114 protein-coding genes and 1 tRNA gene (2 of these 115 only partly in view) are annotated in these 115343 nt (G+C 53.6%); 95 read left to right on the top strand and 20 right to left on the bottom strand.

Features of this window, described 5'->3' with window-relative positions:
• Together purH and purD are read left to right on the top strand one after the other, a co-directional pair.
• Positions 1 to 982, top strand: partial view of a bifunctional phosphoribosylaminoimidazolecarboxamide formyltransferase/IMP cyclohydrolase gene (gene purH, locus FD19_RS03225; RefSeq protein ID WP_054751008.1) — the 3' portion only. Its footprint begins 548 nt before the window's first position; 982 of the gene's 1530 nt are visible here — the last part of the coding sequence; the start codon falls outside the window, past its left edge; its stop codon occupies positions 980 to 982.
• 17 nt (positions 983 to 999) lie between these two features.
• A complete protein-coding gene (purD, locus tag FD19_RS03220; protein ID WP_054751009.1) occupies positions 1000 to 2238 on the top strand; it encodes a phosphoribosylamine--glycine ligase in 1239 nt (412 codons plus the stop codon).
• Positions 2239 to 2647: 409 nt separating this feature from the next.
• On the opposite strand, the gene FD19_RS03215 is transcribed toward purD, so the two are convergent.
• The 7 genes from FD19_RS03215 to nrdF all read right to left on the bottom strand — a co-directional run bounded on the left by FD19_RS03215 (position 2648) and on the right by nrdF (position 10366).
• Complete coding sequence (locus FD19_RS03215) at positions 2648 to 3598, bottom strand: lactate/malate family dehydrogenase (protein WP_056969103.1); 951 nt, start codon at positions 3596 to 3598, stop codon at positions 2648 to 2650.
• A 189-nt stretch (positions 3599 to 3787) separates the two neighbouring features.
• Entirely contained in the window at positions 3788 to 4720 is a 933-nt protein-coding gene (locus FD19_RS03210; RefSeq protein ID WP_054749642.1) for an L-lactate dehydrogenase, read from the bottom strand.
• Between the two features lie 243 nt (positions 4721 to 4963).
• On the bottom strand, positions 4964 to 6019 hold the full coding sequence (locus FD19_RS03205) for a PTS sugar transporter subunit IIC (RefSeq protein ID WP_056969102.1): 1056 nt from the start codon (positions 6017 to 6019) through the stop codon (positions 4964 to 4966).
• A gap of 68 nt (positions 6020 to 6087) precedes the next feature.
• Positions 6088 to 7080 carry a D-2-hydroxyacid dehydrogenase gene (locus FD19_RS03200; protein WP_054749640.1) on the bottom strand — a complete coding sequence of 331 codons (993 nt, stop codon included), beginning with the start codon at positions 7078 to 7080 and terminating at the stop codon, positions 6088 to 6090.
• A 12-nt stretch (positions 7081 to 7092) separates the two neighbouring features.
• Positions 7093 to 8295, bottom strand: a complete 1203-nt coding sequence (locus tag FD19_RS03195; protein ID WP_056969101.1) for an aminotransferase class I/II-fold pyridoxal phosphate-dependent enzyme — start codon at positions 8293 to 8295, stop codon at positions 7093 to 7095.
• Positions 8296 to 8837: 542 nt separating this feature from the next.
• Positions 8838 to 9338: a class Ib ribonucleoside-diphosphate reductase assembly flavoprotein NrdI gene (locus FD19_RS03190; protein ID WP_054749637.1), complete on the bottom strand. Its 501-nt coding sequence runs from the start codon at positions 9336 to 9338 to the stop codon at positions 8838 to 8840.
• Positions 9338 to 10366: a class 1b ribonucleoside-diphosphate reductase subunit beta gene (gene nrdF / locus FD19_RS03185; RefSeq protein WP_056969100.1), complete on the bottom strand. Its 1029-nt coding sequence runs from the start codon at positions 10364 to 10366 to the stop codon at positions 9338 to 9340. The genes FD19_RS03190 and nrdF overlap by 1 nt, the downstream gene beginning before the upstream one ends.
• A gap of 311 nt (positions 10367 to 10677) precedes the next feature.
• On the opposite strand from nrdF, the gene nrdH reads away from it, so the two are divergent.
• The 19 genes from nrdH to FD19_RS03090 all read left to right on the top strand — a co-directional run bounded on the left by nrdH (position 10678) and on the right by FD19_RS03090 (position 28489).
• Complete coding sequence (nrdH, locus tag FD19_RS03180; RefSeq protein ID WP_054749633.1) at positions 10678 to 10908, top strand: glutaredoxin-like protein NrdH; 231 nt, start codon at positions 10678 to 10680, stop codon at positions 10906 to 10908.
• Between the two features lie 53 nt (positions 10909 to 10961).
• Complete coding sequence (gene nrdE, locus FD19_RS03175; protein WP_056969099.1) at positions 10962 to 13133, top strand: class 1b ribonucleoside-diphosphate reductase subunit alpha; 2172 nt, start codon at positions 10962 to 10964, stop codon at positions 13131 to 13133.
• Positions 13134 to 13310: 177 nt separating this feature from the next.
• Entirely contained in the window at positions 13311 to 14156 is an 846-nt protein-coding gene (gene cdaA / locus FD19_RS03170) for a diadenylate cyclase CdaA (RefSeq protein WP_056969098.1), read from the top strand.
• Positions 14153 to 15280, top strand: coding sequence for a CdaR family protein (locus tag FD19_RS03165; RefSeq protein ID WP_054749631.1), 1128 nt, complete (start codon positions 14153 to 14155; stop codon positions 15278 to 15280). The genes cdaA and FD19_RS03165 overlap by 4 nt, the downstream gene beginning before the upstream one ends.
• A 61-nt stretch (positions 15281 to 15341) precedes the next feature.
• Positions 15342 to 16694: a phosphoglucosamine mutase gene (gene glmM / locus FD19_RS03160; protein WP_054749629.1), complete on the top strand. Its 1353-nt coding sequence runs from the start codon at positions 15342 to 15344 to the stop codon at positions 16692 to 16694.
• Positions 16695 to 16950: 256 nt separating this feature from the next.
• On the top strand, positions 16951 to 18762 hold the full coding sequence (gene glmS, locus FD19_RS03155; RefSeq protein WP_054749627.1) for a glutamine--fructose-6-phosphate transaminase (isomerizing): 1812 nt from the start codon (positions 16951 to 16953) through the stop codon (positions 18760 to 18762).
• Between the two features lie 189 nt (positions 18763 to 18951).
• Positions 18952 to 19467, top strand: coding sequence for a VanZ family protein (locus FD19_RS03150; protein WP_054749625.1), 516 nt, complete (start codon positions 18952 to 18954; stop codon positions 19465 to 19467).
• A gap of 67 nt (positions 19468 to 19534) precedes the next feature.
• Positions 19535 to 20278, top strand: a complete 744-nt coding sequence (locus tag FD19_RS03145) for a YebC/PmpR family DNA-binding transcriptional regulator (RefSeq protein ID WP_056969097.1) — start codon at positions 19535 to 19537, stop codon at positions 20276 to 20278.
• 211 nt (positions 20279 to 20489) lie between these two features.
• Complete coding sequence (locus FD19_RS03140) at positions 20490 to 21380, top strand: ATPase, T2SS/T4P/T4SS family (RefSeq protein ID WP_082383782.1); 891 nt, start codon at positions 20490 to 20492, stop codon at positions 21378 to 21380.
• Positions 21370 to 22344 carry a type II secretion system F family protein gene (locus FD19_RS03135; RefSeq protein WP_056969096.1) on the top strand — a complete coding sequence of 325 codons (975 nt, stop codon included), beginning with the start codon at positions 21370 to 21372 and terminating at the stop codon, positions 22342 to 22344. Before FD19_RS03140 ends, FD19_RS03135 begins: the two co-directional genes overlap by 11 nt.
• Complete coding sequence (locus FD19_RS03130; protein ID WP_054749618.1) at positions 22341 to 22682, top strand: prepilin-type N-terminal cleavage/methylation domain-containing protein; 342 nt, start codon at positions 22341 to 22343, stop codon at positions 22680 to 22682. The genes FD19_RS03135 and FD19_RS03130 overlap by 4 nt, the downstream gene beginning before the upstream one ends.
• Before the next feature lie 2 nt (positions 22683 to 22684).
• A complete protein-coding gene (locus FD19_RS03125) occupies positions 22685 to 23137 on the top strand; it encodes a pilus assembly FimT family protein (RefSeq protein ID WP_054749616.1) in 453 nt (150 codons plus the stop codon).
• 11 nt (positions 23138 to 23148) lie between these two features.
• A complete protein-coding gene (locus tag FD19_RS09675; RefSeq protein WP_156321838.1) occupies positions 23149 to 23439 on the top strand; it encodes a hypothetical protein in 291 nt (96 codons plus the stop codon).
• 55 nt (positions 23440 to 23494) lie between these two features.
• The gene (locus FD19_RS03115; RefSeq protein ID WP_056969095.1) at positions 23495 to 23839 is read left to right on the top strand and encodes a hypothetical protein; all 345 of its coding nucleotides are present in this window, start codon (positions 23495 to 23497) and stop codon (positions 23837 to 23839) included.
• The gene (locus tag FD19_RS03110; RefSeq protein WP_056969094.1) at positions 23832 to 24056 is read left to right on the top strand and encodes a hypothetical protein; all 225 of its coding nucleotides are present in this window, start codon (positions 23832 to 23834) and stop codon (positions 24054 to 24056) included. Before FD19_RS03115 ends, FD19_RS03110 begins: the two co-directional genes overlap by 8 nt.
• Positions 24057 to 24189: 133 nt before the next feature.
• The gene (locus FD19_RS03105; protein ID WP_056969093.1) at positions 24190 to 25209 is read left to right on the top strand and encodes a class I SAM-dependent methyltransferase; all 1020 of its coding nucleotides are present in this window, start codon (positions 24190 to 24192) and stop codon (positions 25207 to 25209) included.
• Positions 25210 to 25214: 5 nt separating this feature from the next.
• Positions 25215 to 26408, top strand: a complete 1194-nt coding sequence (locus tag FD19_RS03100; protein WP_056969092.1) for an acetate/propionate family kinase — start codon at positions 25215 to 25217, stop codon at positions 26406 to 26408.
• Complete coding sequence (locus tag FD19_RS03095) at positions 26405 to 26869, top strand: hypothetical protein (protein ID WP_054749608.1); 465 nt, start codon at positions 26405 to 26407, stop codon at positions 26867 to 26869. Before FD19_RS03100 ends, FD19_RS03095 begins: the two co-directional genes overlap by 4 nt.
• 237 nt (positions 26870 to 27106) lie before the next feature.
• A complete protein-coding gene (locus FD19_RS03090; protein WP_054749606.1) occupies positions 27107 to 28489 on the top strand; it encodes an amino acid permease in 1383 nt (460 codons plus the stop codon).
• Positions 28490 to 28618: 129 nt separating this feature from the next.
• Here FD19_RS03090 and FD19_RS03085 read toward each other — a convergent pair whose 3' ends face one another.
• The 3 genes from FD19_RS03085 to FD19_RS03075 all read right to left on the bottom strand — a co-directional run bounded on the left by FD19_RS03085 (position 28619) and on the right by FD19_RS03075 (position 32440).
• Positions 28619 to 29176, bottom strand: coding sequence for a hypothetical protein (locus FD19_RS03085; RefSeq protein WP_054749604.1), 558 nt, complete (start codon positions 29174 to 29176; stop codon positions 28619 to 28621).
• An 18-nt stretch (positions 29177 to 29194) separates the two neighbouring features.
• A complete protein-coding gene (locus FD19_RS03080; RefSeq protein WP_054749602.1) occupies positions 29195 to 29941 on the bottom strand; it encodes a hypothetical protein in 747 nt (248 codons plus the stop codon).
• A gap of 252 nt (positions 29942 to 30193) precedes the next feature.
• Positions 30194 to 32440 (bottom strand): LTA synthase family protein, encoded by a 2247-nt coding sequence (locus FD19_RS03075; protein WP_054749600.1) that lies wholly within the window; start codon positions 32438 to 32440, stop codon positions 30194 to 30196.
• Positions 32441 to 32596: 156 nt separating this feature from the next.
• Between FD19_RS03075 and FD19_RS03070 the strand changes: the two genes are divergently transcribed.
• On the top strand, positions 32597 to 33217 hold the full coding sequence (locus FD19_RS03070; RefSeq protein WP_056969090.1) for a VanZ family protein: 621 nt from the start codon (positions 32597 to 32599) through the stop codon (positions 33215 to 33217).
• A gap of 67 nt (positions 33218 to 33284) precedes the next feature.
• Here FD19_RS03070 and FD19_RS03065 read toward each other — a convergent pair whose 3' ends face one another.
• Positions 33285 to 34328, bottom strand: coding sequence for a tagatose 1,6-diphosphate aldolase (locus FD19_RS03065; protein WP_054749598.1), 1044 nt, complete (start codon positions 34326 to 34328; stop codon positions 33285 to 33287).
• A 382-nt stretch (positions 34329 to 34710) separates the two neighbouring features.
• On the opposite strand from FD19_RS03065, the gene FD19_RS03055 reads away from it, so the two are divergent.
• The 17 genes from FD19_RS03055 (at position 34711) to FD19_RS02975 (ending at position 54292) form a co-directional block, all read left to right on the top strand.
• The gene (locus FD19_RS03055; RefSeq protein WP_054749594.1) at positions 34711 to 35562 is read left to right on the top strand and encodes a GRP family sugar transporter; all 852 of its coding nucleotides are present in this window, start codon (positions 34711 to 34713) and stop codon (positions 35560 to 35562) included.
• Between the two features lie 163 nt (positions 35563 to 35725).
• On the top strand, positions 35726 to 37066 hold the full coding sequence (locus FD19_RS03050) for a glucose-6-phosphate isomerase (protein WP_054749592.1): 1341 nt from the start codon (positions 35726 to 35728) through the stop codon (positions 37064 to 37066).
• A 410-nt stretch (positions 37067 to 37476) separates the two neighbouring features.
• Positions 37477 to 38790 carry a UDP-N-acetylmuramate--L-alanine ligase gene (murC, locus tag FD19_RS03045; protein ID WP_056969089.1) on the top strand — a complete coding sequence of 438 codons (1314 nt, stop codon included), beginning with the start codon at positions 37477 to 37479 and terminating at the stop codon, positions 38788 to 38790.
• A gap of 91 nt (positions 38791 to 38881) precedes the next feature.
• A complete protein-coding gene (locus tag FD19_RS03040) occupies positions 38882 to 39586 on the top strand; it encodes a Bax inhibitor-1/YccA family protein (RefSeq protein WP_056969088.1) in 705 nt (234 codons plus the stop codon).
• A 344-nt stretch (positions 39587 to 39930) separates the two neighbouring features.
• Positions 39931 to 42567, top strand: coding sequence for a DNA polymerase I (gene polA / locus FD19_RS03035; protein WP_054749590.1), 2637 nt, complete (start codon positions 39931 to 39933; stop codon positions 42565 to 42567).
• A gap of 32 nt (positions 42568 to 42599) precedes the next feature.
• Positions 42600 to 43445: a DNA-formamidopyrimidine glycosylase gene (mutM, locus tag FD19_RS03030; protein WP_054749588.1), complete on the top strand. Its 846-nt coding sequence runs from the start codon at positions 42600 to 42602 to the stop codon at positions 43443 to 43445.
• Between the two features lie 17 nt (positions 43446 to 43462).
• Positions 43463 to 44071: a dephospho-CoA kinase gene (coaE, locus tag FD19_RS03025; protein WP_054749587.1), complete on the top strand. Its 609-nt coding sequence runs from the start codon at positions 43463 to 43465 to the stop codon at positions 44069 to 44071.
• A gap of 83 nt (positions 44072 to 44154) precedes the next feature.
• Positions 44155 to 44631: a transcriptional regulator NrdR gene (gene nrdR, locus FD19_RS03020; protein ID WP_054749686.1), complete on the top strand. Its 477-nt coding sequence runs from the start codon at positions 44155 to 44157 to the stop codon at positions 44629 to 44631.
• Positions 44632 to 44726: 95 nt separating this feature from the next.
• Positions 44727 to 46127, top strand: a complete 1401-nt coding sequence (locus FD19_RS03015; RefSeq protein ID WP_056969087.1) for a replication initiation and membrane attachment family protein — start codon at positions 44727 to 44729, stop codon at positions 46125 to 46127.
• 3 nt (positions 46128 to 46130) lie between these two features.
• Entirely contained in the window at positions 46131 to 47060 is a 930-nt protein-coding gene (gene dnaI / locus FD19_RS03010; protein ID WP_056969086.1) for a primosomal protein DnaI, read from the top strand.
• Between the two features lie 448 nt (positions 47061 to 47508).
• Positions 47509 to 49458 (top strand): threonine--tRNA ligase, encoded by a 1950-nt coding sequence (gene thrS / locus FD19_RS03005; RefSeq protein WP_056969085.1) that lies wholly within the window; start codon positions 47509 to 47511, stop codon positions 49456 to 49458.
• 276 nt (positions 49459 to 49734) lie between these two features.
• Positions 49735 to 50598, top strand: a complete 864-nt coding sequence (locus FD19_RS03000; RefSeq protein WP_054749581.1) for a sortase domain-containing protein — start codon at positions 49735 to 49737, stop codon at positions 50596 to 50598.
• A 414-nt stretch (positions 50599 to 51012) separates the two neighbouring features.
• The gene (locus FD19_RS02995; protein WP_054749580.1) at positions 51013 to 51843 is read left to right on the top strand and encodes a YitT family protein; all 831 of its coding nucleotides are present in this window, start codon (positions 51013 to 51015) and stop codon (positions 51841 to 51843) included.
• Positions 51844 to 52056: 213 nt separating this feature from the next.
• Positions 52057 to 52587, top strand: a complete 531-nt coding sequence (gene infC / locus FD19_RS02990; RefSeq protein ID WP_156321835.1) for a translation initiation factor IF-3 — start codon at positions 52057 to 52059, stop codon at positions 52585 to 52587.
• 27 nt (positions 52588 to 52614) lie between these two features.
• Positions 52615 to 52815 carry a 50S ribosomal protein L35 gene (gene rpmI / locus FD19_RS02985; RefSeq protein WP_054749578.1) on the top strand — a complete coding sequence of 67 codons (201 nt, stop codon included), beginning with the start codon at positions 52615 to 52617 and terminating at the stop codon, positions 52813 to 52815.
• A 52-nt stretch (positions 52816 to 52867) separates the two neighbouring features.
• Positions 52868 to 53224: a 50S ribosomal protein L20 gene (gene rplT, locus FD19_RS02980; RefSeq protein WP_054749576.1), complete on the top strand. Its 357-nt coding sequence runs from the start codon at positions 52868 to 52870 to the stop codon at positions 53222 to 53224.
• Between the two features lie 237 nt (positions 53225 to 53461).
• Positions 53462 to 54292 carry a DNA/RNA non-specific endonuclease gene (locus FD19_RS02975; protein WP_054749573.1) on the top strand — a complete coding sequence of 277 codons (831 nt, stop codon included), beginning with the start codon at positions 53462 to 53464 and terminating at the stop codon, positions 54290 to 54292.
• A gap of 193 nt (positions 54293 to 54485) precedes the next feature.
• On the opposite strand, the gene trpX is transcribed toward FD19_RS02975, so the two are convergent.
• The 3 genes from trpX to FD19_RS02960 form a co-directional block, all read right to left on the bottom strand.
• On the bottom strand, positions 54486 to 55478 hold the full coding sequence (gene trpX / locus FD19_RS02970) for a tryptophan ABC transporter substrate-binding protein (RefSeq protein WP_054749571.1): 993 nt from the start codon (positions 55476 to 55478) through the stop codon (positions 54486 to 54488).
• A 422-nt stretch (positions 55479 to 55900) separates the two neighbouring features.
• A complete protein-coding gene (locus tag FD19_RS02965; protein ID WP_056969084.1) occupies positions 55901 to 56860 on the bottom strand; it encodes an NADP-dependent oxidoreductase in 960 nt (319 codons plus the stop codon).
• 17 nt (positions 56861 to 56877) lie between these two features.
• On the bottom strand, positions 56878 to 57522 hold the full coding sequence (locus FD19_RS02960) for an HAD family hydrolase (protein WP_054749567.1): 645 nt from the start codon (positions 57520 to 57522) through the stop codon (positions 56878 to 56880).
• A gap of 236 nt (positions 57523 to 57758) precedes the next feature.
• Here FD19_RS02960 and FD19_RS02955 point away from each other — a divergent pair, with 236 nt between their 5' ends.
• From FD19_RS02955 to FD19_RS02875, 16 genes are all read left to right on the top strand, one after another.
• Positions 57759 to 58289 carry a YqeG family HAD IIIA-type phosphatase gene (locus tag FD19_RS02955; RefSeq protein WP_056969083.1) on the top strand — a complete coding sequence of 177 codons (531 nt, stop codon included), beginning with the start codon at positions 57759 to 57761 and terminating at the stop codon, positions 58287 to 58289.
• Positions 58276 to 59400, top strand: coding sequence for a ribosome biogenesis GTPase YqeH (gene yqeH / locus FD19_RS02950; protein ID WP_056969082.1), 1125 nt, complete (start codon positions 58276 to 58278; stop codon positions 59398 to 59400). The genes FD19_RS02955 and yqeH overlap by 14 nt, the downstream gene beginning before the upstream one ends.
• 38 nt (positions 59401 to 59438) lie before the next feature.
• The gene (locus FD19_RS02945) at positions 59439 to 59756 is read left to right on the top strand and encodes a YhbY family RNA-binding protein (protein WP_056969081.1); all 318 of its coding nucleotides are present in this window, start codon (positions 59439 to 59441) and stop codon (positions 59754 to 59756) included.
• 14 nt (positions 59757 to 59770) lie between these two features.
• Entirely contained in the window at positions 59771 to 60436 is a 666-nt protein-coding gene (locus tag FD19_RS02940) for a nicotinate-nucleotide adenylyltransferase (protein ID WP_054749683.1), read from the top strand.
• Positions 60423 to 61028 (top strand): bis(5'-nucleosyl)-tetraphosphatase (symmetrical) YqeK, encoded by a 606-nt coding sequence (gene yqeK / locus FD19_RS02935; RefSeq protein ID WP_056969080.1) that lies wholly within the window; start codon positions 60423 to 60425, stop codon positions 61026 to 61028. Before FD19_RS02940 ends, yqeK begins: the two co-directional genes overlap by 14 nt.
• The gene (gene rsfS, locus FD19_RS02930) at positions 61025 to 61387 is read left to right on the top strand and encodes a ribosome silencing factor (RefSeq protein WP_056969079.1); all 363 of its coding nucleotides are present in this window, start codon (positions 61025 to 61027) and stop codon (positions 61385 to 61387) included. The genes yqeK and rsfS overlap by 4 nt, the downstream gene beginning before the upstream one ends.
• Positions 61384 to 62121 (top strand): class I SAM-dependent DNA methyltransferase, encoded by a 738-nt coding sequence (locus FD19_RS02925; protein WP_054749565.1) that lies wholly within the window; start codon positions 61384 to 61386, stop codon positions 62119 to 62121. Before rsfS ends, FD19_RS02925 begins: the two co-directional genes overlap by 4 nt.
• A gap of 47 nt (positions 62122 to 62168) precedes the next feature.
• The gene (locus tag FD19_RS02920) at positions 62169 to 63338 is read left to right on the top strand and encodes a nucleotidyltransferase (protein WP_056969078.1); all 1170 of its coding nucleotides are present in this window, start codon (positions 62169 to 62171) and stop codon (positions 63336 to 63338) included.
• On the top strand, positions 63331 to 63891 hold the full coding sequence (locus FD19_RS02915) for a DUF177 domain-containing protein (protein ID WP_054749563.1): 561 nt from the start codon (positions 63331 to 63333) through the stop codon (positions 63889 to 63891). Before FD19_RS02920 ends, FD19_RS02915 begins: the two co-directional genes overlap by 8 nt.
• A gap of 96 nt (positions 63892 to 63987) precedes the next feature.
• Entirely contained in the window at positions 63988 to 65406 is a 1419-nt protein-coding gene (gndA, locus tag FD19_RS02910; protein ID WP_054749561.1) for an NADP-dependent phosphogluconate dehydrogenase, read from the top strand.
• A 354-nt stretch (positions 65407 to 65760) separates the two neighbouring features.
• The gene (locus FD19_RS02905) at positions 65761 to 66051 is read left to right on the top strand and encodes a hypothetical protein (RefSeq protein ID WP_054749559.1); all 291 of its coding nucleotides are present in this window, start codon (positions 65761 to 65763) and stop codon (positions 66049 to 66051) included.
• 29 nt (positions 66052 to 66080) lie between these two features.
• Positions 66081 to 66317, top strand: a complete 237-nt coding sequence (locus FD19_RS02900; RefSeq protein ID WP_054749557.1) for a YggT family protein — start codon at positions 66081 to 66083, stop codon at positions 66315 to 66317.
• A 768-nt stretch (positions 66318 to 67085) separates the two neighbouring features.
• Complete coding sequence (locus FD19_RS02890) at positions 67086 to 67634, top strand: hypothetical protein (protein ID WP_056969076.1); 549 nt, start codon at positions 67086 to 67088, stop codon at positions 67632 to 67634.
• 59 nt (positions 67635 to 67693) lie between these two features.
• Entirely contained in the window at positions 67694 to 68671 is a 978-nt protein-coding gene (locus FD19_RS02885) for a hypothetical protein (RefSeq protein WP_056969075.1), read from the top strand.
• A 1429-nt stretch (positions 68672 to 70100) separates the two neighbouring features.
• On the top strand, positions 70101 to 70787 hold the full coding sequence (locus FD19_RS02880; RefSeq protein ID WP_054749550.1) for a response regulator transcription factor: 687 nt from the start codon (positions 70101 to 70103) through the stop codon (positions 70785 to 70787).
• Positions 70787 to 72376 carry a HAMP domain-containing sensor histidine kinase gene (locus FD19_RS02875; RefSeq protein ID WP_054749549.1) on the top strand — a complete coding sequence of 530 codons (1590 nt, stop codon included), beginning with the start codon at positions 70787 to 70789 and terminating at the stop codon, positions 72374 to 72376. The genes FD19_RS02880 and FD19_RS02875 overlap by 1 nt, the downstream gene beginning before the upstream one ends.
• 62 nt (positions 72377 to 72438) lie before the next feature.
• Here the strand turns inward: FD19_RS02875 and FD19_RS02870 are convergent, their stop codons facing one another.
• Positions 72439 to 72927 (bottom strand): HD domain-containing protein, encoded by a 489-nt coding sequence (locus FD19_RS02870; protein WP_054749547.1) that lies wholly within the window; start codon positions 72925 to 72927, stop codon positions 72439 to 72441.
• A gap of 101 nt (positions 72928 to 73028) precedes the next feature.
• Positions 73029 to 73787, bottom strand: a complete 759-nt coding sequence (locus FD19_RS02865) for a TrmH family RNA methyltransferase (RefSeq protein WP_054749545.1) — start codon at positions 73785 to 73787, stop codon at positions 73029 to 73031.
• A gap of 209 nt (positions 73788 to 73996) precedes the next feature.
• On the opposite strand from FD19_RS02865, the gene FD19_RS02860 reads away from it, so the two are divergent.
• The 12 genes from FD19_RS02860 to FD19_RS02805 all read left to right on the top strand — a co-directional run bounded on the left by FD19_RS02860 (position 73997) and on the right by FD19_RS02805 (position 85847).
• Positions 73997 to 74278, top strand: coding sequence for an acylphosphatase (locus tag FD19_RS02860; protein WP_056969074.1), 282 nt, complete (start codon positions 73997 to 73999; stop codon positions 74276 to 74278).
• A gap of 60 nt (positions 74279 to 74338) precedes the next feature.
• Positions 74339 to 75382, top strand: coding sequence for a membrane protein insertase YidC (yidC, locus tag FD19_RS02855; protein WP_056969073.1), 1044 nt, complete (start codon positions 74339 to 74341; stop codon positions 75380 to 75382).
• A gap of 199 nt (positions 75383 to 75581) precedes the next feature.
• Positions 75582 to 76499 carry a hypothetical protein gene (locus FD19_RS02850; RefSeq protein ID WP_056969072.1) on the top strand — a complete coding sequence of 306 codons (918 nt, stop codon included), beginning with the start codon at positions 75582 to 75584 and terminating at the stop codon, positions 76497 to 76499.
• 94 nt (positions 76500 to 76593) lie between these two features.
• Positions 76594 to 76968, top strand: a complete 375-nt coding sequence (locus FD19_RS02845) for a winged helix-turn-helix transcriptional regulator (protein ID WP_420836027.1) — start codon at positions 76594 to 76596, stop codon at positions 76966 to 76968.
• Positions 76969 to 77402: 434 nt separating this feature from the next.
• Positions 77403 to 78449, top strand: coding sequence for a phenylalanine--tRNA ligase subunit alpha (gene pheS / locus FD19_RS02840; RefSeq protein WP_056969071.1), 1047 nt, complete (start codon positions 77403 to 77405; stop codon positions 78447 to 78449).
• Between the two features lie 3 nt (positions 78450 to 78452).
• Complete coding sequence (gene pheT / locus FD19_RS02835; protein ID WP_056969070.1) at positions 78453 to 80864, top strand: phenylalanine--tRNA ligase subunit beta; 2412 nt, start codon at positions 78453 to 78455, stop codon at positions 80862 to 80864.
• 149 nt (positions 80865 to 81013) lie between these two features.
• Positions 81014 to 82087, top strand: a complete 1074-nt coding sequence (gene mltG, locus FD19_RS02830) for an endolytic transglycosylase MltG (RefSeq protein ID WP_082383794.1) — start codon at positions 81014 to 81016, stop codon at positions 82085 to 82087.
• 29 nt (positions 82088 to 82116) lie between these two features.
• Positions 82117 to 82755, top strand: a complete 639-nt coding sequence (gene udk / locus FD19_RS02825; RefSeq protein ID WP_056969068.1) for a uridine kinase — start codon at positions 82117 to 82119, stop codon at positions 82753 to 82755.
• Between the two features lie 25 nt (positions 82756 to 82780).
• Positions 82781 to 83254 carry a transcription elongation factor GreA gene (gene greA / locus FD19_RS02820; protein ID WP_054749540.1) on the top strand — a complete coding sequence of 158 codons (474 nt, stop codon included), beginning with the start codon at positions 82781 to 82783 and terminating at the stop codon, positions 83252 to 83254.
• Positions 83255 to 83408: 154 nt separating this feature from the next.
• Complete coding sequence (gene liaF / locus FD19_RS02815) at positions 83409 to 84125, top strand: cell wall-active antibiotics response protein LiaF (protein WP_054749539.1); 717 nt, start codon at positions 83409 to 83411, stop codon at positions 84123 to 84125.
• Entirely contained in the window at positions 84122 to 85198 is a 1077-nt protein-coding gene (locus FD19_RS02810; protein ID WP_054749538.1) for a sensor histidine kinase, read from the top strand. Before liaF ends, FD19_RS02810 begins: the two co-directional genes overlap by 4 nt.
• Positions 85191 to 85847 (top strand): response regulator transcription factor, encoded by a 657-nt coding sequence (locus tag FD19_RS02805; RefSeq protein ID WP_054749537.1) that lies wholly within the window; start codon positions 85191 to 85193, stop codon positions 85845 to 85847. The genes FD19_RS02810 and FD19_RS02805 overlap by 8 nt, the downstream gene beginning before the upstream one ends.
• Before the next feature lie 64 nt (positions 85848 to 85911).
• Here the strand turns inward: FD19_RS02805 and FD19_RS02800 are convergent, their stop codons facing one another.
• A complete protein-coding gene (locus tag FD19_RS02800; protein ID WP_056969067.1) occupies positions 85912 to 88560 on the bottom strand; it encodes a YfhO family protein in 2649 nt (882 codons plus the stop codon).
• Positions 88561 to 88730: 170 nt separating this feature from the next.
• On the opposite strand from FD19_RS02800, the gene FD19_RS02795 reads away from it, so the two are divergent.
• The 5 genes from FD19_RS02795 (at position 88731) to FD19_RS02775 (ending at position 93406) form a co-directional block, all read left to right on the top strand.
• Positions 88731 to 90854, top strand: coding sequence for a peptidoglycan D,D-transpeptidase FtsI family protein (locus FD19_RS02795; protein ID WP_056969066.1), 2124 nt, complete (start codon positions 88731 to 88733; stop codon positions 90852 to 90854).
• 208 nt (positions 90855 to 91062) lie between these two features.
• Positions 91063 to 91755, top strand: coding sequence for a rhomboid family intramembrane serine protease (locus FD19_RS02790; RefSeq protein WP_054749533.1), 693 nt, complete (start codon positions 91063 to 91065; stop codon positions 91753 to 91755).
• Entirely contained in the window at positions 91755 to 92000 is a 246-nt protein-coding gene (locus FD19_RS02785; protein ID WP_056969065.1) for a YqgQ family protein, read from the top strand. Before FD19_RS02790 ends, FD19_RS02785 begins: the two co-directional genes overlap by 1 nt.
• Positions 91993 to 92952: an ROK family glucokinase gene (locus FD19_RS02780; protein WP_054749679.1), complete on the top strand. Its 960-nt coding sequence runs from the start codon at positions 91993 to 91995 to the stop codon at positions 92950 to 92952. The genes FD19_RS02785 and FD19_RS02780 overlap by 8 nt, the downstream gene beginning before the upstream one ends.
• Before the next feature lie 52 nt (positions 92953 to 93004).
• Positions 93005 to 93406 carry a rhodanese-like domain-containing protein gene (locus tag FD19_RS02775; protein WP_056969151.1) on the top strand — a complete coding sequence of 134 codons (402 nt, stop codon included), beginning with the start codon at positions 93005 to 93007 and terminating at the stop codon, positions 93404 to 93406.
• Between the two features lie 227 nt (positions 93407 to 93633).
• Here the strand turns inward: FD19_RS02775 and FD19_RS02770 are convergent, their stop codons facing one another.
• Positions 93634 to 93813 carry a DUF3042 family protein gene (locus tag FD19_RS02770; protein WP_056969064.1) on the bottom strand — a complete coding sequence of 60 codons (180 nt, stop codon included), beginning with the start codon at positions 93811 to 93813 and terminating at the stop codon, positions 93634 to 93636.
• A 66-nt stretch (positions 93814 to 93879) separates the two neighbouring features.
• On the opposite strand from FD19_RS02770, the gene miaA reads away from it, so the two are divergent.
• From miaA to glnA, 3 genes are all read left to right on the top strand, one after another.
• The gene (gene miaA / locus FD19_RS02765) at positions 93880 to 94821 is read left to right on the top strand and encodes a tRNA (adenosine(37)-N6)-dimethylallyltransferase MiaA (protein WP_056969063.1); all 942 of its coding nucleotides are present in this window, start codon (positions 93880 to 93882) and stop codon (positions 94819 to 94821) included.
• A gap of 96 nt (positions 94822 to 94917) precedes the next feature.
• Positions 94918 to 95271: a MerR family transcriptional regulator gene (locus tag FD19_RS02760; RefSeq protein WP_054749531.1), complete on the top strand. Its 354-nt coding sequence runs from the start codon at positions 94918 to 94920 to the stop codon at positions 95269 to 95271.
• An 18-nt stretch (positions 95272 to 95289) separates the two neighbouring features.
• Positions 95290 to 96630, top strand: a complete 1341-nt coding sequence (gene glnA, locus FD19_RS02755; protein ID WP_054749530.1) for a type I glutamate--ammonia ligase — start codon at positions 95290 to 95292, stop codon at positions 96628 to 96630.
• 78 nt (positions 96631 to 96708) lie between these two features.
• Here glnA and FD19_RS02750 read toward each other — a convergent pair whose 3' ends face one another.
• Positions 96709 to 99105: a Xaa-Pro dipeptidyl-peptidase gene (locus FD19_RS02750; protein WP_054749529.1), complete on the bottom strand. Its 2397-nt coding sequence runs from the start codon at positions 99103 to 99105 to the stop codon at positions 96709 to 96711.
• A gap of 244 nt (positions 99106 to 99349) precedes the next feature.
• Between FD19_RS02750 and FD19_RS02745 the strand changes: the two genes are divergently transcribed.
• The 16 genes from FD19_RS02745 to recN all read left to right on the top strand — a co-directional run bounded on the left by FD19_RS02745 (position 99350) and on the right by recN (position 110771).
• Positions 99350 to 99601 (top strand): hypothetical protein, encoded by a 252-nt coding sequence (locus FD19_RS02745; protein WP_054749528.1) that lies wholly within the window; start codon positions 99350 to 99352, stop codon positions 99599 to 99601.
• A 94-nt stretch (positions 99602 to 99695) separates the two neighbouring features.
• Positions 99696 to 99769 (top strand) — tRNA-Arg (locus FD19_RS02740).
• 73 nt (positions 99770 to 99842) lie between these two features.
• Complete coding sequence (locus FD19_RS02735; protein WP_082619481.1) at positions 99843 to 100403, top strand: phage scaffolding protein; 561 nt, start codon at positions 99843 to 99845, stop codon at positions 100401 to 100403.
• A 516-nt stretch (positions 100404 to 100919) separates the two neighbouring features.
• A complete protein-coding gene (locus FD19_RS02730; protein ID WP_054749526.1) occupies positions 100920 to 101135 on the top strand; it encodes a helix-turn-helix domain-containing protein in 216 nt (71 codons plus the stop codon).
• A 450-nt stretch (positions 101136 to 101585) separates the two neighbouring features.
• On the top strand, positions 101586 to 101897 hold the full coding sequence (gene rplU / locus FD19_RS02725) for a 50S ribosomal protein L21 (protein WP_054749525.1): 312 nt from the start codon (positions 101586 to 101588) through the stop codon (positions 101895 to 101897).
• A 33-nt stretch (positions 101898 to 101930) separates the two neighbouring features.
• On the top strand, positions 101931 to 102224 hold the full coding sequence (rpmA, locus tag FD19_RS02720; RefSeq protein ID WP_054749524.1) for a 50S ribosomal protein L27: 294 nt from the start codon (positions 101931 to 101933) through the stop codon (positions 102222 to 102224).
• Positions 102225 to 102499: 275 nt separating this feature from the next.
• Positions 102500 to 103573: a M24 family metallopeptidase gene (locus FD19_RS02715; protein ID WP_056969061.1), complete on the top strand. Its 1074-nt coding sequence runs from the start codon at positions 102500 to 102502 to the stop codon at positions 103571 to 103573.
• Between the two features lie 148 nt (positions 103574 to 103721).
• Positions 103722 to 104279 (top strand): elongation factor P, encoded by a 558-nt coding sequence (efp, locus tag FD19_RS02710; RefSeq protein WP_054749523.1) that lies wholly within the window; start codon positions 103722 to 103724, stop codon positions 104277 to 104279.
• Positions 104280 to 104304: 25 nt separating this feature from the next.
• On the top strand, positions 104305 to 104748 hold the full coding sequence (locus FD19_RS02705; protein ID WP_054749522.1) for an Asp23/Gls24 family envelope stress response protein: 444 nt from the start codon (positions 104305 to 104307) through the stop codon (positions 104746 to 104748).
• Complete coding sequence (nusB, locus tag FD19_RS02700; RefSeq protein WP_054749521.1) at positions 104748 to 105146, top strand: transcription antitermination factor NusB; 399 nt, start codon at positions 104748 to 104750, stop codon at positions 105144 to 105146. Before FD19_RS02705 ends, nusB begins: the two co-directional genes overlap by 1 nt.
• A gap of 111 nt (positions 105147 to 105257) precedes the next feature.
• Positions 105258 to 106628 carry an exodeoxyribonuclease VII large subunit gene (gene xseA, locus FD19_RS02695; RefSeq protein WP_056969060.1) on the top strand — a complete coding sequence of 457 codons (1371 nt, stop codon included), beginning with the start codon at positions 105258 to 105260 and terminating at the stop codon, positions 106626 to 106628.
• Positions 106621 to 106854: an exodeoxyribonuclease VII small subunit gene (locus tag FD19_RS02690; RefSeq protein ID WP_054749520.1), complete on the top strand. Its 234-nt coding sequence runs from the start codon at positions 106621 to 106623 to the stop codon at positions 106852 to 106854. Before xseA ends, FD19_RS02690 begins: the two co-directional genes overlap by 8 nt.
• Positions 106832 to 107710 (top strand): polyprenyl synthetase family protein, encoded by an 879-nt coding sequence (locus FD19_RS02685; RefSeq protein ID WP_054749519.1) that lies wholly within the window; start codon positions 106832 to 106834, stop codon positions 107708 to 107710. The genes FD19_RS02690 and FD19_RS02685 overlap by 23 nt, the downstream gene beginning before the upstream one ends.
• 9 nt (positions 107711 to 107719) lie before the next feature.
• Positions 107720 to 108538, top strand: a complete 819-nt coding sequence (locus tag FD19_RS02680; RefSeq protein ID WP_056969059.1) for a TlyA family RNA methyltransferase — start codon at positions 107720 to 107722, stop codon at positions 108536 to 108538.
• Positions 108539 to 108613: 75 nt separating this feature from the next.
• Positions 108614 to 109066, top strand: a complete 453-nt coding sequence (locus FD19_RS02675) for an arginine repressor (RefSeq protein ID WP_054749518.1) — start codon at positions 108614 to 108616, stop codon at positions 109064 to 109066.
• 4 nt (positions 109067 to 109070) lie between these two features.
• Positions 109071 to 110771 carry a DNA repair protein RecN gene (recN, locus tag FD19_RS02670; RefSeq protein WP_054749517.1) on the top strand — a complete coding sequence of 567 codons (1701 nt, stop codon included), beginning with the start codon at positions 109071 to 109073 and terminating at the stop codon, positions 110769 to 110771.
• A gap of 108 nt (positions 110772 to 110879) precedes the next feature.
• On the opposite strand, the gene FD19_RS02665 is transcribed toward recN, so the two are convergent.
• Positions 110880 to 111194, bottom strand: a complete 315-nt coding sequence (locus tag FD19_RS02665) for a hypothetical protein (RefSeq protein WP_054749516.1) — start codon at positions 111192 to 111194, stop codon at positions 110880 to 110882.
• 207 nt (positions 111195 to 111401) lie between these two features.
• On the opposite strand from FD19_RS02665, the gene gmk reads away from it, so the two are divergent.
• The 4 genes in view from gmk to fmt are tightly spaced (at most 36 nt apart) and all read left to right on the top strand, a layout consistent with a single transcriptional unit that may run on beyond the window.
• Positions 111402 to 112028, top strand: a complete 627-nt coding sequence (gene gmk, locus FD19_RS02660; protein WP_054749515.1) for a guanylate kinase — start codon at positions 111402 to 111404, stop codon at positions 112026 to 112028.
• Positions 112029 to 112042: 14 nt separating this feature from the next.
• Positions 112043 to 112330 (top strand): DNA-directed RNA polymerase subunit omega, encoded by a 288-nt coding sequence (rpoZ, locus tag FD19_RS02655; protein ID WP_054749514.1) that lies wholly within the window; start codon positions 112043 to 112045, stop codon positions 112328 to 112330.
• 11 nt (positions 112331 to 112341) lie between these two features.
• Complete coding sequence (gene priA / locus FD19_RS02650) at positions 112342 to 114795, top strand: primosomal protein N' (RefSeq protein ID WP_420836017.1); 2454 nt, start codon at positions 112342 to 112344, stop codon at positions 114793 to 114795.
• 36 nt (positions 114796 to 114831) lie between these two features.
• A protein-coding gene (gene fmt / locus FD19_RS02645; protein ID WP_054749513.1) for a methionyl-tRNA formyltransferase crosses the window boundary here: on the top strand, positions 114832 to 115343 show its 5' portion. Its footprint extends 445 nt past the window's final position; the window shows 512 of its 957 coding nt (coding positions 1-512); its start codon is at positions 114832 to 114834; its stop codon lies beyond the right edge, outside the window.

The raw sequence follows: 115343 nt of genomic DNA, 5'->3' as shown, positions 1-115343 counted from the left end.
CGCCTACCTGACAACCGCTGAGTTCCCGGACACCTATACGCCGACGTACGTGAAGCGTCAAACGATGCGCTACGGAGAAAACAGTCACCAAGCGGCGGCATTCTATGCCGAACCGTATCCTGATCCCCACAGTATTGCGGCGGCGCACCAGCTACACGGAAAGGAATTATCGTTTAACAACCTCAAAGACGCGGATGCGGCACTGCAAACGATCAACGAATTCAGCCAACCAACCGTGGTCGCAATGAAGCACATGAATCCGTGTGGGATTGGCCAGGGTGCAACCATCGAAGCGGCGTGGGATAAAGCCTTTGCGGCTGACAGTACCTCCATCTTTGGCGGTATTATTGCACTCAACCGCAACGTAGATTTGGCCACCGCCACCAAAATGCACGCGTTATTCCTCGAAATTGTCATGGCACCAAGTTATGATGATGACGCCCTCGCCATTCTGGCCCAAAAGAAGAACCTCCGCATTCTCACCATCCAGCTAGCGGACCACGCACAACCAGCACCACGGATGATGGAAACCGTCTCGGTGAGTGGTGGTGTGCTGGTGCAGGAGGCCGACCACCGGGTGGAGACGGCGGCCGACCTGACCGTGGTGACCGATTTGGCGCCGACTCCCGCGCAGGTACAGGCCCTGCTGTTCGCGCAAATTGTCGTCAAACACGTTAAGAGCAATGCCATCGTGGTGGCCAAAGACGGCCAAACCCTCGGTATCGGCGCCGGGCAAATGAATCGTATCGGGTCGGCTGAAATTGCCTTGACCGCCGCGCAAACGCACAGCAACTTTGCCGGCGCGGTGCTAGCTAGCGACGCCTTCTTCCCGATGGGTGACACGGTGGAATACGCCGCACAACACGGCATTCGGGCAATCATCCAACCTGGTGGTAGTATTCGCGACCAGGAGTCGATCGACAAGGCCAACGAGTACGGCATCGCAATGGTCACGACTGGCGTGCGGCACTTCCGGCACTAATAGGGGAGGCAAAGATGGTGCAAAACGTATTGGTCATTGGTAGTGGTGCGCGGGAAAGCGCATTAGGGGTGGCGTTCAAGCGCTCACCGCGAGTCGAGCACGTCTACGTGGCCCCTGGTAATGAGGGCATGCAGTTGCGCGGATTGGAACCAGTTGCGCTTGACGTGCTTGATTTTGCGGGCCTGGTAGCTTTTGCCCGGAAACATGTGGACCTGACGTTCGTAGGACCCGAGGTACCCTTAGTCGCAGGCATCGTGGATTACTTTACCGCCGCACACCTGCGTATCTTTGGTCCCCACCAAGCGTTGGCCCAACTCGAGGGTAGCAAGGCCTTTGCTAAGGACTTTATGGCCCGGCATGGGATCCCGACGGCACGGGCTGTGCTGGTGCATGACGCGGATGCTGCGCGAGCCCAGGTACGGACGATGGGGGTGCCCGTGGTGCTCAAGGCGGACGGGTTGGCAGCCGGTAAGGGCGTGCAGATTGTCACCACCACGGCGGCCGCCGACCAAGCGATTGCGCTGGTCTACCAGCAGCAGGTGGATGCGCCCCTACTGGTGGAGGAATACCTCCGCGGTGAGGAAGCCTCCGTCATGACCCTCTTTGCCGGCCAGCACTGGGTGATGTTGCCGTTGTCGCAGGACCATAAGCGGCGGTTTAACGGTGATACGGGTCCCAACACTGGTGGCATGGGCGCCATTAGTCCGGCACCCCAATTCGATGCTACCGCGGTGCAGCAAGCGCAGAACATCGTGACACGCACCATTAACGGTATTCACGCTGAGGGGCTCGATGGCTGTGGGGTGCTGTATACCGGGTTGATGTTTACCGCGGCGGGACCGCGGGTGCTAGAATACAATATGCGGTTGGGGGACCCCGAAACGCAGGTGTTGTTGCCGCAGTTGACCGACGACTTTTTCAGCGTGATTATGCAGTTGTTGGACGGGCAACAACCACGGCTGCACCTCGATGGTCGGACCTATTGCGGGGTGGTGCTCGTGCACCCGGGATACCCGGCAACCAGTCAGCCACCCGTAGCCGTAATGACGCCACTGGTCGCCTCTTTGAATCACTGGTTGCCCGCGGCGGTGCGTCAGGTTAATGGACAGTGGCAAAGTAGTGGCGGTCGGGTCGTCACCGTGGTGGGTAGTGGTGCTGATGCCCGTGCCGCGGTGCGGGCGACCTATCAGCTCGTGGCGCCGTGGGCGGACGCACTAGCGTACCGCGAGGATATTGGTGTTCACGCGCTGCAATGAGGGCTAGTGCGATAACAAGGCCATCAAGGGCAATGGTGTGATTAAACGCAAACGGGACGCGGAATTTAATTTCCGCGTCCCGTTTACTATTGTGTTCACTTTAAGCCTAATCGACATCGAAGAAACGAATGAACCAACGCCACCACGTCTGGTGCCTGTGGTCGTAGCGCTGGACCCGACTAGCCGCAAACTTGTCCGTATCATCCATGTGTTAATGGTTCCCCCAAAACGCTGGCTAATGTCCCAGCGGTATTTATTCACAACTACTATTGTAACCCGTTCATGGGGTGTCCGACCAGTCGGCGGACGGATGAATTAGCGGCCAGACCGGGTGCACGTCCCGTCAATGCTAATCTATCAAGTATGGTTACGTAATCGTTAAATTTTTTGGGGCCATTGCGGACAGATTTTATGCCCGGCTGGCCACTTCATCCTTGGCCGGATCCACTTCGGCGTAGTGGTCGTGGATGAAGCGGGCGGAACGAGCGAGTTTTTCTTGTTCCAATTCGGTGAGGTGGAAATCGGCTCGCGCCAGGATACCGTCACGCCCAATGATCACCGGCGTGGATAGGTAGCAACCGAAGTCTTCATGCCAGTTAGAGACGGCCAGTTCGGTGTGTGCGTCTTCCAGAATGGTGCGGGCCAGTCGGGTCGCGGCGGCGGCAATAGCGTAGTTGGTGTACCGCTTGCCCTTGAAGACCGTGAAACCACCAATGCGGGAATCCTGGTCGATGGCATCCAGGTCGAGGTGCTTACTGTCCACCAGTTCCGTGATGGGGTGGCCCAGTACGCGGACTGTGGACCAAGCGGTGAATTGGGAGTTGCCGTGTTCCCCCAGGTTATAACCAGTCACGGAACGGGGATCAAGGTCCAAAGCGTGACCAACGGCCCGGCGCATCCGCGCGGAATCCAGCATGGTCCCCGTACCCATAACGTGGTTGTGCGGCAGACCCGTAATTTGTTGATAAATAGTGGTCATAATGTCACACGGGTTAGAAATACAAATGATCTTGCCGTAGAAGCCCACCCGCTTAAGGTTGTGGGCTACCGCTTTTACCTGGGTGGACGTGTAGTTTAGTTCCGCAAAACGGTCGGGGTTGGTGGCCGACTGCAGGTCAATCTTCCCCACCGCGGAGATGACGATTTCGGCATCCGCAACTGCGTCGTAATCATTCGCAACCACGTTGGTGTGGTGGGTCAAGTTAGCCATCGCATCGGCAAAGTCGAGCGCATCCGCATTGGACTTGGCGGTCCGCTCGTCGATGATGACCAGGTCGTCGGCCAGACCAGTGGCCACGATCTGGTGGGCGACAGCGCCACCAACATTACCCATACCAATTATTGCAATCTTTCTCGTCATAATATGTATCCACCTTCGTCGTTGAATTGATTAACGATTAAAATAATGGCATTAAAATGTGAAAAAATCAAGAAAATAGCAATAATTAACTAAAAATAATTGTCTTCGGCGGTGTTAACAAAAAAAGAGGCCATGACCAATAGTGTGGTCACAGCCTCCTGCGCGTTACGTAACGTTGTTTGTGGTGGTTTATGCTTTGACGGGCATTACCTGTTCAAAGTGTTCCTTAATGCAGTCAGCCGAGTGCTCCAGCTTGGCCTGCTCGTCAGGCGTGAGTTGCCACTGGGTTTGTTGCTCCACCCCGTCGGCACCCACGATGACCGGGAAGGATAGGTAGCACCGCAAATCTTCACGCCAGTTGGAGACGGGTAGCATCGTCCGGGCGCCGCGTAGAATCGTGTCCGCAAGACGGTTAGCTGCCGCCGCGATGCCGAAGCTCGTGTAACCTTTTCCGGCAAAGACGTCAAAGGCGTCCATGCTGGAATGATGTTCGACCGAATCGAGGTCCAACGCAACCTCGTCCTTAATGGCGGTGATTGGACGCCCCAGCACGCTCACGGTGGACCAGGCGGTAAACTGGGAGTTGCCGTGCTCGCCGAGGTTGTAGCCACTGACGGAACGGGGGTCAACGCGGAAAGCTTGCCCAACCGCGCGGCGCATGCGCGCAGAATCGAGCATCGTCCCCGTACCCATGACGTGGTTAGCCGGTAAGCCGGTTACTTCCTGGTAGATCATGGTCATGACGTCACACGGGTTGGAGATGCAAATAATTTGACCGTGAAAACCCACGGCACGCAGGTGTTCGGCCACGACTTTGACCTGGGTGGACGTGTAGTTTAGTTCAGCAAAGCGATCCGGGTGGTCGAGGGTAATTAGGTTGATTTTGCCGACGGCCGAAATAACGATGTCAGCGTCAGCCACGGCGTCCCAGTCGTTCATCACGATGTCCGTGTGGCGGGTCAGGTTAGCGGCCGCGTCGAGAAAGTCGTGGTAGTCAGCCGTCAGTTTCTTGACGTCTTTGTCAATGAGTACCAACTGGTCGGTCAAACCTTCGGTGACGATTTGGTGGGCGACGGCTTCACCAACGTGACCCACACCAATAACTGCTATTTTACGAGGCACAATATTACTCCCTTACATGATGTATTTAGGTCGCTGATGTTGCTGCGACGCTAGTGGAACGTGTTTCCACCATCCAGTGTAGTGTAGGCACGTTGTCGTGCCAAATTATTATGACGCCGCGATTAAATCATGGGGAAGGGGAAGTAACAAAGACCTCATTTTTGGTGTGAGTCGGGGAATGCTGGCAAAAAAGACCGCTATCCAGTCTGGACAGCGGTCTAGTTGCGTCTGAGTTGGTGAACATCAATCGTTGGGTAGCCGCACGTCATCAGTCGCAATGAGGTGCCACCCGTCGATAAAGCCCCATTTTAACACTACGGACACGATGACTGGGATGATGACGAATGCCAGCAACACGCGTAGTCCCACAAGCTGGCCATGTGATTGTTGCAGAGCAGTCAGGGGTCCAATCAGACCCGAGAAGCCGAAGCCGGCGGAGAACGGCGTCCCGCTCATCCCCAACCAGCTGGCCGCACCACCACACAGGCCCGACCCCATAATCACCGGAATGAACAACCGGGGACGCCGGAGCATGTTGGCCATCTGAATTTTGGGTGAGCCGAGAAAGTGCGCCAGTGTGCCCCCAAGTGGGTTCACGGTGGCACCGAACCAAGCTAAGACAAAGCTGGTGACCACGATACCGGCGTTGGCAGCCCCAGAACCGGTCCCCGTGAGGCTGATCGCGGTGGCAATACCCACCGAGGACAACGGGCTGACGATCAAGATACCGAAGATGATGCCGAGAACTATCCCCATCAGAATTGGGGTGAGGTGAGTGGCGTTAGCGACGAGTTGACCCACGAATGTTTGGACCGCCGTCATGGCGGGGAGTGTCATGAGGCCGATGCCACCGCCGACAATCAAAATGAGGGTCGGTTCCACCACCATTTTGAGCTGGCCTAGGTGCTGGTGAATCAGGACTACTACGCCCGCACTAATGAAGGTCGTCAGCATAATGTTGAGGATGGAACCAGTACCGTTAAGGGCAAAGCCGGTCTTGGTCGTCGTCAGGGCCCCAGAAGCAACGAACGTGGCTAAAGCAATACAAGCCGCATCCAGGGTACCGAGGCGTAACATGTGGCCGACCGCCATGGCCGCGAATACGCCGAGTAGTGACTGCACGACGGTCACCATCATGGTGATAGCACTGGCAATGTGGTTACCAGGAAAGAGTCCCAGTATTTGGCTAGTCAAAGCCGCAGGGATAAGTGCGAGAACGACGCCCAGGCTGCTGCCGTTGAGTACGTCGAGGGTAAATGCCTTGATGCCGGGACGGGATGGTGCGGTGCGTGTATTCATAAAGATTCTCCTTGTTCAGCGTGGTGGAAGTACAGTGTAGTGGCACGCTTATGCGCGTCGCCACAGGATTAGATAGCGTTTTTGGGGGTATCGCCGCGCAAAATTGCCAGGACGTCATCGAGTGCGATATCGACCATGTTTTGAACCGCAATGTTGGTGTAAAAACCGATGTGGGGGGTCAAAATGACGTTGTCCATAGCGTTAAGCGCCTTGATCTGGGGACTTGCGTCCAGACCGACCTTGCTTAAATCACGGGTGAAGACCGCCGCTTCGCCCTCAACGGTGTCGAGGGCGGCCATGGCGATTTCGTGGTGCTGTAGCGCGTCAATCAGGGCCTGCGTGTCCACGACGGGGCCGCGGCTGGCGTTGACTAGTCCGGCGGTGGGCTGCATGATTTTGAAGTCCTCAGCGCCGATGAGTTTGGTCGAAGTGGGGTTCAGGTCAACGTGGAGTGAGACCACATCGGCGCGAGCCAACAGGTCGGCCTTCGTGGTGTACGTCACCACGTCGCGCAACTCATCACGTTCCTGGACGTCGTAGGCCAGGACGGTGGCGCCCAGCGCGTGTAGGAGGCGTGCCAGGGTGCCACCAATACGCCCCGCACCGATGATACCGATGGTGGTGGAGTGGATTTCTTTAGCCTGCAGACCGTTAAAGTCAAAGTTGTTGTGGCGCACGCGGGCGTCAATCAAGGGACTTTGCCGTAGAATTCGGAAAATGGACATCAAGGCGTGCTCAGCCACGCTGCGTGGCGAGTATGCCGGCACGTTGGTGACCGTTAAGCCCGCAGCTTTGGCCGCGTCGAGGTTAATGGTGTCCACGCCGGCCGTCCGGGTGGTCAGTTGGTGGATGCCATAGCTAGCCAGTTGGGCATACACGGCATCATCACCAATGGGCCCCCGTTGCTGGATCACGATGCCGTCGTAGCCCTGGGCTAACTGGACGGTATCGGCGTGTAGGACCACGTTGTTCGTATCAATGGTGACGTTGTGCGCGGCGGCGTACGCCTTGATGGCTGGTTGCTCGTCGTCACGGACGCTATACATTAAAATTTTAGTCATCAGTGGGCCTCCTTAGGCGTGGTGTGCCGCCCGGTACTGGTCAACGTAAGTTTGTAACCGGCGCATGGCCTCGGTGAGGTTGGCCATTGAAGCAGCGTAACTGAGCCGGATGTGACCCTCACCGCCGGGACCGAAGCCGCCCCCGGGGATGACGGCCACGGCGCTGGTGCGAACTAAATCGTAACAGAACTTGGTGTCGTCTTGAATCAGGTCATCAGGAATCTTGGCAAAGACGTAGAACGCCCCGTTGGGATTAGGAATGCCGAAGCCCATCGCCTGCATTTTTTTGACGACAAAATCGCGCCGTTTGAGGTACTCAGCCTTCATGGCCAAAGTGTCTTGCCGTCCGGCTTCCGTGCTGAGGGCTTCGTAAGCCCCAGCCATGGCGGGATTGGATGCTGACGTCACGTTGAAGGCGTGGGCGAGGCTGACACGGCGCATGAGTTCCGCGGGGCCGGCGATGAAGCCGATCCGCCAGCCAGTCATGGCGTGAGACTTGGACACCCCGTTGATGAGCAACGTCTGTTCGGGTAGGGCCTTGGCAAAACTGTAGTGGGTCCCCTCATAGGTCAGTTCAGAGTAAATTTCATCCGAGATGACGGCGATGTCGGTATCGCGCAGGACGTCTGCCAGGGCTGTGACTTGGGCCTCGTTGTAGGTGACGCCGGTGGGATTAGACGGGAAGTTCAGCAGGACGACTTTGAGGTGATCACACTTGGCGATGCCTGCTCGGAGCTGCTCAGGGGTAAAAACAAAGCCGGTGCTGCTAGTATCTACGTACACGGGTTCGGCACCATTAATACGCACCAGTTGGTCGTACAGGGAGAAGGTTGGACTCGGCATCAACACCTGGTCACCCGGGTTGAGCAGGGTGTCCAACGCGGCGTGGAGACCCTCAGTGGCGCCGACGGTAATGGCCACTTCGGTGTTCGGATCGTAGGTCAAGTCGTAGCGGTCCTGGAGAAAGTCGGCCGCCGCCTGGCGTAGCTTGGGCCAACCGTTGGAGGGTCCATAGTGCGATTCGTCGTTGTTGATGGAGGCGATGGCGGCCTGCTTGACGTGTTCGGGCACGTTAAAGTCGGGTTCCCCGAGTGATAGTTTGATCACGTGCAGGATTTTGCTGGCTTCGGCGTCGAAAACCCGGATGGGGTTGGCCCCAAGGCCGTCGTAGGTGTGGTCAAGGTTCTGAAGCAAACTTGGTTTAGTTGTGGGCATGATATAACTTCCTTTCTGAATGCCTATGTAGTGGCAGATGAGGACGAGTTTTGGGGAAACAAACGGGGTTGTGGGCGGCTGCAGGGCTAGGGAGTGGCTGCTGAGCACGGGTACGGTGCGGCGATACGGCGGTGTGGGTGGTTGGTTACCTGTCCCGGCCTAACTGCCGAGTGGAAGCGGACTACCGTCTCTCGGGTTAGCTAACGTGAGCCCTCCGAGTGGAGAGGGGTAGTTACTCGGCGCAAAAAAAGAACCACCCAGCACTTCGCTCGACGCGAAACATCTGGTGTGGTTCTGTAGTTGACCTAATAAAACTGGCTGACCACCGGCACACGCAGATGCTTTATTCCATCCGCGTGCCACGCTCAATAGCCCTTGGCCCCCGGATGATTACCCGAAACGCCAAAAGGCAAAACTGCGTGTAACTGTGGTCAATGTTTGTTTCATTGGGAAAACTCCTCTCGTCTTCTATGGCAATGATGTTATAGCAATGTGAGAAACGTGTCAATAGCATTTGACGACAATGTTAAAACAAATTGAGCTTAAGCGCGCGTCAACGCCTTTTTCACACCCGTCCGTTCGTAATCCGTCAGGGTCGTAGCCATCGCGTTGTAGATGCGTTCTGCTTCTTCCTTGTTGCCACGCAGTTCGAACAGACCGATCAGGGGGCTGTTGTACCGGTTAGCGTAGTGCTTAGCCGTCAAGCCAAACTGGGCGTTAAAGTTACGGTTACCACTGCCAACGATGCCAATAAGGTTGTCGGTGTTTCCGTCATCCAACTCGTCGCGCAGGTCAACCGTTAGCGTTTCCTCATACCCCGTGTGCATACCGTCACCACCGTCGAGGTAGGTTGGGACCATCACAAAGTAAGGACCCGCGTCCAATACCCGCTCGTCGAATTGTTCCGTATATTCGTAGAAGTTGATGGCGCGTGCATCCGGATCGGCTGCTTGGGCCTGGGCTGCGTACTGCGTCAACAGCTTGGTGAATGCGCGCGTGTTGCCGCTAATGCTGATAAATACTACGTTGATTGGCGCTGCCATTAACGATCACCTTTTTTCTCATTTTTCTGTGCGTCTGCGTCCAAACCGATGAGGTAGTCATCGTCGTTCATGGCTTCGACTTGGCCCAACAGGTAGCCGTTACCAACCTGGGAGAAGAAGTCGTGATTAGAGGTTGTGGTGTTGATCCCGTTCATAATGACGGGGTTAACGTCACTGGCCGTGGTGTCAAAGATGGGCTCCTTACCGAGGTTCATCAAGGCTTTGTTCGCGTTGTACTGCACGAACGTCATGACTTCGTCCGTCCAGCCAACCTGGTCGTAAACGAGCTTGGCGTAGTTCGTCTCATTTTCAAAGAGGCTGTACAACAAGTCGTAAGCCCAGTCATCCTGGGCCTGCTTTTCGGCGTCGGTCAACTGGTCGTAAGTTACCTGGTACTTGTAACCAATGTAAGTGCCATGTACGGATTCGTCACGCAAAATCAGCTTGATGATTTCGGCCACGTTGTTCAACTTATTGTTGCCTAAGTAGTACAATGGTGTGTAGAAACCACTATAGAAGAGGCAGGTTTCCAGGAAGACGTTGGCGACCTTTTTGTGCAGGTGATCCGGATCGTTACGGTAAATATCCACGATGGTCTTAGCCTTAGCCTGGAGGAAGTCCTCAGTGTCGGACCACTGGAAAATCTCGTCAATTTCGTCAGGCGTGTTCAACGTCGAGAAAATGGTGGAGTAACTCTTAGCGTGCACTGACTCCATGAACTGGATGTTGTTCAAAACGGCGGTTTCGTGTGGGGTCACGACATTCTGGCGCAACGCCTGCATGCCGTCTTGTGATTGCACCGTGTCCAACAGGGTCAGGCCGCCGAAGACGTGGCCCACGACCCACTGGTGGTCGGTATCCAACTCGCGCCAGTCGTCCATGTCGTTAGATACGGGGATGCGGGTGTCCAACCAGAACTGTTCGGTCAGTTTTTCCCACGTCGCCTTGTCAATGGCGTCGTTGACCCGGTCCCAATTCACCGCCTTGTAATCATCAACACCCGCGAACTTCTTTACTAAATCAGTCAAATGAAGAACCTCCTTGCGGTTTTACCGCTAAATTACGGTGGCACGGCGATTGTATGTACGGATACTAGTACCACCGGTGGTATGCCTTAGATTAGCACACAATATATGGTGTGTAAACGCGCTTTTTTGGGGGTAATATATGCTATATATGGTGCAAGTGAAATGCCGCCAAAAAAGTTTTGGACGTATTAATGCGATGATACGGGCACTTTCACGAAATTACACAACACAAGATGTGGTGTTGTGGTTGACCAAGCACACTATATTGGGTATCATAATGGCATACTTACGAAATCAAAGGACTGATGGATATGCGCAACGTTACTTTATTTACCAAAAATGGTTGCCCACGGTGCCGCATGACGAAGCGGTTTCTGGACGAGCACAACATTAATTATACCGAACACAACATCAACGAGGAACCTGAATACGTGAACTACCTTAAGAATCAGGGCTTCAAGATGACGCCGGTACTCGAAGCGGACGGAATGGAAGCCATCACCGGTTTCCGTCCGGATGTGTTGAAGCAGTTGGCTGTCTAAAGGCGGCCAGCTGTTTTTTATTTCCCGTCACACGGTACGAAAGTAGGTACAATATGTCACTTAAATCAATTTCACCTGAGCAGGTTTCATATTACAAACTAAATAACGAAATTAACATTCCCGTTAACGGGCAGATCCCGCTTAACAAGGATAAGGAAGCACTGGTAGCTTTTTTGGCCGAGAACGTGGAGCCCAACACTAAGCGCTTTGGTTCACTGGCTGAGCGGTTGGACTACCTCGTGGATCACGATTATTACGAGGCGGCGTTTCTCGACAAGTATAGTGCGGGATTTAAAGAAAACTTGTACCAATACTTAAAGGATCAACACTTTCAGTTTAAGTCCTTCATGGCCGCTTACAAGTACTACGCCCAGTACGCGCTCAAGACCAACGATGGTGAGTACTACCTGGAGGACTTCAAGGACCGGGTGTTTGCCAACGCGCTGTACTTTGCGGACGGTAACGAGGCCTTAGCCCACGACCTCGCGGAGGAAATGATTCACCAGCGGTACCAGCCGGCGACCCCATCCTTCTTAAACGCGGGGCGTGCTCGCCGTGGTGAGCTGGTCTCCTGTTTCTTATTGCAGGTGACTGACGATATGAATTCCATCGGTCGTGCCATTAACTCCGCTTTGGAGCTGTCCCGCATCGGTGGTGGCGTGGGTCTGACGCTCTCCAACCTGCGTGAAGCCGGGGCACCCATCAAGGGCATTGAGGGTGCTGCTAGTGGGGTCTTGCCCGTCATGAAGCTGCTGGAAGATTCCTTCTCGTATTCCAACCAGTTGGGTCAACGTCAGGGTGCCGGTGTGGTTTACCTTAACGTGTTCCATCCCGACATCATCAACTTTTTAGGGGCCAAGAAGGAAAATGCCGACGAAAAGTACCGCGTGAAGACCCTGAGCTTAGGTGTGATCGTGCCAGACAAGTTCTATGAACTGGTGCGTGACAACGCGGACATGTACCTGTTCTCGCCATACTCGGTGGAACGCGAGTACGGCAAGCCGTTTTCTTACGTGGATATTACCAAGGAATACGACGCGTTGGTTGCTAATCCGAAAATCAAGAAGTACAAGATCAAGGCGCGGAACCTGGAAAACGAAATTTCGCGGTTGCAACAAGAATCCGGTTACCCGTACATTATGAACGTGGATACCGCCAACAAGGCTAACCCAATTGACGGCAAGATCATCATGAGTAATCTGTGCTCGGAAATCATGCAGGTCCAGGAACCCTCCAAGATCAACAACCAGCAAGGTTACGATGTGTTGGGTACGGACGTCTCCTGCAACCTGGGTTCCACAAACATTCCCAACCTGATGAAGACCAAGCACTTTGGCCGGGCGGTCGAGGCCATGGTACGCGCATTGACCTTTGTGTCTGATGAAAGCAACATTGACGTGGTGCCGTCCGTACAGCACGGCAATCACCGCGCACACTCGATTGGACTCGGCGCGATGGGGTTGCACACGTTCTTTGCCCTCAACCACATGGAATATGGTTCGCCTGAGTCCATTGAGTTTACTAGTGTCTACTTCCTGTGCTTGAACTACTACACGTTGGTAGCGTCCAATAAAATTGCTCGGGAACGTGGCGAATCGTTCTACCACTTTGATCGGAGCAAGTACGCCGATGGTTCTTACTTTGACCGCTACATCAACGATGATTGGCAACCGCACAACCCGCAGGTACAGGCGCTCTTCAAGGATATCCACATTCCGACGGTGGCTGATTGGCGGCAGTTGCGTGCCGACGTCATGCGGTACGGTTTGTACAACCAGAACCGGATGGCAGTAGCACCCAACGGTTCAATTAGTTACATCAACGACACCAGTTCATCATTGCACCCGATCATTAACCGGATCGAGGACCGCCAGGAAAAGACGATTGGGAAAATCTTCTATCCGGCTGCCGGTTTGTCCAACGACACGTTGCCGTACTACAAGAGTGCATACGACACCGATATGCGTAAGGTGATCGACGTGTACGCGGCGGCACAGCAACACGTGGATCAGTCGTTGTCGTTAACGTTGTTCATGCGGAGCACGATTCCGGAAGGGCTGTATCCGTGGAAGAAGGGGCGGACCAACAAGATGACCACGCGGGATCTCAACATTCTGCGGAACTACGCCCACTATAAGGGGATCAAGTCGATCTACTACATCCGGACATTTACGGATGATGAACAGGAAGTCGGTAGTAATGATTGTGAAAGTTGTGTGATTTAACGTCCGTTAAGCACCCGTCACTCAGTGGCGGGTGCTTTTGTGTTGCGCACCCGGACTCATTATTGCCGGCTGAGCACGGGGAGCCCCCATCAATGGTCACACGGGCAATTCACGCCCAATCGTGTCCTGGTCCATGCTATAATGTCCACAGTTACGCATTGTATGGAGGCATTGAGGATGAAGGAATTATTCACCCAGTTTTTCACCTGGTCAACGCTAGCGAACATCGTTGACATATTGGTGGTCTGGTATTTCTTGTACCGTTTGATAATGTTGTTGCGCGGTACTAAAGCCGTCCAGCTGTTCCGCGGGATTTTGGTTATCGTGGTGATTCGCCTCATTGCCTGGGGCGCACAACTACGGGCCGTATCCTTTATTTTGGACCAAATTATCAGTTGGTCGGTGGTGGCCATCGTCATTATTTTCCAACCAGAAATTCGGCGTGGACTGGAACATCTGGGTCGCGGCGGTTTGTTTAGTTACGGTGCGGAAAGCCAGCACGATACCGGCAAGCGGTTAGTGGAGCAACTCGATCAGGCAATTCAGTACATGAGTAAACGACGCATTGGGGCGCTGATTACCATTCAGATGAATACCGGACTAGAAGAATACATAGAGACCGGGATCCCCATTGACGCGGAAGTCAGTGGGGCGTTGCTCATCAACACCTTTATTCCCAACACCCCATTACACGACGGAGCGGTTATTATTCGGGATAACCGTATCGCCGTGGCTGCGGCCTACTTGCCGTTGTCGGAAAGTAACGCGATTCCTAAGAGTTTAGGCACCCGGCACCGTGCGGCGGTCGGAATCAGTGAAGTGACGGACGCGGTGACGGTCGTGGTTTCCGAAGAAACTGGTGGGGTGACCATCACTAACAATTCCCACCTAATGATTGACCTGTCGCGCGAGGATTACCTGGCCTTTTTGACGGCACAATTGGTCCCGGCTGAGGACGAGGAGAAGCACAACCCAATTCGTGATTTCATTTTGGGTGTTAACCGGAAGGGGGCGCGCAAATGAATAAGTTTTGGGAAAGCAAGTGGGTTTACCGTCTCCTGTCGTTGGTGCTGGCGCTGGGCATCTTTTTCTACGTGAACACCAAGCAGGTCAACAACACACGACAAAGTGGTACGGCCAACAGTTCGCTCTTGGCGACCCGGTCGGCGACGGTTAAGGTCCCGCTACAGTTAAACGCGGATACGACGAAGTACTTTATTACTGGGTACCCGCAAAACGTCAAGGTGCGTGTGTCGGGCAGCTCTGCGCTGGTGACCGCGGTGAAGAACACGCAGAATTTTCGAGTCGTGGCTAATTTGAGCCAGTTAGGTGTGGGCAAGCACCGCGTCAAGCTGACGGAGGAGGGCCTGAATCGGACTTTGAACTACAAAATTTCACCGGCGACCATCACCGTGAATATTCAAAAGCGGGTCAACCGGACCATGCCAATTGAGGTCAAGTACAACGTGGATGCACTCGCCGATGGTTACGAGGTGGGCACGCCAAAATTATCGACAAACTCCGTCCGGGTCTCCGGCTCGCGAGAAGAGATCAAGCGAATCAATAAGGTCGTGGCGACGGTGGCGCTGAGCCACAATACGCGTAAGGACGTGACCCAAACCGTTTCGGTGCAGGCGGTTGACAGTAATGGTGATACTTTGAACGTCATTGTGTTACCAGAAACCGTGAAGGTCATGTTGCCAGTCAGCTTGCCAAGCAAAAAGGTGGGCGTCGAGTTTAAGCAAACCGGGTCGGTCGCTAAAAACCGCGCCGTCACGCTCAAGAGCAGTACGGATAGTGTCCGCATTTATGGTAGTCGGTCCGTGCTGGCCAAACTGGACACGTTAACGTTACCGGTGGAGGTCAGCAACGTGACGAGTAGCACGACCAAAACGGTGCGCGTGACGAATATTTACCCTAACCTGGTGAACGCGGACCCCAATGATATTAAGGTGAACCTGAAAGTGACAACCGAAAATAGTAGCGAAGCGGGTGAAGTTAGTGCGGCGTCAAGCGCTGCAAGCAGTGATTCTGCGAGTAGTGCATCAGTAAGTTCGAGTTCGTCGAGCAGCAGTAGCGCGGCAAGTAGCAGTACTTCCAGCAGCGTGAATAGTTCATCAAGTAGCGGCAGTAGTAGCACAAAGTAGTCTAAAAGTAATAAAATGGTAAACGTAGTTACGCGGTAAAACGCAGAAACGAGGAGAAATAATGACTAAGTATTTTGGTACTGACGGTGTACGTGGTGTGGCAAATGAGACGTTGACGCCCGAGCTAGCTTTCAAGCTAGGACGCGCTGGTGGGTATGTGCTCACGAAGCACCAGGAGAACGGTGAGACGCCGTTGGTATTGGTCGCACGGGATACCCGAATTTCGGGTCAGATGTTGGCGGATGCCCTCATTGCGGGACTGCTGTCCGTTGGTATTGAGGTATTGTCGTTGGGAGTGATCACGACCCCCGCAGTGGCTTACCTCATTAAGGTGCAGGGCGCTGCGGCGGGGATTCAGATTTCTGCTTCTCACAATCCCGCACAGGACAACGGGATCAAGTTCTTCGGTCCTGACGGCTACAAACTGTCGGACGATACTGAAGACGAAATTGAGGCTTACCTTGACGCAAAGGTGGATACGTTGCCGCGTCCAAGCGCAAAGGGGCTGGGCACTGTGGCTGCTTATCCTGAAGGCATCCAGAAGTACACGCAGTTCCTAGAGCAGACGGTCAACGAGGACCTTTCTGGCATCAAGGTGGTGCTCGATGGGGCTAATGGGGCCACGAGTGGTATTGTGAGTCGCCTCTTTGGTGACCTAGACGTTGATTTTGAGACCATGGCCACGGCCCCTAACGGCATCAACATTAACGATGGTGTGGGCTCCACCCATCCTGAGGCCCTAGCTAAGGCCGTGGTGGACAAGGGTGCCCAGATTGGGTTGGCTTTTGATGGTGATGGCGATCGGTGCATTGCTGTGGATGAACACGGGAACATTGTCGATGGTGACAAGATCATGTTTGTTCTGGGCACGTACATGAAGAGCCAGGGCCAGTTGAAGAAGGACACCATCGTGACGACCGTTATGAGTAACCTGGGCTTGTACAAGGCCATTGAAGCCAACGGGATGCACTCCGTCCAGACTGCGGTGGGTGACCGCCACGTCGTTGAAGAGATGCGTGCCCACGGTTACAACATCGGTGGTGAACAAAGCGGTCACGTTATCCTCTTTGACTACCACAACACCGGTGACGGGATGCTGACCGGGATTCAGTTGTTGTCCGTGATGGCAGCAACGGGCAAGACGCTGTCCGAATTGGCGGCGCCGGTGCACACTTATCCACAGAAGCTGGTGAACGTGCCGGTCAAGGATAAGAACTCCTGGAAGAACTACCCGGCCATCACTGATGCCATTAAGGACGTTGAGGACCGTATGGCTGGTGACGGGCGTGTGTTAGTGCGTCCTAGTGGTACAGAAAGCCTCTTGCGAGTTATGGCTGAAGCCAAGACGCCGGAACTGGTTAGCGCCTACGTGGATGACATCGCGCGTGTGGTCCGGACCGAAATGGGCGCCTAAACATCAATGCCAAAATTTTTTTATTAATACAAGTGGTCTACCTCTGGTGGGCCACTTTTTTGTTGGGTGCCCGTAATTACGGGCCTTAGTGGGGAAACTTTTTAACTCAAGGTAGACCAATTTGCAAATTAGCTTGGTATACCAATATTTAATGTGTTGACGTAAATTGCCGGTACTGCTATCATTCTACCTATCGACCAATTATGTGAAAATTTCACATAAGGTCTATACCAATTAAAGAATGGGAGTTAGCAAAATGTGTGGAATCATTGGTGTGGTTGGCAATGTTAATGCAACGCAAGTGTTGCTGAAGGGGCTAGAGCGGCTGGAGTACCGTGGTTACGATTCGGCCGGTATTTTTGTGCATGATCGGCACAGTGGTGGACAATTGATCAAAGAGGTTGGTCGCATCAAGCGTCTAGAAGCGAAGGTGCCAGCGACCCTAACGGGCACGTTGGGTATCGGACACACGCGTTGGGCTACTAATGGTAAGCCCACGATTGCTAACGCGCACCCGCACGTTTCCGCTGACGGCCGTTTCTACTTAGTACATAACGGTGTCCTGCAGAACGTGGCCGCTTTGCGTGACCAGTATCTGGCTGACGTGACGATGGCCAGCGATACTGATACTGAAGTTGCCGTGCAGCTACTAGCCCGGTTCGTTCAGGAGGGGGCGACGGTGACCGACGCTTTGCGGCACGTGATGCAGCTGGTGGATGGCTCGTACGCCTTTGCCCTGGCAGACCGTGATGATGGGGACACGTTGTACGTGGCTAAGAACAAGTCCCCACTCCTCATTGGGGTTGGTGATGGCTTCAACGCCGTGGGTAGTGACGCGTTGGCCCTGTTGGACCGGACGCATGAATTTATGGAAATTCACGACCAGGAACTGGGCGTACTGCGGGCTGGTAGCGTTCAACTCATGGATATCAATGGCCAGCCGGTTAGCCGTGACACGTTCATCGTTGATGTGAGTGAGGGTGACGGTGACCTCGGAACGTACCCATTCCACATGCTCAAGGAAATTGATGAGCAGCCCGTCGTCATGCGGCGCCTGTTAGCTGCTTACACTGATGAGAACGGCACGGTGAACTTGTCCGCCGAACTGACCCAGGCGTTGGCGGCCGCGGACCGGTTGTACTTTGTGGCTGCCGGGACCAGCTACCACGCTAGTCTAGTTGGGGCAGCGTTGATGGAGGAATACGCCCACATGCCCGCCAGTGCCTACTTGGCCTCCGAATTTGGTTACCACCAACCGCTGTTAGCGGGCAAGCCGATGTTTGTCTTTCTGACCCAAAGTGGGGAAACGGCTGACATTCGCCAGGTGCTGGTCAAAGTTAAGGCGCAAGGATTCCCAACTTTGACCATCACCAACGTACCGACCTCCACGTTGGCGCGTGAAGCTGATTACGCGTTGAACCTGCACGCGGGTCCAGAAATTGCGGTGGCTTCCACCAAAGCGTACACGGCCCAGGTGGCCACTACGGCGCTGGTTGCGAAGGCGTTGGGTGTGGCTAAGCACGTACAGGCGGCCGCAGATTGGAACCTTGCCCACGAGCTGGGCTTGATTGCGGCTACACAACAGACGCTTGTCGACGCCAAGGACACGGTGCACGAATTGGCTAAGAGTGCTTTGGCTACCACCCGCAATGCTTTTTACATTGGACGCGGGTTGGACTATTACGTCGCCCTCGAGGCCGCGCTAAAGCTCAAGGAAATTTCTTACGTACAGGCGGAAGGCTTTGCTGCTGGTGAATTGAAGCACGGGACCATCGCCTTGATCGAAAACGGGACTCCAGTGATCGCCTTGATCAGTGATCCGGTCACTGCTGCGCACACACGGGCAAATGCCACGGAGGCAGCAGCGCGTGGTGCACACGTGCTACGAATTGCTACCCGGTCGCTGGCCGAACCTGGGGATGACCTGGTGATTGATGACCTCAACCCGTCCCTGGCACCGCTAGCGTTGATCGTTCCGTGCCAGTTGCTTGCTTACTACGCCAGTCTGGATCGTGGGTACGACGTTGACCGTCCCCGGAACCTGGCGAAGTCAGTGACGGTGGAGTAGTCAGCTAGTGGTGACGGCCTGGTATAGGTACTACCCACCGAGTGCCCATATTGCAAAGAAGCTACCCGCTGTGGGTGGCTTTTTTCTTTGCCGTAATTAAAAATGGCCCCATCCTGTCTGGTGGACTTGGTTTGGCCCGACAATTTAGCTACACTAGGGCGTAGGCAAATTGTTTTTGGGGGTAAATCGATGCGGACATTTTGGGGCGGCGTACGGCGCAACGGCTGGTTGGTGCTGGCGTTATTCGTACTGTTAATGCTATTTATCAGTAGCTCAATGACCTTTCACCAGCAAAATGCGGCCCCACTATTAGCACGGTTATTGCCGAGTAAGCCTGGTTACCACCTGGTGGCGGCCATCCATTGGCACTATGCGGGCAGTGTGGTGAGTGTGGCTAGTGAGGGCTACTTTGGGGTCTTACAGTTCATTATGCGCAAGTGTGCCCACTTTGGTTCGTACTTTATCCTGGGCCTGTCGCTGTACATGGGAACCCGCCGCCACATCCCCGCTTGGTGGTTACGCGTGGTCATGGTGCCGCTAACCTGCGCGGGCTGTGCAGCGTTGGATGAGTTCCACCAAATGTTGACCGGTGACCGGTCGCCTTTGTTTCAAGACGTGATTCTAGATACCACCGGGGCCGTTTGCGGCATGTTGCTGGTCATCGTGCTATTACTTGCATGCCGGCGTCGGCGGGCATTGAACTAAGGCGGGGTATTTGCTATACTATTAACGATTTTGCGTTTCACACATACCGTAGAAAGAGGGTTTATTCATGTCAGGACATTCCAAGTGGCATAACATCCAAGGGCGCAAGAGCGCTCAGGATGCTAAGCGCGGCAAAATTTTCCAAAAAATCTCCCGTGAGTTATTCATGGCTGCAAAGCAAGGTGGTTCGGACCCTGACGGCAATCCCCAACTGCGGTTGATGATGGACAAAGCCAAGGCCGCGAACATGCCGAAAGACAACATTAAGCGAGCGCTGGACAAAGCTGAAGGCGGAGACGACACAAGTTACGATGAAGTAACCTATGAAGGTTACGGGCCAAACGGTATTGGTATTTTCGTTGAGGCCATGACTGATAACAAGAACCGGACCAGTTCAGACGTGCGGGTAGCGATTACCCGTCACGGTGGCACGATGGCTGGCGCTGGTGCCGTTGCGTACATGTTCGACCGTATGGGACAGATTGTTATTAGTCGTGAGGACCTGGATAAGTCTGAAGACGACATGCTCGAAGACGTCTTGGAGGCTGGTGGGGATGACCTGCAGTCAACTGACGACGAGTTTACCGTTTTGACTGATCCAAAGGAATTCACGACGGTGCGCGATGAGCTAGCGGCGAAGGGGTACAAGTTTGAATCCGCCGATTTGGCCATGATTCCGCAAAACAAGGTTGAGGTTCCGGCTGACAAAGCGGAAACTTTCCAAGGCATGCTGGATGCACTGGACGAACTGGATGACGTGACCGACGTGTACACTAACGCCGAGTGGCCAGAAGACGAAACTGCTGAATAAAAAGGGCAGTGAGTAAGGCCGCTACACTTACGTGATTGCTTTGTTAATTTAATGATGATTGGGTCCCGGATGGGCAGCCACTTGGCTGCGTGTCCGGGACCTTTTTTGCGTGGTTAAAGCAGATGCGTGCAAGCGCGCAGGGTTGGACAAAAAATTTTGGCTGCGGTAGTCAACACTGCCATTTTGCGAAATTACTCTGCGTGAGGAGGTGATGTATGTGAACGAAATTTTGTCGGTGCTGTTTGACGCGCACGTTGAAGCCGCTAGCGATGTGTACTTACTGCCCGCTAGTGATCATTACCGGGTGGTGGTGCGCTATCCGGGGGTGCTCGCTGACGTACAAAAAGTGCCGTTGAGCGTGGGGAAACGGTGGATCAATTATCTAAAGTACCATGCGGGGATGAACGTCTCGGAGCACCGGCGGGTTCAGCAGGGCGCTTGGCTGTGTCCCGAAGTGGGGTGTTACTTACGGTTAAGTGCCACTGGGGACTTTCAAAACGCTGAATCGCTAGTGGTACGGCTGATTGCCCCAGTACCGGCGCTGAATGCGGTGACCCAACCCGTGGTAGCGGTATTGGTGGAAATTTTGCGTCAGCGAGGGCTAATGGTGATGACCGGGCCGACGGGTTCAGGGAAGACCACGTTGATGTACCAGGTGGCCAAGGTGTTGGCTGACTGCCGGATGGTGATGACCATCGAGGACCCGGTAGAGATCCACGAACCGGAGTTTCTGCAATTACAGGTGAACGCGGCAGCGGGCATGACGTATGCCGCGTTACTCAAAGCGGCATTGCGCCACCGACCGGACGTGGTGGTCATCGGGGAATTACGGGATGAGGAAACAGCCTTGGCAGCGTGTGAGGCGGCGTTGGCGGGGCACATTGTGCTAGCAACTTTGCATACGCGGGGGCCGTTGGATGTACCGCTGCGCATGCGCAGTTTGGGTGTCCCGGCCAACCTGATCGATGGGGCGTTACGTGCGTCGGCTCAGGTAAGCTTGGAGCCCGGGCCACCCGTCCAGCCACGGGTATCGTTATGGCGGTGGTATGACGGGCAGGAAACAGCGGTTCAGGTAGAGCGGGAGGATGGTCATGGGGATTAAACGGTTGCCCGTTAGTATCCAAGCAGAGGTGTGCGAACACATGGGGACGTTGATGACCTCAGGGTTTACCGTGGGTGACGCCCTGACGTTTTTAACGGTCCGGTGGCCACGCCGCGCGCCGACCTTTACGGCCCTTACTGATGCTGTCAGTAGTGGCACGGAGTTAGCACAGGCCATGCAGGCGGTGGGATTTGCGCCCGTGGTTGCAACCCAGGTAGCCTTGGCGGGGGCGCATGGTGATTTAGCGGGCACGTTAATGACCACTGCCCAATATTTACAGTTACTGCAAAGGACGCGGGGCCGCCTGTGGCAACTGCTAATTTACCCGCTGGTGCTATTGGCGGTTTTGGGTTGTCTGGAGGTAGGTATTGTGTACTGGGTGCTGCCCCAGCTGACCGAACAACAACCGGCAGTGCCCTGGCCACAGATTCTGACGGCCGTCGTAATCATACTGCTGGTGGTAGGAGTAGTTTGGTTTATTCGGGTCCTAGACCGGAACGGTCGGTACCATATGCTGCGCCATTGCCCCGTAGTTGGTGGAATGATGACGCGGTACTACCAGTACGAATTTACGGTCGGTGCCGGGACGTTCCTGCGGGGCGGGCAGGACCTGGCCGGATATTGTCGTTACCTCGCGCAGTTAGATGCGGGGCCACTAACGTCGTTTGGGCAGCGCGTGGTGGCCGGTTTGGCCGATGGTGACGGGTTAAGTATCGTGTTGCGGGATCCGTTGGTACCGAAGGGAATCGTGCGGTTGTTGGCCTTGGGGCAAAGTGAGGGCGAATTTACCCACGCCGTCGAAACGTACGCTAAGGGCCTCTTTATGGATCTCCAGGCCCGGATGAACAAAATGCTAGCGTTGATTCAACCACTTTTATTCGTAGTAATCGGGGCGCAGATCGTGGTGATGTACACCAACTTGCTGTTGCCCCTGTATTCAAATCTTGGGGGGAATTTTAAATGATGGTAAACGGTAAACGTCAACGGCGGGGGTTTACGTTGATCGAGGTGCTGGCGGCTTTGGCGGTAATCGTCATCTTGACGATTACGTTGATCGTGACGGTAAAGGGGCAAATGCAGCACGCGGAAGCAAAGAACGTGGCCACAATTGTGCGCAGTGTGAACGCACAGCTAGAGGTGCAAACGCCCGACATGGATGATGCGGGTACGCCACAATCGTTGGGGGAGATGCGGGACAAAGGGTTTATTAGTGGTGCGCAGTACAGTCAGTTGGTGGATGCAGGGGTCAAAGTAAGCACGGCAGGTAGCGGGGTGACGCTCAAGGCCCCTACCGGTAAGTAAGCATGCGTACGCGGTCGGGTTTTACCATGATTGAAGTAATCATGGCGTTAACGATCGTCGCCCTGATGGCAGTGTTCACGGTGTCCGTGGGCCGACGTTGGCAACAGCGGCGTTTAGAAGCCAATTTCTTTGAGCGGGTGCGCACCGAGTGGCAGTATGACCTCACGGCTGCTGAAGCAAATAACAGTCCAGTGCGCGTATCTTGGCAGCAATCTGATCACATGGTCACCTTTCGGGGCGGTGCGTGGGGTGGTAATGAGAGTACGCCGGTCGTTGCCATTCCCATCCCGCGGACGCTGTTCTTTGGTGGAGGGACGATGGAATGGAAAATTACCAACAAGGGCATGGTGACTGCACCACACAGGGCCATGTTTCAGTCGACCGCGGGTTCGAACTGGCAGGTTGCCATAGAAATTGAGTGGGGACAATTAGAAGTTCATACCGACGACAATTAGGTGGCTCGCTGTTGATGGAACACGTCGCGGCCATTATGGTGATTGCGGTGTGTGCATTAATGTTGGCGGTGGTTGCCCAAACCCACAGAGAGTTTGTACTACAACCTCGGGACAATGCTATGGCCAGTCGTGCTGCCATCAACTGTGTGCGCGCGCATGCCGCTAGTGGCAAGAGTGAAGAATCAAGTCAGCTGGGAGTGGCCCACTACACCGCGACCATCCTGAATGATCACCAAGTGAGGGTACAGAAGAATGGAACAGCAACAACGTGGACGTATACGTACGGGCTTCACCATGGTTGAATGTTTGGCAGCGCTAGCCGTACTGGCTGCCACTGTGTGTCTGTGGCCACCAATAATGCATTTAGCAAGTAACATGGCTACTAAGGATGAGGAAATGGTAGAGCTACAGGCCATGCAGCGGCGGTTGGAATCGTATTGCGCTGGTGGTAGCGTAACGACCACGGATACTGGCACCATGGTGTTTGTTGACCATCAACAGGTGCAGCATAAGGTGTACCAATATCACTCACAGGCGAACGGCAATATTTTGCGCGATGAGGGTATTGGTGGTGGGTACGTGCCCATCCTGATGCATGCTCGTAAGCTGCTGGTGAGTGGGTTAGCGCCAAATACGTGTGCGTACAAAGTGACTATGGATGATGGGTTGACTTTTCGTGGGGTACTCAATGGGGATGAGTGAACGGCAACACCCGGGGAGCGTGCTGGTGACGGCGTTACTAATTTTGTTAGTAGTGGGGGCCCTGACGCTGTGGATGGTGCCCAAGATGGTTCGTTGGCGGACGGAGTACCAGATGGAAGAGCGTATCAATCGTAACGCGCTACGGCAATGGCGGGACCCGTCAGCCAGTAAGAGGTCAACTAGTAGTAGCCAAAAAGCCGCTATTACCGGTAAATAGGAGTTTATTTACTGCTTGATATTAGTAAGTGCTAATACGGACATTAAGAAAATAACGTGGTCATAGTCTTGAAAACAGCGTCTCACATCGGTAATATTAGTGTAGTAAATTTACCGATAGGAAGTGGATCTGCGTGGCCAATGAGCATATGGAAGAATTGTACAACGCAATGAGTATGGCCAGTTCAACATTACAGCGCAACATTGATGGTTCACTGTTAGCCGCTCTGACCGAAGTCGCGGAAGATCTGCATGCAGGTGATATCCACCAAGAGGATGGGTTGCCTGATGCTGAGACCACCGCGCGGCTACGGGAGTTACTACAACCGATCAAACTGGATGGTTACCAACCGGAAGAAATTCGGCAGGCCATGCAACTGGTGTTGGTGAAGGTGATGCAATTTGATGCGATTGAGCCTAACAAGCAAGTTACACCGGATGCCTTGGCAACCTTAGCCACGTTCCTAATTAACTTGATGCTGCCGACAAAGCCACAGGAACTTGCCGTGGCGGACGTAGCGGTAGGAACGGGCAACCTGTTGTTTGCCGTGATGAACGCCTTGGCCCAACAGACCAAGGCGCAGGTGCACGGCTACGGGGTGGACAACGACGAGGATCTGTTGGCGTTAGCCGGCATTAGTGCGACCCTGCAAGATTTGCGGGTGGATTTGTACCATCAAGACGCCTTGGATACGCTGGTATTTGGGCAAACAGACATTGTTGTGAGTGATCTGCCCGTTGGTTATTATCCGCTCGATGATCGTGCCCGTGGCTTTGGCCTCGCGGCTAAATCGGGACATTCCTATGCACACCATTTGCTCATCGAGCAGGGTTTACGGCAGTTGAAGCCTGGGGGCCTGGGATTATTCTACGTACCGGCTAACGTGTTTAAGACGGCTGAATCGGCGACCCTGACGCAGTGGCTCACGAAGCACGCATTTTTCCAGGGGTTGATTACGTTGCCACAAGCAATGTTTGGTAGTGCCGATGCGCAAAAATCATTGCTTTTCCTCCAGAAACCAGGAGCAGGCGCACGCCAGGCCACCCAGGTGTTACTGGGTGAATTTCCATCACTCGATGATGTTGACGGAATGAAACAATTTGTTAATGCTGTGCAAGCGTGGTACCAAGCAAACATTCAACTAGGAGACTAAGACCATTGGTTAAAATTCTTGCAGTGAACGCCGGTAGTTCAACGTTAAAGTGGAAACTCTTTGCCATGCCTGAAGAGCGCGTAGTTGCTCGGGGCATGGTTGATAATTTGGGGTTGCCCGGGACGACTTTCACCGTCAAGTACGGTGATGGGCAGCAATTGGTTGAAGAGGCCGACATCAAAAGTGTTGATGTAGCGGTTGATAAGCTCATTCATGAGTTGAAGCACCTGCACATTATTGAGGATTACCACGAAATTAGTGGGGTGGGCCACCGCGTGGTTGCTGGTGGTGAGACCTTCAAGTCATCAACAGTCATTGGTCCACATGAATTGGATGAGATTGAGGCGCTGTCAGAATTGGCACCATTGCACAATCCGCCGGAAGCCAAGGGCATTCGTGCGTTTATGCAGGTCATGCCGGACACGCCCGAAGTCGGGGTGTTTGACACGTCTTATCACACTACCATTCCCGAAATGAACTACCTGTATAGTATTCCCATGCAGTATTACCGTGATTTCGGCTTGCGTAAGTATGGTGCCCATGGAACCAGTATTCGCTACGTGGTCACCCATACCGCGAAGATGCTAGGTAAGCCGGTTTCGGAGATGAACTTAGTTGTGATGCACATGGGTAGCGGTGTTTCGGTTACCGCGGTCAAAAATGGTGCGAGTTACGATACCTCCATGGGCTACACCCCCGTATCCGGCGTGACGATGAGCACGCGTAGCGGGGATGTTGATCCGTCACTGGTCACGACGCTGATGAAAAAACTGCAGCTGACTGATCCGGATGACGTGATCAAGATTCTCAACACTGAGTCGGGTGTTTTTGGTATTTCGGAGCTATCACTAGATATGCGTAAAGTGGAAGCCACCCGCACTACGCGGCACCAGTCACAGTTAGCAATTGATATTTTTGTTAACCGGATGGTGAAGTATGTTGCAGGCTACATTGCCGAATTGGGGCACGTTGATGGACTGGTCTTTACTGCCGGAATTGGCGAAGCCGATGGGGCGATGCGCCAACGGATTATTGATGGGTTACATGTATTTGGTGTGCGGATGCACGAAGAACGGAATAACGACGTGCAGTCGCAAGATATGGATCTGACCGCCCCGGGATCCACCATGAAGGTTCTCCTGTTGCCCACAGATGAGGAATTAATGATTGCACGGGACGTGATGGAGTTAACGAAATGACCTGGCTAAGTTGGTTTTACGTCGTAGTCCTAGTATTGACCTTATTGACGACGATAATTATTGACCTGTCCGTTAAAATTCCGGCACGCACACGCTTGGTACGAACGGGGTTATTACTGGTAGTGGCTATCATCGCCGCGGTGGTAACGTGGCGGACCGCTACCAGTACCGAAACGCAGGTGCTAGGTTGGTTTGTGGCGGGGATGTGCTTCTTGTTTGCTTGCTGGCGGCGTGGTCTGGCAAGTTGGGCCGTCATCGCCGGGCTGAGTTCAGTCCGGGTCTGGGGCGCCATTAGCAAAGTGGAAATTCATCCCGGTAATAAAGCTGGACGCAACGAAGTTTGGACCTACGTGGGTTCGATTCGGGTCAGTCGGTTAGTGTTCAATCGTGACGTGCGCGAGTTGCAGCAATTTCTGGCTAACTACTTGGCTGACCAGCAGGTGGTCGTTGTTCAAGCTTAGGTCAGTGATTTGAACGTGAGTATGATGTAGTCTAGGCGCTAACCACAGCGTGTCTGGGGTTGGTGCCTTTTTCGTGTGGGCGGTGGACGCGCCCCCCGAAAGTTGCGCTTAATTCATCGTTGCAAATGACTAGGTGAATTAAGCTCACGTACCACTGATGAGGTTTCATCGGGTTAGCGCGGTTGTATGCGGGTCGGCTCCGGTATACTGGAAGGGTTAATAACTGGAGGTATCGATTTGCAATCAACGGAAAATAACAACACCCAGATGGCACGGGACCTGAAAAACCGTCACGTACAGTTAATCGCTTTGGGCGGGACAATCGGTACCGGACTATTTTTAGGGGCCGGGCAGACCATTCATCAAGCCGGACCAGCCATTTTATTGGCGTACATTGTCACCGGAATCGTCTGTTTCCTGATGATGCGTGCACTGGGGGAGTTACTCCTCAGTGACACGACTAAACATAATTTTGTGGATTTTATTACCGAATACTTAGGTGCTAAGACCGGGAAGGTGATCGGCTGGGTCTACTGGGTTTGTTGGATTGCAGTCGCCATTGCGGAAATTACTGCGGTCGGTTTATACGTGAAGTATTGGATTCCGGGGGCGCCCCAATGGGTGTCCGGGCTAGTGACCCTGGTCGTATTGTTGTGCCTGAACTTGATTAGTGTGGGGGCCTTTGGGGAAACTGAATTCTGGTTTGCCTTGATCAAAGTGGTTGCCATTATCGTCTTGATCGTAGTCGGATTGGTGTTGATCTTTTTGCACGTTAAAACGCGGGAGGGCAACGCTAGTTTCAGTAATTTGATTGCGTTTGGCGGCTTCTTTGCCCAAGGGGCGGGTGGCTTCTTTGCCTCGTTCCAAATGGTGGTTTTTAGTTTTGTGGGCATCGAAATGGTGGGTTTGACCGCTTCCGAAACGGCCGACCCGCACCACGTCATCCCCAAAGCCATCAACGAAATTCCAATGCGGGTCATTTTATTTTACGTTGGGGCCTTGTTGGTGATCATGTCCGTGTTCCCGTGGAACGCAGTTTCCACTAGTTCCAGTCCGTTCGTGCAGGTGTTTGATAATGCTGGCATCAGTGCTGGTGCTGATATCATCAACTTTGTGGTGTTAGTGGCCGCGGCGAGTGCCTGTAATTCGAGCCTGTACTCGACCGGGCGGTTGCTCTTTGGGATGGGCGTGACGGGGCAGCACCCGTTGTTGCGGTACTTTGGGCACTTGAATCACCGTCAGGTCCCAGCGCGGGCGATTGCGGCCAGTGCCGGCATGATTGCCCTCGGTGTGATTTTCAACATGGTGATCCCGTCATCGATCTTTACGGCCGCATCCTCAGCGGCCACGACGTGCTTTCTGTTTGTCTGGATGGCGCTGGTGTTGACCCATCTCCGTTATCGGCGTGCGCACCCCGATAGCCATGAATTTCTGTTGCCTGGGGCACCGTTCACCGATTATTTGGTACTGGCCTTCCTGATCATGGTGTTTGTTGTCATGGCTTGCGTACCCTCCACCCGCATGGCGCTGCTGGTGGCCGTAGCGTTTGTCGTGGTGGTCTGTCTGCTGACTGGTGTGTGGCGGCACGATACGTCCGTACGTTCGGCTAGCGGTCGCTAGAATTTCGATATTAAAACAAGGACCAGCAGTAATCCTTCAGGGGATGGCTGCTGGTCCTTGTTGTTGCCGGGTTATTTTCGTTGGCGAGTGACGGGTCACTCATCCTTTAATGTGGTCAAATCTGTGCCCTTACGCCTCCACGTTACGCGGAACGAGTAGTGGTGGTGTGCCGGTTACGGGATAATCGGCTGTAGCCGCAAGGGCGGCGTTGGTGGTCAATATGACTAGGGTTACTGCCTGATGCACGCACAGTTCGCGCGCAGTATTCAGCAACCGGCGAATTTCCGGCCCGGATAGCTGGTCAAGAATTGTGCCCGCCACCACAACCTGCTTACCAGCGAGGACCTCCCGCAGCAGTTGCACCAGCAATATGTCGATACCGTGTAGCTGGGAAGACGGCTGGTTCAAAAACATGCTGTTGCGCATGTCCGCGGGTAGCAGGTTTAAATCGTGTTCGGTCCCGTTAAGAAAGAGGTTGGAGCGCACTGGTAGGTAGGGGACCAAGGTGCTACTGGTGGCGATAAATCCCGACTGCTTGTGCCAATCGCTGGATGCGAGTTGTTGGGCGTATTGATGGAAAGTGGCCCTGGCAGCACGAGTGCTTGGTTGGCCAACCAAATATACGCCCGGCCGGTCCATGACGGGGTTTAACCGCAGGCGTCTGTTTTTACGTGGGCTAAAAAGCATCTTGCTTCCCCCTTTAGGTTAGTTAAGCTGACGGCGCACATTATGGGCCTGGATTGCCGTTACGAGTAGGTTAACGATAATCACCGACCCAATTGCGTACACACCAACTAATGCAAAGCCGGTGATGCCGGTCGGCATCTGGGCGGTCGGGTTGCCAGTACCCCGCAGTAACGACTGCGGATTGAAATCGGTCATATGGTTGGTCATCATGGTTTTGATGCCCATCATGAGCTCATGGTGGTTCGCCCCTGGTGCGCGGTTGATTGTGTGCACAAAGAAGTACTGATTGATGCTATTGCACCAATGGCCCAGCGTCTGGCTGAATAGGCTAACGGTCACGGCTACAACGCTAAATCCCGCTGCGGCGCTAATGCCGCCTTCTAGTGCGAACTGACTGGCCACGTCGAGGCTACGCTTACCCGCACCCAGGTAGGCGCCGATTTCAGTTTCTTGGCGGTGAATGAACCACATGGCCACGAAGAATAACGCTACGAGGTAGATCATGGTCACCAATAGCAACGCGATATCGTAGTAGTTGGCCTGGGTTAAGTGGGCGTGCTGGACGGTGTTAGCGACGTTACTGGTACCACTACCAGATATTTCGGTCAGGCGCCGGCTAAAGTTAGTGGCGTTGGCCGTGCTGGTTTGGGCACTAGTCCGTAAAAATAAACCAAATAGGGTGTAAACCGCCGTTAGCACCGCGATAATAATATTCATTTGACGGTGGTAAGCTAACCCCATCATTACTCGTTCCAGGAACCGCACCGGCTATCACCCCTTTAATTGTCATTATAGGGGCCGACTTTGAACAATGTATGAATTTACGGGTGCACATTAGTGAATACCGGTAGTCAGACTCCCGGCCAAACCGCGGGTCAGCCGGGGATAACTGGGGTATACCAACATGGACCAGTGGCGGCCCCGATGGGGGAGTGCTACTGGTCCATGTTGGTAGTTGATTAAGTTGTTTGCTGGTAATGGTGGTGCGCGGATGGTAGTAGCACCAGTCGCTGGCTGTTACTTGCCTTCCAGAACTGAGTTTTGGCTACTACTGCTGCTACTGGAGGACGATACACTACTGCCACTAGCACGTGTTTGTTTACGGACGCTGGCCGGGAATTTAGTAATGTAATCTTGGTGATTAGCTAGCTCAGGGGCATCCGTTTTGTAATCATTGGTGGTACTTTGGTTATTGTTTTGCGTGTACAACGACGTGGTGGCTGAGCCCTTATTTTGCTCCATCTGAATGACCTGTTGCAGGCTGGTGTCAAAGTCCGTGGATTTGGAGTTGACGGGGGTAAAGCCCGCCGGTGTGTAGAAGCGTAACAAGTTTTGCTGGTTCAGCCGGTCAGACAGGCGCAACTCCTTATTCACTTTGTGCTGGTCCTGCTTGAGCTGGGCCTTGGTGGTAGCCGTGAGGTTATCCGCCACGGCGCCCGTACTATTGTCGTACACCTTCCCGTTGATGACGGTGTAACGTTCCGTGACAAAGTCGTTGTCGCGAAAGGCGACTAGTTGTTGATGCTGCGGTGAGAGCAGGTCCTGACCAAACTCCACGTACTTTTGGCTGTCAATTCCTAGTAGATGGAGGATGGTCGGCAGAACGTCCACTTCACCACCGTACGTATGGTTCACGCCCCCCTTCAGACCCTTCATGTTAATGATGAGGGGTACGCGTTGCATCTGGGCGTTGTCGTAGGCGGTCCAGTTGCTGGCATTTTTACCCAGCAACGGCGCCACGGTCTTGTTCCGATCGTTGCTCAAGCCATAATGATCCCCGTACAGCATGATGATCGAGTTGTCATACAGACCACTCTTTTTGAGGTAAGCAAAGAATTCTTTCAAAGCCGAGTCGAGGTAATGCGCGGTCTTAAAGTAGTTGTTGACCGTGGTGTCATCAGTGCCGGCATCGGGGAAATCGGAGTCCTCGCTGGTGATGGTATACGGGATGTGGTTACTAGTAGTAATAATTTTGGCGTAAAAAGGTTGCTGCAGGTGTTCCAGGTACTTGGGACTTTCTGCCAGCATCAATTTATCCTTGATTCCGTACTGTGTGTTCATGTTGGCGCTGTGGTAGAAATAGTTGTTGGAGAAAAAGTAGTTGTACCCCAGGCTCTTGTAGGTGTTGTCACGGTTCCAAAACGAGCCGGAACCGCCGTGTAGAACCGCGGTCGTGTAGCCCGCCGACTGGTTGAGTATAGCTGGGGCGGCTTGGAACGTGTTGTCGGTCCCCAGTGTGGCAAAAAGGGAGCCGGTGGACAAACCAAAGGTGCTCGTTTCCAGCAGGTTTTCGGCGTCGCTCGTTTTGCCCTGTCCTACCTGGTTAAAGAAGTTGTCAAAACTGAGGGTGTTGTTTTCTTTCACCAGCGAATTTAGGAAGGGGGTCACCTCTTGTCCATCGATCTTCATGCCCAGCAAAAACTCCTGGAAACTTTCGAGGTGGATCACAATGAGATTTTTGCCCTTAGCAACCCCGTAGTAATTCGCATTGGGGGCGGCGTAGTGACTCTTGGTGTAGCTCAAAATCTGGTCCATGCTGGCACTATCGGCCTTGCTGCGTACTTGGTTGGTGCGGACGGTTTTCAGGGCGTCGTACACAGTGAATGGTCCCAAGCCTAAATATTTAACGATGTACGTACGGTCAAAGGTCCGCGTGAGCAGTTGGGGCCGGTTGGCTTCACTAAGCGCCATGGTAAACATAAATAGCGCCAGCCCAATCACGGTTGCAGCGGTGGGGCGGTGGTAGGCAACGGGCCGCCGGTCGAGGTGTAACCCGAAGTGGGGCCAGATCAGTCGCTGGTGGTTGATGAACCGCCAGAGATTGACCACACCGTAGACGAGGTATGCGCCAATTACAACAATGAAGTCACCAAAATAAATCAAGTCCAGTGGCTGGAGGGAGAGACTGCCTGCAGAGAGCCCCTGGACGGATTTGGTGGACCCCAACATGGTGTTGATGGTCATGAAGTCTGAGAACTCCCGGTAGTACAAGACGTTCGCAATGAGCAGGACTGCCAGCAATATGTAAATCAGTGTGGCCGTGGTGTAGGCGCGGCGTGGAGACTTAATGTACATCCCTAAACTGATCAGGAGGATACTGGTCCCGAGAGGGTTAATGATTAATAAAAAGTACTGCAGTGGGTCGCTGGCTCCGAGGCTAAACTCGAAGAAGTAAGCGACGAGTGTTTTTACCCACAGTAGTAGTACCAGCAAGGTTAGGAAACCCCACCGTGAAGAGCGTAATTGATTGAGCCTGGATTTCAACTTTGCGACCGCCTTTCAGAGTATCGTCCTTATTTTACCCCGAGTAGCAAAGCCGGGGCAAACGGCGGGCCGATAACTATCTTTTTCGCAATAATTAGATAAGTTAAACCAGTGACAGGGGCTACTTCTGCTAAAATATGCCTTGGAGGTAGCGCGATGTTGTTTTTAGGCCCATTTTACACGTGGATTGCTGGCCGCATGGCAGCAACGGTAAACCACTGGCCATTGATACGTCTAATTATCTATAGCCTCGATAAAACTATCCTTTACACCTTGATTTTTGTTGTGGTGAGGACGATATGGTTAGTGTGCCGTCATCAACGTGTGCGTTGGTGGCACGAAGTGGGCTTGCTACTGTTTGTGGTGTACTTAATTTTGTTACTGGCCCTCACCGTGTTTCGCGGCGCGCAGATTTACTTTCCGTGGAACCTGCATCCTGATTGGGGACGGGATACCAGTGTTATTAATCTGCGTCCCTTGGTGGGCAGTTGGCAACTCTTTAATGGGACCACGCGGCTTGATTTTTATTACCAAACCTTTGGCAACGTGTTGTGGTTTATGCCGTTGGGGCTACTCTGGCCCGCCCTGGGTCGCCGGGGTCACCGCCTATGGGGAACCGCTTGCCTGAGTTTGCTTTTGTCACTGGGGATTGAATGCTGGCAATTTTTACTGGCCACCGGTATTGCCGATATTGATGACGTCATCTTTAACTTTATTGGCGGGTTGGTCGGGTACGGCCTTTACCGCATTGGTCGGGGTCTATGTGGTCGATCATGACACAAAAAAAACGTGGTGCTCAACAACGAGCACCACGTTTGTGTTTACTAGGTTAATTAGGTTGAGCTTAGTTAGCCTGGTCAACGACTTCGATGTTGTCCAAGCCACCGTAAACGTCGTACCAAGGAGTAGCGTACTTGGAGAGGATGGCGTTGAGTTCCTCAACGTTACCCTTACCAGTCGTGTCCAACCATTCCTTGAGCGCATCGCGGCCACCGTCGGCGTAAACCTGAATTCCGTCGCGCCAAGTTGCACGGCCACAGAGGATCCCGGAGAACTTGGTGCCAGATTCACCAGCAAAGTTGAGTTCTTCACGGAACGTCTTGGTTGGTACACCAGCAGACAGGTAAATGAATGGCTTCGTGGCAATGTCATTAGCTTCCTTGAAGTAGCCAGCGGCTTCCTCTTCGGTGTAGGCAGCCTGAACGCCATCAGCAGTGTGGCCCTCAACAAAGTCCCAGTTGACTGGTACTTCAGCCTTGATAACATCTACCCCGTACTTGTCCTGCGTGAATTCCTTCATGGCGTCGAGTACCAGCCGTGGCTTAGCCAAAGCGTATTCGCGACTCTTAGCATCTGGAATGGAGTCGGTGTAAGTAACCAATTCCAGGAAGAATGGCAGGTCCGCACCCTTAGCTTCATTAGCCAGACGCTCAACGAAGGCCTTCTTAACGTCGTTGATTTCGTCCTTGTCGTGTGGGTCGTAGTAAACCAAGACCTTAGCGGCATCGGCACCCTTGGCCTTTAACCGGGTGAGGCTTTCTTCCTTCAACAGTTCTGGGAAGCGGCCAACCGTGTTAGCATCGTAACCGGTCTTTTCGTAGGACAGAATCAGTCCGGATGAAGGATCCTTGCTCTTCATACCCTTGAAGCCAAGTTCTTCATCAATCAAGATGGCTGAGGCGTACTTCGTCAGTTCGGAAGAAACCAGTTCCTTGAACTCGTAAATCTGGTCCAGGCTGTATTCCTTGCCGGCTTTTTCATCGGCGGCAGCCATCATCTTCTTCATCGAACCACGCTGGTCGATGGCCAGGGCAGCAATCACGCCATCCTTGTTGGCTAATTGCTGCATCTTGTCGAACTTACCACGTGTCAAAACCTTTTTAGCCATGTGCAAAACCCTCCAGAAATCCAAAAGTGTAATATTTGGTAACACGGCCATTGTACAAGAGAAATCGCTGACATTCAAGCGTTTTCATTATCCGCAGTTGTCACTCAACGAGTTACACGAGAGTTTCAAAATATTTTACGAGCAGAAGGCCAGTGGCGACGTGAGGTTTCATTAGTTTACAGAAATGTTTACCCAACTTGGCACCAATTACTGCTTGCATGAAAGCGCATTTTCCGATAGTATTTTTACTCGGGTCGCAGCGCGGGCAATTCGCAGAGCGTTCCGTGAACATTGGGCACCCACCACGACCGTCAGCGGGACGTCGGGGTGGGGCCCGACATTCAACCACACTACAACGAAGCAGAAAGAGGAATCATACGGTATGGCAATTATTATCGCACTGATCCCGGCGCTGGCCTGGGGATCAATTGGATTAGTAAGTGGCAAGTTGGGTGGCAACGCCTACCAACAAACTTTGGGGATGACGGTTGGGGCCTTGGTTTTTGGCTGCGGCACCTGGTTGTTCATGCAGCCCAGCATTACGGGGGCTACCTGGCTGTTCGGAATTATTTCGGGTCTACTGTGGGCCCTAGGGCAAGGATTCCAGTTCCGCTCTATGCAGCAAGTGGGCGTGTCGACGGCCGTGCCCATTTCGACCGGTATGCAGTTAGTCGCCAACGCTGTGGCAGGGGCCCTGTTGTTCCACGAATGGCGTAGTGGTCGCGACGTGACGCTAGGAATCATTGCCGTTGGTATTTTAGTTATTGGTGCGGCGTTGACCTCGCGTAAGGAGAAGGTTGCGGTAACGGTGCCCAACCACATGGGCAAAGGCATCCAGAGTTTGATCATCTCTACTATTGGTTACGCGGGCTACACGGTGGTGTACACCGCCGCGGGTCTGGATGCGGCGGCCGTAGTGCTGCCACAGGCCGTGGGGATGGTGTTGGGTGCCATCGTGCTCTCCTTTGGCCACCAGGTAGTGACTCGGGCAACGGCCAAAAACATTGCGACGGGTCTGCTGTGGGGTGTCGGTAACTTATTCATGCTGATGGCGACCAAGTCAGTTGGTCTGGCCATCGCCTTCTCGATGTCACAGATGGGCATCGTTATTTCCACGTTTGGCGGCATTTTCCTGCTGGGCGAAGAGAAGACGCGCAAAGAAATGGTTTACGTCACCGTGGGTAGCCTACTCGTTATTCTTGGTGGGGTGGTGTTAGGCGTGATGAAGGCTTAGCACGGCAGCAAGCATTACTCAAGCATTACTATAGAAGCTATGGAGTTAAAACGTTGCTGACGGGCAACGTTTTTTTGCGGCAAACGTGTTTGTGAGCCCTTGCATTTTAGGGATATTACGGATAGAGTTATTGATGGTTTAGTACAAATTAGGAGGATTTATCATGGCTCATATTTCATTTGATTCATCGAAGCTGGGCAAGTTCGTGCACGACAACGAACTGTCCGAAATGCAGGCATTGGTCACGGCCGCAGATAAAGAGCTGCGCGAGGGTACCGGTGCGGGCAACGACTTCCGTGGTTTCTTGGACCTGCCAGTTGCGTATGACAAGGACGAGTTCAGTCGTATCAAACAGGCTGCCGCTAAGGTCCAAAAGGATTCCGAAGTCTTTGTTGCCATTGGTATTGGTGGTTCTTACTTGGGTGCGCGTGCAGCCGTCGACTTTCTGAGCCACACGTTCCGTAACGCTGACCCAGCCCGGAAGCTACCAGAAGTTTACTTTGCTGGTAACTCCATCAGCTCAACCTACCTGGCTGACCTGCTGGACATCATCGGTGACCGTGACTTCTCTCTGAACATTATCAGTAAGTCCGGTACCACGACTGAACCTTCCATCGCTTTCCATGTATTGAAGGCTAAGTTGATTGCCAAGTACGGCAAGGAAGAAGCTGCTAAGCGTATTTACGCTACGACCGACCGCGCTAAGGGTGCTTTGAAGACTGAATCCGATGCAGAAGGCTACGAAGAATTCGTTGTGCCTGATGACTTGGGTGGTCGCTTCTCCGTACTGTCCGCCGTTGGTTTGCTGCCAATTGCCGTTGCTGGTTACGACATTGATGCTCTGATGCAAGGTGCCGCTGATGGTCGCGAAGCATACAGCAGCGCCGACCTCAAGGACAATGAAGCATACCAGTATGCTGCTTTGCGGAACATTTTGTACCGTAAGGGCTACACGACTGAATTACTTGAAAACTATGAACCAACCCTCCAGTACTTCGGCGAATGGTGGAAGCAACTGATGGGTGAGTCTGAGGGCAAGGACCAGAAGGGTATCTACCCATCTTCCGCGAACTTCACGACTGACCTCCACAGTTTGGGCCAGTATATCCAGGAAGGCCGGCGTAACTTGATGGAGACCGTTGTTTGGGTTGAACAGCCGAAGCGCGACATCAAGATTCCGGTTGAAGCTGATAACCTTGACGGCTTGAAGTACCTGGAAGGCCGGACGATGGCTGAAGTTAACCGCAAGGCTTACGAAGGTGTTGTGTTGGCCCACACCGATGGTGGTGTGCCAGTCATGACTGTCTCCATCCCGAAGCAGGATGAATACACGTTGGGCTACCTGATCTACTTCTTTGAAGCTGCTGTGGCCGTATCTGGTTACCTGAACGGGATTAACCCATTCAACCAGCCAGGTGTTGAAGCCTACAAGTCCAACATGTTTGCCCTGTTGGGTCGTCCTGGCTATGAAGAACAGACTAAGGAACTGAACGAGCGCCTGTAATGACGTATAGTTTGGTTGGGGACACTAGTCAGCATGGATATTGACTTGGTGTTTGGTCAAAAAAGTGTCCGCTCAATTTCGATTGGGCGGGCACTTTTTGACCTTCAAGGTGGAGACATCGCCATGGTTACAAATTCGTTGATGACACGCGTTGGTTTTAAACCGAGGCTCCTGAAAACGCACGGTAAATTTTACTCACCTTGCCATGGGTAACGTTCATGTTCAAGCTATGGCTTGATGTGGCGGGGTCGGGCGGATATTGCCTTACGCCCGCGGGTGATTGCTGGTTTTCAAAGCCTCGTTCTAGTGGGTGGCGTGTGCTATTATAGAGGGTAAAGTGTCATGGAAATCACGACACACTACATATTGTTCTGCCGCACCGCGTGGAACATGGAAAAGAGATTGAGCGTATGACTGAAACAGATTACTTTATTGGTATCAAGGGCTCGGGTATGAGCTCATTAGCGTTGATTTTGCATGATTTGGGTCACCAAGTGCTGGGTAGTGACATCACGCAGTACACTTTCACCCAGAAAGGACTGGCGGATGCTGGCATCGAGATGTTGCCGTTTGACCCGGCTAACCTCAAGGCGGGCTACACGGTCATCTTGGGTAATAGTTTTACCGACGAGCACCCCGAAGTAGTGCGGGCCAAGGAGCTGGGACTGCCCATCTACCGGTACCACGAGTATCTGGGTAAATTGCTGAATGACTACACGAGTATTGGGGTGGCTGGTGCGCACGGGAAGACCAGCACGACCGGTCTGCTGGCCCACACACTGGGCGGCATTGCCAAGACCAGTTACCTGATTGGCGATGGTAGTGGCAAAGGGGTCCCGGATTCCAAGTTCTTCGTTTTTGAAGCCGACGAGTACCGGCGTCACTTCCTGGCGTACCACCCTGACTATCTGATCATGACCAACATCGATTTTGATCACCCTGATTACTACACTGGAATTGAGGATGTGTATGATGCCTTCGAAACCGAGGGTAAGCAGGTGAAGAAGGCCATCTTTGCTTGGGGTGACGACCAGTGGCTACGGCGCCTGGACGTCGACGTGCCGGTCTACTACTACGGGCTGAAAGATACCGATGACTTTATCGCCCGGAACGTGCAGCGCGGGCCGGCTGGATCCGAGTTCGATGCGTACCACAAAGACGATTTGATTGGTCACTTCAAGATCTCCCTGTATGGTGAGCATGCCGTTTTGAACTCGCTGGCGGTTGTGGCGGTCGCCTACACGGAGCACCTGTCCGCTAGTCTGATTGCACGGGAATTGGCCACCTTTGATGGGGTCAAGCGGCGGTTCTCCGAGACTGATGTAGCTGACATGACCGTGATTGATGATTATGCCCACCACCCAAGTGAAATCAAGGCCACGTTGGACGCTGCCCGGCAGAAATTCCCAGACAAAGAGATCGTGGCGGTGTTCCAGCCACACACTTTTAGCCGGACGATTGCGTACCTGGACGAGTTTGCGGACATTTTGGGCACCGCGGACCACGCCTTTATCACGCCGATTTTTAGTTCTGCACGGGAAAAGAGTGGTAGTGTTAGTGCTGAGGACCTAGCGGCTAAGATCGATGGCGGCAAGGTGCTACAGTTGGACAATATGCAGCCACTGTTAGAGTTCCATGATGCGGTGCTAGTATTCATGGGCGCGGGTGACGTGCAGAAATACGAGCGTGCCTACGAGGATGCACTGAAGGCAAATCGGTCTTAAGTACCATTGGGTGTTATTGGTAATAATGTTACAATGTTCTTCAAGGTAGAATTATTAGCACTGCAACGTGTTAATGAAAGGATTTGATGATATGCAAGAACGTCGTGCCGTTAATGAAGCGGGACTGTCCCAATTCTTTGGGCGTGTCTACGGAGTTATGGGCGGGGGGATGGTCGTGACGGCCATCGTTACCTACCTGTTGGGTTACGTTTTCCGTCAACAGTACTTTAACTTTATTGCCTCTAATTCGTTGGTATTTTACGTTATGGCCTTTATGCCGTTGATCTTCGTGATTTTAGGTAATACTGGTCGTTCCGTGGCCCACGCCGGGCGCGCACTGGTATTCTTCCTGTTGCTGGCGGCGAGTGAAGGCTTCACGTTAGCGCTGATCATGTCAATGTACAATGGGACGACGGTGATTGCGGCGCTGCTGACGACGGCAGTCGTATTCGGTACCATGGCGCTAGTTGGTATCTTCGGTAAAAAGGATCTTAGCCGTGCTGGTTCGATTGCCATCATGGGTCTGTATGGCGTCATCTTGATGAGTTTGGTGAACATGTTCCTGCGCTCTACGGGCATGGGCATGTTATTGAATTACATCATTTTGGCCATCTTTATCGTACTGGTTGCTTACGATAACCAGACGCTCAAGCGTTTATACGCGAGTGCGGATGCTCAGGGCGTTATGTCGGTGAACTCGTTAGCCGTTTCGGGCGCCGTTGCGCTGTACCTGGACTTCCTGAACCTGTTCCTGACAATTCTCGAAATTTTCGGGGTCGGTTCGAACCGTAACTAACAACAGTAATTGCTTGATGAGCACCTAGGCCGCGCTGGCCGGGGTGCTTTTTTATGTTGCGTGTGCTGTGCTACTACGGCTTGGTGAACTGCTCCATGGCGGCAGTCAGTGTTTGAAATCGTCGTGCCATACATCACTACGTTCATCTTGTGACAGCAACGTCGACGCGTCATTGTGCCTACCCTGATGCCCCTCAGGTATTCGGACTGTGAGCTGCACAAAGCCGCTGCGTGGCACCAAGTACGCGCAAAAGAGCTACTGGCTGTGCACCCCTATTAGCGAGGACGGGCTTTTGGTACAATGATATTAGTAAATTACTCGTGATTGGCAAAGGAGTGCGCACCGTGGCTGACAATATTTTATTAATCGATGGTAATTCAATTACGTTCCGGGCGTTTTACGCGACCTATACGTCGCTGGACCGGTTCACTAACAGCGACGGGGTGCACACCAACGCCATCATGGGTGTGAATAACATGCTGGACAACTTACTGGCGAGTCAAAACTTTGACAAGATTCTGGTCGCCTTTGATGCGGGCAGCAAAACCTTCCGGACGGCGAAATATGGTGATTACAAAGCTGGCCGGCAAAAGACTCCCGATGAACTGTTAGAACAACTCCCCCTGGTCAAGGAAATGCTCGAAGGACACGGCATTGTTCACTACGAGCTGGCTAATTACGAGGCCGACGATATTATTGGGACGCTGGCCAAGCAAGCAGACGCGGCCGGCGACCACGTATTGGTCGTGACTGGTGACCGGGACTTAACGCAACTGGCCACTGACCGTGTGACGGTTGCTGTGACCAAGAAGGGGGTCACGGAACTTGAGGAGTACACACCAGCTTACGTACAGGCAAAGTTAGGCGTGACGCCCCGCCAAATTATTGATCTCAAGGGGTTAATGGGCGATACATCGGATAACTATCCCGGTGTGACTAAGGTGGGGGAGAAAACGGCCATTAAACTGATCAAACAATTCGGGTCAGTTGAGGATCTCTACGCGCACCTGGACGACCTTAAGGCCAGCAAGATGAAGGAACATCTCGTTGCCGATCATGATCAAGCCGTGATGAGCAAGGACTTAGCGACGATTCGGCAGGATGCTCCGCTCACCATTGGTCTGGATGACATTGATTTCAAGGGCCCGGATTATGAACAACTACGCGCGTTTTACCAGCGGATGGACATGCGCCAGGCCTTAAAGCGGATGGGTGGCCAGGGTACGGCCCCCGCGGCGCAGGTGGAATACACCGAGCTCACGGCCGATAATTTGGCCGCAGCCATGCAGTTACACGCGCCGGTAGCGTTTGAGTTGGAAATGTTGACCGAAAATTACCACACGGCCAAGGTTGAGGGTTTCGTGGTCGCTGACGCGGAGCACACCTTTGTGTCGACGGATACGTCGTTGTTGCAAGACATGGAGTTTGCCCTCTGGTTGGGGGACCCGGCGCGGCAACTAACCGTCTTTGACGCTAAGCGTAATCTGGTCGCTGGTCGGCACCTCGGTTTGGACTTACATCCTGACTTTGATGCGTTGCTGGCTTCGTACTTGTTGAATCCGGACGAAAATAGTAATGATTTGGGGCAACTGGCGCGCGAACATAATTATGATGCGCTACCAGCTGATGAGGACGTTTACGGCAAGGGGGCCAAGTTACACTTACCCGATCGTGACGTTTTCTGTAATCACCTGGCGCAAAAGGGGGCGGCATTACTGGCGTTGCGGCCGCGGTTGACCACCGAGTTGGCTAATCAGGACGAAACCAAGCTGTTTACCGACCTGGAATTACCGTTAGCGCGGGTCCTGGGCGACATGGAGTATAACGGTATTAGTTTGGATACCGCTATTTTGGCCGAGATGGGCAAGCAGTTAAGTGGTTCGCTGGCCGTGTTGGAACAACAGATTTATGCTGATGCCGGTCACGAATTTAACCTCAACTCGCCTAAGCAACTGGGTGTTGTATTGTTTGAAGACCTGGGACTGCCCGTGGTGAAGAAGACCAAGACTGGGTATTCAACGAGTGTGGCGGTACTGGAGCAGTTGCAGACCGCGCACCCCATCATTCAGAAGATTTTGACTTACCGTAAAATTAGCAAGATTCAGTCCACCTACGTCGTGGGGCTACAGGACGCGGTTCAGCCTGACGGCAAGATCCACACCCGTTATCTGCAGACCTTAACACAGACTGGACGTCTGAGCTCAGTTGACCCCAACATGCAAAACATCCCGGCACGCGGTGATGGCAAGCAGGTGCGGCACGCCTTTGTGCCTAGTGAACCTGGTTGGGAGCTGTTCAGTGCGGATTATTCGCAGATTGAATTGCGCGTGCTGGCCCACATTTCGGGTGATGCGCACATGCAGGAGGCTTTCAAAGAGGACCGGGACATCCATGCCAACACGGCCATGAAGATTTTTGGCCTGAAGAGTGCCGATGAGGTCACTCCCGACATGCGCCGGCAGGCCAAAGCCGTTAATTTTGGCATTGTGTACGGTATCAGTGACTTTGGGTTAGCCCGGAACATTGGTATTACCCGCGCTCAAGCCAAGGCGTTTATCGCGGGTTACTTTGAGCAGTATCCGCAGGTCCGGGAGTATATGGACCAGATGGTCGCCACGGCCCGCGAACAGGGCTACGTGGAAACGTTGCTCCACCGGCGTCGGTACCTGCATGATATTCATAGCCGTAACTTTAACCTGCGCAGCTTTGCGGAACGGACCGCGATGAACACCCCCATCCAGGGGAGCGCCGCCGATATCATCAAGGTAGCCATGGTGCGGATGCCCGCGGCGGTGGCTGCTGCCCACTTGCAAGCGCGCATGCTACTGCAGGTGCACGACGAACTCATCTTTGAGGCGCCAGCCACCGAGATGGATCAGCTACGAGATGTGGTCGCTGGCGTGATGGATGCGGCCATTAAGCTAGATGTGCCGCTCAAAGTCGAGACGAACCACGGGCGGACGTGGTTTGACGCTAAGTAGTTAACAACGCAGAACGAAAGAAGGACCATTGTATGCCAGAGTTGCCAGAAGTAGAAACGGTGCGGCGCACGCTGACCGGGTTGATCAAGGGTAAGCAAATTGTCGCCATTGGCACGGACTGGGAAGCCATCTTACGTGACGGACTGGATGAAGTGCGCGAACGGTTAGTGGGCCAAACGTTCACCGGGGTCGACCGGCGCGGCAAGTATCTGCTGTTGCGGCTGACCGGCGGTTGGACTCTCGTCAGCCATCTGCGTATGGAAGGTAAGTACATGTTAGCGACCGACCATGAGTCGCCGCACGCGCGCTGGACGCACGTGTGGTTTACCTTTGCGGATGGTTCAGAATTGCGGTACATGGATTCGCGCAAGTTTGGCCGCATGAACGTGGTACGAACGGGTACGGAAAACGTCGCGATTAGTGGCTTGGCGTCAATGGGGCCCGAACCGGTGGCCACAGACTTTACTGTGGCCGATTTCAGTGCTAAATTGGCCAAGCATAAGAAGGCCATTAAGTCGGTGATTTTGGACCAGTCAACGGTGGCCGGGGTTGGTAACATTTACGCGGATGAAAGTTTGTGGCGTGCCCGCATTCATCCCGAACGGCCCGCTAACTCATTGACGCCCGCCGAGGTGACTCGCCTCCATGATGCCATCATTGCCATCATGGCGGAGTCGATCAAGCTGCGCGGTACGACGGTGCACTCATACGTGGATGCCCAGGGCAAACAGGGTGGGTTCCAAGACCGCCTCGTTGTCTATGGGCATCAGGGCACACCTTGCCCGCGGTGTGGTACGAAAATTGAAAAGATCAAAGTCGGCGGTCGTGGTACGCACTTTTGTCCGCACTGCCAGGTTGCGCCCACGAGCGCAGAATAACCAGCGGAGGAACTGGCATGACGTATAAATTAGGCATTACTGGTGGTATTGCTACGGGTAAGACTACGGTTGCGAACGATTTTCGCGCGGCCGGGTACCCCGTCATTGACGTGGACGGCATTGCGCGTGCCGTAGCGGTGCCCGGCAGCAAAATTCTAGCGGCGCTACAACATGAGTTTGGTAGCATGATCATCCAGGGTGATGGGACCCTAAACCGCGGCCTGTTAGCTAAAGTGGTGTTTGGTCACCCCCGGCGCCTTAAGCGGCTTAACGACATCATGCAACCTGCTATTCGTGCCCAGTTTGAACGTGAACTGAAGCGTGCGGTCGGTACCGGGGCCGACTTGGTAGTGGCTGACGTGCCGTTGCTGTACGAACAGCACTATGAGGATTACTTTGACGGAATCGCGGTGGTGACCGTACCCGCGCAGCGGCAGCAAGAACGTCTGGCCGTGCGTGATGGGTTGACGGTGAATGAAGCCCTGGCGCGGATCAATTCCCAGCTACCACTGGACGAAAAAGTGGCGCGCGCCAACTTTGCCATCAACACCGACGTTCCCGCTGAGTTACGGCGGGTGGAGGTCCAACAACTCATCGCCCACATCCTCAACACGCAAAGCTTGTAGGTTTTGGTATAATGAGCGTGACGGGTGTTCCGTGGCGTCACGCATGACGTCACGGCGGTCGAATATTCTGTGGGGGTATGAACGTGCAGTGTCCACATTGTCATAAAAATAGTTCGCGCGTCGTTGATTCCCGCCCAACTGAGGGTGGCGAAGCAATTCGGCGGCGGCGGGAGTGCGAAAATTGTGGTTTTCGTTTCACCACCTTTGAACGGGTGGAACAAACCCCACTCCTGGTCATTAAGAAAAATGGTACCCGTGAGGAGTTCAGCCGGGAAAAGGTCCTCAGGGGGCTGATTCGTGCGGCTGAAAAGCGCCCGGTTACAATGGAACAGATGCAGCAGATCGTCGAGCAGGTCGAAGCCAAGATTCGGGCGATTGGCGAGAACGAAATTTCTAGTCAAAGTATCGGTGAGTTCGTTATGCAAAAGTTGGCGGACGTTGACGATGTTGCTTACATTCGCTTTGCCAGTGTTTACCGGCAGTTTAAGGACATGTCGGTCTTTATGGATGAGCTCCAAGGCATGATGAAGCGGGAACAAAAGGATAAACAGGAAAAGTGACGGGCGTGAACGGGGTTGATCCGGTTGCGCCCGTGCGCTTATGTAGTGGTTTGATTTAAGGTGCATTGGGCACCAACTTTCAAGGAGGTGGGTACGTGCGTAAACCAGCAAATTTTATGCCGCAGGACGATTATTTAGCCACGCAGGCAACGGAATACAGCGACGTGGATCGGCGTACCCTGACGTACCTCTACCAACCGATCCTGGGACCGGTGGCAACGGCGTTGTACACCAGTTTGTGGGCTGAAAGTAAGCGCCACCCGGTCTTTTCGCAGGATCGGCACCCGCACACGCGGTTGATGGGGATGTTGGGGGTCGGTATCGATGAGTTGTACGACGCTCGGGTTCGGTTGGAGGCGTTACAGCTTGTGCAGACCTTTACCCAGGTCGATACGGCGCGTCACTACGTGTATGAATTACATGCACCGGTGGCCCCGAGTAAGTTTTTTGCGGACGATCTGCTGGGTATTTTGTTGTTTGATACGGTCGGTGAGACGCGGTACGACGAGCTTGTGCACGAGTTTGAGTTGACCCCCGTCCGCCGGCCCGACATGCACAATATCTCGTTGGCGTTCAGCGACGTGTTTGATATTGTTACGGCTCAGGCGACGACGCCACCAGCTACCGTGAGTACCAGCAAGTCGGCCGTGGTGTCAGCCGGAACGGCGAGTCCGGAAATTTCTGGGGTGCAGTTAGACTGGGAGCTGTTGCGGAACTTACTGAGTAATACCAACATCCAAAGTGGCACGCTGTCGCAGAACCAGCATGCCTTGCAGCAGCTGGCCGGGTTCTACGGTTTGGACGAGCCCACGTTGGCGGCACAAATTGGTCAGGCTTTGGATTTACTGACCGGTAAGTTGGATATGCGGCTATTGCGACGTAACGTGGAGCAGCAGTTTGAACGGGTCCACGGTAGCCATTTCTGGGCCCGGGGTAGTGAAGCAACGGCCGCAACCAGTGCGGCCGCGACCGCATTACAACCAAGTCAACCAACTGACGAGCGGGAGCAGGAAATGTTAGCACGCGCCAAGTCGATGACCCCGCGGGAGTTTATTAACGCCGCGAAGCAGGCACAGGACAGTCGGATGTTTGCTAGTCGTAGTGAGATCAAGGCTTTGCAGCATTTGGCCGAGCGCGGGATCTTCTCGCCGGCGACAATCAACGTTATGGTGGATTATGCATTGCGTACCAGTGATAATGGCAACGTCAGCGCCAACTTCTTGGACATTTTGGCCAACAGTTGGGCAGCCGCTGGGGTGCATACGCCGGAACAAGCGCTGACGCAGATTCACCAATATGCAGCGGGAAACACCAAGCAACAACAGCGGGTCCAGCAGCGTTCGGGCAACCGGCGGGGTAAGCGCAGTGAGCCAGTTCCTGAGTGGGCCCAACAGGACTATGTGGCCCCCAAGGAAAAAATTTCAGCGGATGCCCAGGCCAAGCTCAACGCACAGTTACAGGAGTTGGCTCGCAAGCGGCAGCAGAAGAAGGAGTAACTCATGGCACAACTTGAACGATTATCGGCGTACCTCCAACGCCACTTTGCCGATCATGATTGGGGGCAGCGTTACCAGCAGACCATTGAGCGGGTCTTACATAATAGTGACGTGCAGGCGTTTTTGCGGAGCCATGCGCACGAACTGACGGAAGCCACGGTGGATGCTGGCGCGGCGAAGCTCTTTGAGTACGTTAAATTGCGCGAGGAGCTCGACGCGGGCGCGACACCGCCAATCCCGGGATATGAACCCCAGTTGGTCATTAGCAACCACCAGATTGATATTGCTTATCAGCCCACGGCGGCCAAAGTAGCGGCGGATGCGCAGCGGGCCAAAAGTAATTTGGTGACCGTAATGAACATGCCGAAGGACATTCGGGATGCCGACCTCCTTAAGTACGACCAGACGGACCGGACCGAGGCTTTGGCGGCAGCGACGATGTTCGTGAATGCGGTCGTTAAACCGGACCACGAGCACGTGCACGGCCTGTACCTCACAGGGGCGTTTGGCGTCGGTAAGACCTACCTGCTTGGGGCCATCGCTAACAGTTTAGCTGACTTTGGGGTGGGGACGACGTTGCTACACTTTCCCACCTTTGCCGTGAACATGAAGGGTAGTATTGCCACTAACACGGTCACTAGCGAAATTGACCGGGTGAAGCGGGCACCAGTGCTGATGCTGGATGACATTGGCGCGGAGTCCTGGAGTGCTTGGCTGCGTGATGACGTGCTGGGCGTCATTTTGCAGTACCGGATGCAGGAAGACTTGCCGACTTGCTTTAGTTCCAACAAGACGATGGCCGAACTGGAGAACTTTCTGGCCGGTCGGGAGCAGGGCAATAACGAGACCGTCAAGGCCCAGCGAATCATGCAGCGCATCCGCTTCTTAAGCCATGAGGTAGTGGTCGGTGGACGGAACCGGCGGCCACAGTAGCGGTGCGGTGGTGCTTGGTGGCTACCATGGGGTATTGCAACGAGCGGTTCCGCGCAAAGGCTGCTACATAAGGTGCTCTGAATAAAGGGCCAGGTTCGGGCCTTTTACCCAAAGCCCCTTACGCTATTGCTTTGAACCGCGGGGAATTACTCCCTAAATTTTGTTTGCCTTTCATAAACAAGTGTGTTTTAATACAGGTATCGAAGACGGAAGCAAAAAGGAACTGCAACTTCAGAGAGTGCGACAGTAGCTGGAACTCGCACATGCAGGATCCGCACCACTTCTCGAGACTGCCGTAGGGCCCTGAACTCTGGTTACGGGTGAACAAGTGGACACAGTGTCGTGCTGTGCCAAACTGGGTGGAACCGCGAAGTGAATTCGTCCCTGACGTCATTAATGACGTCAGGGATTTTTTGTTGCCCGTCAAAAAAGAAAGGAAGAGTTACATATGTCAATTGCATTGAAATTCCCTGATGGTAACGTCAAAAACTTTGATGATGGCACGACCGTCTTGGCCGTTGCCCAGTCAATCAGTAGCACCCTCGGCAAGAAGGCCATCGCCGGTAAGCTGGACGGTCAGTTCGTTGACCTGAACGCCCCACTCGCTCACGATGGCGCCATCGAAATCGTCACCAAAGATGGTGACGACGGTCTCGCCGTTCTGCGGAACACCGCGGCCTTCGTGTTAGCTGCAGCTTTGTCTCAGCTCAACCCCAAGATGCGTTTCGGTGAAGCTCACGCCGACGAAGATGGGTTCTACGTTGATACTGACCAGGATGGCGCCCAAATCTCTGTTGATGAGTTGAACGCCGTGAAGGACAAGATGCAGGCCATCATCGCCGCTAATGAACCCATCAAGGCGGTTAGCTTGAGCCAGGCCGACGCGGTCGCTAAGTTTAGCGATGACCCTTACCGTAGCCAGTTGGCTAAGGCCGCTGGTGACCCAATTGCCGCGCACCAGTTGGGCGACTTTGTTGGTTTCCAGGAGGGCGCACTGCTGCCTGACCTGAAGCCCCTCAAGCACTTTGCCCTCCTGAGTGTTGCTGGTGCTTATTGGGAAGGCAAGTCTTCCAACCCAATGCTGCAACGGATCTACGGGACGGCGTACTACAAGGAAGCCGATCTGGAAGCCGATGCTAAGCGGCGTCAGGAAGCTAAGGAACACGACCACCGTGTCATTGGTCGTGACCTGGATCTGTTCTTCGTTGACCCCAAAGTGGGTGCGGGCCTGCCATACTGGATGCCTAATGGTGCCACAATTCGTCGGACCATCGAGCGGTATATCATTGACCGCGAAGTAGCTGACGGTTACGAGCACGTTTACACGCCCGTTCTGGCCAACCTGGATGTTTACAAGACTTCCGGTCACTGGCAGCACTACCGTGAGGACATGTTCCCACCAATGGACATGGGTGATGGCGAAATGCTGGAACTGCGGCCAATGAACTGCCCAAGTCACATCCAGATTTACAAGCACCACATCCGGTCTTACCGTGACCTGCCAATGCGGATCGCCGAACTGGGGATGATGCACCGTTACGAAAAGTCAGGTGCTTTGTCCGGCCTGCAGCGTGTACGTGAAATGACCTTGAATGATGGTCACACCTTTGTGGCTTTGGAACAAGTGCAGGATGAATTCAAGAAGATCTTGCAGCTAATCATGAGCGTTTACGCCGACTTCAACATTACCGACTACACGTTCCGCCTGTCCTACCGCGACCCAGCAAACACCGCCAAGTACTTTGACGATGACGAGATGTGGAACCGTAGCCAGAGCATGCTGAAGGGTGCGATGGATGACCTCGGCTTGGACTACTACGAAGCCGAAGGCGAAGCCGCATTTTACGGCCCCAAGCTGGATATCCAAACCAAGACGGCTTTGGGTAACGACGAAACGATGTCGACCATCCAGTTGGACTTCATGCTGCCAAAACAGTTTGAATTGAGCTACGTGGGTGCCGATGGTGAGGAACACCGTCCAGTGATGATCCACCGTGGAATCGTGGGCACGATGGAGCGCTTCATCGCCTACCTGACTGAAATCTACAAGGGTGCCTTCCCAACCTGGTTAGCACCAACCCAGGTTGTCATGATTCCGGTTAACAACGAGGCCCACTTGGACTACGTTAACAACGTGAGGGCTAAGTTGATTGCTGAAGGGATCCGTGTGAAGGTCGATGACCGCAACGAAAAGATGGGTTACAAGATTCGTGAGGCCCAGACCCAGAAGGTGCCGTACACCGTCGTGGTTGGGGATGACGAATTGGCCTCCGCATCCGTTTCGGTTCGTCGGTATGGCGAACAGGATTCGATGAGCCAGTCAGTGAACATGTTTGTTTCGGCTATTGCGGCCGATGTGGCCAATTACTCACGGACTGATGCGCGCGCGCAAAAGTAAGCGTGCTTTGTAACGCACAACAATAATTACTGATTTGAATAATAGTTGCATTAGTTGCCGGTATAATCGTGCTGGTAGCTTGTGCGGGATTGCCCTTGACCGTTATGGTAGGGCAATTTTTTTACGCATTTTTACCGGATTATCACAATCCTTACAGAAAATAAGTTGTTCCGATAAGCTAGGCCCAGTATGATTAGGGTGTTCAAAGGAGGTGTTGGGGAACACCGGAATTCCCGCGAACCAACTCGCCGGGGTGTGAGTTTAGGGGTGTTATTTATGAAAACTAAATATGCAGTATTAGGTACAGTAACCTTGATGGTTGCTTCCGTTGGACTCTGGGTGGGTCAACCGCATGCACAGACACAATCACCGGTAGTCACCCGCACCAGTCGTTTCCAACCGCCTGCACCCACGGACAACCTATTAGCACACGCACTGATGCAGCGCCGTGCGCAACAACAGGCGACCAAGCAAGCGGTATCCGTTCAGTTGGCGAACAAGAATGCCGCCACGCAGGCGCATGGTCAGGGCAACGCCAAGACCGTCCCGGCCGGTCAGATTCATGGCGCCACCACCAGTACCAAGAACGTTTCAAGTAGTAGTCAAACGACGGCCAGTGGGGCCACGAGCCCCACGGCTGGCACCACGACCGCAGCCAAGCCAGCCACGTCGACACCAGCACCGAGTGCCACTCGGGCACCAGCCCAGCATGCACCGACGCCGGCTCCGACGCCGCGCGCGGCAGGACCGCGCATCAGCTTTCTGGGTATCACGATGCCCGTTCTTCAGGGCAGCATGAGTGCTACCACGGCGCCCGCAGGTAACTATGTGGAAACCTGGGGTGGGCAGACGCGACTGTCAGTGAGTGACGGTCAGTCGACCCACATCATTGGCCACAACACGTCGAACTTTGGTGCAATTATCCAGCTAGGCGTTGGTAGTGCCGTGACCGTGACCGATGTTAATGGTCAGGTACGGACGTACCACGTGACTAGTACGGCTGATGTCAACGACCAGGGGTATGATGTTCATACCGGTCGTGATGAATGGAACCATATTGTGAGTGCTAGCCAGGGCGAACAAATTGTCTTGCAGACGTGTCTGTCAGGGACGGTCAACCGCATGGTTTGGGCCCGCTAATGTTAACAGTATTTGCTAATAATAAACACCCGCGACGAATAAGCGTAGCGCCGGGTCCATCTGGGGAGGTGGGTCCGGCGTTTTGATCAGCGAGTAGCCCTTCAGGGCGTACTCGCTGACACTCGGAGGACTCGCGGAGCTAGTCCGAGAGACTGCGGCCTGGTATTAATCGGTGGTCAGATCGAGTTAGGTAACAGAATATCCTAGGGCGTACTCGCTGACACTCGGAGGACTCGCGGAGCTAGTCCGAGAGACTGCGGCCCGGTATTAATCGGTAGTCAGATCGAGTTAGGTCCTACTGGTAGCACGTGTCTCTCACTGTTTGCTCATGCCCGCTGGCGATTGCCACCTGGCCTTGGTAAACTAAAATTAGGAGTAGGAAATAGCAACGCACAGCACCAATGAGGTGACGATATGCGCACAATCAAAACTAACGCGTGGTACCGATTAGGGTTTATCACGGTGGCGCTAGCGGTGATTGCGGTGAGCATCAACTTGTTCTTTGCCCCGCACGGCGTCGCGGCCGGTGGCTCAACCGGTCTGGCTATCATTCTATTTGAAGTTTGGCGCGTGCCCGTTGCTTTGAGCACGATGGGCATTAACGTGGCCTTACTCATTCTGGCTTACTTCCTGGTGGACCGCGCCACCAGTGTCCGCATCCTGTATGGCAGTTTAATGTTGCCGGTCATTATGGCGGTGTTACCCATTACCAAAGTGGTGCAGGATAAGTTGCTCGCCATCGTGGTGGGCAGCATTTTGATTGCCATCGGTTTTGCCATGTTGTACATGGTGGATGCCTCTAGTGGCGGGACGACGGTGCCGCCACTGATTTTGAAGAAGCACTTCGGCATACGGACGGAAAATAGTCTTTTCGTTATTGACGTCGTGGTGTCGTCACTGAACATTATAGTTTCGGGGTGGGAGGCCTTTATTTTGGCGGCCTTCTCCCTATTGATTACGCGGATGGTGATGAATTATATTGCCACCGGGCTAGATCGCAAACGGATGCTGCACGTGGTCAGTGACCGCCAGTTGCCGACCATTATGCGGGTCATTACGGACACGTACGGTGCGGCGGTGACGACGGTATTGGTAGCAGGAGATGACGCCGGTGACGGTCGGGACGTTTTGTTGGTCGTGACGGACCAGCCGGAATACAAAGATGTGGTGCGGCTGATTCACAGTTTGGACGTGCACGCACTGATTATTTCGGCTGAGGTCGCCGACGTGCACGCGGGGCAGTGAGCCCAACTGGTGGGAGCAGGCGCCACTTTCAGGTTCTGCTTGACTTTGGTGGGGTGGTCAGGTATGCTTTTATTTGTTGAGAAAAAGCAGAAGTTGCCCGCTTCTCGCCCACGTCACTGACCTCTAGGCTCTAATGTACGGATATACATGGATGGCGGGACGCTTATGCCCCGCCATCTTTTTGTTTTTTCTCGGTAAACTAAGTGGAGGTGAATCGTTATAGCTAGAGATATGATGGTTAACGATGGGATCCGTGCCCGCGAGGTACGCCTCATTGCCGAAAATGGTGACCAGCTGGGCGTAAAGTCCAAGCAGGATGCCTTGAAGTTAGCAGACGATGCAAATTTGGATTTGGTCCTTGTCGCACCGAAGGCTAAGCCACCGGTAGCACGGATCATGGATTACGGGAAGTTCCGTTTCGAAGAACAGAAAAAGGAACGCGAAGCCCGTAAGAAGCAAAAGACCGTCAGCATCAAGGAAGTTCGGCTCAGTCCTGTGATTGAGCAGAACGACTTTAACACCAAGCTTAACAATGCCGTTAAGTTCCTGAAGAAGGGCGCCAAGGTGCGTGCTTCTGTCCGGTTCCGTGGGCGTGCCATTACCCATAAGGAAATTGGGCGTCAAGTCCTGGAAAAGTTTGCGGCCGCCACGGCAGATATTGCCACGGTTGAGACGCACCCAAAGATGGACGGGCGGAGCATGTTCTTAGTGCTTTCCCCGAAGGCTGACCAGGACAACAAGTAGTAACACATATTTTTAGGAGGAAAAATCATGCCTAAGTTCAAAACTCACCGCGCTTCTGCCAAGCGTTTCAAGCGTACTGCCAGTGGTCTCCTGAAGCGTGGCCACGCGTACACATCCCACCGTTTCCACGGTAAGACGAAGAAGCAGCGTCGTCAGTTGCGTAAGTCTGGCTTGGTATCGACTAGTGACATGCGTCGGATCAAGAAGATGGTTTCCGGTATCAAGTAATTGTTCCGACAATTACTGCTCGTAGTTCATGTTTTTTTAGGAGGAATAAATTATGCCACGTGTTAAAGGTGGAACAGTTACTCGTAAGCGCCGCAAGAAGGTAATGAAGCTCGTTAAGGGTTACCGTGGTTCTAAGCACCGTTTGTTTAAGGCCGCTCACACCCAGTTGATGGTTTCATACCGTTACGCATTCCGGGACCGTCGTGCAAAGAAGCGCGAATTCCGTTCTCTTTGGATTGCCCGGATCAACGCGGCTGCGCGTCAGAACGGCATTTCTTACAGCAAGTTGATGCACGGCATGAAGGTTGCCGGCATCGACATGAACCGTAAGATGTTGTCCGAATTAGCCATCAACGACCCAGCCGGCTTTACGGCGGTCGCTGATGCCGCTAAGGCAGCCATCAAGTAATCAAATCGTGGTGCCAATTGCTTTGGTTGGCAGCATGAATAGCGTATTCCCCGAGGGAATGCGCTTTTTTGATACCGCAGTTTGCTGGCTGTCTAGCCATCACTCGTCAGTGCGCGGTATCACTTGGTTTGGGGGGACGACGTTTCGACGACCGTGATTCTTGTCCGCACTGAGGTAGGCGCATAATCCTAGTGTCCGTGATATGATGAAGGTATCAATTTTCTGGGGGCAAACAGCATGGCACGTAGACGACGCGGACGGGCGCGTAAAAGCCGGATTGGCGGCATTATTGCCGTCATTTTAATTGTATTGTTTGGGTTATACCGTAGTGGCGCGTTCGCCGGCGTGCTGAACCGGGTCGGACTTACCAGTAGTATTACCGCGCAGACCACTGGCACCAACGCGGTGGATCAGAAGGCCTATAAGCAATTGGCTCAGCTGACCTTTAGTTCGGGCGGCAAACCCGTCATTCAGGTCAACCACGGCCAGAGTACTTTGACCGCCAGTACCTGGAAGAATAGCCACATTGATTATGGCAATCTGGACCGGCTGAACCGCACCACCACGAATACGGCGTACCTGAATAAAACTAATCTTGGTAAAAGCGCTGGCCGGCCAAGCCAGGAGTGGACGCCGACTGGTTGGCATTATAACCGTAGCGGTCAAACCGAAATCTATAATCGCGGTCACCTGATTGCGTACACCTTAACGTTTAACATCAACGCTGATGGCCATTATGAGCAGGGGGCCGAGGGTAGTTCAGACAACCCGAAGAACCTAGCGACACAATCGGCCTACGCCAATCAAGTGTTGATGCAGATCTACGAGGGCAAAGTGCGCCAGGCGCTGGAAGATGGTCAGCAGGTGATTTACCAGGTAACGACCGTTTTCCGTGGCGATGAATTAATGCCACGAGGGTACTGGGCGCAGGCGCTGTCGACGGACGGCTCGCTGAACTTTAACGTGTACATCTTCAACGTGCAGCCGGGTTACCAGTTTAACTATACGGATGGCAGTGTTCAGGCCGATGCGGCCATGAAGGTGGATGAATCCGGACTGGATAATTAATATAATTGATTATCGATTGGGCTGGCTGCGCAGGCCTCCCTGGTGTTAAAACTTTAGCTTGTGGGGTCAGGGGGCCCTAGCGCAACCACAAACAAACCGCCGCGTCACGCGCGCCTACCAGTAGGGGTTGGTAGGTACGCGTCGCGCGGCGGTTTGGTAATTGAAGAATTATCCACTAACTAGATTACGCGTGTTAGAAGACTTCGCCGTTCTTCTTGGCGCCATTCACGATTTTAGCGGGTAGTTTTAGCCCCAACTTTTTGGCCTCACTTCGGTTGATGACGTAGTGGCCCTTGGTGACCATCTTGACTGGGTAGGTAGCCGTCTTTTTGCCCTTCAGGACCTTACCAGCCATCTTGCCGGCTTCTTCGCCGAGTTTGAATTGACTGACCGCGTAGGCAGCCACGCCACCGTCTTTGACCATCGTGTCGGCCGCCGGAATGACTGGGACCTTCTCGTTGTTGGCGGTGTTGACCAGGGTCTTCATGGCGGCAGCTACACCGTTGTCCTGTGGTGCGTAGATCACGTCGCACTCACTAGCCATCTTACTAGCAACCTGCTGCATATCATTGGTGTTACTGATGGCGTACAGCTTGTATTTGAGCCCTTCCTGCTTGCACTGTGCCGCCATGCGTTTGGCGTTGAAAGTTCCGCCGTGGTCCGACGTGGTGTAGATGATGCCGATTTGCTTGCTGTGCGGTACAATTTCTTTAATTAATTTCAGGTGCTGACTGATAGGGGAATCACCGGACGTCCCGGTGATGTTGGCCCCAGGATGCTGATCCGACTTGACCAGCTTGCTGCCCACTGGATCGGTGATGCCGGCCAGGATGACGGGATGTTGACCGTTGGCAGCGCTAGCGAGGCCCTGCGCCGCGGCAGTCGCAATGCCGACGGTAAGGTCAACGTGCTGGCTTTCAAAGCGGTCACTCATAGTTTTGATGTTGCTCTGGTCGCCCTGGGCGTTTTGAAAGTGAATCTTGACCTTGTTACCCTTGTAGCCCTCTTCAGCCAGACCTTTGATTACGCCCTTGTGGATTTGGTCCAACGCGGGGTGTTCTAGCTGTTGCAAGATGCCGACGGTGGGGACACTAGTGGCACGAACGTCTTGCGTGTGGATGCCGACCAAGGCGGCCACGGCCAGGGTAGTAATGGTCAGTAGTGCGGTAGTAAACTTCTTCATCATATTTTCCTCCATGACGGGGTGGACACCCCCGATTGATCACGACCAACTTTTGTGGGTACAAAAAAGGGGCAAACCAGCAGTTACTCTGGTTTGCCCCTCATTGTTCGGGCCGCCAAAGTCTGCCGCGGATTCCGCGGACAGGCTTGTGCGTATGTCACACAAAAGTTGCCGGCGCGGATACAATCCTGTTTGCCAGGCTGTATCCGTCCGAAACGAACACAACCGACTAGCGCCAGCTTTGCCATGAAAGGTTGATTGAACTTTGTGTGTGTTTACGCATCGTGACGTCCTCCTTCGTTGATTAATTGGCCCTAGTATACGCAGGGCCCAAACTAGGTGTCAAGTATAAATTTTGGTAATGATCAAATTAATTTTTTACCCAGTCAACCAAGACGTAATTGCGGGTGTGCGCTCGTTGCCAGTTAGTCGGTTTCCTCTAGTTCGGGGGCCACGCATACAATTTTGCCCGCGCCGTGGCGGGTTAAAATCAATTCGTGGGCCGCGATGACGCCGGCCAACGTCATCGGCAACTTGGTGGCAATTGGTAGGCGGATACCTTCGCCGGATGCGCTGGCGGCTTGTAAGAGGGCAAACGCCGCGGGTACATCAGGCCGGGGCCCCACGCCTACTTGCAGGTAGGTCGCGCTGGGTTTGACGGTCTTATCGACGGTGCTGAAGGCCACACTCACGTATTGCCCTTTGCGTTTCAGCATTCGTACCCCGACACCATGATCGTTACCCCCGGCACTGGCATTGACCACGTAGTCTGCCTGGTTGGTAAAGCGCGCACCGACGTCTTCGAGATCATAATGACCAATTTCGTCCGGATTGAACCTAGTCAGGGTCTCGTGGTGGTGGCTGTGGGCAATGGCAATGGTCCGGAGCCCCAGGTAGTGGGCCAGTTGGAGCACGATGCTCCCGACACTCCCAGCGGCTCCGATGACCGCGATGGTGTTGCCGGGTTGAATTTGGAGCAGCTCACGGAGAATGGTGTGGGCCACCACCGTGGACTGTGGTAACCCGGCAGCTTGAACCACAGGAATACCATCAGGGATGCGGGCGACTTTGTTCACGCTTGCGCGCACGTACTCGCTGTAACCACCGAGTGGCCGGTAATTCAGCACTTGGTCACCCACGGTGAGGTCAGTGACGCCGGGGCCAATCGCAGTGATGATTCCCGCCACATCAACGCCGGGCACAATGGGGAAATCTAGGGGCCGGTCCTTAGCGGCAGCGCCTGAACGCAAAGCAGCATCGTAAGGGTTGACGCCAAAACCCAAAACGCGGATTTGGACCTGCCCATCATGGGGTTGGGGAATTGGGGCCTCAATGGTCGTAAAGACCTCAGGCCCACCAAATTGATTGAAACCGAAGCGTAACATATGGATCTCCTTCTTCGTTATACGTGTGCAGTCATATCAGCCAGGTCGAGAATTGATTCTGGCCGTGTGAGAAAATGGTCGGCATCCGTGAAGCCAGCCAGGTTATGTGCCCCCCAGGTGGCCACGGCAAAGTCGACGTGTGCAGCTTTGGCACTCTGCATATCCGTCACGGTATCACCAATGTATAACGTCCGGCCGTGGTCAGCTGGCAATTCCGCCAGCGCGCGGAGCAACGGATCGGGTGCCGGCTTGGGCGCAATGTCCGGTGAGTAGGTGACGATGGTGTCGAAGTAGTCGTTGAGGCCAAACCAAGTAAATTCGTGTTCCAGCTCACTCGCCGTTTTGGCGGTGATGATACCCATCATGATCCCACGGTGTTGCAAGTGGGCCAGGGTCCGCCGCATGTTGGCGAATACGTGAACTTGTGTCTGCCGGTCCGCAGTTAATTCGGTCCACACCTTGTCGACTTGCTTCTGCTCGGTTGCAGTGAGATCGAGGGCTTTCAGCGTTTGGTCACTGGGAATCCCCAAAGAATAAAGTAGCTCATCGTGGGTCTTGTGCATTCCGATCGTTTGGACGAGCGCGTCTTGCAGCGCACCAATGATGACGTCCTCGGTATCGATAATGGTGCCGTCGATGTCAAATAAAATAGTCGCGTACATAATGTGCACCTCCTAGGGCGGTTTTACGTCACTGTAACCGCTTACCATCATCATAACCTATTGCGGGGACGGGGCCAAGTAATTCACACGGGCTAATTGCATTTTTGGGTGGTTTCAACCAATTGTTTAGTTGTGTGGATGCGCGGGTGGGTCCACGTGGTTGCGGGGTTCGCACAATACGAGGTTATTGGGTATAATGAAGTGATATATGTATAGATAGACGAGGAGAAAGAACTTTGTCATTACTAACCCCAACATGGCTGGTCGGTGCCATTTACACCATCAAGCCGGCAACGCTAAAAAACCAGGGTGTTAAAGCCGTGCTGACTGATCTGGATAACACGCTGATTGCATGGGATAACCCCGACGGTACCCCGCAACTGCGTGACTGGTTAGCAGCCATGCAGGCGGCTGGTATCATCGTCATGGTGGTTTCTAACAATAACGAGGAGAGGGTGAGCCGTGCGCTACAACGCTTAGATCTGCCCCACCAGTCGCGGGCGCTCAAACCGTTACCAACGGGGATCAAACAGGCGATGCGGCGTCTGCACTTGCAGCCGGACGAATGCATTATGGTTGGGGATCAGATTTTGACCGACATGATTGCGGGTAACCTGGCGCACGTGCGGACTGTCTTGGTGCGGCCGTTAGTGCAGACTGACCAATGGAACACGCGCATTAACCGGTTCTTTGAGCAATTTATCATGTTGGGAATGCGTCTGCGCGGACGCTTGGAATACAAGGAGGATATTAATGCCCGAAAGTAACACCGAAACGCTGTATTGTATTGGCTGCGGGGCGGCCCTACAGACGACCGACCCGCAAGCGGCGGGGTATTTACCGGCGGCCAGGTTGGCCAAAGTGACCCCTGACGACACGGAGATCTACTGCCAACGCTGCTTCCGATTACGCCATTATAATGAGATTCAACCGGTATCGTTAACGGACGACGACTTTCTGCGGCTACTAAACACGATTGGGCAGGAAGACGCGCTGATCGTTAACGTCGTGGATATCTTCGACTTTAATGGCAGTGTGATTCCCGGGCTACACCGGTTCGTCGGTGATAACCCCGTGATTCTGGTCGGCAACAAAGCTGACGTGTTACCCCGTTCCATCCGGCGGGGGCGCGTGCGCAACTGGTTGGAAGTTCAGGCACACAGTCAGGGACTTCGGCCAGTGTCAACCGTGCTGATGAGTGCTAAAAAGCCGGCGGATATTGACCGCTTGTTGACGGTTATCGACCGGTACCGCGGGGATCGGGACGTCTACTTTGTGGGTGTCACGAATACGGGCAAGTCCACCCTGATTAACGGCATTATTAAACAAACCAGCGGGGTGCAGGACCTCATCACCACTTCACGGTTCCCGGGCACGACTTTGGACCGCATTCGCATTGCGTTGGACGATGGTCATGGGTTGGTAGATACCCCGGGGATCATTCACCGGCACCAGATGGCGCATTACTTGAGCGCTAAGGACCTCAAGCTGGTGGCACCAACCAAGGAAATTCGGCCGAAAACCTTCCAGCTCGAGCCGGGGCAAACCCTGTTCCTGGCGGGACTGGCCCGCTTTGACTTTGTGCACGGTCCGCGGTCAGGTTTTACCGCGTACGTGGATAATCAGTTGTTGGTGCACCGCACCAAGTTGAGTAACGCCGACGACTTCTATGACCGCCAGCGGGGGCAGTTATTACAACCGCCGCGTCCCGAGGATTTGGCGGACTTCCCGCCATTGGTGCGGACGGAGTTCACCCCCAAAGAAGAATCTGACCTCGTTTTTGCCGGGTTAGGCTGGATCACGGTGCCAGCCGGTGTGACCGTTGCCGGCTACGCTCCGGAAGGGGTCGACGTACTGATACGTCCGGCGTTGATTTAATTAATGACAATGAGCACCATTAGAGGAGCAAAGAAACTATGTTAACGGGAAAACAAAAGCATTTTCTGCGTAGCCGCGCCATGACCATGAAACCCTTGGTCAACGTGGGCAAAAACGGGCTGACCGACCAGTTAGTCCAGTCAGTGGCCGCGGCTGTTGAAGCACGCGAGTTGGTCAAGATTAGTTTGCTGCAGACGGCTGAGTATGGGCCCAAAGACGTGGGGAGTTACCTCCAGCAGGCTTTGCCCGGGTTGGAAATTGCGCAGACGATCGGGCGCATGGTCGTGGTGTATAAAGTGGCGGCTAATCCCGACCACCGGCACTTGTCAGAACAGGTCAACGAACTGGGGCGCTAAACATGACGGCACGGATGCAATCACAGACAGTCAAGCTAACGCAGCCGCTAATTAGTGCGGAAGTGGTCGCCGAGGTCCGGGCTAAGGTACTGGGTGATAATCACCGCAAGCAGGTGGGCTTGTTTGGGGGCACCTTCAACCCAGTGCACACCGGTCACCTCGTCATGGCGGATCAGGTTGCTAACCAGTTGGGCTTGAGTAAAGTTTACTTCATGCCGGATGCCACACCACCGCACGCGGATACCAAGACGGCAATTGATGCGAAGTACCGGGTGGAGATGTTACAAGCGGCGATTCATGATAACCCGTTGTTTGATTTGGAGTTGTGCGAGGTCGAGCGTGGTGGCGTCAGTTACACTTACGACACCATGCGCTATCTGCGCCAGCGGCATCCCGACACCGATTATTACTTCATCATTGGTGCCGACATGGTAAACTACCTGCCGACCTGGAAAAACATTGACCAGTTGGCTAAAATGGTGCAGTTTGTGGGGGTCAAGCGCCCGGGTTATCCGCCTAACAGCAAGTACCCGGTACTGTGGGTCGACGCCCCGTTACTCGACATTACTTCTACAGCCATTCGGCACCGGGTTGCCAAGGGGCGGAGCATCCGTTACCTGGTACCCGACTGTGTGGAGGCTTACATCCGGAAGGAGGGACTATACCTTGACGAAGATTAGTTATCCCTCGACTTTGACGCACGGCTTGAGCCGGACGGAAATCTTGACGCGGATGCACGACCGGCTGGACCAATCCCGCTTTGATCATTGCGTGCGCGTGGAGGCGGCGGCTCGTGATTTGGCTGTCCGCTTTGGCTTGGACGTGGACCGGGCCGGACTTGCTGGCTTGTTGCACGACTACGCCAAACAGGTTCCAGTTGCTGATTACCTGCGGGTGATTCAACGGGAAGATTATAGTGATAAGCTGTTGCGGTACAACCGGGGGATTTGGCACGGGGTCGTTGGTACGTACTTCATTCGTCGGGAGCTAGGTATCGATGATGCGCAGGTATTGCAAGCCATTGAACGTCACACGACGGGGAACCCGCATATGACGCCCCTGGACATGACGACGTTTGTCGCGGATTACATCGAGCCATTGCGGCACCTACCGATGCAGGTACAAGCGCGGCGGTTGGCCCAACATAGCCTGACAGCCGCGACCATTGCGGAACTCCAAGGCACCCTGACGTACTTGATCGGACGGCATCAATTAGTGTATCCCCTAACTTTGAAAACATTTAACGCATTAGTCACAAAGGAGAACAAATGACAGATAGTAAGCAGATTTTAGCGACGGCCGTCAAGGCGGCTGACGATAAGCGCGGTGAGGACATCGTGGCATTGGACATGAGTAAGGTCAGCCTCTTGGCCGACTACTTTCTCATCATCACGGGTAACAGTGAGCGCCAGGTGATGGCAATTGTGGACAATATTGAGGACCAGTTGGCCATCGATGGTGTGCAAGTCCGCAGTATTGAGGGCCGGAAGGGGTCCAAGTGGATCCTGATGGACTTTGGCGACGTAGTCATTCATGTCTTTACCCCAGACGAACGTAAGCAGTACAACCTGGAACAGTTCTGGCAGGATGCCCCAATGGTCGACGTACAGGAATGGATGGCTGCTGAATGATTTATACCAGCTTTGCACAGGTGTACGACCAGTTAATGGACGACACCCTCTACGATGACTGGCTAAACTACGTGCGCGCGCAGGTGGCACCCAGCGGGCAACCATTGCTGGAACTGGCTGGTGGTAGTGGCACCCTGGCGGTGGCATTACAACAAGCGGGCTACGACGTGACGTTATCCGATCTCAGTGAGGATATGCTGACGCTGGCGGGTCCTAAGATGGATGCCGCCGGAGTCGACTTGCCCATCATCCAGGCCGATATGCGCTACTTGGGCGACATTGGTCCCTATGCTGTGGTGACGTGTTTTGATGACTCAATATGCTACATGCCAGATCTGGCGGACGTACAGACCACCTTTGGGCAGGTGGCGCACGTGCTGCGTCCGGGTGGGCGCTTTATGTTTGATGCCCACTCGTTACACCAGATGGACGATGTTTTCCCGGGATACATGTACAACTATCAGACCGAAGATTATGCTTTCATGTGGCACAGTTACGTTGGCGAGGTACCACACTCGGTCGAGCACGACCTGACGTTCTTTGTGTATGAGGAGAACCTGGATGCCTACAAGCCCTTCATTGAAACGCATAAGGAGCGAACGTATCCCATTAGTGACTTCACGGACGCGTTGGTGGCGGCTGGATTTACTGATATTCAGGTGACCGCAGATTTTGGCCGCCAAGCGGTTGCCGCCGATAGTACCCGCTGGTTTTTCAGTGCGGTTAAGGGCTAATTTATTGGTATTAAACTTATTGAACCATGGTATTAGGAGGGAAAGCCATGCAGGCTGTAGGCGTGGTTGCTGAATTTAATCCGCTCCATAACGGACACGTGTTCGCCCTACAGGTTGCCCGTCGGCGGGCCGCTGCGGATGTCGTGGTGGTGGTGATGAGTGGCAACTTTGTGCAGCGGGGCGCACCGGCCATCCTGGATAAGTGGACACGCACCCGTTTGGCCCTCACTGCTGGGGCGGACCTGGTGGTGGAATTGCCCGTGTATGATGCCGTGCAGTCGGGCAATCAGTTTGCGGCTGGTGCATTGGCCCAATTAAGCGCGTTGGGTGTGTCGCAACTAGCCTTTGGGACTGAAGCGCCCGAGTTGGATTACGCGCAGTTGGCCGAGCGGATGCACGCCATGATGGGTCAACGGCGTGACGAATTTCACGACTATACCCAGACCTATGCCAGCCAGTTGGCCGCAGCGATGACGGCTGTTACGGGTCATGCAGTGAAGGCGCCCAACCAGATGTTGGGCGTCAGTTACGCGATGGCTAATTTAGCGTTGACTCATCCGCTCACGCTGTTACCGTTTGGCCGGGCGGGCGTTGACCACGATGCCGCTAAGCCCCAAGCTGTGGCTGGCACCACTATGGCTAGTGCCAGCGCCATCCGAGAGCGAGTACACGCTGGGGCTGATGTTAGGGCATTAGTTCCGGCCGCTACGGCCACCGCGTTACGCCAAGGTCCGATCTTGGCGTGGCGGCAGTTATGGCCCTTACTACGCTACCGGTTACAAACTGCTAGCCTTGATGAATTGGCTACCATTGACCAGGCGACCGAGGGACTAGAGCACCGGTTGCGCGCCGCTGCAATTGGTGCCCATGACTTTGACGACCTGCTCCGGCGGGCAAAATCAAAACGTTATACTTACGCGCGGTTGCGGCGACTGGCTTTGGCCATCACGTTGAATTTGCGGCACGGGGACGTGGTGGCGGCCCGCCGTCAACGCAACGTGCATATTTTGGGCTTTAACGCGGTCGGGCGAGCTTACCTGAAACAAGTAAAGAAGCAAGCTCCATTGCCCTTAGTGAGCCGCGTCAGCCGTGATATGCTGAAGCCGGACGGATCGTTTGATTTAATCGACCGGGCGGACGCCTTGATCAGTACCCTGACGGGGTACGAACAGAATTATGGGCGCGTGCCCATCATGGAGGATTTAAATAATGCTTAATTGGTCAACGAGTACGTTAACTCAGTACCAAGATGAACCGTTAAAATTTAAGGAGACCGTAGACATCAAACAGGATTTGATGTCCCGGAACGCGGATATTTTGGACCTGGCAGCCGTCCTAGTTGACGGGTACGTCTTTTATAGTCGCGGGGACTTTGCGGTGAACGTCACCATCACCACGACGGTGACCCTGCCCTCCACGCGCAGCCTGACGCCGGTACAGGTGCCATTGCACTTTACCTATGATGAAGTGTACTTGACGAATCCGGCGCACGCTGACCAGTATGACGAAGATGACTTGGTGTTGCCATTAGCGGCGGACCACCTGGACTTGTTACCGAGCGTTGGCGACAACCTATTGCTGGCACTGCCCAGCCGGGTATTGACCGCCGAAGAGCAGCATGCCACAACACTACCAAGTGGGGATGGCTGGGGCTTGATCACTGACGAGGAGTACGCAAAGCAGCAACAGGCGGCCAAAGAAGCGCGGAGTCCCTTTGCCAAGTTAGCGGGGATGTTTGACGACAGCGACGATGACGCTAACAAAAAGTAAAGGTCACACGTTGCAATCGGTCACAATTCTGATACGATAAGGGAAGAGCAATTTGCACCGTCTGCGGACGGAACTACCTAGGAGGTAAGTCACAATATGGATACACCACAAATTGGCGTTGTTGGTATGGCCGTAATGGGGAAGAACCTGGCCCTCAACATTGAGAGCCGGGGCAACACCGTCGCGATTTATAACCGGACTGGTTCGAAGACCAAAAAGGTCGTTGAGGACCACCCAGATAAGAAGTTGGTTCCAAGTTACACCGTTGAAGACTTTGTGGCATCATTGGAAAAGCCGCGCCGCATCATTATGATGGTTAAGGCGGGCAAGGCGACTGACGCTGTGATTGGTCAGTTGCTGCCACTGCTGGACAAGGGTGACGTGTTGATCGATGGTGGGAACACCTTCTTTGGTGACACCATGCGCCGTAACGCTGAACTGGACAAGTCCGGTATCAACTTCATTGGTATGGGTGTTTCTGGTGGTGAGCTGGGTGCCCTTGAAGGCCCATCATTGATGCCGGGTGGCCAGAAGGAAGCTTACGACCTGGTTGCGCCAATCTTGAACCAGATCGCTGCTAAGGCCGAAGATGGTGAACCGTGTGTCACCTACATCGGCCCTAACGGTGCTGGTCACTACGTCAAGATGGTCCACAATGGGATCGAATACGGCGATATGGAACTAATTGCCGAAAGCTACAACGTGATGCGTAACCTGGTCGGCATGTCGGTCGAGGAAATTGCCGATGTGTTCAAGGAATGGAGCAAGGGTGAACTGAGTTCCTACCTGATCGACATTACTGCCGAGATTTTGACCCGCAAAGACGACTTGGGTTCCGATAAGCCAATCGTGGACTTAATTTTGGATGAAGCCGGCAACAAGGGGACTGGTAAGTGGAGTTCACAGTCCGCCCTTGAGTTGGGTGTACCCCAGAGTGTGATTACGGAATCCGTTTACGCGCGGTACATCAGTGCCATGAAGGACGAACGTGTGGCTGCCAGCAAAGTATTGCCCAAGCCAGTGGGTAACGTGCAGATCGACAAGCAGGCCACGATTGAGATGATTCGCAAGGCCCTCTACTTCAGCAAGTTGATGAGCTACGCCCAGGGCTTCGAGCAGATGCGCGTTGCCAGCGAGCACTACGACTGGAACCTGCAGTACGGTGAATTGGCTAAGATCTGGCGTGCCGGCTGCATCATCCGTGCGCAGTTCCTGCAGAACATTACGGATGCCTACAACAAGGATCCGGAACTGAAGAACCTGCTCTTTGATGACTACTTCAAAGACATTGCCCGCAACTACCAGGAGGCTGTTCGTGATCTGGTCGGTTTGGCCGTCAAGGCTGGGGTGCCAGTACCAGGGTTCTCCGCTGCCATTAGCTACTACGACAGTTACCGTGCAGAAGTGCTACCGGCTAACCTGACGCAGGCACAGCGTGATTACTTCGGGGCCCACACGTACAACCGGACTGACCGTGAAGGGGTCTTCCACTACACTTGGTACACCGAGCAGTAACAATTAATACCAACTAAAAACAAGCCGGATGGCGTCAAACGGGCATTTACGTTCGCCATCCGGTTTTTTGAGTTGGCTTGAATTGGCTTTAGTAGGCTCCGAAAGGGGAACATTGGGCGGAACGTCATTTTTGTTCCGCCCGGCAGCGTGTACCTGGTGACAGTCTGCTTTGCGTTGGCCAACAACACATTTGTCTAGTTAGGCAGTTACCAGTGTAGTTTACTGTATATTCCCACTTTTTTTGCCCCTGGCCAGGCCGGTATACGTTTCCATCCTGGCCGTAGGGTTTGCAAAAGGGTTATACTATATTTACTGAAACCATTTCGGCGGTGAGCAATGATGGGGGTTAAACCAGTGTGGATGTATATTGTGGACGTTGTGTTAGCGGTGGGAATCATTAGTCTCATTGTCGCCGTGAATCGACGTCGCCGGGCGCAGGCGGCCGGCCTGGTCGGCAAGCTGTTGGCGTGTGCGTTTGTTGTTCTAGGCGTCATGGCACTAGGCTTTAGCGTGTGGACCTGGGTGCAAGTGTTCACCAATGAACACGAGTGGCGGTCGTTGATGGTAGCCGGCATTTTTGCAGTTGCGCTCACGTACGTTTACTGGATGGTTCTGGGTAAACAGGTGCGGCAACTAATACGTTAGTGGCAAGGTCGAACAACGGAGGTACACCCATGTATTTATTACTCAGTTTGATTAGTTATTTGCTTTACCTGTACGGACTGGCGTTTCTAATTTATTGCATCATGAGTTGGATTCCTGGCGCCACGCGCACGGCCCCGTTTGCGTGGCTGAGTCGCATCATTGATCCGGCACTCAATGCCATCCAGCGGGCGTTTCCGCGGTTGGATCCGATGTGGTCGGGCTTGATTTTATGGTTAGTGCTTTGGCTGTTGGGACGCATTATTTAAGTCGGTTCGTCAAATTAAAGATAGATGTTTGGACGCCATTGGTGACAATGGCGTTTTTATTTACCAATTGTTAGGCGAACTAGGTAGGCCTCGGTTTCTAATCTGGCTGTGCAGTTTTGGGTTGCAAGTCGCACTGCGCGGGGTCCTAACCGCTAAGTAAAGGATGCCTCCGTTCTGCTCTGCTCTTCCGGGCAAGTTCCGTGCCAACAGGAAGGCCCATAAAGCCCCTGCTTTTAACTACTCGGAAAAGTTTGTTAGTCAAAAGTTCTACGCGAACGACAAGGCCGGTGATCATGACTATGGGTACTTCTTTAAGGAGTTCGAATACAGCGGCAATTTTACCGTCCCGCTCATCAGCGGGTAAGCTATACAAAACGCCCCAAAGCGAAATTTCATCATTACCTAACGCTAACATGCCAAAAAAATCTGAAGGCATCATGTCTAGAACGTTGAGTACGTCCCACAGTTTTGCCAACCCCACAGATTCGGTAGCGGGCGCTCAATCCTTGGGATGAGGGCGACGGAGGTATTGCTGGCCTTCGCTAGTTGTACTAAACTCATTTTTGCGTTAATTTTTTCCGAACTTGGGTTTCGATTTCCATTGGTAGCATAATTTCCACCGCTTTTGTCAAAGCTTCTCGCAACGGTTTCAAGCGGTGAATGATTGTACAGATATGAAAATAAATATAATATCTATACTGACATTGTGTGGTATTATTTGGAGTAACCTATGCATACAAATGTATACAAACTTGGAGGAGAAGAGGTATGGAAGAGGGTAACGGACTAACGCTGAGGTCTAAGCTACTTGGTCTTCAGATTGTTTTATTGATTGGCATGCTGCTTTTTTTCTGGCATTTGAACAGAACCCCCAATACTTCAAACGTGCTTGAGGGAAAAATATTTTCATATCAATTGTACTTGCGTCCCTATGACAAGTGGTCACCGACCGGTTATATAGCTTTTGGAAGCAAGCAGGATAATTTTGGTGTTCTCTGGTATTTGGATCAAAAAAAGGGCGACATAGAAGAGCTGAATAAAGAGGGAGAAATTGCCATTGACCTAACCAATGCTTATAAATCTCATCACCTGTATTGGGATACGGGCGATGATGGCTCTTCTATCTCTTTACCCAATGGTCTTGCATTGGTAGAGTCGCCGGGTAATCCCATTATGGGGCCGCGTTCTTATTGGGTAACAAAGACTTCAGGGATATTCAAGAAAACGATATATTGCACCGATGATGCTACTGATGATGAGGGAAACTCGCGAACAACTCGAGAAAGATTGGTTGAAGTTGGGCGCATAAGGCAATAAATGGCGATGTCCTTAGCTAATATATGCCTGTTTGGATAGTAAGATTCTGGGAGGATAAAATGTTTAAACAAATTGCCATTGTTTGCCTACTTTCTGTGGGATTAGTCGGCTGCAGTTCAAACCACATGAGTAACGCCGAGAAGTTACAGCAGTCGCGCGAGTCTGCCAGCTCAGCTGTTGAGTCGTCCAGAAATAAGAAAAAGGATGCAGTAAGTATTGCTTCAAAAACGGTGTACTACCATCAGCTGAATACAGCTGAACGCAAAGAAGTAACATTTGCCTTCCAAGCTTCCTCCGACACTACAGCCGCTGATTCTGGTCAAGCACAAAATGCGCCGTCGCCTTACACGGTAGACATGCAGGTGACGAATAAGTCTGACAAAACAGTGAAGCTGGATGAGTCAAAGATTGTTTGGCTCATGCCCAACTCCGATGTTGATCCAGTTACGTCTGACAAGACCAGGGTGTTAACGATTAAACCCAATACCAGTAAGAATGTGGTAGGGCTATTCTCAGACTTCAATAACCAGAACTTTGTTGACACCGGTGCCTTTTGTTATTTGAACCTAGACTACAAGCTAGCCTATAGCTATCGCGCGTATAAAGATGGTGGTGTGACTTCTAAAAATTTAACCGATAAAAAATTGATAGCCATGAATACACCAGATGATGATAATAGTAGCGATACGGACTCGGCCGCTGATTCAAGTATTGAATCAACACCTGGTGAGGATACTAGTGCAAGCATCAAAGTTACGCCCGGCAGTCAGTATGAAAACTTTGCTTTTACGAATATATCGGATCGGACCATTACCATTAATACTGATGCTATTCTACTCATGGTCGACTCAGAGTTCGTGGATATGCCTAGTGACATATTGGCTGATGGCGAGGTTGTGCTAAAGCCTGGTCAGACGCATGTATATGGCAACTTTTTTGGTGATGCCAGTCAGACTGGTAGTCGCCTGTCCATCTCTTTAAATCACGGTGGGAATGAGCTCTGGAGTAGTGATGATAATAGCGAGAACGGTAATTAGTTGTTCTTTAGGTGAAACTGCACACAGCTTACGTTAGTGATATGTAAAGACTTTGGAGCCAAGTGTGAGTATAATCAACATGGAGTCGACAGGTATGAGACAATTTGGTGGTAATGCCACCCAATAGGGCTTAGAGTTCCCTAACATATATTCCCATCATGCTCTCACAAAAAATTGCAGAAATATAAAAATTCAACGTAACACAATGTATCACCTTAGGAATGTATATGTAATTGTGTCTTTGACCCATAATGGGGGACTGTAAATAACAGTCCTCTTTTTTAGATACAAGTAAAAACGCTTGCTTAGTGCACATTAACAACGAATTGGGGTGCAGTACTAGCCGTTAGACTTACAAGACAAAATTCACAACCTGATTAGTACCGTCCATGAGGTAAGGGGTACTTAGAAAATGACCAAGCACAAGCTAAGTAAGTATTGCTACTGGTAGCCTTAGCTCTGGAAATTGTTGGTCCGCCACCATTCAGTGCATGTACGTGATATTCGGGTAGATTTGTCAGTGCATAATGACGCCCAAGTTGTCTTGATGCTGATAACTCTGACAAGTTTGCTGTGACTCAAGTTGGTGGCACCTGCGGCGATAGCTATGGGGAAAAAGCGCGTATAACATGCAGGTGTCCAGCACCATTCCCGCCAAGAAGTGTGCGGATGTTTACGTTTGGGACCAAGTAGGTAGCCCCATAGTTTTACAAGAGCAGGCTATGAAACATTTTTGTCCAAAGTAAGAACACTCAAAGGTTCAATAGTAGCGAGTAGCGCTAAAATATGAAGCTGGCGCCAGCGGTAATAAGCCAGGTAATACTGCTACAATTATGTATGAAATGGTCCGCATGGGTGAGCTGGTGGACTAGCATTGCCAGCAACTACTGTCTAAACGTGCGGAGCCGGACATTGGCTGGGGATAAGGCAGACTAGCTGTTAGTTACCGTTGGTCTCAGTTCTTTTTGTCTCAGTTCTTTGCTAATTGTTGTCAGTTGTCTCTAAGCAGCTCAGAATCATACACAGTCTACCCATTTACTGGTGTAGGAGTACAGTAATGTGTGATATCTCCTTCCGGGCACAGACTTGCCCGTGTTACCATGCGTGGGAATTTGAGTTGTTTTTGCTTTTACCTGCAAATACGGTGCTGACACACATGGCCACGTGTCACGCTGATTGCTCAGAAAGTCGTCTACTACTTGACCTTTCGGTCTCTAAGTCCGCCGGGTAGCCGTCCCCCAAGTTTCTTGTCTGACTGGTGCTTGGGGGGACGGCTCTGTGTTCTTCCACAAGCAGACTACCCAGCTGACTGTGTTTAAGTCCCCCCGCTCTGTGTGGTTTTTCTCATTTTTCTATGTTAGAATTCATTGTAAAACAATAAGTAAAGGGGTCGTTGCGGCGGCCACGGCCTAAGGAGAGCAAAAACAATATGAGTAAAATTTTGATTATTGAAGATGAGAAGAACCTGGCGCGGTTTGTTGACTTGGAATTGAAGCACGAAGGTCACGAAACCGCCGTTTACGGTAATGGTCGCCAGGGGTTGGATGCCGCGTTGGCGGAGGACTGGGATGCCATTTTGCTGGACCTGATGCTGCCAGAATTGAACGGCCTCGAGATTTGCCGTCGGGTTCGGGCCGTGAAGGATATGCCGATCATCATGATGACCGCCCGTGACTCCGTTATTGACCGGGTTTCCGGGTTGGACCATGGTGCCGACGACTACATCGTCAAGCCGTTTGCCATTGAGGAATTGTTGGCGCGGTTGCGTGCGTTGTTACGTCGAGTCAACTCGATGAACGCTTCCAACCAGACCAAGCAGACGAAGTTAACGTATCGCGACCTGACGATTGAAAAGGAAAACCGCATTGTCCGCCGTGGGGACGATATTATTGAGCTCACGAAGCGTGAATATGAGCTGTTGCTGACCCTGATGGAAAACGTCAACGTGGTCCAGGACCGTAACGAATTGCTGAAGAAGGTTTGGGGTTACGATTCTGACGTTGAAACCAACGTGGTGGATGTTTATGTTCGCTACATTCGTAACAAGATTGACAAGCCGGGTGAGCCGAGCTACATCCAAACCGTCCGTGGTACCGGCTACGTTATGCGCTCTTAATGTTTAAACGCAAAGGGGGCCGACGTCAGCCTCGCCGACAGCGTGGATTTGTCTCGTTACGATGGACGTGGGCCTTTGCGGTCGCGTTTGTGATTTTCCTGACCTTCTTGGTCTTTTCACTTGTAATTTATGGGGTGATGGGGCAGACGCTGCTGGCACAGGAACGAAATACGGTTGCCGATACCGTTAATTCGGTGCAGAAACGCCTCGAACCAATCAGTTCCAGCTTAACCGCACGGACGGTTTTTCCCAAAATTGATGTTGCTACCGACAATGGGAGTGCGGTTGCCACTGAGTCTGGTAATAGCCACGGTTCGGTCTTTTCAGATGCCATCGTGCAGAAGCTTTCACGTGAGGACGTCACGGTGACGGTTTATGATCAAAGTGGTCACCAGGTATTTAGTTCGCGGCCTGCACCACTGTCCTTGAAGAACACGTCCCGGTTACGGGTGACGACTGAACGTGCCAGCCGGTTCGATGGGCTAGTGGCCCGGACCCCAATTGTCAGTGCCCATACCAGCAAGGTAATTGGCTACTTGCAGGTCACGAATGCGCTCACGAGCTACCACCGGACGATGAACCGCGTTACCAACACGATCTACGTCGTCAGTTTTGCCGCCCTCGTGATTTCGGCGATGATGGGCTTCTTCCTGGCGAGCCGTTTTCTGCGGCCGATTCGCCGCATTAGTAGTACGATTGATCAGATTAATAGTGAGCCGCAGAGTGATGCCCGTATTCCGGCGCTACGCACTAACGACGAGCTATCGCACTTGATCAATGAGTTTAACGCGATGTTGGACCGGATTCAGCGGTTTATCGACCAGCAGACCGACTTTGTTGGGGATGTGAGCCATGAGCTACGAACGCCGGTGGCCATTTTGGAAGGACACCTCAACCTACTGAATCGGTGGGGTAAAGATGATCCGGAAGTGCTGGACGAATCGCTGAAGGCGTCACTACAGGAAGTATCCCGGATGAAGAGTCTCATCCAAGAAATGCTTGATTTGACGCGTGCCGACCAGGTCGAGACCCAGTTTGTCAACGCGGTCACGGAAGTCAATGAAGTCGTCGAGCAGGTCACCAACGACATGCAGATGATTCATCCGGACTTTACTATTACGCTGGAAGACGAGTTACCCGGTCCCACATGGGTGCAGTTTTACCGCAACCACATGGAACAGGTATTGATCATTTTGGTCGACAACGCCGTGAAGTATTCCCGGGACCGGAAGGAAATTCACGTTTCGGTTGGTTCGTCCGACGATTCCGTTGACCTGGCGGTACAGGACTTTGGTGAGGGGATTGCGCCTCAAAACCAGGATCGTGTCTTCAACCGGTTTTATCGCGTCGATAAGGCTCGGAGCCGTGAGAAGGGTGGTAACGGTTTAGGCTTGTCCATTGCTAAACAACTGATTGACGGTTACCACGGCACGATCGGCGTGGAATCCGTCCAGGGTAGTGGCTCAATTTTCCGTATTTCGCTGCCCAAGTTGACCGAAAAGCAGGTCGCTGAATATCAGCGGCGGCAGGAAGCGGAGAAACCAACACCGTTGAAGCCGGAGGATCTGGATAAAAGCAACTTAGCTTAAGATAATGTGTACCAAAAAAGGGTGACTTCATGGTGAAGTCACCCTTTGCTATTGCTAATAAATTACGATGCGAAGTGTTCGCCGAAAATCTTCATGCGCCAGGGATGCATGAATTCCGCTACCGCCGCGTAGTCGTCAACCAGTGAAACAACGTAGCTTTCGCGGTAGCGTGGGAACGCCAGGGTCGCGCCCCACATGTGCTTGACAATAATGTCGCGCTCCATCGGTGAAAGTTCAGTCAGGTGTTCAGCATTATGCAAGGCAATACGGGGGTGGACGTAGGCATGGGTCCCACTATCAAACTTAGTGGTGCGCCAGTCATAGTAGAATAAATCGTGCAGCAGGCCGCCACGCGCCAGCGCGCGCACGTTCAACCCCATCCGCACACCGATCAAGTAGCTAGTATACGATACGCGGATGGAATGCTCTAAACGGTTGGAATGGTGGTGCTGGGTGTAGTTGGCCAACTTTTGTACCGCTGGCTCCGCTAGCAAATCATCAACCAGGGCACGATAGGTCTGGTCGTGTTCCCACTGCCGATATTTCTCCATGGACACATCTCCTTCGAATTTTTTCTAACGCAATTATAGCAGGTTTAATAACGGTACACACCCTAATACGTGAATGTAACTAATTTATAATGATTCAGTAGTTAGGCCAGTAGGTGGAACAAAACCACCCCAGCCGCAACGCCGACATTAAGCGATTCAGCCCGGCCCCGCATTGGAATGTAAAGGTTCTGGTCGGTTTGTGCCAGTAGCGCTGGATCCATCCCGTTACCTTCATTACCCATAACGAGAGCAAAATTGGTCGTAGGGGCAACGTCCGTGTAAGGCAACGCCTGGTCGTTTAGTTCGGTACCGTAGACGGGTACCCCGGCGTCTTTGAGTTTTGGTATCAAGTGGTTGAGGTTGGCGCTCACGACGGGGACGTGGAACTGGCTACCCTGCATAGCCCGCAAGACTTTAGACGAGTACGCATCGGCAGTACCGTGGCCCAGCACGACCGTATCAATCCCCGCGGCGTCCGCAGTCCGGACCATCGTGCCGACATTGCCGGGATCCTGGATGGCGTCCAACAAGAGAAAACTGCCCGCAAGGTTGGTGGGTAGTTCAACGTGTGGTAGGGGCATAATGGCGAACATCCCCTGTGGCGTTGGCGTCTCCGCCAGGTGTTGCGCCACTTCGCTGCTGATTTCAATGGTCTGGTCGTAGTAATCGCGGACCGCTTGTTCGTGTAGGTACTTGCTGGTGACAAAGATGGTTTCTGGCTGTGCGCCACTAGCAATGGCTTCGCGCACTAAGTGTGGTCCTTCCAGCAGGTAGCGGTCGTAATCCTTTTGGTACTTACGGCGCGTTAGCTTCTTGGCACGCTTAATCTTATCGTTCTTTGGTGACATAATGGTTTCCATTTGGAATACCTCCCATTGCTAGGATTGTACCACATACGCGGCGTTGATAGGGCTTACTATGACCCCGACGCCAAATTATTCTGCTTGATTTGTAGCTGGGTGCCACGCAGGGGTGACTATCCGCCCACACTGGGTCGGACCAGTGTTAAAATGGACGTATCAACGCACGGGTCGAGCGTGTTTTCCGGCCCGCAAAGGAGGACGTTCAATTGGCAGATACAGCATATACAATCAGGGTGAACGGCCGTGTTCAGGGTGTCGGCTTTCGGGCTACGACCCAGATGGTGGCGATGCGGATGCAGATTCGTGGGGATGTACGCAATCAATCCGACGGGTCGGTTTTAATTCACGCCGTGGGTAGTCCGACGCAAATGAAGGCTTTTCGCGAAGCCATTAAGCAGGGCCCTTCACAGTTCGCCCGCGTATCCACTTATGAAGAAACGCCGATGACGGATGTACCGGATTATAACGGATTTAACGTTGTATATTGATAGCCGTTCCCAGTGCGAGTATAGTGGACAACGATATTACAGTTGAAGGGATTACTACCAATGAATAAAAAGTTCAAACGTTTCGGCATGGGTGCGGGGCTGACGGCGCTAGCGTTGGTCCTCGCTGCATGTAGCGGCAGCGCCCAGCATGTTTCCAAGTCGGGGATTGTGACCCGGACGCCACCAACCGGCTTTTTTTATGGCTCGCTATATAAGTACATTTCGACGCCCATTTCGCACTTGCTGGACGGTATTGCCCACATGCTGGGCACGGGTAGCGGTTATGGCTGGGCCATTTTACTGATTACCTTGGTGGTCCGGTTGGTGCTGATGCCGTTTATGTTGCGGCAGCAAAAGAACATGACCGAGCAGCAGGAAAAGACGCGTGTATTGCAGCCGCAGTTGACGCTGCTCCAAAAGGCTGCGAAGGTCTCCCAAGACCAAACAACGACTATGCAGATCAACGGTCTCATGCAGGATGTATATAAGAAAAATGGCAGCAGTATGTTGCCACGGATGGGCTGCATGATGATGATCGTGCAGTTGCCGATTATCTCGGGGCTGTACCAAGCGGTCGCGTATTCTAAGGATATTGCTAACGCCAAGTTTCTCGGTTTTGCCTTGGGCCACACGAATTTAGCCGTGACCATCGTGGCCACGCTATTCTACGTTGCACAAGGTTACCTGATGTTGCTGGGTTCAACGCCAGAGCAACGGAAGGCAATGCGCACGTCCATGTGGCTATCGCCGTTGTTCACGTTCTTCATTAGTATCGTTTCGCCAGCTGGTTTGGGGCTCTACTTCTTGGGTACCGGGCTGATTATGTTGGTTCAGCAGGTAATCGTGACGTTTGTCATGCTGCCGGCTATCCGGGAACGGCTTGACAAAGAAATGGCGGAGACCCCACCCGTACAGGTGGTTACACCGGACATGTTCAACGAGGATGGTTCCATTACTAGTCGGGCCCCGATGCCGTCAACCATGGGTGCGATGGAAAGCATGGGGATGGCGCATCCCGAGCACCACGATGATGACACCACGACGACTGGGCCGAGTGCTGCCGAGTTGCGGGCGCGCAACGCGGGCAAGCAGCACCGGGAGTAATAGTAGTTTGTGTAGTAGTCGATAGATATTGAATTTGTGGTACCCAGGTTGGTCAGCTTATTGACCAGCCTGGGTGCTTTTTTTGGATTTACGCGTTATTAGTTATATGTCCCAGTGGCCGTCAGTGGTATGATACGGGTGGCATATGTGATGTTATTTGAGCCTGGCATTATTGTCTCAGGTGAAGGAGGAGGTAGCTATGCCCACACGGGGTGCAATACGTCGGCGCCGTTCGCGTTTACGGGTGACGTTAAGTGTCGTGTTGGTGGTAGTAGGGATGCTGGTCGTGTTCGGGGGCGGCTGGTGGTACATGAATCACGGAACACACATGGCGACGAGTCACGTCGCACAAAGCAGCCGCGCACTACAGAGTAAGAAAGTATCGCAGACGCGCAGAAAGGTGCATCCTGCCGCTAGGGGTGCAGCCAAGGTGAGCCAGTCACAAGCAGCTACACCAATACCTAGCGTTGTGGGTATTGGTTTCCGAATCATGCCGATACTATTTAACGGGGAGGACATTGATGCGGCGATGGATGCAGGGCGTGCCCCACAGAATTCGGTACATGATGGCGGCCGTTTGGGCTACTTTAAAACCGCCAGTACTGCGCGGATTAGTGGTGTACCAGGTTACTTTTATGTCCATTCTGAGCCGTACTCAATTGATAAACAATTCATCCATCTCAACGGGTGGAACATTCCCTATAAGGTCGTTGATGGGCAGTTGGTGACACCGACTTGGTCGGCAAAAGATCCTGACGGCAACGTTATAACTTGGCGGTTAACAGTCGATGATACGGCCGTGGATGAGGTCGAAACGCATGCCCCCCAATCTAGTGCGTCTTCATCTGGTGGGGTTGATCAATTAAATCTGACCAGCGCGCAATTGGAGCACTGGGTCCGCGCGGTTATCAAGCAGGGTAGTCAAGGTTATGAGGCTGATGATTATTCGTTTGAACAACATTTTCGCAATGGTTACGCCGAAATTGAGGAATACACGGCATCCTCGGGTAAGCGTGAGCTGATGGCAACCTACCGGGTCAACGGGCAGGGGGAGCTAGAAGTGAAGGATGATAATACGAATCAGCAGTGGACCGTCGTGTCACAAACCTACTTTTAGGTGAGTATTACCTTGCACTTTCTACCGTTTGCGGTATACTAACTATAAATAAGCACGCTTAGAACGGGCGTTTTATAGATAATGTGAGGGGAGTATTATGGCAACGGTGAAAACAGTTAACTGTACGCAAAACAAAACGGGGAAGGATCTATGTCCACACTTCCAGAAGACTTTCGCGATTCTGGGCAAGAAGTGGAACGGTCTGATTCTCGAGGTGTTGATTGACGGACCGCACCGTTTCAAGGATATTGCTGGTGCAATTCCTAAGTGTTCTGATCGTGTTTTGGTTGAACGGTTGAAGGAGCTGGAAGGCGAAGGCATTGTGGACCGTGTAACGCACGCGAACTCCTCGCTGATTGAATACCAGCTGACCAACAAGGGCCAGGGTTTGAAGACCGTGTTGACGGCTGCCCACGCCTGGGGCGACCAGTGGTTGACTGATGAAGAGTGTGTTGACGCGATTGCCTAAGACCGTTACACTAATGACAGATTGACACAAAGACGTGGAAGAAAACGCAAGTAGTGGCAGCTGTCAGGAAGTGGAGTCCAGCGACTGGAAGGCTCCTCGGTGTAAGCTACTCGTATTCATTTTCTGAGTTGACTTGTTAGCTACGGCGGCATGTTCCGGAGTGGTCCGTTACCCCACTGATTGAGTGTACGGCCATGTGTGTTGTGGTCGTGAACTAGGGTGGTACCGCGGCCAAAGTCGTCCCTAACCGTTTATGACGGTTAGGGACTTTTTTTGTACAGGGCACAACCCCCTTTTGCGGGGCGCCACTCGACTAAATTGCGGCGCTTCGTAGGTAAAAAGAGTACCCACCTGTTCGTGCCCTGTCCGGAATTTTTCGCCGTCGTCAACCCCAGCTTTGTGTCACTAGTAGCTAACCAGAAGGGAGCACCACCATGAGTTTAAGGGATAAATTGGAACAACTGGCCGATGAAAATCGCGGCCGCATTCAAAAAGCGTCCGACCTGGACGAGTTAAACCGGATCCGTGTTAAGTTACTCGGCAAGAAGGGTCCCATCACTGAAGTGCTACGCGGCATGCGTGATTTGTCACCCGAAGAACGGCCACAAGTCGGTGAATTTGCCAACAAGGTTCGCGATGACCTGAAAGCGGCCATCGAAAAGCAACGGGCGGACATCGAGCAGGAAATTATGGCGCACAAAATTGCGTCCGAAACGGTTGACGTTACCTTGCCGGGTACGCCAGTACGGCGTGGGACTGCGCACGTGATTGAACAAATTATTGATGACCTTGAGGATCTGTTTATGGGTATGGGTTACCAGGTCGTCGATGGCTACGAGGTTGAGGAAGATAAGTACAACTTCGAAAAGTTGAACATTCCGCCAGACCATCCGGCACGTGACATGCAGGATACTTTTTACCTGGGGCACGACTTGCTCATGCGCACGCAAACGAGTGCTGTTCAAGCACGGACGCTGGAGAGCCACGATTTCAGTCAGGGTCCGCTGAAAGAAATTAGTCCCGGCCGCGTGTACCGGCGCGATACGGATGACGCCACGCATAGTCACCAGTTCCACCAGATGGAAGGTCTAGTCGTGGATAAGCACATCACGATGGCGGATTTGAAGGGCACGTTGCTGGCCATGGCCCGCCACGTCTTTGGTGCGGATCGCGAAATTCGGTTACGGCCAAGCTACTTTCCATTCACGGAACCAAGTGTGGAGGTTGATATCTCCTGCTTCCGTTGTGGCGGCAAAGGTTGTGCGGTCTGCAAGTATAGCGGCTGGATCGAAGTCTTGGGGGCCGGCATGGTGCACCCCAACGTGTTGAAGTCTGCAGGCGTTGATAGTAGCGTTTACGGCGGCTTTGCGTTTGGCGTTGGGCCTGACCGTTTGGCCATGCTGAAGTATGGGGTCGACGACATTCGCAGTTTTTACACGGATGATGTACGGTTCCTGCACCAGTTCAAGACGGAGGGTTAATTCATGGATGTTTCATATGATTGGTTAACAGAGTTAGTTGATGTGCCCGTTGGCCCCGAAGAGTTGGCGGATAAAGTTTCCCGGACCGGGATCGAGGTTCCTAGTGTCACGCGGCGCGATGAAGGGAAAAAGAAAATCGTCGTCGGCCACATTGAGAGTATCCGTATGCACCCCAACTCCGACCACATGCACATTTGCATGGTGGATACCGGCGAGGATGAGTTGCGGCAGATTGTCTGTGGTGCACCCAACGTGGCGGCCGGGCAGACGGTCATCGTGGCGCTGCCTGGGGCACGTATTGCCAATAACCAGAAGATCAAGCGGGGCAAGTTGCGTGGTGAAGTGAGCGACGGCATGATTTGTGCTTTGCAGGAAATCGGCTTTAGCGACAGTGTGGCACCAAAGAAGTACGCCGATGGCATTTACGTTTTGAACGAAGACATCAAGCCCGGAACGGATGCTATGGCAGTGCTCGGCATGCACGATGCCGTGCTCGACTTTGACATCACGCCCAACCGTGCCGATGCCTTAGGTATGCGCGGTGTAGCTTGGGAAGTTGGTGCCACTTACGGCAACAAGCCGCACTTTGATGATCAGCCCGTGGTGGACGACGGTCAGCCGGTTGGTGACTACCTTCAGGTGAGCGTTGATGACCCCGACGATGCGCCTAGTTACAACTTGCGGGTCGTGACGGGTGTGCACGTCCAAGACAGCCCACTGTGGCTTCAGCGGCGCTTATGGAATGCCGGTATTCGGCCACTCAACAACATTGTGGACATTACGAACTACATCATGCTGTACTTTGGGCAGCCAATGCACGCGTTTGATTACGACAAAGTCGGTAACGGGACCGTCCGGGTCCGCCGTGCTACGGATGGTGAAGCATTGACCACCCTGGACGGGACGGACCGGACATTGACACCGGATGACATTGTTATTAGTAACGGCGATACCCCACTAGCTCTAGCTGGGGTGATGGGTGGATTGAACTCCGAAATTACGGGCAGCACGACGACGGTGGTATTTGAATCGGCCGTCTTTAACCGGACGAGCATCCGCAAAACGGCGCAGCGCTATGATTTGCGTAGTCAGGCCAGTTCCCGTTTTGAAAAGGGGATCGACGAATCCAGCATTATTACCGCCCTGGATACGGCAGCCCGGATGGCAACTGAGCTGGGTGGCGGTACGGTAGCGCATGGCATTGCCACGGCTACCAGTGTGAGCGGTGCCCCTAAAGTTATTGCCATTACCACTGACCAAATTAACCACGTGCTGGGGACTACGCTCGACGCGGCGACGGTGCGAGGCATCTTTGACCGGCTCGGCTTTGGCGTGACCGGCGAGGGTGACCAGATGCAGGTATCAGTGCCGGCTCGGCGCTGGGATATCTTTATTGTGCCCGATCTGATCGAGGAAGTTGCTCGGATCTACGGTTACGACAACTTACCCGCTACCTTACCCACAGCAACCATGACGGTGGGGACGTTGAACTCCGTCCAGCGGCGGTTACGGCGGAACCGGACGTTGCTACAGGGAGCCGGGTTGGACCAAGCCATCACCTACTCACTGCGCGGGGAAGGCCAGGCCAACGAATTTGGTTTGGAAAGAAACGCCACGACTAAGTTAGCTTGGCCAATGACGGTTGATCACCAGGAATTGCGGGCAAACATGCTGACCGGATTGCTGGACGCGGTCCGCTACAACGTAGCCCGTAAGGAAACTGACGTCGCCCTGTACGAACAGGGGCGGGTCTTCATTCGGCAGCAGGATCAGCACCGGCCAGCCGAACACAATTACGTCGCGGGTGTGTTGACGGGCAACTTTGCCAACAAGGAATGGAACCAGCCGGTGCAGCCAGTTGATTTCTACGTCACCAAGGGGATCGTTGCCATGTTGCTGGATGATTATAACCTCGACGGCACGGTGACCTACACCACTGCCGACTTGCCGGCCAGCATGCACCCCGGCCAGTCCGCCTACGTCATGTTGGACGACGCCCGCATTGGGTTGCTGGGGCGGTTGCACCCGCAGTACGAAGCGGCGCATAACCTCCCACAAACGTTTGTGTTCGAACTGAACTTGGAGCCGTTGCTCACAGCCGCGCGGGCAGATAAGACCGTCAAGCCAGCACCAAAATTCCCGGCAATGACGCGTGACGTAGCGCTGCTGTTGGACAGCAAGACGACCAACGCCGCGGTGGAAGCCGTGATTGGGGCAAACGCTGGGGCTTACTTGCGGGATGTGCACCTGTTTGACGTTTATGCTGGGCCAAAGTTACCACCAGCAACGCGCAGCTTGGCCTACACGCTGACGTTCCGGCGTGATGATGATACGTTGACTGAGGAGACCGTGGAAAAAGCCATGGCGGCAGTGGAAGCGGCCCTCAAGACTGAAGTAAACGCTAAAATTCGTTAGTAACTATCGCTTTTTAAGGTTGTTTCTAATATAATGGTCGAGATAATTAACGTTTTGGAGGTCTGATTGTGGCTGGTTCACAGCAAGAGCATCAAAAAATCCCCGGTACGTCGCTGGATAAGCGGGCGTTTCGGGACGCACAAAACCGTATGGTCCACCGTATTGTTTGGTGGGTGATCGGCATTGTGGTCGCGCTCGTTGCCGTGGTCGGGTTCATGGGGTACCGGTACGTCACGACTTCGTTAGCTGCCGTTGACCCCCACGCGACCAAGGACGTCAGCGTGCGTATTCCGAGTGGGGCCAGCACCAAGCAAATTGGCGACGTGCTGGCCAAGCGGGGTGTCATCAAGAGCGCAACCGTCTTTGCACTGTACGCGAAGATTAATAGTTACAGTGATTTTCAGGCGGGCACCTTTCAGGTCGCTAAGTCGATGGACTTAAAGCACGTCGTGAACACGTTGATGGGTAACGGCAGCACGGCCGGCACCCAGGTGTTGGTGCGTGAAGGGGTGACCGTCGAAACGATTGCCAGCAGCATGGATAAGTACACCAAGAAGAACGGTAACATCTCTAAGCGCAGCTTCATGAAGTTGATGCGTGACCAACAGTTCTTCAAGCAGTTAGCCAAAAAGTACCCGCAATTACTGGGATCAGCGGCTAAGGCGCACGGGGTGCGGTACCGGTTGGAGGGTTACCTCTTCCCGGCCACGTATACTGTAAGTTCGGGTGAAACCATGAAGCAACTGGTCACCCAAATGGTGGCTAAAACCAACACGGTCTTGAAGCCGTACTACGCTACCATTAAGCAAAAGAACCTGACCGTCCAGCATGTGCTCACCTTGGCTTCGATCGTTGAACGTGAAGGCGTGACGGAAAAGAGTCGGCGCAAGATTGCTGGGGTGTTCTTCAACCGGATGGACGCGGGCATGCCGCTACAATCGGATATCACCGTGATGTACGCACTCAATACCCATAAAACCCACCTAACCAACAAGGATACGGCGGTTAAATCTCCATATAACTTGTATAAACACACTGGTTTTGGCCCGGGGCCATTCAACCAGCCCAGTTTACAATCAATCCAGGCGGTGTTGAATCCGTCTGACCGTAGTGCTGGTTACTTGTACTTTGTGGCCAACCTCAAGACCGGGAAGATTCTGTATGCCCGGACCTTGGCGGAACAGAATGCCAACATTAAGGCAATTGGTAGCGACAATCAGTAACAAGTAACTCTAGTGGGGATGAATAAGTAATGGAACAGCAAAAGCCCATTGTGATTGGGATTACTGGGGGTTCGGCCTCTGGCAAGACGAGTGTGGCGCACAAAATTTTTGACCACTTTGAAGCTACGCGGTCGGTGACCCTCATTGCGCAGGATTCGTACTACAAGCACAGTGACTTGCCCTTTGCCCAGCGGAAGTTGATTAATTACGACCACCCGCTCGCCTTCGATAACGATTTACTGGTGGCGGACTTGCAACGGTTGTTGCACCGGCAGCCGATTGAAAAGCCGGTGTACGATTACACCGACCACAACCGGACTAACCAGACGATTCACGTAGAGCCCACGGACGTCATTATCCTTGAAGGCATCCTGATCCTCGCCGAGAAGGAACTGCGTGAGTTGATGGACATCAAAATCTTTGTCGACACGGACGATGATATCCGCGTATTGCGCCGCATCAAGCGGGACATTGTGGAGCGGGGCCGCTCGCTGGACGACATTATTCAGCAGTATCAGAGTACGGTTAAGCCGATGTACCACGAGTTTGTGGAACCAACCAAGCGGTACGCGGACCTGATTATCCCCGAGGGTGGTCAGAACAAAGTAGCAGTGGATTTATTGGTCACCAAGGTGCAGGCAATTCTGGACCAGCGCGGCTTAAGTTAAGTAGATAAGGAAGAGGTAAATTAGCATGGCAGACAAGACGTACCCAATGACGGCGGATGGCAAAGTCAAATTGGAAAAGGAATTGGAAGAATTAAAGACGGTCAAGCGTCCGGAAGTCATTAACCGGATCAAGGTTGCCCGTGGTTTCGGTGACCTGTCCGAAAACTCCGAGTACGAAAGCGCTAAGGACGAGCAGTCATCATTGGAAACGCGGATCGCACAGGTTGAACAGATGTTGCGGTACGCGGAGATCATTGATAGTGACGCCGTGGCCAAGGACGAAGTGTCCGTGGGTAAGTCGGTCACGTTCATCGAGGTTGGTGAAGACGACCCCGAGACCTACCAGATTGTTGGTGCTGCTGAAGCGGACCCAATGGCGGGTAAGATCAGTAACGAATCCCCGATTGGTGAATCCTTGATCGGCCACAAGTTGGGTGAGACCGTTTCGGTACAAACCCCTGGTGGTGAGATGCAAGTCAAGATTACGGCAGTTAAGTAAAACCCATTCAGCTCATGCAAAGCGGTGGCCCTGTGCATACAGGACCGCCGCTTTTAGGTTGCCCACGATTGGGGACGTTTCTCCGCACTGAAATCAGTCTGGAGACCCACGAAATTTGGGGTGGTTAGGGTATGATATACGCAGGAGGTGGAACATGTCGTCAAGAATATACTTTTTCGCCATCGTTGAATTTATTTTGGCGTTGTGCTTGGGCTTTAGTTTATTTAGCGATCTGCCCACGCTGATTTTCTTGATCGTGGGCGCGGTCGCGTTAGTCATAGCGCGGGGACGTCAAAGTGGTTTCTGGCGCACGTTCCTCCTAGTTTTTGGTACGGTGTCGGTTACCGTCAGTGTGGCGGTGCACGGCGCGTTCTGGTGGATGTTGGCGTTTGGGGGCATTATGTTACTTCTGAGTCTGCGGCGGCGGGCGCGGAACGGCAAGTGGACGCCCTGGACCCACAAGCAGTTCGTGTCTGTGCACGGCTTTGGCGCTAACGCCGGTCGTCCCCGCCGCCAGCCATGGTTTGGTGATACCACCATTGGCAGTTCTGTCTTCGAGTGGGAGGACACCAACATTACCGTACTGGCGGGTGATACCATCGTCGACCTGGGCAACACCATTTTGCCCCAACGCGATAACGTGGTGGTGATCCGCAAAGGCTTTGGGCGGACCCGCGTCTTGGTGCCGCTGGGGGTCGGTATTGAGCTGAACCATTCGGCGCTAGCGGGTAAGGTCAGCTTTGCGGGGGAGGACTTTCACCTTGCTAACGAAACCATTCATTTAGCAACTCCGGGGTATGATGACGCGCCACGACGGTTGCGCATCATTACTAGCGCGTTGATTGGTGACCTGGAGGTGGTGACGGTATGACCAAGAAGGGCTATGCTTGCATTCTGGGCGCCATTAGCTTGTTAATATTTCTGCTCGAAATTGTACTGATGTGGATGGTAGTCGTGGCGCACAAGTGGGCATACGTTTGGCGCATATTGTCATATCCGGTTGCGGGTGTGCCTGTGGCCATCTTTGCGGTGATTGCGGCCTGCCTCCTCGGGGTTGTCGTAACGGCGTGCGTGTGGCTGGTCGTGCGGGTGACCCAACGGCGAATGGCAACAGAATTGGGCCGGTTGTTACGCGACTTTTTGGATACCGACACGGATAACGCTACGACGGTCAACGCCAAGGTGTTTGGTCACGATAACGCCCGGTTACTGCGGGCAATCCAACAACAATTGATTCGGTTACAAGAGGAAATTGCACGTTACAGCAAGAAGCCTGACCTCGTGGAGGGAGAAAGCAAAGAGGCGGTTGTCGTCGCTGAACGGCAACGTATTGCGCGGGAGCTACACGATTCTGTGTCCCAGCAACTCTTTGCGGCCATGATGTTGCTCTCAACCATGCGGGCGGTTGTGGAGGCTAAACCGGCGTTAGCCGATGGCGGCTTGCTTAAGCAACTTGATACGATTGAGCGGGTGATCAATGCGGCCCAGTCGGAAATGCGAGCGTTGTTACTGCACCTGCGGCCCACCTCGCTGGCGGGTAAACCGCTACGAACCGGAATTATTGGCTTGCTCAAGGAACTCCAGACCAAGATCAATATCACCATTAAGTGGGACATTGCTGATGTCCATTTGGCGACCACCACTGAGGATCACTTGTTTCGAATCGTCCAGGAGCTGTTGAGTAATACGCTCCGTCACGCCGAGGCCAAGCAATTAGAGGTATACCTTAACACGGTTGGTAGCAACGTGGTGTTACGGATGATTGACGACGGGGTGGGGTTTGACACCACCACCGCTGATAATGCCGGTAGTTACGGGCTCAACAATATTGAGGAACGGGCCCACAGTTTAGGTGGCACCGTGAAGATAATTAGTTTTCCCGGCCAGGGTACCAGCGTCGAGGTGCGGGTGCCGTTAACAACGAAGGAGGAGCACCATGATTAAGGTATTAATTGTTGATGATCACGAAATGGTTCGTTTGGGGATTGCGTCGTACTTAGGCATCCAGGACGATATTGAGGTGATCGGTGAGGCGGAGAACGGGCTAGACGGTCGTGATCAGGCGCTCGCCAAGCGGCCCGACGTCATCCTGATGGACCTGAAGATGCCGAAAATGGATGGGGTCACGGCCACTAAGGAAATTTTGGCTGCTTGGCCGCAAGCCCACGTGATTATCCTCACTAGTTTTATCGACGATGAACTGGTGTATCCGGCGATGGCTGCTGGCGCGGCCAGTTATATCCTCAAGACCAGCACGGCCGCGGAAATTGCGGATGCTATTCGTAAAACTATGCGTGGACAAAGTACTATTGCTCCGGAGGTCAATGACAAGTTGCAACATAAGGATGAAGCCATGGCGGACATGGCGTTGTATGACGACCTGACCAATCGGGAACGGGAAGTGTTGGACTTGATTGCTCAGGGCAAAAGTAATCAGGAGATCGCTGACGAGCTGTTCATTACGTTAAAGACGGTCAAAACGCACGTGTCTAACATTCTTGCTAAACTGGAAGTCGACGACCGGACCAAGGCGGCGCTGTACGCGGTGCGGCACGGCAAGGTGAGTGCCCCCAATAATGATGTTGGTGAATAGCACCCGCCAACAAAAAGACTGGCCTTACTACCAATTAGTAGTAAGGCCAGTCTTTTTCAGCGTGTTACCGTGGCCGGCGTAGCAGTTGCTGGATACGGTGGTTGAACCGTGGCACCGCTGCGTGGCGCGGCCGGTTGCGCCAGAGCCAGATCCAACCAATGAATAGGGCTGCTAACGTGATCAACAGTCCGGTCACCAGGTATGGCGGAACGTAGAACATCTTGATGGTGTGGTGCCCCTTGGACAGCGGGATGGTCATAAACAGGCCCAGTACTCTGTGGGGATGCACAGTGTGCCCATCGACCCGTACGTGCCAGCCCGGCACCTGCGGAATGGTGGTCATCAGTACCTGGTGCCGTCGCTTGATGGTCACGTGTCCGCGCAAGCTGTTACTCCCGTGGTGTGTCACGTGGAGGGGCTCACTTTGTAGCTGCTTAATGGCCCGGTGGAAGCTGGTGGTGTCCAGCTGGTACAGGGCTACGTTGCCGATGAACAGGGACTGCTTGTTGAGGGTGATCGTAATGGTGTTGACCTTATTTACTTGGGCGGGTGTGACGTTAAGCACCCCGGTGTTACGGAAGGAGTCGGCCAGGTGCACTTCTTGCCCGTTCAAACGCACCGTGGCGGCGTTGTCCGTCAGGGAACTGTCTACGGTCAGGTAGTACGGCTCGGTGGTGTTGGCAATAAACGTGTAGGTCAACGTGGCCGCACCGCCCTTTTTGACGGTGTAGGTGGTGCCCCCGACGCCGGCCATAGCCTTAACATTGTCGGTCATGGTGATGGATTCAAAGGCCCGCGGTTCAAAGAAGGTGGTGTGCGCGCCGGTCAGTGCCGAGGCGATCCGATCCTGGTTGGTTAGCGGGGTGCCAGTGGTAAGCTTAGTTTTCAGGATGTCCTTGCTGGCCCCAAAGCCGATCCCCAACGCGTTATCGTTGCGGTAAACGTTCAGGTTGCTGGTGTGGGCAATGCCCGTGTAGTCGGCAACGTCAGCGCGCGTACTTTCGGTCGGCAAAAAGGCAGTACTCCCGGCACGTTTGGTGAGCCAGTAGCGCGTATCCAGCAAGGCGTCGGTAAATTCCGTCCCGTACGTGTACGCGACAAATCCATCCCCGTCTGCTTGGCCAATTTTGCCAAAGAAGGTCGGGACGCGCGGTTCGAACATGGAGTTAAACTGGTCGGTGCCATTAAAGCCGACTTCCATGGCGTCGTTTTTAGTCCGACCGACCGTTTTGCCGATGCGGTACCACCCGTGGTCGCGTTGTTGCACCTGTTGAGCACCTGCGCGCAAAGCTTCGGTGTAGGTGTGATAGTCCGAGTGGCTGACATATGCCAGCTGGTTGAGGGTCAAGGCCGCATTGCTGGCCATGTCGGCGATGCTGAGCAGTAAAATAATGATGTAGGTTCCGCGGTGGGCGTTGCCCCGCAAACTGAGGACCACGATGGCTAGGAGGTTTAGTAGTCCAGTCAGTAGCACCTGCTCCTTAGTGAGGTAGCTGAAGTGGTCCAGGTTCAACCACACGTACAGATCCGTCGCCGCGCTGAAAGTAACCAGTACCACCATCTGCACGACGCTGATACCATCGGGCAGGTGTTGAAAGCCCCGCGCGGCCAGCAATACTAACCAGAAGGTGACCACGAACGAGAAGCGGTAGGGGTACCAAACTGGGAATTGGAGGCCGTGCCAGAGCAGGTCTAACGGTTCAAACATTAAGGATACTAACAGTACTAGGCTCCACAAACCGGCCGTCAAGCGTTCTTGCCAGCGGATGCGCCGGTTCATAAAGTAGACGATGGCCCCGAGGGTCACCAGCGAGCTAACAAAGATGTTGGGGAGTCCCGACGGCATTTGGTCAAAGTTAAAGGAGCCCGCGACCAACTTACTGAGGAGGTGCAGTGGGTTATATTCGAACCGCCAGTTAACGCTGGTGGTGGTGTAGGTACCCTTACTTTGCGTGATTTGAAAAAAGGTCGGCACTAGCAGGACGGCGGTGAGTGCACCCCCGAGGAGACTGGTCAGGGCAAAATGGCGGGTGGCCCGTAACGCGGCGGGTCGGCGTAACTGGGCGCGCACCAGGGCGAAACAGAAGTAACCGATAATGAACAGGCAAACCATGTAGCCAATATAATAGTTGACCAATAAGGTTGCGGCTAATAGTAACGGGTAGCGCCGGTATTCACCCGCGACCAGCCGGTCCACACCGTCGGCTACCAGTGGCAACATGATGGCACCGTCGAACCACATGAGGTTCAACTGGTTGGCAATCATCCAACCAGAGAGCGCATACGCCAAACTGTAAGCAGGTAGTGCCCAACTACGTAGGCCCCGCCGCTGCAAGTAGTAGGCCATGGTGAGGCCCGCCGCGCCGTACTTCAGTAGCGTGATTACCAAGATGCCGACGTCCAGTCCCGATTTGGGGACGAGCAGGAGGACCAAATTGAACGGGCTCATGAGGTAGTACGCCCAGACACCGATCATGTCACCGCCCAGTGCCTTGTTCCACGCGTAGAAAAACTGGCCGGGGTGGCCCAGCAAGGTTTGTCTAAAGTATGCGTAAAAATCGATGTATTGTTGCCCCATATCTACGGTGAGTAAGCTACTATTACCAAAGGGATAGACGTGTTGGCACACAGCAAAGTAAATCCCCATAATCATTATGGGTAGGACAAATGCTACGGTTAGTGGGTGCTGTTTGATTGATTTAAACCAGTGCATAGAAACCTCTCCGTTTTGGTAATGGTATTAGGCTCACGCGGCCGCCGTTATATGCCCCTGGTAGCCCGAATCACCGCGTTCACTGACCAGCATACCAGAAATTACGCCCGTGGTGTTTGCCCGGTTTCTTTGTTACACTAAACTACAGAAAATACGAAGGAGCGCCACTGTTGAAGTACATACGTACACCACGACCACAACGACCAAAATCTCGGATTCCGTTTCGGTTAAATTTGCTATTCTTTTTTGTCTTTGTTCTGTTTGCTCTGTTGGTGGGGCAATTAGCTTACTTGCAGATTATTAACGGCAGTTCGTTCTCGGAAGAAGTTAATAGTAGTAGCAGCACGACGGTCGAAGGCACCGTCCCCCGGGGGATGATTTATGACTCTGAGGGCCGCATCATGGTTTCTAATAAGGCTAATAAGGCGATTACCTACACGAAGAACGTGTCGGTGACCTCCGCCCAGATGGAAAAGGTGGCGAACGTCTTAGCCACGTACATTAAGGCGGACACGAGCACCCTGACCAAACGCCAAGAACTGGATTACTTCCTAGCGAATAAGCAACACCTAAAGCGCGTTAACAAGCTACTCACCAAGAAGCAATTGAAGTTGAGTGCCAACAAATTGTACAAGGTGGAACTGCGTGCAGCTAAACGGGTGATGCCGCGACTAACGAGTACGCAGAAGACTGCCGCCGCCCTATACTACAAGATGAACAGCGCTAGTGAGTTTTCCACGGTCTACCTGAAGGAAACGGGCGTCACCGCGACGGAAGTTGCCCAGGTGGGTGAACACTTGTCGAGTATGCCCGGCGTCAACCTGGGTACGGACTGGACGAACTCGTACCCTAACGGTAAGAGCATGCTGAGTATTATTGGTTCGGTCAGCACGTCCAAGCAGGGGTTACCACAGGATTCATTGTCCGCGTACCTGACGGAAGGCTACTCGCGTAACGACCGGGTGGGGACTTCCTACCTGCAGAAGCAGTACGAAGACGTTCTCAAGGGGAGCAAGTCCCAGACCAAGGTGACGGTCAACAGTAATAATCAAGTTTCCAGCGCGGTCAAACAATACGCAGGGTCGGCGGGTGAAAACTTGAACCTGACGGTTGATTCTAAGTTCCAGAATGATGTGGCTGGCATCGTGAAGAAATACTACCAGTCGGCGGTTAGTTCTGGGGCAGCTAGTTTGTCTGATGGGGCCTACGCCGTGGTGATGAACCCCAGCACCGGGGCGGTTCTCGCGATGACGGGTTATAAGCACAACTTTAAGAAGAACACCATTACTGAAAATGCTTTGGGTACCATTAACCAGACCTTCGTTATGGGGTCCGTCGTTAAGCCCGCCATGGTTCTGGGGGCGTTGGAAGACGGTGTCATCACCACCAGCAATAATACGCAACCCGACGTGCCAATCTACCTGAAAGGCACACCCGTGAAGAAATCCTGGTACAACATTGGTGCGTACAGTTCGTTGACGGCTGAACACGCCCTCGAAATTTCTAGTAACATCTATATGATGCGGCTGGCCATGAAGGAAGGGCACGCAAAGTACGCGGCCAATAGTTACCTCAATATGGACAACGACATCTTTAGCAAAATGCGGCGGTACTTTGGTGAGTTCGGGCTGGGTATCAAAACCGGCATTGATTTGCCAGGTGAAGTCACCGGGCTGGAAGGGGCCACACACAATAGTTACGGCGCGCTGGCCGTTGGGTCCGCATTGGACTTGTCCTACGGGAACTACGATGCCTACACCACGATGCAACTGGCGGACTACGTCAGCACGGTGGCTAACAACGGCTACCGGATGCGGCCGTACCTCGTACAGTCGATCACGGATAGCAGTAGGAGTAGCAAGAGCAAGTCCGTGCTATCAGTCACCCAACCGGAAGTAATGGGCAAAATTGGTGCTACGCAGGCTGACGTCAACCTGGTTAAGCAGGGGATGTGGATGACCGTGCATGGGTCTGATAGTAACCGGACCGTGAGTGCGTTGAACGATCTCAATCCTGGGGTTGCGGCAAAGTCTGGTACTGCGCAGACGTTTGCCCACTCGGATCCGACCGATTCCAGTTCGTCCATGGTGGAAACCACCACGATCAGTTTGATTGCGTTTGCGCCCGCAAAGAACCCGCAGATCGCGGTCGCACTGGTCATTCCTAACCTGACGTCGACGGCGGGCGAGGAAAACACCGCCATGGCGCACGACATCATTCAGGATTATTACAAGTTACACAACATTAAAAAGGACAGTAATTACTCGACTTCCCAGTCGACCATTAACGGGTAACGCCAATCTGGGCGTGCGTCGCGTGTGGTTGGGAGTGGTTGGAGTAGGAAACCGTTAGGCCTTCAAGGGGTCGGCGGTTTTTTCCTTTGGGTCTCGGCCGCTTCAGGACGGAATTGTTGGTTTTTTACGGGCGCCGGCTTGGAAAGCGCTCAATAAATTGGTAGAATTGTAAGAGTTGCTTGCACAACTAGTGCGGAAGGGGGCAGCAATGCGAAATTCCCGTTTTAGCGGTGTGTGGCGTAACGAACCGGTGATCACCTACGTTTTGTTGGTGGTGACGATTGGTATGTTCATGCTAGAAACCGCCATGGGTGGTAGTACCCAGGTTAAGGTGTTGGTGGCGTTAGGTGCGCGGTACAACCCGTACATTGCCTTCTTTGGGCAATGGTGGCGCCTGGTCACCCCCATCTTCCTGCATATTGGCATTGTGCACCTCCTAGTCAACATGATGTCGCTATGGTTTTTGGGGCGGATGACCGAAACTGTTTTTGGTCACTGGCGCTTCTTGGCCATCTACCTGGTCAGCGGTATCGTTGGTAACTTTGGTGGGATGATCTTTGACAGCGCCAATTCCGTTGGTGCCGGGGCCTCGACGTCACTGTTTGGTCTCCTTGGTGCGTTTCTGATGTTGGGTGATAACTTTCGCCATAATCCGGCGATCAATGCAGCCGTGCGTCAGTTCGCCATCGTGGTGGTGATCAACCTCGTCTTTGATCTCACCCAGCCGTCGATCGATATTGCTGGGCACATTGCCGGCCTTATTGGTGGCTTTTTGATCGCTGGTGCGGTGGGTGTGCCCCGGGTCGGGACCATTCGCCGGGTCAAGCGGGTGCTCATGGGCGTACTACTAATTGCGGTCCCAATCATCTTGTTCATAGTTGATGGAACGGGGATAATGTAATGGAAACGTATAATGACGTCTTGAAGTTGTTAAAGCGTTTTGGCACGTACATCCACGTTGGCAAGCGGTTGTACGACATGGAATTAGCAGCGATCGAGTTGGACCGGCTGGCCAAAGCCGGGTTAATTGACCGCAAGACCTACGCGACGGCCAAAGTGGTGTTAAACCACGCACACGAAGAGGAGCTACGGCACCCACTGAAGCTGCCGCAAAAAACACATTCGGAGGAACATAGTAATGACTGACCAAAAATTAATCGGTGTGGACCTTGGCGGTACCACCACCAAGTTTGCCATCACCACTACCGATGGCGAAATCCAGCAACGTTGGAGCATCGATACTAACGTCCTGGACGATGGTGCTCACATTGTGCCAGATATTATTGATAGCATTAACGAACACCTAGCCTTGTACCAGATGCAGCCCGCCGATTTTGCTGGTATTGGCATGGGTTCACCCGGTTCCGTGGATATTCAAGCGGGTACGGTGACCGGTGCGTACAACCTGAACTGGAAGACGTCTCAGAACGTCAAGGCGGACATTGAAGCTGGCACGCACATGCCGTTGACCATCGATAATGATGCCAACGTGGCCGCTCTCGGTGAACGCTGGCGCGGTGCCGGTGAAAACGAACCGGATGTGGTCTTCGTGACGCTGGGGACCGGTGTTGGTGGGGGTGTCATTGCTGACGGCCACCTGTTACACGGGGTCGGTGGTTCGGCTGGCGAGATTGGGCACGTATGTGTCGACCCGCACGGTTACCTGTGCACTTGTGGCAACCACGGCTGCTTGGAAACGGTTGCGAGTGCCACCGGCGTGGTTCGCGTTGCCCGTGAAATGGCCGAGGAGTACTCCGGTAACTCATCCATCAAGAAGACGTTGGATGATGGTGACGAAATTTCGTCCAAGATCGTTTTTGATGCCGCTAAAAACGGTGACCCGTTGGCTATCAAAGTGGTTGACCGGGTGAGCTACTTCCTCGGTTTGGCTCTGGCTAACGTTGCCAACACCATGAACCCACGTTACGTGGTCATTGGTGGTGGTGTGAGTGCCGCTGGTGAATTCTTGCGTAGCCAGGTCGAAAAGTACTTCAAGCAGTACGCGTTTAACAACGTGCGTAACACGACGGAAATTCGGCTGGCTACGTTGGGCAACGGTGCTGGTGTGCTTGGTGCTGCCCGGTTAGCCCTAAAGTAAAATCATGGAGTTGTAAAGGAGAGGTCTGGCTATGTTTGCCAAAGGATTATCAATTATTAATGCAATCATCATCGCTATTGGAATCGTCCTGATTTTTTGGGCGGCCAACTGGTTTTACAAGTATATCGTGACCCGGCGCCTACGCAGCATCGGTGGCGAAATCAATGCGGATGAGTTCGAGGAGAACATGCGTAAGGCGCAGATCATTGATCTGCGTGAAACCAACGACTTTGATGGTGGCCATATCCTTGGTGCACGTAGCATGCCGCTGACTCAGTTTAAGGACCGCATGACTGGCCTACGCAAAGACTTACCAGTCTACCTGTACGATACAACCGGTGCCATGTCGATCCGTGCTGCTCAGATGTTGAAGAAGGCGGGCTTCCAGCACGTTTACTGGCTGAAGAAGGGCTATGCTGACTGGTCTGGTAAGACTAAGAAAAATAAGTATTAGCCGTCGCGGGCGGTGGTGTATTGGCATGGCCAGCATCACGCCCTGGTGATGGTTCACAAAGAAGCACCCGCAGATTAACCGGGAACGGTGAAGGCGGGTGCTTCTTTGTGGTTGCTGATCGTGCACATAAAAAGGGCGGCACCACCGCGTTGGTGGTGCCGCTCATGTTCAAAATGTTTGCGGCGGAATCACAAGTATCACTGCTGCAACTCCAACCTGCTGAGTGTTTAACCCTGGTGGGCGCCCTTGGACTTGCGTACTGCGCGACGGCGGTTGGCATCAATTTCTTCCGCTTTGTCCTCGACCGGGTCAACGTAAGTTTTCTTAAATGCATATATGGTTCCGGCAACGGCACCAGCTGCTGTGAGCAGACCGGTGAAGAAGCCCCTAGCAAATTTATGGGTCATGGTCACTACCTCCTTTGGTGGGGTGCATTGTTTACATTTCTTATTATAATTCATACAGGTGATAATATGAACGCTTTCAAACCAAAAATTATCATGGTCGCGGGTCCGACCGCGGTGGGCAAGACGGCAACCGGGATCCAGCTAGCCCAGGATTTAGCCGGCGAGATCATCAATGCGGATGCGTTCCAGGTTTACCGGGGGATGGATATTGGCACGGCCAAGCCGACAGCGACAGAACTGGCAGCGGTGCCCCACCACCTGATCAATATCCTGACTCCTGGTGAGCCGTACTCGGTAGCCAAATTTGTGCAGCTGGCGGGACAGGCGATTAACGATATTGAGCAGCGTGGGCGAATTCCTATTTTGGTGGGTGGTACCGGCTTTTACTTAAACGCGTTACGCCTAGGGTTACCGTTAGGGACAGCGGGCAGTAGCCCTGAGCGGCGTAAGTGGCAGGCGTTCGTGGACGTGCACGGTGCCGAGGCGGCGTGGGCGGCACTGCAGCAACGGGATCCCGTTGCTGCCAGGAAGATTCCGGTGGCGAACGTCCGACGCACGGTGCGCGCCTTGGAGGTCATTGACCAAACTGGTCACCGGTTCTCCGAACAACCCGCCCCCAGTCCACGGTATACAACCTTGGTGGTGGGTCTGACCACGGAGCGCCAATTGTTGTACCAGCGAATCAACGCGCGGGTGGAAGCAATGGTTGCCCACGGACTAGTGGCGGAGGTGCGGGCCATCATCGACCGTTACGGTACGGATAACCAGGCCTTGGCGGCGATTGGGTATAAGGAACTGGTCCCCTACTTTGCGGGGGAGTATGATTTGGCGACCGCAGTAAGTCTGATACAGCGTAATTCACGGCGGTACGCCAAACGCCAGTTGACCTACTTACGTAACCAGATGGCACCGGATTGGTATGACCTGGTTACCCAGCCACAAACGTACGCGTCCTTGCGCCAACGGGTCGCCGAATTCATTAATGGTATAGGCCGTTCGGCACAATAACTTACCAGTTCACACTTTATGTCAGCTTAGCTAACATAAACGGTTGACCCCCCTTATGAGTGGTTTATACTTAACAACATCAAGGGGGGAATGGTCATGGCCAATTCAGAAATTTTGCGGCGGCGGGCCGTTCTGCCGATTGGTACAGTGATGGATTTGACGACGTTGACCGCGCGCCAGATACGCTACTACGAAACGCAGGGCTTCGTGCATCCAGCACGAAATGCGGGCAACCACCGCATGTTTTCGTTGGCAGATGTAGACGTCTTGTTGAGTATTGTACAGCAGCGCAAATCGGGACTCAGTTTGAGTGAGATTCGGCGGATGCGGGCGGTGAAAGCCCGGCAGACGACGGACACGGATGCGCGGAAGATGCTCCAAGATGACATCCTGAACCAATCTGGTTTTACACAAACGGGTAGGGGCCCATTTGGACAAGGATTTAACTAGGAAGGAAGAATTGATTTAATGGCACGTAAACAGTACACCGCAGATGAGATTCGTACGATCGTCAAGCAGGAGAACGTTCAGTTTTTGCGCCTCATGTTCACTGATATTAACGGGATTATCAAAAACGTGGAGGTGCCGATCAGTCAGCTGGAAAAGGTGCTTAACAATAAGATTACCATGGATGGTTCCAGTATTGATGGGTTTGTTCGGATCGAGGAAAGTGACATGTTACTGTTCCCTGACCTGTCGACCTGGATGATTTTCCCGTGGGGCAGTGAGCACGGCAAAGTTGCACGGATTATTTGCTCGGTACATATGACGGATGGTACGCCATTTGCCGGTGACCCCCGTAATAACCTGGTGCGGGTCGTTGAAAAGATGCAGGCCGCTGGCTTTAGCTCCTTTAACATTGGCCCTGAGCCAGAATTCTTCCTCTTCAAGATGGATGAGAACGGTCGGCCAACGACCACGCTGAATGACAAGGGTTCCTACTTTGACCTGGCCCCACTGGATCTTGGTGAAAACTGCCGGCGCGACATCGTGCTGGAGCTGGAAAAGATGGGGTTTGAAGTCGAGGCATCACACCACGAAGTTGCTCCCGGCCAGCACGAAGTGGACTTTAAGTACGCTAATGCCCTGGAAGCTGCGGACAACATTCAAACCTTCAAGCTGGTAGTGAAGACCATTGCGCGCAAGCATGGTTTGTATGCCACCTTCATGCCTAAGCCGCTACACGGCATCAACGGTAGTGGGATGCACATGAACATGTCGTTGTTCCGCGGTCAGGAGAACGCCTTTTATGACGCCAAGGGTGACGGCCAATTGTCCGACACGGCTTTGCACTTCCTGGCGGGGCTACTCGACCATGCCCGGGCGTTGACGGCAATCAACAACCCAATCGTTAATTCCTATAAGCGTCTGGTTCCTGGTTTCGAAGCACCGGTGTACATCGCGTGGTCCGGTAAGAACCGGTCCCCACTCATTCGGGTGCCATCCGGTCGCGGTGTTTCTACCCGTTTGGAAATGCGCAGTGTTGACCCATCGGCTAACCCGTATCTATCCATTGCCGCCATGTTGACGGCCGGCCTGGATGGAATTGCAGAAAAGTTGCAGCCTGAAGAAGCGGTTGACCGTAATATTTACCGCATGGCACCAGCGGAACGGTTGGCTAACCACATTCAGGACCTGCCAAGCACGCTGCACAACGCGCTGAAGTATCTGGAAAACGATGAGGTCGTTCAGGGTGCGCTGGGTGACCACCTGTACCACAGCTTCTTGGATTCCAAGAACGTTGAGTGGGCTGCTTATCGGCAGCAAGTCAGCGAGTGGGAACGCGAGCAGTACCTGGAGCTGTACTAAGCATTAATTTCACTGAAACTAACAAGGCACGGCTACTTCCAAGCGGAAGTGGCCGTGCCTTTATGTTACCGATGTTAGTTAGTGTTGTGCAGCCGTCCGGAACGGGATGTCCAGGTGACTAGCGCTAAGGTCGACCGTGATGGTCGGAGCGGCAGTAGGCCGGATGGTTTGCGCCATGTCGGCACCATGGATGATCAGTACCAATTGGCGGCCAGCTGGTAGGTGGTAGCGGGTCGGTTGCAGCTGCAACTGCATGTCGACCCACTGGCCCGGACTGACCGCGATGGCTGTGGCACCATCAACGGGGTTTTGCAGGTTCGCATGACTGAAACTGATCAGTTGAGCGTCGTTGGGGTGGCTGCGAGCGGCAAATTCCAAGGTGTTTTCGTACTGCCAGTCAAAGCCCAGGGGGTAGTTGCCCCGGGCTACGGTACTGGCCGTGGGCTGCAAGCGAAAAGCACTCCCGACATCGACTAGCCGTGCACTAATGATGGCCGTCGCGGCGTCGGCTTTGACCCGTAGGTAGATGGTGCCGGTCCCTTCCAGCACCACGTCGTGATCCGGTTGGAGCAGTGGCAGCCAGAGGCGCACATCCGCGTAGGCCGACTGCGGCTGAATGATGTGCTGCTCGAACCCGGCACTGTCGTCATGCTGGTCGTTAAAAATGGCGGTACTACGGTCCTGGAAACTTTGCGTCTGGTCGGTCGTGGTGGCTAGGGGCAAGGTTTTGGGGGTGACCCCAGGACCCGCACCAAAGTCGGGCGTGGTGACCCACGTTTGGGCAGTAACGTTATCCTGAATTTCGACGTCAGGCAGCACGGAGACGGCATGGTTGTCGACGCCGAGCAGTTTATTGCTTAGCCACAGGTTCATCTGGTCGGCAAAGTCGAGCGAGCGGATGTTATTTAGGTACACGTGCTGGCCCTGGTGGAAGAATATTTTGTGGTGTATTTTGCTGCCGGCCGCACGCAGGGCTTCATGTAGTTTGATGACGTTGCGGGGCTTGACGTTCCAATCGTTGAGTCCGTGGACGCTGACAAAGTCACACTTAATTTGCGCCACATGGTGGCGATAATTGCGGGCATCCCAGAAGGCATTATAATCGCCAAATTGGCGGTCCTGCCGCCGGGCCAATTCGTCGAGGCGATTACGCCACTGTTTGGTAACGCGCTGCGCATCACCGGGTGCTTGCTGGCGGGAGTAGGTGTCGATTGCAAGGACGTCCGCATCTTCGCCCTGGAACCCACCTGGGGCCACCACGAGCCCCTGTTCGCGATAGTAATCGTACCAGCTCGAAATGGCCGCCTCGGAGATGACCGTTTTGAGTGCCGGGGTGCCACTGGTGGCGGCGGCCACCGCGAGTGTTCCCAGGTAGGATTTGCCGGTCATCGCGACGTTGCCGTTGCACCACCAAGCTTTGATGGCCGTGTGCCCAGTCCGGGTGGTGAATGCCTGCCGCTGGCCGCCGAGCCACTCGATGATGGCGACAGCACTAGCAGTTTCGTCCGGGCCACCGGTGGAGCGCAGGCCATCGCTGCCGCGGGTACCGATGCCGGCCGAGTAGACCGTGGCAAAGCCGCGGGCAAGAAAGTAGTCGTTAAGCGAGTAAATACCCGGTTCGTCACCATAAACGGTACCGGCAGTGGCAACATCTTTGGCCTGGCGGTGCGGCAAATCGGGGCGCTCTGGGTACCAATCCTGCGTGGTTGCCGGTGCCTGGGTACCTGGTTGTTTGACCGCCAAGGTGGGTTCCGGTACGTGGGTCGCAGCTTCCACGTCTTGGTCGTTGGTACCGTGGAAGTAAGGGTTAGCGGTGAATAATGCTGGTACCTTAGTCCCCGCATTCGTTGCGGCCGGGCGGATGATGGTGGTTTCCAGCATGTCCCGCTTACCGTCACCATCCGTGTCGAGGTCAGATTCGATCCAGACAACTTCCCGAATCAGTTGGTGCGTATTAAAAGTTGGTAGCGTCTTGCCGTTGAAGAAGGTAAATCGTTCGGGTAGGTGTGCCAGCAACCCCTTGGCGGCCAGGGCGTTGATCAGCGTGACCACGTTAGCGGTGCGGGTGTTGAGGAGGAGGTAAATTGCCTGCACAAATTTGTCTTGGTTGTTAATGTCGGCGTCCTGGTAGGGCAAGCCGGTTTCGCGCATGAACGTGCGGGGGTGCGCGGTGTCAAAATCGACCCGGGGTTGGAAGCCGAGGTACTGCAACGCCACGTTGTAGAAGTCGTCCCGCTTGATAACGTCACGGTTAGTAGCTAACCAGGTGTTGAGGTCTGTTTCGGGACCGACGGCACGGTTAGCCCACGCTTCATGGGTGGCGACGTCACCGTGTGCTTGGGGTTCTAGCAGTGCAAACGTCATCCGGGCTAATTTGCTGAGGTTGCGCGCGCGAATGGGAAAGCCGATGGTTTGTAGTTCCTGTTTCTGGGTTGCTAGGTCGGTCGCAATGCGGCCAAATTGGTAAAGATGCATGGCAGAATCCTTCTTTCCTCATAATCATCTCATAGTTATAGCCAGTGTAATGGTAATTAGTAATGAGAACAAGTGACCGGTACGACGAACCCTTCGTGATCGTGTGTCTGCGTGGGTCGCCAGGTCATTCTGTGGGTGCGGGGCGGTGATCGTTTTGCGGGTGAGCATAGCGCGTGGGTTGGTGGGCGCAAAATATTTGCCCCGGGACCCAGGCTTTCGCTATACTACTAACGGGAGGATTGCCATGATTATCGATATACTCATTTTCTTAATTGTCGGTGGGTTGCTTTTTACCGTCACTACTGCTTTGCACGAGCCGCTCAACCTGATTGTGGCGGTTATCATTGGCTGCGTGATTGCTGCCATTACCCTGGTCCTCTTCAGTTGGAGCTGGTTCCTGTTGCTCCTAGCGTTGTGGATGGTCCTAATCGTGGGCGGGCTGTACGGCTTGCGGGGTTACATGCACCGGCACAACAAAAAGAGCGGCACCGATTAAATTACCGGTGTCGCTTGCCCCTGCCAAGGAGTTTCATTATACCATGGCGATTGACAGGGCGACCGGGTTGTTTCTATAATATTATCCGTTATTCGTGCCAATAGCTCAGCTGGATAGAGCAATGGTCTTCTAAACCATTTGTCGCGGGTTCGAACCCCGCTTGGCACATAAACTAGTGTTACAACGCAATGTAGCGCAATGAAAAATCAAGACAAACAAAAACTGTTAAATAGAATGCGAAATGAGTGCGCAAATTTGCTATAATCAGGCTCTATTTCACATGTCATTTCACACTTTTGCCTGTATCCATTCTCAGGCAGGTGCCAGAAACAGTAAGGCTGTGCGGGTACTATTAGATGTGGACACGCTGAAATTGGATAAAGACGGCAAGTTGTCTGGAATTGATGATTTGCCAAAGTCGCTCAAAGAAGCAGACGTTAGCAAGTTTTTGTTTGACAACACGAGCAACACGAGCAACCGGCCAAAGCCGTCCACACCAGCTATTAATGTTGGTGGTAATCTGGGGACTTCAACAGGTGGCAATGGCGGTGACAGCGTTGTGGACCATGTGGCCGCACGCTTGGCTGCTGCTAGGTTCGTAGCCAAGACCTACAAGGAGTGCAAATACACCATCACGGGCGAGAATGGTACTTTTTACCCTGACGGGACATTGACAGTGTGGTACTATCCGGGGATCGAGCCTACCGGGGCCAAGTTTTATGCTGGCGAGAGTGTTAAGTACTACGGTTACGTGCGCAACGGTTCCTATCTACATGTGGCTTACCATGCCACTAAAGGCTAAACGTACTACGTGGCTTGCCGTGACTATACCCACAGCAATGAGGCTCTTGGCAGCTTTAAGTAATGTTTGCTCCACTCCGGAATCGGGGTGGAGCTATTTTTTGTAAAGAAAAAACTCTTCAAGGAGTCGACGCTAACGCCCAGAAGGGTTACTATCACAGATGAAAGAAGGCAAGAAGATGAAGGACGCCGTTAGTTGGTCTGAAATCTTCAAGAATGTAGCTGCGGGAATTGCAAGTCTAGTCGCCAGCATAGCAGCACTGAGAGCCGCGTCCAAGAAGAAGAAAGACAAATAAGCTTCAGGGCAACGGGCCAACACCTCTTGCTGTCGGTACCTTCATTTCGAATTCCATGAATAAAAATATCGTTTTGCTGGTGGTAGCGCTAATAACGGGCGCACTTAATATTTGGTCGTTTGTTGACCATGTGCTCTCAATTTCCATTTCGGCTATTTCAACAGCGGCGGACGTTTCTTCTTTGGCACTGATTGTTGTGATTGTTTTTTGGATGGTGAACTATGGCAAAAATTAATTTGAATGATGCAGATTTATTAACATCTACGGAAGCTGCAGAGATATGGGGTAAGAACAAAACGTATGTGCGTACGAGCTTACGCCAAAATCCGGATAAGTGGCCGGCAGGTAGTTGGCGAAAGTTCGGCCGTGAAATCATTGTCACTGTAGAAGGCATGGAAGCTGTGACCGGTGAACCCGATCCACGAAAGAAGAAGTAGAGCACACATACGTGCCCGCAGGCATTTTGGCAGGAAGAGAAGTTAGCAAGGTCCCAATGTTGTTGTGTTCCTAAAATGATATTGTTGATGGGAAAGTAAAACGAGGTCCGGTGTATGTAACTAAACAGTTGTGAGTTATGTGAAATAAGTGTGAAATGGTCTGATCGCAGTATGCCCACCTTGCCTTATTCCTTAGGATAACCATAGCATGTGACTCTCGCTTGGCACATCGTGGCAGTTTTAGGGCGTGAGTGGGTCACTATCATTGGGGATGGTGGCTTTTAATTATGGGCGGATGCTTGTGTTTCCTGGCGGTCCCTGCTATAATCAACACGTTGTATTTGCACCCTGCGACTGCAACCGCACGGACTTGGGTATCAAAGCCTAGCACCCAGTTTGGCGAGTAATCAGGGAAAACGTCCGGTTTCCGGACACGTAGGAGGTGTACTCATGTACGCAATTATTAAAACTGGCGGCAAGCAGTACAAGGTAGAACAGGGCGAACCTGTCTACGTTGAAAAGCTTGACGCTGAAGAAGGCGCCACTGTTACCTTTGACGAAGTCGTTTTCGTCGGTGGTGACAACACTTTGGTTGGTACTCCATTCGTTGATGGTGCAACCGTCACTGGTAAGGTCGAGAAGCAGGGCCGCCAGAAGAAGGTTGTTACTTACAAGTACAAGCCTAAGAAGCACCAGCACCAGAAGAAGGGCCACCGTCAGCCTTACACTAAGGTGACGATCGACGCCATTAACGTTAAGTAATTAACGTACTCTACACACGGAGGTGTAACACTCATGGAAATGCAAAACCTTGAATTCCTCTCCCACCATAAGGGGGGCGGTTCCACATCTAACGGCCGTAACTCTGCTGGTCGGCGTCTTGGTAGCAAGCGTGCCGATGGCCAGTTCGTTAAGGCTGGTAACATCTTGTACCGTCAGCGCGGTACTAAGATTCACCCAGGCACTAACGTTAGCCGTGGTGGTGACGACACGTTGTTCGCCACTAGCGACGGCATCGTGAAGTTCGAACGTCTGGGCCGCGACCGCAAGCAGGTTTCGGTTTACCCTGCTGAAGCAGCTGCCGACTAATTAGAACGATGAAGCGTCCCTTGGGGGGCGTTTTTTTTGTGCCAATTCATACGTCCTGCCATTCCTAAGCTGTTTACATCTCGGTTGGCCAAATTGGCAAGTGGCAAGAAAAATTAAGCTAACACTTTTGGACGGCCACTGTTGGTCCTGACACCGCCGTACCGCCAAAAATTTATTTGTGCGCGTGCGCTAACGTTCATCGGGACGGCTTTCTGCTACAATGGTTGTGTAATGAATTTCTCATACATAATTAATTTAGACGGGAGCAACAATTAATGGCTAAAATTGAAGAATTACGTCGGGTGATGCGTGATCAGGACCTCAAAGCAATCGTCTTAACCGACCCGGTGAATGTGTCGTATGTCAGTGACTTTAGTGGCGACGAAAGTGCGTTATTGGTGACGCTGACACAAGCATATCTGGTGACGGACTCACGGTTCATTGAGGTGGCTAAGCACGAAATACACGCGGCCACCGTGGTGGAGCATCATCACGGTCTGCTCCCAGCAGTGGGCAAGTTGGCGGACCAGGATGACGTTAAGGAGTTAGGCTTTGAAGCCGAGTATATGACGTTTGCTGATTATCAAGTCCTCGCGGGGGCCACCGCGGCCCAACTACGGGGTACCCGCCACCTGGTCGCGGGACTGCGCGAAGTGAAGTCGCCAGCGGAAGTGGCCTTGATTCAGAAGGCGGTGGACATTGCCGAAGACGGGTACCGCCACGTCCTGGCTACTATCCGTCCTGGGATGACGGAGCGCGCAGTGGCTAACGACCTCGACTTTTACATGCGGGGATTAGGCGCGTCAGGTGTGTCCTTTGACACTATCGTTGCCTCCGGTTACCGGTCGGCTTTGCCCCATGGCTTTGCGGACGACAAGGCGATTGAAGCGGGCGACGTTGTGACGTTGGACTGGGGTTGTACCTACCACGGCTACATGTCGGACCTGACGCGCACCTTTGCAATTGGTACACCTGATCCCCAGTTGGACAAGATCTACCGGTTGGTCTACCAGGCTAATCGGGGGGTGGCGGCAATGATGCGGCCCGGAGTATTAGGCAAAGACATTCAGGCCCAGGCGCACCAGCCTATTGATGCGGCGGGCTACCAGCAGAACTTTGGTCACGGGGCAGGTCATGGTATCGGGCGTGATATTCACGAGGGTCCTGGTGCCTGGGGCGTTTATATGGAAACACCGATTGTTGCTGGTAACGTGTTGACCGATGAGCCCGGAATCTACCTGCCGGGTATCGGTGGGGTGCGCATCGAAGATGATTTGCTCGTGACTGATAGTGGCGTCCAGCAGTTGTCAACACCAGCACCGGCCGAGTTGCTACACCTGGATATTTAGGACGGCAAGGGTCGGACTACGTTATTGTTGGGCGTGGCTGATTGGTGTACGTAATGGCTGTGCCGGCGACGGTTCGGGTTGGTTAACCTTGCAACCGTGCCCCGTCATTGGTATCATTGGTTGAGAATAATTAGTTGGAGGACCATGCATGATTTCTGTAAATGACTTTAAAAACGGCTTGACCATTGAGGTTGACCATGACCTGTGGCGCATCGTTGAATTTCAACACGTCAAGCCAGGCAAGGGTAGTGCTTTTGTGCGCTCAACCTTGAAAAACCTGCGGACGGGTGCCGTTCAGGAAAAGACCTTCCGTTCAACCGAAAAAGTGGAACAGGCCCAAATCGATACCAAATCCATGCAGTACCTGTACGCCGATGGCGACAGTTACTACTTCATGGATAACGATACCTATGAACAGTTAAGCCTCACTGCCGATCAGTTGGGCGACGCTTTGAAATACTTGAAGGAAAACATGATGGTCAGCATCATCATGCACGGTTCCGAAACGCTGGGTGTTGAATTGCCGAAGACCGTTGACCTTGAGGTAACTGAAACGGAACCGGGCATCCGTGGTAATACCAGTTCTGGTGGTTCCAAGCCCGCTACTTTGGAGACCGGTCTGGTTGTCCAGGTACCGTTCTTCATTAACGTTGGTGACGTGCTGACCATTAACACGACGGATGGCACGTACATTTCTCGTGCGTAACGTTTAGAAACGGGAGGTAAGCCTCATGGCTGAAAACACAAATATTGTTTTAGCAAGTCGTCCAGACAGTACGGGGACCATTGAAATTGTCCCGGAAGTACTGGAAGTAATTTTGGGCATCGCGGCGGTAAACGTGGATGGTGTCTATCAGATGCGTGGGTCGCTGGCTTCGAGCATCAATGCGTGGTTTGGCCGGGCTAACCGGGGCAAAGGGGTGACGGTCACCGTTGATGGCGACCAGGTGCACGCCGATGTCTACGTTTATCTGAACTATGGCGTGAGTGTCCCTAAAGTTGCCCTGGCGATTCAGAAAACATTACGTGAACAACTATTGTTCATGACGGATCTGGAGTTGGCCCAGGTCGACGTCCACGTTGTCGGTGTGGTGCCCGAAAAGGCGCCCGCGGTCGACAAGACGGACTTGTTTAAGGACGATGAGGAAGACGAAACAACAGAGGAAGACGATTGATGTTAACGCGTCACGCAATTCGTGAAGCTGCTTTCAAAACCCTGTTTGCGCTGGAATTGAATCCAGACGGGGACCGGGATATGACGTATAAGGCGGCTTTGCCCAAAAATGAGGTTGCCCCAGAGTACCTGTTTGACTTGGTCAATGGGGTATTGGCTAAGCGCGATGAGCTGGATGCCGCTATCAAGCCAGAACTACGGTCAGGTTGGACGATGGCCCGCCTGTCCAAGCCGGATCTAGTGTTGTTACGGCTAGGCCTGTACGAAATTAAGTTTGAAGATGACGTGCCCGATAAGGTGGCCGTCAACGAAGTGCTCGAATTAGCCAAGCAGTACAGTGATGACAGCGCCGTGAAGTTTATTAACGGGGTGTTGGGCAACTTTGTTAAGCAAGAGTAACGCCAAGCCGCCTACGCGGTGGGCGTGACAATAAAAAGGCTCGAGACGATTGCTTTTGTCCCGGGCCTTTATTACATAAACGCGAAATCTATAGGTATGGAGGGGATGCAGATGGCAACACCTGATGCGAGTGAATACTTATCAGTCAGCATGTTGAACCGGTACATTAAGCGAAAATTTGACTTTGATCCGTACTTGAAGCAGGTGTTTGTCGCGGGTGAAGTGTCTAACTTCCGGTTGCGTCCCGCCCACCAGTACTTTTCCCTGAAGGATGAGCACGCCAAGATCAGCGCCGTCATGTTTAAATCAGCCTTCCAAAAGTTGGCCTTCAAGTTGGAGGACGGCATGGCGGTGCTGGCCGTGGGGCGTGTGACCGTGTACGAGCCTTCGGGTAATTACCAGCTGACAATTGAGCGACTGGAACCCGCGGGGCAGGGGGTGCTGGCGTTGGCGTATGCACAGCTCAACGAACGGCTGCGCAAAGAGGGCCTGTACGCTATTCACGACCACACACCGTTAGTCCAGTATCCGCGTAAAGTCGCGGTGGTCACCAGTCCTAGTGGCGCGGTGATTCACGATATTATTACTACCGTGCGTCGGCGTTACCCCCAATTAGCGATTACGTTGTTTCCAGCGCAGGTGCAGGGGGATGCGGCGGCACCCGATATCGTCAGGCAGCTACAACGCGTTGACCAGTACGGCGGCTTTGACGCCGTGATCATTGGTCGTGGTGGTGGTTCACTCGAAGATTTGTGGCCGTTCAACGAGGAAGCGGTGGCGCGAGCCATCGTGGCGATGCACATACCGGTAATTTCCTCCGTGGGTCACGAAACGGACGTGACCATTGCGGATTACGCCGCCGATTATCGCGCTGCCACCCCGACGGCCGCGGCCGAATACGTGACGCCGGTGACCGCAGCGGAGGCGGGGCAAAACGTGACCAAATTGGCCCAACGCTTGGTGCGGGCCCAGTCAGCAATCCTGGCGCGCCTGCGGTACCGGCTCGACCGGGCGCGGCAAAGTGTCGTGCTCACACAACCATCAAGGTTATATGACGGGCAGATGCAAAAATTGGACTTACTGCGGTCACGTTTATTCCGCAGTTTTCCGGCGCAACTGGCCCAATTGCGCAGCCGGTTAAATTTGGCGCAAAGTCGCCTGCAGCGGTCGGGATTGGCAGCACGCATTAGTAGTAACCAGGTTACCGTAGCGAACCTCCAGCGGCGGCTAGGCGCCGCCACGCGGGCGACCGTGCAACAACGGCGACAACGGGTGGCGCAACTGGCGGCGGCTTTGGATAGCCTTAGCCCCTTACGGACACTGAGCCGGGGCTATGCCTATACGACCGACGCCCAGGGGCATGTATTACGCACCGCCCACGAATACGTGGTGGGTGCGGACGTCACGATTCACGCTGATCACGGGTCGGTGGACGCGACAATCAAGACGGTGAACATCGAGGAGGAAAAACATCATGAGTGACGAACAACAACCGAGCTTTGAAACGCAGCTGCAAGAGCTTGAGCAGATCGTCGCCACCCTGGAAAAGGGTGACGTGCCGCTGGAAAAGGCGTTGACTCAGTTTCAGCAGGGTGTGGCGTTGGCCAAGCAGCTAGACGGGACGTTAAAAGACGCCGAGACGGCGGTGGCCAAGGTAATGACTGACGATGGGGAGCTGAAGGACTTTGAACCAGAGCAAGAGGATTAAGGCGTTTGCGGACGAACACATCCCCGCGTTAACGCGGTTCATGCTGGACTATGCGCAGCAAGCCCACCAACCGCGGCTAGCGGCGGCCATGCAGTACTCGCTGGCTGCTGGGGGTAAGCGGGTACGGCCCCTGCTGGTGTACGCCGTTGCGACGACCATGGGCGTAACCGCTACGCCACTGGATCACGTGGCGGCGGCAATTGAATACGTCCACACGTATTCATTGATTCATGACGATTTACCGGCCATGGATGACGCCCAGTTGCGCCGCGGGCAACCGGCGAACCACATCCAGTTTGATGAGGCCACGGCCATCCTCGCGGGTGATGCATTACTGACGGATGCTTTTGCCTTGGTTGCGGGGGCATCGTTACCAGCGGCGGTACGCAGTGCGTTGACCGCCCAGCTGGCGGTTGGTGCTGGTTCTCGTGGCATGGTGGCGGGGCAGATGATGGACATTGCGGCCACCGGTAGTAGCACCCCATTGACGCGGGGCGAGCTGGTGCGCATGCACGCCCACAAAACGGGAGCGTTGTTACTGGCTGCGGTCCGTATGGGCGCCACGGTTGCGACAGTCAGTGATGGCGATACTGAGGCCCTGGATGACTTTGCCACGGCGTTTGGACTGGCGTTTCAAATTCGTGATGACATTAATGATGCCACGAAGTCGTCGGCGGAACTTGGTAAAACGGCGGGTCAGGATGCGGCTGCCGGTAAAAACACGTACGTTAGCCTGTTGGGCTTAGCGGGGGCCCAGGCGGCCTTGACCGAGCAGTTACAGGCGGCGCGGCGTGCGCTGGACCGCCTATCCGTTCCGGCCCCCCTATTAATCGATATTGTAGCAATGTTAGGCTAGGTGAACGTAATGAAAGAACGAGTTGACGTGCTGGCTGTAGCTCAGGGACTGTTTACTTCCCGGGAACAGGCGAAGCGCGCGATTATGGCCGGTGAGGTCTACGACCAAAATAATGAGCGGCTGGACAAAGCCGGCACCAAAATTGATGCCGATACCCAACTACACGCCAAGGGGAAGAAGTTGCCCTACGTGAGTCGGGGCGGGCTCAAGCTCGCCAAGGCCCTCAAGGTCTTTAACATTGACGTCACCGATACCACGGTGCTCGACATTGGTTCGAGTACGGGTGGCTTTACTGACGTTTGCCTTCAAAATGGGGCCAAGCAGGTCTACGCCCTGGACGTGGGGACGAACCAGTTAGTGTGGCAGTTACGCTCCGACCCGCGGGTGCACGTGATGGAACAGGTTAACTTCCGTTACTGCAAGCCTAATGATTTCCAGTATGGTCCGGTAGAATTTGCGGTGACTGACGTATCGTTTATTTCGTTGCGGCTAATTTTGCCGCCACTGCGGCCCATCTTGGTGCCGGGCGGGCACGCCGTGATGCTCATCAAGCCCCAGTTTGAGGCGGGTCCGGAAAACGTGGGTAAGCATGGCATTGTGCGTGATCGGCAGGTTCACCATGACGTGGTGACGCGGATCGTCAACTTTGCGGCAGAGAATGGTTACTCAGTTTTAGGCCTCGACTTCTCACCAATTACTGGTGGCGGTGGCAATATTGAGTTCCTCGTCCACCTGCGTAACGAGGTTAACGCGACGGACGCCCATATTGAGCCCACGGTCGATGTAGACCAGGTGATCGACGCGGCGTACGCCGAACTGAAATCCTAGCGTGGTGGTGGCGCAAGCTGCACCATTGACTGGTATAATGTACGTAAATTATTAATTCATTTGGGGGACACCGCCATGCACAAGCAAGCACGCCAGGATATCATCAAAACGATATTAAATTCGTACGCGGTCGAAACGCAGGGTCAGTTAGTTGACCTGTTGGCCGACGCGGGTGTGCAGGTCACGCAGGCGACAGTGTCGCGCGACATCAAGGACATGCAGTTGGTCAAGGTGCCAGTCGCTAACGGCCGGTACCGGTACAGCCTACCGCCCGCGCAACAAGCTTCGCCCACGGAGAAGTTGGAACGGACGCTGCGGGGTGTGTACGCTAGTATCGATGTTCTGGATAAATTCGTTAATTTGCAGTTGGTACCGGGGTCCGGGCCGGCGGTGGCGACGCTGTTAGCGGCGCAGACTGACGGGCGTATCTTTGCCATGATTCCAGCCGACGCTAGTATCCTCATTATCTGCCGGAGTGACGTGGCGGCCGAACAGCTAGCTGATACCTTGCAAGATATGGTGGGGTGAAACCATGTTACAGGAACTTTCTATTCGTGATTTTGCAATTATTGAGTCACTGGACCTGAGCTTTGAGACCGGGATGACCGCGCTTACGGGTGAAACCGGGGCGGGGAAGTCGATCATCATTGACGCGGTCTCGCTACTGGCGGGGTCGCGCGGTTCCAGCGAGTTTATTCGTACCGGTGCGGACAAAGCAACGTTGCAAGGGCAGTTCTTGGTGGGGGACAACCATAACACCATCGCTGCCCTGGCGGCTTTAGGTTTGGCGCCGGATGACGGGCAGGTTCTGCTCGAACGTGACCTAACGCGTGCGGGGCGGAGCGTGTGCCGCATTAACGGTAAGATCGTCACCACGGGCAACCTCCGCTCCGTGGGTGAAACGCTCGTGGATATTCACGGGCAAAATGAGCACCAAGAATTAAACCATCCCGAAAAGCACTTGGGGATGTTGGACCAGTATGCCGATGGGGCTGTACACGATTTGTTGCAGCAGTATCGGCACACATATCGGGACTACCAGCAATCGTTGTCAACGTTGCGTCAGAAGCAGCAAAACGAGCAGGAATGGGCCCAGCGGTTGGATATGTTAAAGTTTCAGGTCCAAGAGATCGACGCAGCCGACTTGCACAGTGGTGAAGAAGACGAGTTGGAATCCGAACGTGAGCGCTTGGCCAACTTTCAGCGCATTCAAAACGCCCTGGCCGCGGCTTACGACGTGTTTGATAATGGTGAGTACAACCCGGTGGACGCGCTGGGTGAAGCCATGCAGCAACTGGAAAGCATCGCCGATTTGGGGGACGAATACCGGTCGCTGAGCGAGACGATTAGTGATGCCTATTACTCACTACAGGACGCGCAGGCGGACCTGTCCAAAGAAATTGACGGGTTGGAGTGGGACGAAAACCGTCTCAATGAAATTGAGGAACGGTTAGCGTTGATTCAGCAGTTGAAGCGTAAGTACGGTGATTCGGTGGACGAGATTTTGGCGTACGGTCAGCGGGCTCACAAGGAATTAGCCACCATGGAAGCCACGACTTCGGACGCTGAGGGTCTTGACGGCCGCGTGCAAAAATTGTACGACCAGTTGGTTAAACTGGGCCAACAACTGACGCAGGTACGGCAGCAGGTTGCGCAAAAGTTGACCACCGCGGTGCACCAACAACTGCAGGCGTTGTACATGGCCAAGACCGTATTCAGCGTCCACTTTGCCGATCACGCTCCCGACGCGTTCACGCCTAATGGGGTTGATGTCGTCGAATTTTACATTCAGACTAACCCCGGTGAGCGAGCGCAGCCGTTGGCCCGCATCGCCAGTGGCGGTGAACTGTCGCGGATCTTGTTGGCCATTAAGACGATTTTGGCCGAGTCTGATGGCGTGACGAGCATCATCTTTGATGAAGTTGATACTGGCGTGTCTGGGCGGGTGGCGCAGGCCATTGCCAACAAGATTAGTAGTATTGCTAGCCACTCGCAGGTGCTGTGCATCACGCACCTGCCACAGGTAGCGGCGATGGCTGATCACGAGTTCAAGATTGTTAAGTCGGTCCACCATGGGCGGACGATGACCACGGTGGCTCGGTTGAGTGAGCGCGAACGCGTGGATGAGCTGGCGCGCATGTTAGCTGGGACGGCGGTAACGCAGCTCACCCGGGAGCACGCCCAGGAACTCCTGCAACTAGCGGAGCAAACGCGTAGTCAACTAGACGGGTAGCGTAAATTAGGCCCCAAACCACTATGATGAAAATGACTTTCACCGTAGTGGTTTGGGGCCTAATTGTCTTTAATGCTGGGTTGTCAGCGGTTGAACGTCCAGTGCTGGCTACTGCACCCGTTGGATATAGGTGCAGTCGCGTGGGTCGACGATGCGCACCACATTGCTGTTGAATTCCGTGAGCAGGAGGCGGTGGTGATCCAGGTGCCGCTGTAGGTGGCCCACCACGGGGCGGTCAACGGCACGCAGGCGCAGAGCGACCAGGTAGTGGTTGGTCAGGGCCTGAGCGGTGAACAACTGCACCTGGCTGGTTGGCATTGTGGGTAATGGCTGATCAAAATCAAGGTCAAAAAGTTGGTGGTACGTGTCGGCAAGGGAGTGGCCGAGCCGTTCCCAGGTGCCCATTGTTTTCATCATGTCCATAATTGTCCGCCTCCGAACGTTTGTTTGCAATTCATATTATACGAACATCCGTTCGCTTTTGCAACCCACGGGCACCAAAAATTTGGTCAGCGCTGTTGTTTTTGGCGCCAATATACGCCCAACCATGGGCGTAATGCTTGATTTATTGGGCTAAAAGCGGCACAATAGAGGCTATAATTTTATGTGTAGAATTTGGGAGGATGAGACATGAGCGAACGCGGTATGCTCATTGTGCTGTCAGGCCCGTCCGGGGTCGGTAAAGGTACTGTACGTCAAGCAATGCTGAAATCAGGTTACCGGGATTTCCATTATTCGGTGTCCATGACGACGCGGAAGATGCGCCCCGGTGAAGTTGATGGGGTCGACTATTATTTCCGCACCAAGGAACAGTTTGAAGAGGAAATCGCCAATGGTGGGATGCTGGAGTACGCACAGTACGTCGACAACTACTACGGCACGCCGCTACACTACGTTAACGAACAGCTGGATGCTGGTCAGGACGTGCTGCTAGAAATTGAGGTCAAAGGGGCAATGCAGGTCCGGGCCAAGTGCCCGGACGCCGTCTTCATCTTCCTCACGCCACCCGACCTCAACGAATTACGTCACCGGCTGGTTGGTCGCGGGACTGATGATGCCGTTACGATCCAGAAGCGGGTCAACAAAGCCGTCGACGAACTCAAAATGATGCAAAATTACGATTACGCGGTCGTGAACGACGAAGTGCCGCTGGCGGTTGACCGGATTGAGCACATTATTCAGAGTGAACACTTACGCGTTCAGCGCGTGGCCGAAAAGTATGCTAATATGATAAAGAAAGCTACCTCGGGCGATTAAAGGAGAACGAAGATATGATTGTTTACCCATCAATTGATAAGCTGCTGGCCAACGTGCCATCACGTTACTCGTTGGCCGTACTGGCTTCGAAGCGTGCACACCAGCTGGAAGCTGGTTCGTTACGGATGCTGGCTGAATACCAGTCACCACGAACTGTGGGTCAGGCCCTGGAAGAAATTGCTGCGGGTGACGTGGTGATCGATCCCGACTCCAAGTTGCTCGAGCGTGACGCCGAGCGGTTGGAACACCAGCAAGAACTGCGTGATGACGCTAATGACGATGCTGGTCACGACGAACATTAATTTAGAAGTTAATGAAGGCGACCGTGGCGCTTGCGCTGCGGTCCGGTTGGGGATGTGACGTTAGTTACATCCTTTTTTATTGCTTGACTGGCCGCCGTTTTGCGGTGGTGGTCGGCATAATCAGTACTAAGATTTGGTATAATGTGAGCATGACAAGACGAGGGGGGATCAGTGTGGCCACGGTGGCTAAAGTAGTGGTGGATGTGCCTACAATGCAAACAAATCAGCCTTACGATTACGCGATCCCCGCGGATATGGTTGACCAAGCGGTACCCGGCGTGCGGGTGGTGGTCAGCTTTGGTAAGGGCACGCGTGAAGTAATGGGTGTGATCGTAGCGACCACGGACCAGCAGGACTTTGATGGTGAATTGAAGCCCGTACTGCGGGTCCTGGATGACCACCCGATTTTAGACGCCGAGTTGCTGGCGTTATCGCGGTGGCTGGCGGACGATACCTTCGCGTTTTGGATCACCTGTTTACAGGCCATGTTGCCTAGTGCGTTGCACGCGGATACCAAGTGGCTCGCTAACGGGGCTAAGACCGTGGGAAGTCGCGGGCACGTAGCCACGGAGGACTTTATTGTGCCGCTATTGGCCCCAGATGAGTACACTACGTTAGCAGAGCAACAACGACGTAACGCCACCCGGCGAATCAAGTTGCTGACGGCCCTCGCCCAGTGGGCAGCTAGCCACGATGAACCGCGCTTACACGCCGTGGTTGGACCAGATTCCTTTGACCGGGCAACCGTCACTGCGGGGGCCAAACAGGGCTGGTTGCGCATCGAATCCCGGGAGTTTTACCGGCGGCCATACGCCCAGCTAGACGCCCAGGCGCGCACGCAACCACTGACGCCGACACCGCAACAACAACGGGCACTGGACGCACTGATTCCGGCAATCACGGCGGAGCAGGACCGGACCTTTTTGCTTGAGGGGGTCACGGGTTCGGGCAAAACGGAAGTCTACTTGCAGGCCATTGCGGCCACGTTGGCCCGGGGCCGTAACGCGTTGATGTTGATTCCCGAAATTGCGTTGACGCCGCAGATGGTCCGGAACGTAAAGGGCCGCTTTGGTGCAGACGTGGCGGTGTTGCACTCCGCGTTATCCGATGGGGAACGCTTTGACGAGTGGCGCCGCATCGAACGCGGCGAGGCCCGCGTGGTCGTGGGTGCCCGCTCGGCAGCTTTTGCCCCGCTGACCAACATTGGTTTGTTGATCATGGATGAGGAACACGAAACCAGTTATAAGCAGGATGATGCCCCGCGGTACCATGCGCGTGATGTCTTGCAGTGGCGGGGCGCTTATAACCATGCGCCCGTCCTGTTGGGATCGGCTACGCCCAGCTTGGAATCGCGGGCTCGGGCAGCCAAAGGAGTGTACACGTACCTGCTCATGCCGGAACGCGCTAATCAGCGGCCGTTACCACCCGTCCAGGTGGTAGATATGCGTTCGGCACAGTTGGACTCTGCGTCTGGTGATTTTTCGACCGTGTTACTTAACGCCTTGCGCACGCGGTTGGATCGGCACGAACAGAGTGTCTTGATGTTGAACCGGCGGGGCTTTTCTTCCTTTGTGATGTGTCGGGAGTGTGGCTACGTGGCTAAGTGTCCCAATTGCGACATTTCGCTCACGTTGCACCTCGACTCGCATACACTGCGGTGCCACTATTGTGGGCATGAGGAAGCCGTGCCCACGGTGTGCCCAAGTTGCGGGTCACGGCGCATCCGTTATTACGGCACCGGGACGGAAAAAGTTGAACAGACGTTGCACCAGATTCTGCCAGAGGCGCGAGTGCTGCGGATGGACGTTGATACGACCCGCCGCAAGGGTGGGCACGCCAAGATTCTGAAGGCGTTTGGTCAGCACCAAGCAGATATTTTGCTTGGCACCCAAATGATTGCTAAGGGTCTCGACTTCCCGGACGTCACGCTGGTTGGGGTCATCAATGCGGATACGTCATTAGGGTTACCCGATTTTCGGGCTAGTGAGCGCACCTTCCAGTTGCTGACCCAGGTCAGTGGCCGGGCCGGACGCGCCGATAAGGCGGGGGCGGTTATCGTGCAAACCTATAACCCGGACCACTACGCCATTCAGCTAGCGCGCCATCACGATTACGAGCGCTTCTTTGTCACCGAGATGGGCATTCGGCACCGTTCCGGTTACCCGCCGTACTACTTCACGTTTAAGCTGACGGTGAGTCACCCTGAAGACCGACTGGCGGCCAAAGCCATTTACCAGTTGGCTGCGGAACTCAAACAGTCATTGTCGGATCAGGCCGTAATGTTAGGCCCGACGCGCGGGGCGATTGCCCGCTTGAAGCGGCGTTATTATTATCAAATTGTGATTAAGTATAAAAAAGAACCCCAGTTGCACGAGACCCTGGAACGGTTATTAACGACCACCCAGGTTGGGAGTCGCAACGTCTTCCAGATTGCCTTTGACCGTGAACCGTTGAGCTTTGTTTAGTATTTTAGTAATAATGAAAGTTATGGAGGATTGTGCATGACATCAATCATTTTTATGGGTACCCCGCAGTTTGCAGTCCCAATCCTGCACGCGTTAGTGGAGGCGGACTATGACCTACTAGCCGTGGTGACCCAACCGGACAAGCCGGTCGGGCGTAAGCACACGTTGCACCAGTCACCGGTCAAAGTAGCGGCGACGGCACTGGGCATTCCGGTGTTTCAGCCGGCTAAACTCAGTGGCAGCCCGGAATTGGACCAACTGATCGCGTTGGCCCCTGACTTGATTGTCACTGCCGCTTACGGCCAGTTTTTGCCCACCAAGTTTTTGAACGCGGCCAAAGTTACGGCGGTCAACGTGCATGGCAGCCTGTTGCCGAAGTACCGGGGTGGGGCGCCAATTCAGTACGCCATCATCAACGGTGACGCGGAGACCGGGGTCACTATCATCCAAATGGTGAAGCAGATGGACGCCGGGGGGATGTACGCCCAGGCGGCCTTATCCTTAACGCGTGCGGACGATACCGGCACGGCATTTGACCGGCTCAGCCT

Source organism: Lacticaseibacillus thailandensis DSM 22698 = JCM 13996 (assembly GCF_001436135.1).
Taxonomy (GTDB): Bacteria; Bacillota; Bacilli; order Lactobacillales; family Lactobacillaceae; genus Lacticaseibacillus; species Lacticaseibacillus thailandensis.
The sequence above is the reverse complement of the archived record's forward strand: the minus strand, read 5'-3'. Positions and strand labels throughout refer to the sequence as shown.

Excerpts from the sequence above, each read along its gene's own strand:
- FD19_RS03140 (WP_082383782.1), top strand. The coding sequence starts at position 20,490 with ATGTATGTGAACGAAATTTTGTCGGTGCTGTTTGACGCGCACGTTGAA.
- FD19_RS02870 (WP_054749547.1), bottom strand. The coding sequence starts at position 72,927 with ATGGAGAAATATCGGCAGTGGGAACACGACCAGACCTATCGTGCCCTG.
- FD19_RS03130 (WP_054749618.1), top strand. The coding sequence starts at position 22,341 with ATGATGGTAAACGGTAAACGTCAACGGCGGGGGTTTACGTTGATCGAG.
- glmS (WP_054749627.1), top strand. The coding sequence starts at position 16,951 with ATGTGTGGAATCATTGGTGTGGTTGGCAATGTTAATGCAACGCAAGTG.
- FD19_RS02790 (WP_054749533.1), top strand. The coding sequence starts at position 91,063 with ATGCGAAATTCCCGTTTTAGCGGTGTGTGGCGTAACGAACCGGTGATC.
- rpoZ (WP_054749514.1), top strand. The coding sequence starts at position 112,043 with ATGATTGTTTACCCATCAATTGATAAGCTGCTGGCCAACGTGCCATCA.
- rpmI (WP_054749578.1), top strand. The coding sequence starts at position 52,615 with ATGCCTAAGTTCAAAACTCACCGCGCTTCTGCCAAGCGTTTCAAGCGT.
- trpX (WP_054749571.1), bottom strand. The coding sequence starts at position 55,478 with ATGATGAAGAAGTTTACTACCGCACTACTGACCATTACTACCCTGGCC.
- FD19_RS02680 (WP_056969059.1), top strand. The coding sequence starts at position 107,720 with ATGAAAGAACGAGTTGACGTGCTGGCTGTAGCTCAGGGACTGTTTACT.
- FD19_RS03135 (WP_056969096.1), top strand. The coding sequence starts at position 21,370 with ATGGGGATTAAACGGTTGCCCGTTAGTATCCAAGCAGAGGTGTGCGAA.
- FD19_RS03050 (WP_054749592.1), top strand. The coding sequence starts at position 35,726 with ATGGCTCATATTTCATTTGATTCATCGAAGCTGGGCAAGTTCGTGCAC.
- FD19_RS02665 (WP_054749516.1), bottom strand. The coding sequence starts at position 111,194 with ATGGACATGATGAAAACAATGGGCACCTGGGAACGGCTCGGCCACTCC.
- FD19_RS03215 (WP_056969103.1), bottom strand. The coding sequence starts at position 3,598 with ATGACGAGAAAGATTGCAATAATTGGTATGGGTAATGTTGGTGGCGCT.
- yqeH (WP_056969082.1), top strand. The coding sequence starts at position 58,276 with ATGCCCGAAAGTAACACCGAAACGCTGTATTGTATTGGCTGCGGGGCG.
- FD19_RS02760 (WP_054749531.1), top strand. The coding sequence starts at position 94,918 with ATGGCCAATTCAGAAATTTTGCGGCGGCGGGCCGTTCTGCCGATTGGT.
- nrdH (WP_054749633.1), top strand. The coding sequence starts at position 10,678 with ATGCGCAACGTTACTTTATTTACCAAAAATGGTTGCCCACGGTGCCGC.
- FD19_RS03200 (WP_054749640.1), bottom strand. The coding sequence starts at position 7,080 with ATGACTAAAATTTTAATGTATAGCGTCCGTGACGACGAGCAACCAGCC.
- FD19_RS02940 (WP_054749683.1), top strand. The coding sequence starts at position 59,771 with ATGCAATCACAGACAGTCAAGCTAACGCAGCCGCTAATTAGTGCGGAA.
- FD19_RS02965 (WP_056969084.1), bottom strand. The coding sequence starts at position 56,860 with ATGTTACGCTTCGGTTTCAATCAATTTGGTGGGCCTGAGGTCTTTACG.
- greA (WP_054749540.1), top strand. The coding sequence starts at position 82,781 with ATGGCAGACAAGACGTACCCAATGACGGCGGATGGCAAAGTCAAATTG.
- FD19_RS03110 (WP_056969094.1), top strand. The coding sequence starts at position 23,832 with ATGAGTGAACGGCAACACCCGGGGAGCGTGCTGGTGACGGCGTTACTA.
- FD19_RS02995 (WP_054749580.1), top strand. The coding sequence starts at position 51,013 with ATGCGCACAATCAAAACTAACGCGTGGTACCGATTAGGGTTTATCACG.
- FD19_RS03125 (WP_054749616.1), top strand. The coding sequence starts at position 22,685 with ATGCGTACGCGGTCGGGTTTTACCATGATTGAAGTAATCATGGCGTTA.
- recN (WP_054749517.1), top strand. The coding sequence starts at position 109,071 with ATGTTACAGGAACTTTCTATTCGTGATTTTGCAATTATTGAGTCACTG.
- FD19_RS03085 (WP_054749604.1), bottom strand. The coding sequence starts at position 29,176 with ATGCTTTTTAGCCCACGTAAAAACAGACGCCTGCGGTTAAACCCCGTC.
- FD19_RS02975 (WP_054749573.1), top strand. The coding sequence starts at position 53,462 with ATGGCACGTAGACGACGCGGACGGGCGCGTAAAAGCCGGATTGGCGGC.
- cdaA (WP_056969098.1), top strand. The coding sequence starts at position 13,311 with ATGAAGGAATTATTCACCCAGTTTTTCACCTGGTCAACGCTAGCGAAC.
- pheT (WP_056969070.1), top strand. The coding sequence starts at position 78,453 with ATGGATGTTTCATATGATTGGTTAACAGAGTTAGTTGATGTGCCCGTT.
- efp (WP_054749523.1), top strand. The coding sequence starts at position 103,722 with ATGATTTCTGTAAATGACTTTAAAAACGGCTTGACCATTGAGGTTGAC.
- rpmA (WP_054749524.1), top strand. The coding sequence starts at position 101,931 with ATGGAAATGCAAAACCTTGAATTCCTCTCCCACCATAAGGGGGGCGGT.
- FD19_RS02875 (WP_054749549.1), top strand. The coding sequence starts at position 70,787 with ATGTTTAAACGCAAAGGGGGCCGACGTCAGCCTCGCCGACAGCGTGGA.
- FD19_RS03190 (WP_054749637.1), bottom strand. The coding sequence starts at position 9,338 with ATGGCAGCGCCAATCAACGTAGTATTTATCAGCATTAGCGGCAACACG.
- FD19_RS02785 (WP_056969065.1), top strand. The coding sequence starts at position 91,755 with ATGGAAACGTATAATGACGTCTTGAAGTTGTTAAAGCGTTTTGGCACG.
- FD19_RS02735 (WP_082619481.1), top strand. The coding sequence starts at position 99,843 with ATGAGTGCGCAAATTTGCTATAATCAGGCTCTATTTCACATGTCATTT.
- FD19_RS03115 (WP_056969095.1), top strand. The coding sequence starts at position 23,495 with ATGCATTTAGCAAGTAACATGGCTACTAAGGATGAGGAAATGGTAGAG.
- murC (WP_056969089.1), top strand. The coding sequence starts at position 37,477 with ATGACTGAAACAGATTACTTTATTGGTATCAAGGGCTCGGGTATGAGC.
- FD19_RS02770 (WP_056969064.1), bottom strand. The coding sequence starts at position 93,813 with ATGACCCATAAATTTGCTAGGGGCTTCTTCACCGGTCTGCTCACAGCA.
- FD19_RS02915 (WP_054749563.1), top strand. The coding sequence starts at position 63,331 with ATGCTTAATTGGTCAACGAGTACGTTAACTCAGTACCAAGATGAACCG.
- FD19_RS02780 (WP_054749679.1), top strand. The coding sequence starts at position 91,993 with ATGACTGACCAAAAATTAATCGGTGTGGACCTTGGCGGTACCACCACC.
- nusB (WP_054749521.1), top strand. The coding sequence starts at position 104,748 with ATGTTAACGCGTCACGCAATTCGTGAAGCTGCTTTCAAAACCCTGTTT.
- FD19_RS03065 (WP_054749598.1), bottom strand. The coding sequence starts at position 34,328 with ATGGCTAAAAAGGTTTTGACACGTGGTAAGTTCGACAAGATGCAGCAA.
- FD19_RS02865 (WP_054749545.1), bottom strand. The coding sequence starts at position 73,787 with ATGGAAACCATTATGTCACCAAAGAACGATAAGATTAAGCGTGCCAAG.
- thrS (WP_056969085.1), top strand. The coding sequence starts at position 47,509 with ATGTCAATTGCATTGAAATTCCCTGATGGTAACGTCAAAAACTTTGAT.
- dnaI (WP_056969086.1), top strand. The coding sequence starts at position 46,131 with ATGGCACAACTTGAACGATTATCGGCGTACCTCCAACGCCACTTTGCC.
- FD19_RS03205 (WP_056969102.1), bottom strand. The coding sequence starts at position 6,019 with ATGAATACACGCACCGCACCATCCCGTCCCGGCATCAAGGCATTTACC.
- FD19_RS03000 (WP_054749581.1), top strand. The coding sequence starts at position 49,735 with ATGAAAACTAAATATGCAGTATTAGGTACAGTAACCTTGATGGTTGCT.
- FD19_RS03070 (WP_056969090.1), top strand. The coding sequence starts at position 32,597 with ATGTTGTTTTTAGGCCCATTTTACACGTGGATTGCTGGCCGCATGGCA.
- pheS (WP_056969071.1), top strand. The coding sequence starts at position 77,403 with ATGAGTTTAAGGGATAAATTGGAACAACTGGCCGATGAAAATCGCGGC.
- FD19_RS03195 (WP_056969101.1), bottom strand. The coding sequence starts at position 8,295 with ATGCCCACAACTAAACCAAGTTTGCTTCAGAACCTTGACCACACCTAC.
- FD19_RS02705 (WP_054749522.1), top strand. The coding sequence starts at position 104,305 with ATGGCTGAAAACACAAATATTGTTTTAGCAAGTCGTCCAGACAGTACG.
- FD19_RS02675 (WP_054749518.1), top strand. The coding sequence starts at position 108,614 with ATGCACAAGCAAGCACGCCAGGATATCATCAAAACGATATTAAATTCG.
- gmk (WP_054749515.1), top strand. The coding sequence starts at position 111,402 with ATGAGCGAACGCGGTATGCTCATTGTGCTGTCAGGCCCGTCCGGGGTC.
- glnA (WP_054749530.1), top strand. The coding sequence starts at position 95,290 with ATGGCACGTAAACAGTACACCGCAGATGAGATTCGTACGATCGTCAAG.
- FD19_RS02880 (WP_054749550.1), top strand. The coding sequence starts at position 70,101 with ATGAGTAAAATTTTGATTATTGAAGATGAGAAGAACCTGGCGCGGTTT.
- FD19_RS03040 (WP_056969088.1), top strand. The coding sequence starts at position 38,882 with ATGCAAGAACGTCGTGCCGTTAATGAAGCGGGACTGTCCCAATTCTTT.
- FD19_RS02730 (WP_054749526.1), top strand. The coding sequence starts at position 100,920 with ATGGCAAAAATTAATTTGAATGATGCAGATTTATTAACATCTACGGAA.
- liaF (WP_054749539.1), top strand. The coding sequence starts at position 83,409 with ATGTCGTCAAGAATATACTTTTTCGCCATCGTTGAATTTATTTTGGCG.
- FD19_RS02850 (WP_056969072.1), top strand. The coding sequence starts at position 75,582 with ATGCCCACACGGGGTGCAATACGTCGGCGCCGTTCGCGTTTACGGGTG.
- FD19_RS02885 (WP_056969075.1), top strand. The coding sequence starts at position 67,694 with ATGTTTAAACAAATTGCCATTGTTTGCCTACTTTCTGTGGGATTAGTC.
- FD19_RS03165 (WP_054749631.1), top strand. The coding sequence starts at position 14,153 with ATGAATAAGTTTTGGGAAAGCAAGTGGGTTTACCGTCTCCTGTCGTTG.
- FD19_RS02750 (WP_054749529.1), bottom strand. The coding sequence starts at position 99,105 with ATGCATCTTTACCAATTTGGCCGCATTGCGACCGACCTAGCAACCCAG.
- FD19_RS02925 (WP_054749565.1), top strand. The coding sequence starts at position 61,384 with ATGATTTATACCAGCTTTGCACAGGTGTACGACCAGTTAATGGACGAC.
- mutM (WP_054749588.1), top strand. The coding sequence starts at position 42,600 with ATGCCAGAGTTGCCAGAAGTAGAAACGGTGCGGCGCACGCTGACCGGG.
- FD19_RS02890 (WP_056969076.1), top strand. The coding sequence starts at position 67,086 with ATGGAAGAGGGTAACGGACTAACGCTGAGGTCTAAGCTACTTGGTCTT.
- miaA (WP_056969063.1), top strand. The coding sequence starts at position 93,880 with ATGAACGCTTTCAAACCAAAAATTATCATGGTCGCGGGTCCGACCGCG.
- FD19_RS03055 (WP_054749594.1), top strand. The coding sequence starts at position 34,711 with ATGGCAATTATTATCGCACTGATCCCGGCGCTGGCCTGGGGATCAATT.
- FD19_RS02800 (WP_056969067.1), bottom strand. The coding sequence starts at position 88,560 with ATGCACTGGTTTAAATCAATCAAACAGCACCCACTAACCGTAGCATTT.
- FD19_RS02960 (WP_054749567.1), bottom strand. The coding sequence starts at position 57,522 with ATGTACGCGACTATTTTATTTGACATCGACGGCACCATTATCGATACC.
- FD19_RS02945 (WP_056969081.1), top strand. The coding sequence starts at position 59,439 with ATGTTAACGGGAAAACAAAAGCATTTTCTGCGTAGCCGCGCCATGACC.
- gndA (WP_054749561.1), top strand. The coding sequence starts at position 63,988 with ATGGATACACCACAAATTGGCGTTGTTGGTATGGCCGTAATGGGGAAG.
- FD19_RS02690 (WP_054749520.1), top strand. The coding sequence starts at position 106,621 with ATGAGTGACGAACAACAACCGAGCTTTGAAACGCAGCTGCAAGAGCTT.
- nrdE (WP_056969099.1), top strand. The coding sequence starts at position 10,962 with ATGTCACTTAAATCAATTTCACCTGAGCAGGTTTCATATTACAAACTA.
- rplT (WP_054749576.1), top strand. The coding sequence starts at position 52,868 with ATGCCACGTGTTAAAGGTGGAACAGTTACTCGTAAGCGCCGCAAGAAG.
- FD19_RS02745 (WP_054749528.1), top strand. The coding sequence starts at position 99,350 with ATGATTATCGATATACTCATTTTCTTAATTGTCGGTGGGTTGCTTTTT.
- rsfS (WP_056969079.1), top strand. The coding sequence starts at position 61,025 with ATGACAGATAGTAAGCAGATTTTAGCGACGGCCGTCAAGGCGGCTGAC.
- glmM (WP_054749629.1), top strand. The coding sequence starts at position 15,342 with ATGACTAAGTATTTTGGTACTGACGGTGTACGTGGTGTGGCAAATGAG.
- FD19_RS03150 (WP_054749625.1), top strand. The coding sequence starts at position 18,952 with ATGCGGACATTTTGGGGCGGCGTACGGCGCAACGGCTGGTTGGTGCTG.
- coaE (WP_054749587.1), top strand. The coding sequence starts at position 43,463 with ATGACGTATAAATTAGGCATTACTGGTGGTATTGCTACGGGTAAGACT.
- mltG (WP_082383794.1), top strand. The coding sequence starts at position 81,014 with ATGGTCCACCGTATTGTTTGGTGGGTGATCGGCATTGTGGTCGCGCTC.
- FD19_RS02900 (WP_054749557.1), top strand. The coding sequence starts at position 66,081 with ATGTATTTATTACTCAGTTTGATTAGTTATTTGCTTTACCTGTACGGA.
- FD19_RS02920 (WP_056969078.1), top strand. The coding sequence starts at position 62,169 with ATGCAGGCTGTAGGCGTGGTTGCTGAATTTAATCCGCTCCATAACGGA.
- FD19_RS03095 (WP_054749608.1), top strand. The coding sequence starts at position 26,405 with ATGACCTGGCTAAGTTGGTTTTACGTCGTAGTCCTAGTATTGACCTTA.
- FD19_RS02810 (WP_054749538.1), top strand. The coding sequence starts at position 84,122 with ATGACCAAGAAGGGCTATGCTTGCATTCTGGGCGCCATTAGCTTGTTA.
- priA (WP_420836017.1), top strand. The coding sequence starts at position 112,342 with ATGAAGGCGACCGTGGCGCTTGCGCTGCGGTCCGGTTGGGGATGTGAC.
- FD19_RS02805 (WP_054749537.1), top strand. The coding sequence starts at position 85,191 with ATGATTAAGGTATTAATTGTTGATGATCACGAAATGGTTCGTTTGGGG.
- udk (WP_056969068.1), top strand. The coding sequence starts at position 82,117 with ATGGAACAGCAAAAGCCCATTGTGATTGGGATTACTGGGGGTTCGGCC.
- rplU (WP_054749525.1), top strand. The coding sequence starts at position 101,586 with ATGTACGCAATTATTAAAACTGGCGGCAAGCAGTACAAGGTAGAACAG.
- FD19_RS02715 (WP_056969061.1), top strand. The coding sequence starts at position 102,500 with ATGGCTAAAATTGAAGAATTACGTCGGGTGATGCGTGATCAGGACCTC.
- yidC (WP_056969073.1), top strand. The coding sequence starts at position 74,339 with ATGAATAAAAAGTTCAAACGTTTCGGCATGGGTGCGGGGCTGACGGCG.
- FD19_RS03145 (WP_056969097.1), top strand. The coding sequence starts at position 19,535 with ATGTCAGGACATTCCAAGTGGCATAACATCCAAGGGCGCAAGAGCGCT.
- xseA (WP_056969060.1), top strand. The coding sequence starts at position 105,258 with ATGGCAACACCTGATGCGAGTGAATACTTATCAGTCAGCATGTTGAAC.